At 74.1% G+C, this 115,343-nt stretch carries 95 protein-coding genes and 1 pseudogene (1 of these 96 running past the window's edge); 56 read left to right on the top strand and 40 right to left on the bottom strand.

The annotated features are described in order from the left end of the window. Positions 1–25: the end of a hypothetical protein gene (locus H505_RS49725; RefSeq protein WP_157432935.1), read on the top strand. Its footprint begins 575 nt before the window's first position; the window shows 25 of its 600 coding nt (coding positions 576–600); its start codon lies off the left edge, out of view; its stop codon occupies positions 23–25. A 71-nt stretch (positions 26–96) separates the two neighbouring features. Here H505_RS49725 and H505_RS0107315 read toward each other — a convergent pair whose 3' ends face one another. Beyond that, positions 97–987 carry an amidohydrolase family protein gene (locus H505_RS0107315; protein WP_026401469.1) on the bottom strand — a complete coding sequence of 297 codons (891 nt, stop codon included), beginning with the start codon at positions 985–987 and terminating at the stop codon, positions 97–99. Between the two features lie 155 nt (positions 988–1,142). Between H505_RS0107315 and H505_RS0107310 the strand changes: the two genes are divergently transcribed. From H505_RS0107310 to H505_RS0107300, 3 genes are all read left to right on the top strand, one after another. Continuing rightward, complete coding sequence (locus tag H505_RS0107310) at positions 1,143–1,598, top strand: MarR family winged helix-turn-helix transcriptional regulator (RefSeq protein WP_026401468.1); 456 nt, start codon at positions 1,143–1,145, stop codon at positions 1,596–1,598. A 122-nt stretch (positions 1,599–1,720) separates the two neighbouring features. Further along, positions 1,721–2,380 (top strand): transcriptional repressor LexA, encoded by a 660-nt coding sequence (gene lexA / locus H505_RS0107305; protein ID WP_026401467.1) that lies wholly within the window; start codon positions 1,721–1,723, stop codon positions 2,378–2,380. Positions 2,381–2,513: 133 nt separating this feature from the next. Then, entirely contained in the window at positions 2,514–3,080 is a 567-nt protein-coding gene (locus H505_RS0107300) for a dihydrofolate reductase family protein (protein WP_026401466.1), read from the top strand. A 131-nt stretch (positions 3,081–3,211) separates the two neighbouring features. Here the strand turns inward: H505_RS0107300 and H505_RS0107295 are convergent, their stop codons facing one another. Beyond that, the gene (locus tag H505_RS0107295; RefSeq protein WP_026401465.1) at positions 3,212–3,811 is read right to left on the bottom strand and encodes a histidine phosphatase family protein; all 600 of its coding nucleotides are present in this window, start codon (positions 3,809–3,811) and stop codon (positions 3,212–3,214) included. A gap of 341 nt (positions 3,812–4,152) precedes the next feature. Here H505_RS0107295 and H505_RS0107290 point away from each other — a divergent pair, with 341 nt between their 5' ends. From H505_RS0107290 to H505_RS0107260, 7 genes are all read left to right on the top strand, one after another. Then, entirely contained in the window at positions 4,153–4,944 is a 792-nt protein-coding gene (locus H505_RS0107290; RefSeq protein ID WP_026401464.1) for a DeoR/GlpR family DNA-binding transcription regulator, read from the top strand. A gap of 476 nt (positions 4,945–5,420) precedes the next feature. Next, entirely contained in the window at positions 5,421–8,132 is a 2,712-nt protein-coding gene (locus tag H505_RS0107285) for an alpha-L-rhamnosidase (protein ID WP_034517012.1), read from the top strand. Positions 8,133–8,240: 108 nt separating this feature from the next. Further along, positions 8,241–9,521 carry an ABC transporter substrate-binding protein gene (locus tag H505_RS0107280; RefSeq protein ID WP_026401462.1) on the top strand — a complete coding sequence of 427 codons (1,281 nt, stop codon included), beginning with the start codon at positions 8,241–8,243 and terminating at the stop codon, positions 9,519–9,521. 3 nt (positions 9,522–9,524) lie between these two features. Continuing rightward, positions 9,525–10,478: a carbohydrate ABC transporter permease gene (locus H505_RS0107275; RefSeq protein ID WP_026401461.1), complete on the top strand. Its 954-nt coding sequence runs from the start codon at positions 9,525–9,527 to the stop codon at positions 10,476–10,478. Between the two features lie 52 nt (positions 10,479–10,530). Next, positions 10,531–11,358 carry a carbohydrate ABC transporter permease gene (locus H505_RS0107270; RefSeq protein ID WP_026401460.1) on the top strand — a complete coding sequence of 276 codons (828 nt, stop codon included), beginning with the start codon at positions 10,531–10,533 and terminating at the stop codon, positions 11,356–11,358. Next, positions 11,355–15,086: a glycosyl hydrolase gene (locus tag H505_RS0107265; protein ID WP_051300383.1), complete on the top strand. Its 3,732-nt coding sequence runs from the start codon at positions 11,355–11,357 to the stop codon at positions 15,084–15,086. The genes H505_RS0107270 and H505_RS0107265 overlap by 4 nt, the downstream gene beginning before the upstream one ends. A gap of 111 nt (positions 15,087–15,197) precedes the next feature. Then, entirely contained in the window at positions 15,198–16,637 is a 1,440-nt protein-coding gene (locus H505_RS0107260) for an L-fucose/L-arabinose isomerase family protein (RefSeq protein ID WP_026401458.1), read from the top strand. Between the two features lie 96 nt (positions 16,638–16,733). Here H505_RS0107260 and H505_RS0107255 read toward each other — a convergent pair whose 3' ends face one another. Next, positions 16,734–18,344, bottom strand: a complete 1,611-nt coding sequence (locus H505_RS0107255; protein ID WP_026401457.1) for an alkaline phosphatase D family protein — start codon at positions 18,342–18,344, stop codon at positions 16,734–16,736. 326 nt (positions 18,345–18,670) lie between these two features. Between H505_RS0107255 and H505_RS0107250 the strand changes: the two genes are divergently transcribed. Continuing rightward, complete coding sequence (locus tag H505_RS0107250; RefSeq protein ID WP_026401456.1) at positions 18,671–19,444, top strand: MerR family transcriptional regulator; 774 nt, start codon at positions 18,671–18,673, stop codon at positions 19,442–19,444. 76 nt (positions 19,445–19,520) lie between these two features. Here H505_RS0107250 and H505_RS0107245 read toward each other — a convergent pair whose 3' ends face one another. Together H505_RS0107245 and H505_RS0107240 are read right to left on the bottom strand one after the other, a co-directional pair. Next, positions 19,521–20,336, bottom strand: coding sequence for an ABC transporter permease (locus H505_RS0107245; protein WP_026401455.1), 816 nt, complete (start codon positions 20,334–20,336; stop codon positions 19,521–19,523). Further along, entirely contained in the window at positions 20,333–21,277 is a 945-nt protein-coding gene (locus H505_RS0107240) for a daunorubicin resistance protein DrrA family ABC transporter ATP-binding protein (protein ID WP_026401454.1), read from the bottom strand. The genes H505_RS0107245 and H505_RS0107240 overlap by 4 nt, the downstream gene beginning before the upstream one ends. A gap of 87 nt (positions 21,278–21,364) precedes the next feature. Between H505_RS0107240 and H505_RS40300 the strand changes: the two genes are divergently transcribed. Then, positions 21,365–22,273, top strand: coding sequence for a TetR/AcrR family transcriptional regulator (locus H505_RS40300; protein ID WP_084549952.1), 909 nt, complete (start codon positions 21,365–21,367; stop codon positions 22,271–22,273). Positions 22,274–22,286: 13 nt separating this feature from the next. Here H505_RS40300 and H505_RS0107230 read toward each other — a convergent pair whose 3' ends face one another. Then, entirely contained in the window at positions 22,287–22,916 is a 630-nt protein-coding gene (locus tag H505_RS0107230) for an LUD domain-containing protein (protein WP_026401453.1), read from the bottom strand. A 157-nt stretch (positions 22,917–23,073) separates the two neighbouring features. Between H505_RS0107230 and sigJ the strand changes: the two genes are divergently transcribed. The 5 genes from sigJ (at position 23,074) to H505_RS0107205 (ending at position 29,468) form a co-directional block, all read left to right on the top strand. Further along, positions 23,074–24,000: an RNA polymerase sigma factor SigJ gene (gene sigJ / locus H505_RS0107225; protein ID WP_026401452.1), complete on the top strand. Its 927-nt coding sequence runs from the start codon at positions 23,074–23,076 to the stop codon at positions 23,998–24,000. A gap of 175 nt (positions 24,001–24,175) precedes the next feature. Continuing rightward, a complete protein-coding gene (locus H505_RS0107220; protein ID WP_026401451.1) occupies positions 24,176–25,900 on the top strand; it encodes a S8 family serine peptidase in 1,725 nt (574 codons plus the stop codon). Between the two features lie 90 nt (positions 25,901–25,990). Beyond that, positions 25,991–26,113 (top strand): hypothetical protein, encoded by a 123-nt coding sequence (locus H505_RS52295; protein ID WP_281173413.1) that lies wholly within the window; start codon positions 25,991–25,993, stop codon positions 26,111–26,113. A 46-nt stretch (positions 26,114–26,159) separates the two neighbouring features. Continuing rightward, on the top strand, positions 26,160–26,813 hold the full coding sequence (locus tag H505_RS40295; protein ID WP_034517011.1) for a hypothetical protein: 654 nt from the start codon (positions 26,160–26,162) through the stop codon (positions 26,811–26,813). 138 nt (positions 26,814–26,951) lie between these two features. Continuing rightward, positions 26,952–29,468 (top strand): excinuclease ABC subunit UvrA, encoded by a 2,517-nt coding sequence (locus H505_RS0107205; protein ID WP_245592459.1) that lies wholly within the window; start codon positions 26,952–26,954, stop codon positions 29,466–29,468. Positions 29,469–29,793: 325 nt separating this feature from the next. Here H505_RS0107205 and H505_RS47380 read toward each other — a convergent pair whose 3' ends face one another. Continuing rightward, positions 29,794–30,858 (bottom strand): glycoside hydrolase family 25 protein, encoded by a 1,065-nt coding sequence (locus tag H505_RS47380; protein ID WP_051300382.1) that lies wholly within the window; start codon positions 30,856–30,858, stop codon positions 29,794–29,796. Positions 30,859–30,962: 104 nt separating this feature from the next. Continuing rightward, positions 30,963–31,811: a helix-turn-helix transcriptional regulator gene (locus H505_RS0107195; RefSeq protein WP_026401449.1), complete on the bottom strand. Its 849-nt coding sequence runs from the start codon at positions 31,809–31,811 to the stop codon at positions 30,963–30,965. 138 nt (positions 31,812–31,949) lie between these two features. Here H505_RS0107195 and H505_RS0107190 point away from each other — a divergent pair, with 138 nt between their 5' ends. Continuing rightward, the gene (locus tag H505_RS0107190; RefSeq protein ID WP_026401448.1) at positions 31,950–32,729 is read left to right on the top strand and encodes an NAD(P)H-dependent oxidoreductase; all 780 of its coding nucleotides are present in this window, start codon (positions 31,950–31,952) and stop codon (positions 32,727–32,729) included. A gap of 125 nt (positions 32,730–32,854) precedes the next feature. Here the strand turns inward: H505_RS0107190 and H505_RS0107185 are convergent, their stop codons facing one another. The 8 genes from H505_RS0107185 to H505_RS0107150 all read right to left on the bottom strand — a co-directional run bounded on the left by H505_RS0107185 (position 32,855) and on the right by H505_RS0107150 (position 42,921). Next, positions 32,855–33,199 (bottom strand): hypothetical protein, encoded by a 345-nt coding sequence (locus H505_RS0107185; RefSeq protein WP_026401447.1) that lies wholly within the window; start codon positions 33,197–33,199, stop codon positions 32,855–32,857. A gap of 123 nt (positions 33,200–33,322) precedes the next feature. Continuing rightward, positions 33,323–34,543 (bottom strand): FAD-dependent monooxygenase, encoded by a 1,221-nt coding sequence (locus H505_RS0107180; RefSeq protein WP_026401446.1) that lies wholly within the window; start codon positions 34,541–34,543, stop codon positions 33,323–33,325. Beyond that, on the bottom strand, positions 34,540–35,943 hold the full coding sequence (locus tag H505_RS0107175; protein ID WP_026401445.1) for an MFS transporter: 1,404 nt from the start codon (positions 35,941–35,943) through the stop codon (positions 34,540–34,542). The genes H505_RS0107180 and H505_RS0107175 overlap by 4 nt, the downstream gene beginning before the upstream one ends. 83 nt (positions 35,944–36,026) lie before the next feature. Further along, positions 36,027–38,570, bottom strand: a complete 2,544-nt coding sequence (locus H505_RS0107170; protein WP_026401444.1) for an ABC transporter permease — start codon at positions 38,568–38,570, stop codon at positions 36,027–36,029. Beyond that, positions 38,567–39,406 carry an ABC transporter ATP-binding protein gene (locus tag H505_RS0107165; RefSeq protein ID WP_026401443.1) on the bottom strand — a complete coding sequence of 280 codons (840 nt, stop codon included), beginning with the start codon at positions 39,404–39,406 and terminating at the stop codon, positions 38,567–38,569. The genes H505_RS0107170 and H505_RS0107165 overlap by 4 nt, the downstream gene beginning before the upstream one ends. A 125-nt stretch (positions 39,407–39,531) precedes the next feature. Next, positions 39,532–40,206 carry a response regulator gene (locus tag H505_RS0107160; protein ID WP_026401442.1) on the bottom strand — a complete coding sequence of 225 codons (675 nt, stop codon included), beginning with the start codon at positions 40,204–40,206 and terminating at the stop codon, positions 39,532–39,534. Further along, positions 40,203–41,417 carry a sensor histidine kinase gene (locus tag H505_RS0107155; RefSeq protein ID WP_026401441.1) on the bottom strand — a complete coding sequence of 405 codons (1,215 nt, stop codon included), beginning with the start codon at positions 41,415–41,417 and terminating at the stop codon, positions 40,203–40,205. Before H505_RS0107155 ends, H505_RS0107160 begins: the two co-directional genes overlap by 4 nt. 235 nt (positions 41,418–41,652) lie before the next feature. Further along, entirely contained in the window at positions 41,653–42,921 is a 1,269-nt protein-coding gene (locus H505_RS0107150) for an MFS transporter (RefSeq protein ID WP_034517009.1), read from the bottom strand. 213 nt (positions 42,922–43,134) lie between these two features. On the opposite strand from H505_RS0107150, the gene H505_RS0107140 reads away from it, so the two are divergent. The 3 genes from H505_RS0107140 to H505_RS0107130 are packed head-to-tail and all read left to right on the top strand — an operon-like array spanning position 43,135 to position 45,982. Next, complete coding sequence (locus H505_RS0107140; RefSeq protein ID WP_211238414.1) at positions 43,135–44,229, top strand: FecCD family ABC transporter permease; 1,095 nt, start codon at positions 43,135–43,137, stop codon at positions 44,227–44,229. Then, a complete protein-coding gene (locus tag H505_RS0107135) occupies positions 44,229–45,011 on the top strand; it encodes an ABC transporter ATP-binding protein (RefSeq protein WP_026401438.1) in 783 nt (260 codons plus the stop codon). Before H505_RS0107140 ends, H505_RS0107135 begins: the two co-directional genes overlap by 1 nt. Further along, a complete protein-coding gene (locus H505_RS0107130) occupies positions 45,008–45,982 on the top strand; it encodes an ABC transporter substrate-binding protein (protein ID WP_026401437.1) in 975 nt (324 codons plus the stop codon). The genes H505_RS0107135 and H505_RS0107130 overlap by 4 nt, the downstream gene beginning before the upstream one ends. Before the next feature lie 66 nt (positions 45,983–46,048). On the opposite strand, the gene H505_RS0107125 is transcribed toward H505_RS0107130, so the two are convergent. After that, complete coding sequence (locus H505_RS0107125; RefSeq protein ID WP_034517105.1) at positions 46,049–47,122, bottom strand: cation diffusion facilitator family transporter; 1,074 nt, start codon at positions 47,120–47,122, stop codon at positions 46,049–46,051. An 84-nt stretch (positions 47,123–47,206) separates the two neighbouring features. Between H505_RS0107125 and H505_RS0107120 the strand changes: the two genes are divergently transcribed. Continuing rightward, positions 47,207–47,566, top strand: coding sequence for an ArsR/SmtB family transcription factor (locus H505_RS0107120; RefSeq protein WP_034517008.1), 360 nt, complete (start codon positions 47,207–47,209; stop codon positions 47,564–47,566). Between the two features lie 43 nt (positions 47,567–47,609). On the opposite strand, the gene H505_RS0107115 is transcribed toward H505_RS0107120, so the two are convergent. Continuing rightward, positions 47,610–48,164 carry a dihydrofolate reductase family protein gene (locus tag H505_RS0107115; protein ID WP_026401434.1) on the bottom strand — a complete coding sequence of 185 codons (555 nt, stop codon included), beginning with the start codon at positions 48,162–48,164 and terminating at the stop codon, positions 47,610–47,612. Between the two features lie 148 nt (positions 48,165–48,312). Between H505_RS0107115 and H505_RS0107110 the strand changes: the two genes are divergently transcribed. After that, positions 48,313–48,879, top strand: coding sequence for a hypothetical protein (locus tag H505_RS0107110; RefSeq protein ID WP_157432934.1), 567 nt, complete (start codon positions 48,313–48,315; stop codon positions 48,877–48,879). Positions 48,880–48,908: 29 nt separating this feature from the next. On the opposite strand, the gene H505_RS0107105 is transcribed toward H505_RS0107110, so the two are convergent. After that, positions 48,909–49,856 carry an RNA polymerase sigma-70 factor gene (locus H505_RS0107105; protein WP_026401432.1) on the bottom strand — a complete coding sequence of 316 codons (948 nt, stop codon included), beginning with the start codon at positions 49,854–49,856 and terminating at the stop codon, positions 48,909–48,911. Positions 49,857–50,056: 200 nt separating this feature from the next. On the opposite strand from H505_RS0107105, the gene H505_RS40285 reads away from it, so the two are divergent. Beyond that, the gene (locus H505_RS40285; protein WP_211238413.1) at positions 50,057–50,488 is read left to right on the top strand and encodes an SDR family oxidoreductase; all 432 of its coding nucleotides are present in this window, start codon (positions 50,057–50,059) and stop codon (positions 50,486–50,488) included. Between the two features lie 93 nt (positions 50,489–50,581). On the opposite strand, the gene H505_RS0107095 is transcribed toward H505_RS40285, so the two are convergent. Then, the gene (locus H505_RS0107095; protein ID WP_026401431.1) at positions 50,582–51,307 is read right to left on the bottom strand and encodes an SDR family oxidoreductase; all 726 of its coding nucleotides are present in this window, start codon (positions 51,305–51,307) and stop codon (positions 50,582–50,584) included. 84 nt (positions 51,308–51,391) lie between these two features. Between H505_RS0107095 and H505_RS0107090 the strand changes: the two genes are divergently transcribed. Continuing rightward, complete coding sequence (locus H505_RS0107090; protein ID WP_026401430.1) at positions 51,392–52,252, top strand: LysR family transcriptional regulator; 861 nt, start codon at positions 51,392–51,394, stop codon at positions 52,250–52,252. Between the two features lie 11 nt (positions 52,253–52,263). Here the strand turns inward: H505_RS0107090 and H505_RS40280 are convergent, their stop codons facing one another. Beyond that, positions 52,264–53,097, bottom strand: a complete 834-nt coding sequence (locus H505_RS40280; protein ID WP_051300380.1) for a helix-turn-helix transcriptional regulator — start codon at positions 53,095–53,097, stop codon at positions 52,264–52,266. Positions 53,098–53,224: 127 nt separating this feature from the next. Here H505_RS40280 and H505_RS0107080 point away from each other — a divergent pair, with 127 nt between their 5' ends. The 3 genes from H505_RS0107080 (at position 53,225) to H505_RS0107070 (ending at position 55,839) form a co-directional block, all read left to right on the top strand. After that, positions 53,225–54,010, top strand: coding sequence for a phytanoyl-CoA dioxygenase family protein (locus H505_RS0107080; protein WP_026401429.1), 786 nt, complete (start codon positions 53,225–53,227; stop codon positions 54,008–54,010). Between the two features lie 79 nt (positions 54,011–54,089). Continuing rightward, positions 54,090–55,322, top strand: a complete 1,233-nt coding sequence (locus H505_RS0107075) for an acetyl-CoA hydrolase/transferase family protein (RefSeq protein WP_026401428.1) — start codon at positions 54,090–54,092, stop codon at positions 55,320–55,322. A gap of 160 nt (positions 55,323–55,482) precedes the next feature. Then, a complete protein-coding gene (locus H505_RS0107070; RefSeq protein ID WP_084549949.1) occupies positions 55,483–55,839 on the top strand; it encodes an STAS domain-containing protein in 357 nt (118 codons plus the stop codon). 126 nt (positions 55,840–55,965) lie between these two features. On the opposite strand, the gene H505_RS40275 is transcribed toward H505_RS0107070, so the two are convergent. Continuing rightward, a complete protein-coding gene (locus tag H505_RS40275; protein ID WP_051300378.1) occupies positions 55,966–58,170 on the bottom strand; it encodes a DUF4132 domain-containing protein in 2,205 nt (734 codons plus the stop codon). A 118-nt stretch (positions 58,171–58,288) separates the two neighbouring features. Here H505_RS40275 and H505_RS0107060 point away from each other — a divergent pair, with 118 nt between their 5' ends. Beyond that, a complete protein-coding gene (locus H505_RS0107060; protein ID WP_084549948.1) occupies positions 58,289–59,098 on the top strand; it encodes an RNA ligase family protein in 810 nt (269 codons plus the stop codon). Positions 59,099–59,135: 37 nt separating this feature from the next. Here H505_RS0107060 and H505_RS40270 read toward each other — a convergent pair whose 3' ends face one another. Further along, positions 59,136–60,230, bottom strand: a complete 1,095-nt coding sequence (locus H505_RS40270; RefSeq protein WP_064743519.1) for an alpha/beta hydrolase — start codon at positions 60,228–60,230, stop codon at positions 59,136–59,138. Between the two features lie 241 nt (positions 60,231–60,471). Here H505_RS40270 and H505_RS0107050 point away from each other — a divergent pair, with 241 nt between their 5' ends. The 5 genes from H505_RS0107050 to H505_RS0107030 all read left to right on the top strand — a co-directional run bounded on the left by H505_RS0107050 (position 60,472) and on the right by H505_RS0107030 (position 66,909). Beyond that, complete coding sequence (locus H505_RS0107050) at positions 60,472–61,704, top strand: acyltransferase family protein (protein WP_026401425.1); 1,233 nt, start codon at positions 60,472–60,474, stop codon at positions 61,702–61,704. Between the two features lie 24 nt (positions 61,705–61,728). Then, positions 61,729–62,355, top strand: coding sequence for a TetR/AcrR family transcriptional regulator (locus H505_RS40265; RefSeq protein WP_051300377.1), 627 nt, complete (start codon positions 61,729–61,731; stop codon positions 62,353–62,355). A gap of 91 nt (positions 62,356–62,446) precedes the next feature. Beyond that, the gene (locus H505_RS0107040) at positions 62,447–63,313 is read left to right on the top strand and encodes an alpha/beta fold hydrolase (RefSeq protein WP_026401424.1); all 867 of its coding nucleotides are present in this window, start codon (positions 62,447–62,449) and stop codon (positions 63,311–63,313) included. A 149-nt stretch (positions 63,314–63,462) separates the two neighbouring features. Continuing rightward, positions 63,463–65,019, top strand: a complete 1,557-nt coding sequence (locus H505_RS0107035) for an FAD-binding oxidoreductase (RefSeq protein WP_034517007.1) — start codon at positions 63,463–63,465, stop codon at positions 65,017–65,019. Positions 65,020–65,508: 489 nt separating this feature from the next. Further along, the gene (locus H505_RS0107030; RefSeq protein ID WP_026401422.1) at positions 65,509–66,909 is read left to right on the top strand and encodes a GntP family permease; all 1,401 of its coding nucleotides are present in this window, start codon (positions 65,509–65,511) and stop codon (positions 66,907–66,909) included. 8 nt (positions 66,910–66,917) lie between these two features. On the opposite strand, the gene H505_RS0107025 is transcribed toward H505_RS0107030, so the two are convergent. After that, positions 66,918–67,400: an Lrp/AsnC family transcriptional regulator gene (locus H505_RS0107025; RefSeq protein WP_026401421.1), complete on the bottom strand. Its 483-nt coding sequence runs from the start codon at positions 67,398–67,400 to the stop codon at positions 66,918–66,920. Between the two features lie 90 nt (positions 67,401–67,490). Between H505_RS0107025 and H505_RS49720 the strand changes: the two genes are divergently transcribed. Genes H505_RS49720 through leuD form a run of 3 tightly spaced genes read left to right on the top strand, consistent with a single transcriptional unit; the run spans position 67,491 to position 69,643 of the window. Continuing rightward, positions 67,491–67,628, top strand: coding sequence for a hypothetical protein (locus H505_RS49720; RefSeq protein ID WP_157432933.1), 138 nt, complete (start codon positions 67,491–67,493; stop codon positions 67,626–67,628). Positions 67,629–67,640: 12 nt separating this feature from the next. Then, the gene (leuC, locus tag H505_RS0107020) at positions 67,641–69,041 is read left to right on the top strand and encodes a 3-isopropylmalate dehydratase large subunit (protein ID WP_026401420.1); all 1,401 of its coding nucleotides are present in this window, start codon (positions 67,641–67,643) and stop codon (positions 69,039–69,041) included. Continuing rightward, complete coding sequence (gene leuD / locus H505_RS0107015) at positions 69,041–69,643, top strand: 3-isopropylmalate dehydratase small subunit (protein WP_026401419.1); 603 nt, start codon at positions 69,041–69,043, stop codon at positions 69,641–69,643. Before leuC ends, leuD begins: the two co-directional genes overlap by 1 nt. 36 nt (positions 69,644–69,679) lie before the next feature. Here leuD and H505_RS0107010 read toward each other — a convergent pair whose 3' ends face one another. From H505_RS0107010 to H505_RS0106985, 5 genes are all read right to left on the bottom strand, one after another. Further along, positions 69,680–70,858, bottom strand: coding sequence for a serine hydrolase domain-containing protein (locus H505_RS0107010; RefSeq protein WP_026401418.1), 1,179 nt, complete (start codon positions 70,856–70,858; stop codon positions 69,680–69,682). An 85-nt stretch (positions 70,859–70,943) separates the two neighbouring features. Further along, positions 70,944–71,180 carry a hypothetical protein gene (locus H505_RS49715; RefSeq protein WP_157432932.1) on the bottom strand — a complete coding sequence of 79 codons (237 nt, stop codon included), beginning with the start codon at positions 71,178–71,180 and terminating at the stop codon, positions 70,944–70,946. Between the two features lie 237 nt (positions 71,181–71,417). Beyond that, positions 71,418–72,599 (bottom strand): hypothetical protein, encoded by a 1,182-nt coding sequence (locus H505_RS40260; protein ID WP_026401416.1) that lies wholly within the window; start codon positions 72,597–72,599, stop codon positions 71,418–71,420. A gap of 117 nt (positions 72,600–72,716) precedes the next feature. Further along, entirely contained in the window at positions 72,717–74,270 is a 1,554-nt protein-coding gene (locus tag H505_RS0106990) for a glycoside hydrolase family protein (RefSeq protein ID WP_157432931.1), read from the bottom strand. A gap of 66 nt (positions 74,271–74,336) precedes the next feature. Further along, positions 74,337–75,881, bottom strand: coding sequence for an ABC transporter substrate-binding protein (locus tag H505_RS0106985; protein ID WP_026401414.1), 1,545 nt, complete (start codon positions 75,879–75,881; stop codon positions 74,337–74,339). 312 nt (positions 75,882–76,193) lie between these two features. On the opposite strand from H505_RS0106985, the gene H505_RS0106980 reads away from it, so the two are divergent. Genes H505_RS0106980 through H505_RS0106965 form a run of 4 tightly spaced genes read left to right on the top strand, consistent with a single transcriptional unit; the run spans position 76,194 to position 81,064 of the window. Then, positions 76,194–77,174, top strand: coding sequence for an NAD(P)-dependent oxidoreductase (locus H505_RS0106980; protein WP_211238412.1), 981 nt, complete (start codon positions 76,194–76,196; stop codon positions 77,172–77,174). A 50-nt stretch (positions 77,175–77,224) separates the two neighbouring features. Next, positions 77,225–78,058, top strand: a complete 834-nt coding sequence (locus H505_RS40255) for an alpha/beta fold hydrolase (RefSeq protein ID WP_084549947.1) — start codon at positions 77,225–77,227, stop codon at positions 78,056–78,058. Beyond that, positions 77,961–78,950: a 2-hydroxy-3-oxopropionate reductase gene (locus H505_RS0106970; protein WP_482146147.1), complete on the top strand. Its 990-nt coding sequence runs from the start codon at positions 77,961–77,963 to the stop codon at positions 78,948–78,950. Before H505_RS40255 ends, H505_RS0106970 begins: the two co-directional genes overlap by 98 nt. A 47-nt stretch (positions 78,951–78,997) precedes the next feature. Further along, positions 78,998–81,064 (top strand): alpha-amylase family protein, encoded by a 2,067-nt coding sequence (locus H505_RS0106965; RefSeq protein WP_026401411.1) that lies wholly within the window; start codon positions 78,998–79,000, stop codon positions 81,062–81,064. 6 nt (positions 81,065–81,070) lie between these two features. Here H505_RS0106965 and H505_RS40250 read toward each other — a convergent pair whose 3' ends face one another. Then, positions 81,071–82,132 (bottom strand): LacI family DNA-binding transcriptional regulator, encoded by a 1,062-nt coding sequence (locus tag H505_RS40250; protein ID WP_034517006.1) that lies wholly within the window; start codon positions 82,130–82,132, stop codon positions 81,071–81,073. Between the two features lie 188 nt (positions 82,133–82,320). On the opposite strand from H505_RS40250, the gene H505_RS0106955 reads away from it, so the two are divergent. Genes H505_RS0106955 through larB form a run of 9 tightly spaced genes read left to right on the top strand, consistent with a single transcriptional unit; the run spans position 82,321 to position 95,989 of the window. Continuing rightward, positions 82,321–83,829: an ABC transporter substrate-binding protein gene (locus H505_RS0106955; protein ID WP_211238411.1), complete on the top strand. Its 1,509-nt coding sequence runs from the start codon at positions 82,321–82,323 to the stop codon at positions 83,827–83,829. 60 nt (positions 83,830–83,889) lie between these two features. Next, positions 83,890–84,831 (top strand): ABC transporter permease, encoded by a 942-nt coding sequence (locus H505_RS0106950; protein ID WP_026401409.1) that lies wholly within the window; start codon positions 83,890–83,892, stop codon positions 84,829–84,831. Beyond that, a complete protein-coding gene (locus H505_RS40245) occupies positions 84,828–86,699 on the top strand; it encodes a dipeptide/oligopeptide/nickel ABC transporter permease/ATP-binding protein (protein ID WP_245592458.1) in 1,872 nt (623 codons plus the stop codon). Before H505_RS0106950 ends, H505_RS40245 begins: the two co-directional genes overlap by 4 nt. Beyond that, entirely contained in the window at positions 86,696–87,547 is an 852-nt protein-coding gene (locus H505_RS0106940) for an ATP-binding cassette domain-containing protein (RefSeq protein ID WP_026401408.1), read from the top strand. Before H505_RS40245 ends, H505_RS0106940 begins: the two co-directional genes overlap by 4 nt. After that, positions 87,544–88,752 (top strand): family 1 glycosylhydrolase, encoded by a 1,209-nt coding sequence (locus tag H505_RS0106935; RefSeq protein ID WP_026401407.1) that lies wholly within the window; start codon positions 87,544–87,546, stop codon positions 88,750–88,752. Before H505_RS0106940 ends, H505_RS0106935 begins: the two co-directional genes overlap by 4 nt. Next, positions 88,749–90,113 (top strand): MFS transporter, encoded by a 1,365-nt coding sequence (locus tag H505_RS40240; RefSeq protein ID WP_064743517.1) that lies wholly within the window; start codon positions 88,749–88,751, stop codon positions 90,111–90,113. The genes H505_RS0106935 and H505_RS40240 overlap by 4 nt, the downstream gene beginning before the upstream one ends. Then, entirely contained in the window at positions 90,110–94,465 is a 4,356-nt protein-coding gene (gene uidA / locus H505_RS50935) for a beta-glucuronidase (RefSeq protein ID WP_211238410.1), read from the top strand. The genes H505_RS40240 and uidA overlap by 4 nt, the downstream gene beginning before the upstream one ends. Then, positions 94,462–95,316, top strand: coding sequence for an ATP-dependent sacrificial sulfur transferase LarE (gene larE, locus H505_RS0106915; protein ID WP_026401405.1), 855 nt, complete (start codon positions 94,462–94,464; stop codon positions 95,314–95,316). Before uidA ends, larE begins: the two co-directional genes overlap by 4 nt. Further along, positions 95,309–95,989: a nickel pincer cofactor biosynthesis protein LarB gene (larB, locus tag H505_RS0106910; RefSeq protein ID WP_026401404.1), complete on the top strand. Its 681-nt coding sequence runs from the start codon at positions 95,309–95,311 to the stop codon at positions 95,987–95,989. The genes larE and larB overlap by 8 nt, the downstream gene beginning before the upstream one ends. Positions 95,990–96,004: 15 nt before the next feature. On the opposite strand, the gene larC is transcribed toward larB, so the two are convergent. Then, positions 96,005–97,240, bottom strand: a complete 1,236-nt coding sequence (gene larC / locus H505_RS0106905) for a nickel pincer cofactor biosynthesis protein LarC (protein WP_026401403.1) — start codon at positions 97,238–97,240, stop codon at positions 96,005–96,007. Positions 97,241–97,244: 4 nt separating this feature from the next. After that, positions 97,245–98,474, bottom strand: coding sequence for a lactate racemase domain-containing protein (locus H505_RS0106900; protein ID WP_026401402.1), 1,230 nt, complete (start codon positions 98,472–98,474; stop codon positions 97,245–97,247). Positions 98,475–98,574: 100 nt separating this feature from the next. Between H505_RS0106900 and uxaC the strand changes: the two genes are divergently transcribed. Together uxaC and H505_RS40230 are read left to right on the top strand one after the other, a co-directional pair. Continuing rightward, positions 98,575–99,981, top strand: a complete 1,407-nt coding sequence (uxaC, locus tag H505_RS0106895; protein WP_026401401.1) for a glucuronate isomerase — start codon at positions 98,575–98,577, stop codon at positions 99,979–99,981. Beyond that, the gene (locus H505_RS40230) at positions 99,978–101,312 is read left to right on the top strand and encodes a mannitol dehydrogenase family protein (protein ID WP_211238409.1); all 1,335 of its coding nucleotides are present in this window, start codon (positions 99,978–99,980) and stop codon (positions 101,310–101,312) included. Before uxaC ends, H505_RS40230 begins: the two co-directional genes overlap by 4 nt. Before the next feature lie 49 nt (positions 101,313–101,361). On the opposite strand, the gene H505_RS47370 is transcribed toward H505_RS40230, so the two are convergent. After that, the gene (locus H505_RS47370; protein WP_051300373.1) at positions 101,362–102,600 is read right to left on the bottom strand and encodes a PAS domain-containing sensor histidine kinase; all 1,239 of its coding nucleotides are present in this window, start codon (positions 102,598–102,600) and stop codon (positions 101,362–101,364) included. A 244-nt stretch (positions 102,601–102,844) separates the two neighbouring features. Between H505_RS47370 and H505_RS0106880 the strand changes: the two genes are divergently transcribed. Continuing rightward, on the top strand, positions 102,845–104,410 hold the full coding sequence (locus H505_RS0106880; RefSeq protein WP_051300372.1) for a class I adenylate-forming enzyme family protein: 1,566 nt from the start codon (positions 102,845–102,847) through the stop codon (positions 104,408–104,410). A gap of 57 nt (positions 104,411–104,467) precedes the next feature. Here the strand turns inward: H505_RS0106880 and H505_RS47365 are convergent, their stop codons facing one another. From H505_RS47365 to H505_RS0106860, 4 genes are read right to left on the bottom strand one after another with little or no spacing between them, the layout of a single operon-like run. Beyond that, entirely contained in the window at positions 104,468–105,229 is a 762-nt protein-coding gene (locus tag H505_RS47365; RefSeq protein ID WP_064743515.1) for a class I SAM-dependent methyltransferase, read from the bottom strand. Continuing rightward, positions 105,219–106,199 carry an ABC transporter substrate-binding protein gene (locus H505_RS40215; protein WP_034517004.1) on the bottom strand — a complete coding sequence of 327 codons (981 nt, stop codon included), beginning with the start codon at positions 106,197–106,199 and terminating at the stop codon, positions 105,219–105,221. Before H505_RS40215 ends, H505_RS47365 begins: the two co-directional genes overlap by 11 nt. 7 nt (positions 106,200–106,206) lie before the next feature. Next, the gene (locus H505_RS0106865) at positions 106,207–107,058 is read right to left on the bottom strand and encodes an ABC transporter ATP-binding protein (protein WP_026401399.1); all 852 of its coding nucleotides are present in this window, start codon (positions 107,056–107,058) and stop codon (positions 106,207–106,209) included. A 7-nt stretch (positions 107,059–107,065) separates the two neighbouring features. Continuing rightward, positions 107,066–108,187, bottom strand: a complete 1,122-nt coding sequence (locus H505_RS0106860; RefSeq protein WP_084549942.1) for a FecCD family ABC transporter permease — start codon at positions 108,185–108,187, stop codon at positions 107,066–107,068. 229 nt (positions 108,188–108,416) lie between these two features. On the opposite strand from H505_RS0106860, the gene H505_RS0106855 reads away from it, so the two are divergent. Then, a complete protein-coding gene (locus tag H505_RS0106855; RefSeq protein WP_026401397.1) occupies positions 108,417–111,662 on the top strand; it encodes an ATP-binding protein in 3,246 nt (1,081 codons plus the stop codon). 49 nt (positions 111,663–111,711) lie between these two features. Here the strand turns inward: H505_RS0106855 and H505_RS0106850 are convergent, their stop codons facing one another. From H505_RS0106850 to H505_RS0106840, 3 genes are all read right to left on the bottom strand, one after another. Further along, on the bottom strand, positions 111,712–112,563 hold the full coding sequence (locus tag H505_RS0106850) for a universal stress protein (protein WP_026401396.1): 852 nt from the start codon (positions 112,561–112,563) through the stop codon (positions 111,712–111,714). A gap of 167 nt (positions 112,564–112,730) precedes the next feature. Beyond that, complete coding sequence (locus H505_RS40210) at positions 112,731–113,147, bottom strand: OsmC family protein (RefSeq protein WP_051300370.1); 417 nt, start codon at positions 113,145–113,147, stop codon at positions 112,731–112,733. Between the two features lie 141 nt (positions 113,148–113,288). After that, positions 113,289–115,007 (bottom strand): GAF domain-containing sensor histidine kinase, encoded by a 1,719-nt coding sequence (locus H505_RS0106840; RefSeq protein ID WP_026401395.1) that lies wholly within the window; start codon positions 115,005–115,007, stop codon positions 113,289–113,291. A 139-nt stretch (positions 115,008–115,146) separates the two neighbouring features. Between H505_RS0106840 and H505_RS40205 the strand changes: the two are divergent. Beyond that, a pseudogene (locus H505_RS40205) lies at positions 115,147–115,343 on the top strand (response regulator); the annotation flags it as partial.

Here is a 115,343-nt window from a genome sequence, read left to right as displayed (position 1 = left end):
TGTGCAGCTCACGGATCGCGCGTAGGACACCGGCCACCGCCTGACCTGACGTCTCGCCTTGCCGCGTGCCCCCTTCGCGGTGATCATTCGCGGTGATCAGGCGTTTGTCTCGCGGGTGAGGCCGAGCAGGCGGGCGGCGTTGCGCTTGAGGATCTTGGGACGGACGCCGGGTTTGATGTCGAGCGCCGCGAAGTCGGCGAGCCACCGGTCGGGGGTGATGACGGGGTAGTCGGACCCGAACAGGACCTTGTCCTGCAGCAGGCTGTTGGCGTACCGGACGAGCTGGGGCGGGAAGTACTTGGGCGACCAGCCCGACAGGTCGATGTACACGTGCGGTTTGTGGACGGCGACGGCGAGGGCCTCGTCCTGCCAGGGGAACGAGGGGTGCGCCAGGATGATGCGCAGGTCGGGGAAGTCGACCGCGACGTCGTCGACGAGCATGGGGTCGGAGTACTTCAACCGGATGCCGCCGCCGCCCGGAACGCCGGCGCCGATGCCGGTCTGGCCGGTGTGGAACAGCGCCGGGACGCCCAGCTCCTCGATGGCCTCGTACAGCGGGTAGGCCATCGGGTCGTCGGGGGCGAACGCCTGGATGCTGGGGTGGAACTTGAACCCGCGCACCCCGTGCTCGGCCACCAGGCGGCGGGCCTCGCGCACCCCGGCCGCGCCCTTGTGCGGGTCGATGCTGGCGAAGGGGATCAGGACGTCGGGGTGTTCGGCGCAGCTTTCGGCGACCTCTTCGTTGGCGATGCGGGGCCGGCCGGTGGCGTGCTCGGCGTCCACGGTGAAGACCACCGCGGCCATCTTCCGCTCCCGGTAGTGGGCGGCCGTCTCGCCGATGGACGGCTGCCGGTGGCCGTGGGCCTTGAAGTGCTTCTCGGAGGCGCCGAGCAGCTCGGGGCCGAGCGAGCGGTGCCCGGTCTTGGAGATCTCGGCGTGGGTGTGGACGTCGATCGCGACCAGCCCGTCGACATCGATGTCGGGCATCTCAGCCTCCCGGGGCCGCGTCGACGATCGTCCTGCTGCCGTCCGGCCGCATGCCGCACTCCCCGTGATCGACAGGAACCCTGCTGATCCGACAGTCTCACGACGACCAGGTTTCCTGTCAATCGCCGGTGCGGGATCGATGGCAGGATCTGAGCGTGGACGACTTCGCGAAGGACGAGCGGACGACCGGCGGCCGGTCGGCGCCGTCACTGCTCTACATGGTCAAACGGCTGGAACTGGCCGTCCGGTCGAACCTGGACGACATCGTCCGCCCCGCCGGGGTGACCGCACTGCAGTACACGGCCCTCACCGTCCTGGAACGGCACGACGGCCTGTCCGCGGCCCGGCTGGCCCGCGACTCGTTCGTCACGGCCCAGTCGATGGCCGACATGGTGCGCATCCTGGAGCGCCGCGGGCTCATCCGGCGCGAGCGCAACCCCGCCAGCCGCCGGGAGCTGCTCATCCGCCTCACCGACGCGGGACGCGCGCTGCTGGCGGAGCTCGCCGAACCGGTCCGCCTGCTGGAGCGGCGCATGCTCGACGACCTGACCGCGCGGCAAGAGGAGCAGTTCCGGCTGGCTCTGTCGCGGGCCTGGCGCGCCCTCTCCTGAACCGCGGACCGCCTTCTGGCGCTCGGCGACGGTCGCGCCCGGCCCGCCCGGCCGTCCGTTCCGGCGCCGCGTGCCCGGCGAGCGGCGCTCGACACGGCCGCGCGACCTCTACAATCCCGAAGGTGACCGGATACGACGATCTCGAAGCGTTCGAGGGCCTGGGCGCCTCCGCACTGCCCGCACGCCAGCAGCGGATCCTGGTCGCGATCCGGGACTGGGTGGTCAGGTACGGGTATCCCCCGAGCACGCGCCAGATCGGTGACGCCGTCGGCCTGCGGTCCGCCTCGTCCGTCTCGCGGCACCTCGCGAGCCTGGAGGAGAAGGGCTTCCTGCGGCGCGGCGCCTCGGTGTCCCGCCCGATCGACGTGCGGGCGTTCCTTCGCGAGGGCCCGGGCCACGAGCCCGACGAGGCGGTGACCGTCCCCGTGGTCGGCCACATCGCCGCCGGCGCCCCCATCACGGCCGAGGAGCACGTCGACGACACGCTGTCGCTTCCCCAGGAGCTCACCGGGCGCGGCACCGTGTTCGGCCTGCGCGTGCGCGGTGACTCGATGGTCGACGCCGCGATCTGCGACGGCGACCTCGTCGTGGTCCGGCAGCAGCCCGAGGCACACTCCGGGCAGATCGTCGCCGCGATGCTCGACGGCGAGGCCACGGTCAAGGTCTACCGGCGCCGCAACGGCCACGTCCTCCTCGAACCGCGCAACCCCGCCTACGAAGCGATCGACGGGGACGACGCCGTCATCCTGGGCATCGTCGTCTCGGTGCTCCGCAGCATCTGAGCGTCCGCCCCCACGATCCCATCGCCGGGGAAAAATAAATCCGGTGGTGTCGATCCGCCGAGACGCCGTTCGACCTTTGGACGACACACCCGTCCGGGGCGGCCGTCCCGGACGCATCAGAAGGAGCATCGCGATGGGATTCATCAAGTCCAGCCTCTTCATCTCCCTCGACGGCGTGATCGAAGCCCCGGAGACCTGGCACTTCCCCTACTTCGACGACCAGATGGGCGCCGTCGTCGGCGGACTGATGAACGAGGCGGAAGCGACCCTTCTCGGCCGCCGCACCTACGAGGGGTTCGCGTCCTACTGGCCGAACGCCGACCCCGCCGACCCGATGACCGAGGCCATGAACAGCGCGCGCAAGTTCGTGGTGTCCGACACCCTGACCGAGGCGACCTGGCGGAACTCCTCGCTCATCAGCGGCGACGTCGCCGCGAAGCTGACGGCGCTCAAGGCCGACACCCGGCTCGGCACCACCGGCAGCGCCGCGCTGGTGCGCTGGATGCTGGGGCAGGGACTGATCGACGAACTGCACCTGCTCGTGCACCCGATCGTCGTCGGACACGGCGCGAAGCTGTTCGGCGACGGCCCGACCGTCCCGCTGAAGCTGCTGTCCTCGACGACCTTCGACGCCACCGGCGTCGTGCACCTCGTCTACACCAACGCCGACGCTCCCAAGGAGGAGTCGGCCGCCTCCTGAACCGGGACCCGTCGCGCTTCGCGCCGCCGACCGCCGGAAGCCATCGCCCGGCGATCGGCGGCGCCCGCCTTTACGTTGTAGATCACGATCGGGCGAGACGGGCGGCGGAACCGGAATCTCGCCGGAGGCCGTCAGGAGATGGGGGCGTTGTAGCTCATCAGAGCAGCGCTCTGCGCCGTCACCGCGAGTTCGGTCACGGCGCATGCGCGGACCCGGGGGAACACGGTCCGGTAGCGGGACGGGTCGATGCCGAGCAGTCCGCACAAGGTCAGCCGCAGCAACGTGTCGTGCGCGACGATCAGCACCCGCTCGCCCCTGTGACGGGACGCGGCGCGCCGCAGTGCCGCCGTTCCCCGTTCGACGGCCTTGCGCGGATCTTCGGCGCCCGGGAACGCACCGTGCACGGGGTCGGCGAGGAACGCCTCGACGTCCGCCGGCGGCAGCTCGGCGAGGGTACGGCCCTCGGCCGAGCCGAAGTCCAGTTCGGTCAGGCCGCCGTCGATCAGGATCGGACGGTGCAACGCGGACGCGGCGGGCGCGGCCGTCGCGCGGGCCCGGTTCAGCGGCGACGCCCAGACCGCGTCCACGCGTTCCCCCGCCGCCCAGCGCCCGAGGCGTTCGGCCTGGTCGCGGCCCGCATCGGTGAGCGCGATGTCGCTCACCCCCGCGTAGCGATTCTCCGCCCGCCACTCGGTGTCGCCGTGCCGGACCAGGTAGAGGGTGCTGCTCATCGGTCGTCACCCTTGCTTCCGTGCATCCGCGGCCGCCTCGGCGGGCGACCGCTCCTCCGCCGTCCCGCCGCGGCCCGGATCGAACGGGCACCCTCGCACGGTATGACCCCTCTAAAATATCATCAATGGACGTGAAGTTATAATATCAAGACACCATACCGAGCTTGGGAACGCGGCCCGCGGGACACGGTGACCACGGCGGCGCCGGGCCGGTGCCCCTCATGCGACTGTTAGAAGGCGCTCGGCGCCGGCACGATATTTGTTAACATCGCGGTGCCCAATTGCCGTTCGGTGCAGCCGGTCACCCGTCCTGGAGTGCGCGGCGACGAGAGGATCGCAGCATGACCAAGGACAACAGCGGCCGCCGCGGGCCCGAGGCGCGGCGGCGGGCGATCGCCGACCACGTGCTGTCGGTGGGTTCGGCCGGCGCGGGCGACCTGGCCGAGCGCTTCGGCGTGAGCCTGATGACGGTCCACCGCGACCTGGACGAGCTGGAGCGGCAGGGCATCGTCCGCAAGTACCGGGGCGGCGTGACGGCGCAGCCGTCGGGGGTGTTCGAGAGCAACGTCGCCTACCGGATGAAGTCCATGCAGGCGGCCAAGAACGCGGTCGCCGCCAAGGCCGCCGCACTGGTGGAGCCGGGCATGTCGGTCATGCTCGACGACTCCACCACCACGCTCGCGCTGGCCCGCAGACTGGGCGGCGTCACCCCGCTGACGGTGATCACCAACTTCCTGGAGACCACCAACCTGCTGGCGCGCGAGCGCGACGTCAGGCTGGTGGCCCTCGGCGGCGAGTACGACGCGCTGCACGACTCCTTCCTCGGCGTCTCCTGCGTGGACGCGATCAGCGCGCTGAACGTCGACCTCTGCTTCGTGTCGACCTCGGCCGTCTCCGCCGGGTTCACCTACCACCAGGAGCAGCACATCGTGTCGGTCAAACGGGCCATGCTGGAGTCCGCGCAGCGCAACGTCCTGCTGATCGACCACTCCAAGCTCGGCCGCGTCGCCCTGCACCGGGTCGCGCCGCTGTCGGTGTTCGACCGCGTCATCGTCGACGACGGCGCGGACGCCGAGGCGCTGCGCGAGCTGGACGAGCACAAGGTCGCCTACGAGGTGGCCGTCACCAGGTAGGCGCCGCGCGTCCGCCGTCCCGAGGCGAGGGCGGCGGGTCGGCGGGGACGCCCCCGGGCTCGGAACGACGTTCCGGCGCGTGCGCGGGTGCGGGCCGGCGGAGCGAGGTCGGGATGTTCCCGGGGCGGCGGAGCGGAGACGCCTGCGAACGGTGACCGTCGCAGCACACATAACACATGATCTTGTTGTTTTCGCATCTCCTTGTACCGCTCCAGGTCGCGGCCCGCGCGAGTGCCGGGGACGGGCTCGGACATGCGGCCGCAACCGTCGGTCCTGACCAGTGTGGACCTGACCAGCAACATGCCCTCGGAGCGGACCGGGAGCGGTCGCGCCCGCCGCTTCCCGAGCGCCCAGGTCATACGCGCAGAACGGCAGGTATGCGATGTCTTGACACCTATCAGCCGCATCTCTACGCTCAACCTCACACTTCTTGATGTTAAATACCAAGAACTTGATTCAGGATCGAGGGCGGCGTCATGACCGGCCATTCCCACGAGGCGCTGGCTCCGTACGGCCTCCGCTGCGAGCACCTGGCCGAGCCGCTGGGGATCGACGAGCGCTCCCCGCTGCTGTCGTGGCGGCTCGCCTCCGGTCGCCGGGGCGACACGCCCGCCTCGTGCCGCGTCCTCGTCCGGGACGAGGACGGCGCGACGGTCTGGGAGAGCGGCGAGATCGGCGACCCGGCCGCCGTGGCCGTCCGCTACGCGGGCGCGCCGCTCGAGCCGCGCACGCGGTACCGCTGGCAGGTGGCCGTGACGGCCGCGGACGGCGCGCGCGGCGAGGCGTCCTCGTGGTTCGAGACCGGCCGGTTCGGCGCGGCGGACTGGCAGGCGTCCTGGATCGCCCACGACCCGGACGCCCTCGACGTCGTGGACGCGCCCGAGGAGGGCGAGCTGGCGCTCGCCGACCACGGCCTGTCCCCCGCCGTCCGGCTGCGCCGCCCCTTTGACGCGCCGGACGCGCCGCCCGTCCGCGCCCGCCTCTACGTCACCGCGCGCGGCCTGTACGAGATGCGGATCAACGGCCGGCGCGTCGGCGACCACGAGCTCGCGCCGGGCTGGACCGACTACCGCGACCGCGTCGACTACCAGACCTACGACGTCACCGAGCTGATCGGGGCGGGCGAGAACGTCCTGGCGGCCACCCTCGCCGACGGCTGGTGGAGCGGCTTCGTCGGGTTCGATCCGCGCCGCCTCGGCGCCCACTACGGGAGCTTCCCGCAGCTGCTGGCCGAGCTGCATCTGGACCACGCCGACGGCCGCCGCGAAGTCATCGGCACCGACGCGTCCTGGTGGACCCGCCGCTCTCCCCTGCGGTACGCCGACCTGCTGAAGGGCGAGTGCCTCGACCTGCGCCGCGAGACCCCCGGCTGGGACCGTCCGGGCTTCGCCGCCGCGGACTGGCTGCCCGCGCTGGTCACCGGCACCGACCGCGACCTGCTCACCGCGTCGGTCGCGCCGCCGGTCCGCGCCGTCCGGGAACTGGCGCCCCGCGGCGTCACCCGCGTCGGCGACGAGCGCCATCTGGTCGACTTCGGGCAGAACTTCGCCGGCCGGGTGCGGCTCGCCCTCCGCGATCCGGCCCCCGGCGCCCGCGTCGTGGTCCGGCACGCCGAGGTCCTGGACGAGAACGGCGCCCTCTACACCGACAACCTGCGCACCGCCGAAGCCACCGACGTCCTCATCGGGGGCGGCAGCGGCGGCGAGGTCGTCTTCGAGCCGCGCTTCACCTACCACGGCTTCCGCTACGCCGAGGTGACCGGGCTCGCCGAGTTGCGCAGCACCGACATCACCGGCGTCGTCCTGCACAGCGACACCCCCTGGACGGGCGACTTCGCCTGCTCCGATCCCGACGTCGAACGGCTGCACGCCAACATCGCGTGGGGCCAGCGGTCGAACTTCGTCAGCGTCCCGACCGACTGCCCCCAGCGCGACGAGCGGCTGGGCTGGCTCGCCGACGCGCAGGTGTTCCTGCCGACCGCGTGCCTGAACGCCGATGTCGCCGCGTTCTTCGAGGGCTGGCTGCGCGAGGTGCGCGGCGCCCAGTCCCCCGACGGCTGCTTCACCAACGTGGCGCCGCGGCTGGCCGGGGTGGCCGACCAGGGCGCGCCAGGCTGGGGCGACGCGGGCGTCCTGCTCCCGTGGCACCTGTACCGGACGTACGGGGACGAGCGGTTCCTGGAGCGCAACCTCGACGCGATGTGCGCCTGGGTCGACTTCGTCCACCGCCACAACCCCGACCTGGTGTGGCGGAACCGCGTGGGCCCGCACTTCGCCGACTGGCTCGCGCCGACCCCCACGCCGCGCGACGTGGTGGCCTGCGCCTACTTCGCCCGCAGCGCCGAGCTGACGGCGCGCGCGGCCGGCGTGCTGGGCAGGGACGGCCTCGCGACGAAGTACCGGACGCTCGCCGCGCACATCCGCAAGACGTTCAACGAGCGCTTCGTCTCCCCCGACGGCGGGATCGAAGGCGACACCCAGACGGGCTACCTGCTGGCGCTGGCGTTCGACCTGCTGCCCGAGGACCTGGTGCCGCGCGCCGCGGGACGCCTGGCCGAGCTGGTCGAGGCCGCCGGCCCCGGCCCCCGCACCGGATTCCTCGGTGTCGGGCTGCTGGCCCCGGTGCTGGACGGCATCGGCCGTCCCGACCTCGCGCACGCGCTGCTGCGCCGCACCGACCCGCCGTCCTGGCTGTACCCGCTGCGGCAGGGGGCGACCACCGTGTGGGAGCGCTGGGACGGCTACACCCCGGAGCACGGGTTCCGGGCGGCGGCGATGAACTCGTTCAACCACTACGCGCTGGGCTCGGTCGGCGAATGGCTCTACCAGGGCGTCGCCGGGCTGGCCCAGGCGCCGGACTCCACCGGCTACCGCGAGCTGCTGATCCGACCCCGTCCGGGCGGGCTGGAGTGGGCCCGGGCCGCCTACGAGTCGGTCCGCGGCACCGTCCGCGCCGCCTGGAGCCGGACGGACGGCGAGCTGCGGCTGGAGGTGGGCGTGCCGCCCGGCGCGACCGCGACCGTCCACGTGCCCACCGGTGATCCCGCAAGCGTGCGCGAGGGCGGGACGCCGGTGGCCGACGCCGCCGGGGTCACGGTCCTGGGCACCGGGCCTGGAACGCTCCTGTGCCGGGTGACCTCGGGGGACTACCGCTTCACCGCGGACGACCCGGCGGGCGCCGTCCCCTAGCCGACTCGGCGGGAACGGCCGCCGCGGCCCCGGCCGCGGCACCTGCGGCGGCCCGTGCGGGCCGCCGGATCCCTCGCGGCACAGGGCCGCGGGGTTCGAGGAGGACACATGACAACGTCGCTTCGGACAGCTTCTCTCACCCGCCGCGGCTTCCTCGGGCTGAGCGGCGGAGTCGCCGCCATGGGCGCGCTGGCGGCCTGCGGCGGGACCTCGGGCTCGGGCGGCGGCGCCGGAACGCTCCAGCTCGTCGGCGTCGCCGACCAGCAGAAGGCCATCGAGCTGCTGGTCAAGCAGTACACCGAGAGCAAGTTCAACACCTCGTTCGCGCCGACCGACCAGGTGCAGACCTCGGTGCGCACCCGGCTCGGCGCGGGCAACGCCCCGGACGTCCACGTGGTGTTCCCGGGCAACGGCTCGGCGATGAGCATGGTGCAGATCTCCCAGGCCGGGCTGCTGGCCGATCTCAGCGACCAGGCGTGGACCGGGCGCGTCCCGGAGACGCTCAAGCCCGCCTTCCAGAACGACGGGAAGACCTACGTCTACTCCGCCGGTTCGAGCGTCATCGGCGCCGTCTACAACAAGAAGGTGTTCGAGGACGCCGGGGTCGAGCCGCCCAAGACCTGGCGGGAGTTCCTGGACGTCTGCGAGAAGATCAAGGCCAAGGGCAAGGTCCCGATCGCGCTGGGCGCGCAGACCCCGTGGGTCACCCAGCTGATCACCTACGCGCTGGTCCCGTCCACCGTCTACGCGAAGAACCCGCGGTTCGACGAGCAGATGAAGGCGGGATCGGCCGGTTTCGCGGGCTCCGGCTGGGAGCAGGCGTTCGAGATGTACCTGGAGCTGCAGAAGCGCGGGTACTTCAACGACAACCCCAACGGCACCACCTTCGAGCAGCAGACGGCCATGGTCGCCACCGGCGAGGCCGGGATGGCGATCCAGGTGTCGGCGGTGCTGCCGGACTTCCGCAAGCAGGCCGCCGGCCCGGACGCCCTCGGCATGTTCCCGGTGCCGGGCGCCGACGCCGAGAAGGACTGCTGGATCCCCGCCGGCGTGGTGGTCGGGCTGGGCGTCAGCGCGCGCAGCAAGAACCTCGACGAGGCCAAGGCGTTCGTGGAGTTCCTCGGCGAGCAGAAGAACATGAACACCTGGGCCGAGGCCGTGGCCTGCATCCCGCTGACCCGCGACGGCTCCTCCAAGATCGACCCGGTGCTGGAGTCGTTCCTGCCGTTCGTCGACGGCGGCAAGGCCGTCCCGTTCATGGACCAGGGCTGGCCCAACGCCGAGGTGCAGCCGGCGCACTTCGCCGCCGTCCAGGAACTGCTGGGCGGGCGCACCACCATCGCCGAGGCGCTGGCCAAGCTGGACGAGACCTACCGGAAGAAGTCCTGAGCCGTGACCTCCACCCTCGGTTCCGCCCCGGCCGCGAAGGAGACCCGCCCCGCGAAGCGGCCGCCCGCCCGGCGCCGGCGCCGCGGCGGGTTCCTGAGCCCGCCGTGGTGGTTCGCCGCCCCCGCCCTGGCCGTGTACGCGCTCGTGGTGCTGTACCCGGCGGCGGCGGGCACGGTGTACGCCTTCACCGACTGGAACGGCCTCGGCGAGCGCAGCTTCATCGGTCTGGACAACTTCTCCCGGTTGTTCGACGACGAGGCGGCGCGCGGGTCCCTGGTCAACACGCTGCTGCTGACCGTGGCGATCGTGTTCGTGCAGAACGGCATCGGGCTGCTGCTCGCGCTCGGCGTGCACACCAAGATCAAGTCGCGGTCCGCGCTGCGAGTGATCTTCTTCGCCCCGGCCGTGGTCAGCCCGGTGATGGTGGCGTTCCTGTGGAAGTACATCTACAACCCCGCGCCCGAGGCGGGCGTCAACGGCATCCTCGGCGCGATCGGCCTCGGCGGGCTCCGGCAGGACTGGCTCGGCGACCCCGGGCTGGCGCTGTGGTCGGTGGCGGGCATGGTGGTCTGGCAGTTCGCCGGCTACTCGATGGTGATCTTCCTGGCCGGGCTGGAGGGCGTCCCGGAGGAGCTGCACGAGGCGGCGATGATCGACGGCGCGGGGCGGTGGCAGCGGTTCCGGCACGTCACCTGGCCGCTGCTGGCGCCCGCCGTCACCATCAACCTGATGCTGTCGACCATCGGCGGCCTGAAGCTGTTCGACCAGGTGTACGCCGCGACGAACGGCGGCCCGGGGTACGCCAGCGAGACGCTGTCCACGGTGCTCTACAAGCAGGCGTTCGTGTTCGGCAACTACGGCTACAGCACCGCGATCGCCCTGGTGCTCGCCCTGTTCGTCGCCGCGGTGTCGATGGTGCAGATCTACTACCTGCGCGGCCGGGAGGTCTCGGCATGAGCGGCGGACCCGCACGGACGGCCTGGGGGGCCGCCCTCGGAAAGGACTCAGCATGAACCCCAGGTACGGGCTGCGCACCTTCGGCCTGGAGCTGGTGATGATCGCCGCCGCCGTGGCCTTCCTGTTCCCGGTGTACGCGCTGATCACGATGTCGTTCAAGGATCCCCGGCAGATCGCCGAGTCGCCGCTGGCGCCGCCGTCCAGCCCCGCCCTGGACAACTACGCCAACGCCTGGACGCGCGCCGAGATCGGCCCCGCGCTGATGAACAGCACGGTCATCACGGTGGTCAGCCTGATCGCGCTGATCGCGATCGGCTCGCTGGCCGCCTACCACCTGTCGCGGCAGGTGACGCGGCTGGGCTACGCGATGTACATGCTGTTCCTGCTGGGCATCGTGCTGCCGTTCCAGCTCGGCATGATCCCGCTGTTCAAGATGGTGGACTCGGCCGGGCTGCTCGGCACCTATCCCGGGATCATCGTCTTCTACACCGGCATCCAGCTGCCCTTCACGATCTTCCTGTACACGGGGTTCGTCCGGGCGCTGCCGCGCGACTACGCCAACGCGGCCCTGATCGACGGCGCCGGGCACTTCCGCGCGTTCACCCAGGTGGTGTTCCCGCTGCTGCGGCCGATCACCGGCACGGTGCTGATCCTCAACGCGGTGTTCATCTGGAACGACCTGCTGACGCCGCTGCTCTACCTGGGCGGCTCCACGCGGGAGACGGTCCCGGTGCGGATCTTCGCGTTCGTCGGCCAGTACGTCTCCGACAACGGGCTGGTGTTCGCGGGGCTCGTGCTGGCGTCGCTGCCGATCCTGGCGGTGTTCCTGGTGCTGCAGAAGTACGTCATCAAGGGCTTCGCCAGCGGGCTGAAAGGATGAGCACCGCGATCCCGCCGCGGCTGCGGGCCGTGCTGGACGCGCCGCCGCGCACCCACTCCCCCGCGCCGATCTGGTGGTGGAGCGGCGAACGGCTGGACCGGCGGCGCCTGCGCGACCAGCTCGAGCGGTTCGCGTCCGGCGGCGTGTACAACCTCGTGGTCCTGAACCTGGCGCCGTCCGGTCCGATGTTCGGCGCGGACGCGGACGAGCCGGCGTTCTTCACCGACGCCTGGTGGGAGCTGCTCGACGGCGTCTGCGAGGACGCCCTGGAGCTGGGCGTCTCGCTCTGGTTCTACGACCAGCTCGGGTTCTCGGGCGCCGACCTGCAGGCGCGGCTGGTGCGGGACGCGCCCGCGTTCGCCGGGCAGTGGCTCGGCCGGGACGGCGGCGTCTCCGCGCGCGGTTTCGACTACCTGTCGGCGGAGGCGTGCGCCGCCCTGCTGGACCGCGTCCACGGCGAGTACGAGCGGCGGCTGGGGCATCGGCTCGGCACCGCCATCGTCGGCTCCTTCCAGGACGAGCTGCCGTCGATCCCCACCTGGACCCGGGAGTTCGCCGCGGAGTTCGCCGCCCGCCGCGGCTACGACCTCGCCCCGCACCTGCCGTCCCTGTGGCGGGGAGGGGACGAGGCGGACCTGCGGGTCCGGCGCGACTACCACCTGACCCGGGGGGAACTGGCCGAGGAGGCGTTCTTCCGCCCGCTGGCCGAATGGCACCGGCGGCACGGGCTGCTGCACGGCTGCGACCAGCAGGACCCCGCGCGCGCCGGGCATCCCGTGGACGGCGTCCGGCTGTACGCCGACTACGCCCGCACCCACCGCTGGTTCGGTGCCCCGGGCTCCGACCACCACGGCGACGCGCGGGTGCACTCGTCCCTGGCCCACCTGTACGGGCGCGACCGGGTGTGGATCGAGGCGTTCCACTCCAGCGGGTGGGGCGGGACGCTGGAAGAGACCTTCGACTGGCTCCTGCCGTGGCTGCGCGCGGGCGCCACCCTCTTCAACCCGCACGCCGCCTACTACACCACCAAGGCCGGCTGGTGGGAGTGGGCGCCGCCGTCCACGGACTGGCGCCAGCCCTACTGGCGGCACCACCGCGTCTTCGCCGAGGCCGTCACGCGTCTGTGCGCGGCCCTGTCCCTCGGACGGCACGTGTGCGACGTGGCCGTCCTGTTCCCCACGGCGACCGCGCAGGCCGGGTCCCGGCTGGACGGCGTCGACGCGTTCGCCGCCGAGGCCCAGGAGACCTACCGGGCGCTGGTCGGCGACATGGCGTGGTTCCAGATGGTTCCGGGCGTCCTGGACCGGTCGGGGGTCGACGCCGACGTCGTGGACGACGACTCGGTGCGGCGCGCCGCGGTCCGCGACGGGCAGCTGGCGGTGGCGGGCGAGTCCTACGGGACGGTGCTGCTGCCGGCGTGCACGGTGCTGGAGGGCGACACCGCCCGCCGCTTCCTCGAACTGGTCGAGGCCGGCGGGCGGGTCGTCGCGATCGGCCCGCCGCCCCGGCTCGGCGTCGGCGACCCCGGGGCCGGCGCGGCCGTGGCCCGGCTGGCGTCCCGCGTCGAGACCGTCGCCGACGCCGAATCCCTCGTGCCCGTCCTGCGGGGCGCGCGGCGGGTGGAGGCGCCCGTCCCCGCCCTGGTGCGCGAGGTGGACGGCGCGACGGTCGTGTTCGTGACGGCCAGCGCCGCGATGGCCAGCCGCGTGTCGGTGGGCCGCCCCGACGAACGCGGCATCGACCTGGGCTGGCTGGACGTCGCGTACGACTTCGACCCCGGCCGCTACCACCGGGACATGCCGGTGCGGGTCAACGGCGTCGCGGGACCGGCTTTCCTGGCCGGCCCCTTCGGCGGCGAGCCGCGGCCCCTCCCCACGGTGCAGGGGCCGTCGTGGGTCGACGTGGTCGTCCCGTTCGACGACGCGCCCGCCGCTCTGCTGATCTTCCCCGGCGGCGGCGGGGACGGCGCCACGCGGCCGCCGCCCGAGCGCCCCGGCCGCGAGATCGTCCTGGGCTCCGCCTGGGGCATGGAGCTGGTGCCGACGCTCGACAACACGTGGGGCGACTTCGCCCGGCCCCGCGGCGGCATGCCCGTGCTGGAGAGCTGGCGGTTGTCGCACCGGGCCGGCGAGGAGCCGTCCGCAGAGGGCTGGAAGCCGGTCCACGCGACGTTCGGCCCCCACGCGGTCTGGACCGACACCGCCTGGACCGACACCGCCTCGACCGGCGCCGGCCACGAGTGGCGGCCGATCGTCTACTCCGACACCAGGGGGATCCGCAAGGACCCGATCCACCGGGCGGTCCTCGGCCCCAAGGGGCACGTCCCTGAGGAGTTCCTCGACTTCGGCCGGATCGAGGCGGGACGGCAGGTGGTCGTGCGGACGCGCATGACCGTGCCGCCGCCGGGCGGCCACCTGGTGATCGGGGCTCCGGCCGCGAAGACCGCCGTCCTGGACGGCGAGGCCGTGCCGCTGGACGACCACGGGTACCTGGCGGTGTCCGAGGCCCGGCTCCCCGCGGGCGAGTACACGCTGGAAGTTCGGCTGGTGCCGGAGGAGGACCTGCGGCTGCGCGGCCACCTGTCCGTCACCGCCGACCCCGCCGCCTGCGCGCGGCCCGAGTGGATGACCGCGCACGGCGACCCGCGTCCCGGCGCGGAGGTCGCGTTCACGGCGCGGCTGCCGGACGGCGGTGCGGGCGTCCTCCAGGTGGCGTCCGCCGCCGCCTGCCGCGTCCTGGTCGACGGCGTGGAGATCGGCCGCCAGGGCGGCTTCGAACCGTACGCCGAGCAGGACACGCCCCGCGTGGGCCGCTACACGCTTCCCGGCGGGACCGGCTCGCGGCTCACCGTCGTCCTCACCGAGGACCGGGCGCCCGCGAGCGTCCTGGTGGACGGCCCGGTCGTCTCCGGCGCCGGCTGGCGGGCGTCCCGTGCGGGGACGGCGGTGCGGGTCGTCGCCGGGCGCGCCCAGCACGGCGACCCGGCGGCCCTGCACCTGCACCGGCGCCCGCATCCCCTCCCCGGCGCCGGCTGGCTGGACGGCCGGGACGACGGCGGCGCCGTCCTGCCCGCGGTCTTCGCCGTCCCGGGCGCGGGCCCGCGCACCGAGTGGCTGCGCTGCACGGTCCCTCCGGGCGCGACCCGCATGCGGTTCACCGCCCGGGCCGAGGTCGCCGGCGTCGTCCTGGACGGCATCGCGCTGCGCCACACGCGGATCGGCGACGCCGTCGAGGTCGAGCTGCCCGGCGACCGCCGCCCGGCCGGGACCGCGGAGATGCGGCTGCGCACCGACCCGGGCCACCGGGAGGGCGCCGCCCTCGCCGGACCCGTCCGGTTCGAGGTCGGCCCCGGCACGATCGAGCCGGGCGACTGGGAGGACGCGGGTCTGGCGGGCTACAGCGGCGGCGTCCGCTACCGCCGGACCCTCGACCTGGACGCCGACCCCGGGCGGGCCGAACTCGACCTCGGCGGCGTCCGAGGCACCGCCGAGGTGGCGGTGAACGGGACCTCGGCGGGCGTCCGGATCTGCGCCCCGTACGTCTTCGACCTGGGCACCGCGCTGCGCGAAGGCCGCAACGAGATCGACGTCGTCGTCTACGGCACCCTCGCCCCGTACCTGGACGACGCCAGTCCGACCCACTTCGTCTTCGAGGGCCAGCGGACCACCGGTCTGCTGGGGCCGGTGGTCCTTCGCGTGACCGAGAAGGTCTCCCCGCCGCCCGGCTGACGCCGCGCCCCCTGCACATCTCCGGGAGGAGTGCCGCATGACCGGAGCCCGGCACCGCACGGCCCGTCCCCTTCACGAGCGCGCGAAGCGCACCGACAGAGGAGAAGCCCGATGAGTGAGGCGATCACCGACCGCACGCTGCTGCCGCCCTTCGTCCGCCGCAAGACCCGCATCGGTCTGGTGGCGGGCGGGCTGGGCACGTACTGGCCCCAGTTCCCCGGCCTCCTGCCCCAGCTCCAGGAATCCGCCCGGCGGGTCTCGGAGCGGTTCCGGGACATGGACGCCGAGGTCACCGACGTCGGCTTCATCTCCGACGCGCAGGAAGGCGCGGCGGCCGCCGAGCGGCTGCGGAAGGCCGACTGCGACCTGATCGTCATGTTCCTGACGACCTACCTCACCGCCTCGATGGTGCTCCCGATCGCCCAGCGGTCGAACACGCCCGTCCTGGTCATCGACCTGCAGCCGACCGAGAAGATGGACCACGCGACGTTCGGGACGGGCGACTGGCTGGCGTACTGCGGGCAGTGCGCCGTCCCCGAGGTCGGCAACGTGTTCCGCCGGGCGGGCATCCCCTTCCGCTCGGTGTCCGGCCACCTCGAGCAGGAGTCGGCGTGGACGCGCATCGAGCGGTGGATCCAGGCCGCGAAGATCCGCGCGGCCCTGCGCCACGCCCGCCACGGGCTCATGGGCCACCTGTACCCGGGCATGCTCGACGTCTCCACCGACCTGACCCTGCTGCCCGCCACGTTCGGCAGCCACGTCGAGGTCCTGGAGTTCGACGACCTGCGCCACCGGGTGGAGCAGGTCACCGACGCCGAGGCGGCGGCCAGGATGGACCTCGCGCGGCAGGTCTTCACGCTCGACCCGAGCGTGGACGACGACGACTTCGCCTGGGGCGCCCGCGTCTCGGTCGGCCTCGACCGGCTGGTCGAGGACTTCGAGCTGGACAGCCTCGCCTACTACCACCGGGGCCTGGACGGCGAGCTGCACGAGCGCCTCGGCGCCGGGATGATCCTCGGCGCGTCGCTGCTGACCGCCCGCGGGCTGCCCGCGACCGGCGAGTACGAGCTGCGCACGTCCGTCGCCCAGCTCGCCACCCAGGTCGTCGGTGCGGGCGGGTCGTTCTGCGAGATCCAGTCCCTCAACTTCGAGGACGGCGTCGTGGAGATGGGCCACGACGGGCCCGCCCACCTCGCCGTCGCGAGCCGCGACCCGCTGCTGCGCGGCCTGGGCGTCTACCACGGCAAGCGGGGCTGGGGCGTGTCCGTCGAGTTCGACGTCCAGCACGGCCCCGTCACGCTGCTCGGCGTGGGGCAGGACCGCGACGGGACGCTCGCGTTCATCGCCGCCGAGGGCGACGTCGTGCCGGGGCCGCTGCTCGAGATCGGCAACACCACCAGCCGCGTGGACTTCGGCCGCGACCCGGGCGAGTGGGTCGACGACTGGTCGGCCACCGGCATCGGCCACCACTGGTCCCTGTCGGTGGGGCACCGCGCCGGCGTCTACCGCGCCGCCGCGGACCTCCTCGGCGTCCCCTTCCGCGAGGTCTGACCGCGGCGCCGCGACGCGGCGCCGCCCGGAGGCGCCGCCCGGAGGCGGGGGCCCGCGGGCCCCCGCCTCCGGCACGGCCGCTCACCGTGCGCCGGGTCAGGCCGGCTGGACGCCCGGGGTGCGGTCCTCGACGACGAAGGACGCCCGGGTGGACACCGGCGCGCCCGGCCTGGTGACGTACGGCATCACGCGGAAGTCGCTGCGCCAGCGGTTCCGGTCGACGTTGACCCTGACGTAGCCGCGCTGGGCGTTGTAGAACCGCATGTGCGGGTTCGCCTCCAGGAACGTGCGGCCGAGGTCGTCGATGTCGGCGCCGTCACCGCCGCTGGTGATGGACGTCGTGGTGAACTCGGTCGCGACGGTCGGCGAGCCGGGCTCGTCGAAGTCGCGCTTGAGGTCGACGGCGTAGTTCTGGTGGCGGTCGCCGCTCAGCACGACGAGGTTCCGCAGACCGTGCTCGTGCGCGGCGGACAGCACCTTGTTGCGGTCGGCCACGTAGCCGTCCCACGGGTCGACCCACACGTCCTTGGCCGGCCCGGGAGCCCAGTCGGTCTCGGTCATCGGAACCTGGTTGCCGAGGATCTGCCAGCGCGCCCGCGAGCGGGCGAAGCCGTCCAGCAGCCAGCGGCGCTGCTCGTCGCCCAGGATCGTGCGGGAGGCGTCGAACCGCTCGTCGCAGGAGCTGGTGCGGCCCGTCCCGTTGCCGTACGAGCACGCCTGGATGTCGCGGTGGCTGCGCGTGTCGATCATCGTGAACTCGGCGAGCCTGCCGTAGGACAGCCTGCGGTGCAGCCGGATGTTCGGCCCCGACGGCAGCTGGGCGCGGCGCAGCGGCAGGTTCTCGTAGAACGCCTGGAACCCCGCGGCCTTGCGGGCGGCGAACTCGGCCGGATCGGGGTTCGGGTCGCGCCCCATGATGACCGTGTCGTTCGCCCAGTCGTTCACGACCTCGTGGTCGTCCAGCGTGTGGATCCACGGGCACTGCGCATGCGCCCGCTGCAGCGGCTCCTCGGACTTGTACAGCGAGTACTGGAGGCGGTACCGGGCCAGGTCGAACGTCTCGCTGCCGAACTGCGGCGGCACGCTCACCCCGCGCCGGTTGTTGTCGGTGAGCTCGTACTCGTAGATGTAGTCGCCGAGATGGACGATGAGGTCGAAGTCCTCGTCGGCCATGTGGTCGAAGGCCGTGAAGTACCCGTCCTGCCATGCCTGGCAGGACGCGACGCCGAACGACAGCGCGGCCGGCATCGACCGGGCGGCGGGCATGGTACGGGTGCGGCCGACCGGGGAGATCTCTCCGGCGGCGCGGAAGCGGTAGTAGTACTCGCGGCCGGGAGCGAGCCCGGAGATCTCCGGGTGCACCGAGTGCCCGAGCTCGGGCGAGGCCACGGCCGAGCCGCGCCGCGCGATCTGCTTGAACCGCTCGTCCCGCGCCACCTCGTACTCGACCTCGATGCGGCGGTCGGGCATCCCGGCCTTGCCGTCGGCGGCGAACGGCTCGGGGGCCAGCCGCGTCCAGAGGACGAAGCCGTCCGGTGACGGGTCGCCGGACGCGACGCCCAGCGTGAACAGCCCGGACTTGCGCAGCGTGTAGGCGTGCGCGGCGGTCGCGCCCAGCGCGCCGGTGCCGAGCAGGACGGTGGCCGCACCGGCCCCGCCCCATCCAAGGAATCTGCGCCGGGACAGCGGGACGGCATGCGAAGACATTCGGACCTCCTGCGCTTCGGGGGGTGGAGCAAGGGGCCCTTCCGTCGGGGGACGGGAGGGTGGCGGCGGCCGGCCAGCGATGATCGTATGACAGAACGACCACAAATATAACGACTTGTTTTGCTAACATCCCAGTGCTAGATGTGAACAAGCCATGAACGGATCAGACGCCGGTTCCACACGTCCCGTGACGGCCGCACCGCCACACCGCTCGCCCGATCACCGCCCGTCCGGCGGCCGTCGCGACCGGCCCGCCGATCACGGGCGGCCGCGCCGGAGGGCGAAGGCTTGACCTTCGAGTCGGGTCGAAGGTCTACCGTCGGCCCATGAGCACGATGCGGATCTCCCGGCTCGCCGAGCGCTCCGGCGTCCCGGCCACCACCCTGCGCTTCTACGAGTCGGCCGGCCTGCTGCCCGCCGAGCGGTCCCCGGCCGGCCACCGGCTGTACGGGGAGGACTCGGTGGACCGCCTGGCGTTCATCGGCGCGGCCAAGCGTCTCGGGCTGCCGCTGGACGAGGTCTCCGAGCTGCTCGGGGTGCGGGAGTCGGGCGCCTGCGCGGACGTGAAGGCCGATCTGCGGCCGCGCGTCGCCGCCCGGATCGCCGACGCCGAGGCGCGCGCCGCCGAGCTGGCCGCCTTCACCGCCGCCCTGCACCGGACGCTGCGGCACCTGGACTCGCTGCCTGACCGGCCCGGCCCCTGCGATGCCGGATGCGGGTTCCCCGCCGACGAAGCCCGGGCCCCTCACCCGGTCGACGCCGCCTCCCGTCCCCGGCGGCGGGTCCCCGAGGGCGGGGGCGGACGCCGGCGGAGCGCCCCGGTCGCCTGTTCGCTGGACGGCGGCGACCTCGCCGCCCGCATCGCCCGGTGGCGGGGGCTGACCGACGGTGCGGCGCGGCGGGAGACCGACGGCGGGATCCGGTTCACCCTGCCCGCCGGCCGGGCCGCCGACGTCGCGGCGCTCGCCGCCGCCGAGCAGCGGTGCTGCCCGTTCATCGGGTTCCGCCTCGAACTCGACGGCGCCGAACTGCACCTGGAGGTCCGCGCGGAAGGCGAAGGCGCCGCCATGCTGACCGACCTGTTCGGCCCGGGAACCTGAACCGGTGACCGGGCCGGGTGCCCGCCCGGCGCCCGTCCCGTCGTCGCCGTGCCCGGCCTGGACGGCTCCGCCGGTCTTACCGGCCCCTGCGCTTGTACGTGCGGACGGACAGGGGGACGAACACCGCCAGCAGCCCGGCCGACCACAGCAGGACGGCGGCCACCGGATGCGCGAGCGGCCAGGCCGCGTCCCCGGACGGGGCGCCCGGGTTGCCGAACAGCTCGCGGGCGGCCGCGGTGAGCGCGCTCACCGGGTTCCAGTCCGCCGCGAACCGCAGCCACGCGGGCATGCCGTCGGTCGGGACGAACGAGTTCGACAGCATCGTGAACGGCAGGAACAGCGGCACCAGCTGGTCGGCGACCTGGTCGTTCCGCACCACCAGCCCCACGTAGACGCCCACCCAGCTCAGCGCGTACCGCAGCACCAGCATCAGCAGGAACGCCTGCGCCGCCGGGAGCACGCCGCGGTGCGGCTGCCAGCCCACCAGCAGACCCGCCCCCACCATGATCGCCATGGTCGGCAGGCCCGTCGCCAGGTCGGCGCCGGTCTGCCCGAACGGCACCGCCGACCGCGCCATCGGCATGGCGCGGAACCGGTCCATCACCCCGCGGGAGGCGTCGGCGGCCACCCGCGTCGTGACGCCCATCACCGCCGCGAAGGTCACCATCGAGTACAGCCCGGGCATGAGGTACTCGCGGTAGTCGCCGCCGCCCGGCACCTGGATCGCGCTGCCGAACACGTACCCGAACAGCACCACCATGACGGCCGGGAAGATCAGCGCGGCGACGATCTCGCCCGGTTCGCGCCGCAGCCGGTCCAGCTCGCGGCCGATCAGGGTCAGCCCGTCGGCGACCGTCCAGCGCAGGCGGCCCGCGGGGGCGAGGACGCTCATCGGGCGGTCTCCTCGCGGTCGGTGAGGCGCAGGAACACCTCGTCGAGCGTGGGGCGGCGCAGGCTCACGTCGGCGGCCGCGACCCCGGCGCGGTCGAGTTCGCGGACGATGTCGGCGAGCCGGAGGCCGCCGGCGGGCAGGGCGACGCTGAGCCGGTCGGCGCCCGTCATCGCGGGGTCGGTCCCGGCCAGGGCGTTCAGGACGACCGCCGCCGGACGCAGCGCGCCGGGGTCGGCGAGGACGACGTCGAGCCGGTCCCCGATCGCGGCCTTCAGCTCGTCCGGCGTGCCCGTGGCGACCACCTTCCCCCGGTCGATGACGGCGATGTCGTCGGCCAGCCGGTCGGCCTCCTCCAGGTACTGCGTGGTGAGCAGCACCGTGGTGCCGTCCGCCACCAGTTCGCGGACCATGTCCCAGATCTCGCCGCGGCCGCGCGGGTCGAGGCCGGTGGTCGGCTCGTCCAGGAACAGCACCTCGGGGCGCAGGATGAGGCTGGCGACCAGGTCGAGGCGGCGCCGCATGCCGCCGGAGTAGCCGACCACCCGGCGGTCGGCGGCGTCCAGCAGGCCGAAGCGTTCGAGCAGCTCGTCGGCCCGCCGGCGCGCCTCGCGCCGCGGCAGGTGGTAGAGCCGCCCGAACATGCGCAGGTTGCCGCGGCCGGTGAGTTTCTCGTCGACGGCGGCGTACTGGCCCGCGAGCCCGATGCGCCGCCGCACCTCGTCGGCCTCGCGGACGACGTCGTGCCCGGCGATGCGGGCGTGCCCGGCGTCGGGGTCGGACAGGGTCGCCAGGATGCGCACCGCGGTCGTCTTCCCGGCGCCGTTCGGGCCGAGCACCCCGCAGACCGTCCCTCTCGGGACGCTCAGGTCCAGGCCGCGCAGCGCATGGGTGTCGCCGAAGGACTTGTGCAGCCCCTCGGCCACCACGATCGGATCCGCCATGAACCCTCCATTGGGTACAATGTAAGCAGTTATGGCGGGCAGCGTAAGATACTGGATACCGTGTACGCAACCGGGGAGGTGGCACGCGTGGCCGACGCCGAGTACGTGAGCATCTGGATGCGGCCGGAGCGCCCCGCCCGCGGGCCGCGGCCGGCCTACAGCCGCGCCCAGATCACCGAGGCCGCGATCCGCATCGCCGACGCCGAGGGGCTCGAGGCCGCCACCATGCGGCGGATCGCCGCCGAGATCGGCGCGGGCGCGATGTCGCTCTACCGGTACGTCCCGAGCCGCGACGACCTGGTCGAGCTCATGGCCGACCGGCTGCAGGGCGAGATCGACCTGGAGGGCGTGCCGTCCGGCGACTGGCGCGCCGACCTGGCGCGCTACGCCGGCGGGCTGCGCGCGATGTGGCTGCGGCACCCGTGGATCGCCACCGTGCACCGGTCGCTGCCCGGGTTCGGCCCCAACCAACTGCGCCTGATCGAGCGGGTGATGGCGGTCCTGGACCCGTACGTCTCCATCGACGAGAGCCTCAGCCTCCTGTCCATCCTGACCGGCTACGTCGAGAGCGCCGCCCGCGAGGAGGTCGGCCAGGCCGCGGAGGTCCGCCGCAGCGGCCTCACCGCGGCGGAGTGGATGGCCCGGTACTCCCCCTACGTCCGGCGGTTGCTGGAGAGCGGGGAGTACCCGATGCTCACCAAGATCGTCCTGGAGGCGCGCCAGCCGCACCTGGACCACGAGGACCGCTTCCGGTACGGCCTGGAGCGCGTCCTCGACTGCATGGCCCCCGCCCTTTCCGCCGCGGACGGGCCGCCTCCTTCCCGTGACGAAACTTTCGTCACAGCCTCGGAGTGTGACGAAACGGCGGACGCGCCCGCGCCGTCCGCCGTGTGCCCCGTGTGCGGCGACGCCGTCCCGGGAACCGCGACCGGACGTCCCCGCACGTACTGCTCACGGGCATGCCGGCAGCGCGCCTACCGCACCAGGAAAGGGTAGGGCGGCGGACCGGTCAGAACCCGATGGCTTCGCGGAGCAGCAGGACCGTGCCGCGTCCGGGCTCGTGTTCCGCGTTGAGGACGAGAAGGCGGTTGACGGCGCTGGGCCGCCCGTACGCCTCCAGGGCGCGGGCGTTCTCCAGCGGAAGGCAGTGCTCGTCGACGCGGCGCAGCGCGACGCCCAGGTCGGGCACCACCTTCTGCGCGCCGACGACCCAGATCGCGCGGGCGGCGCCGCCGGCGTAGGCGGGCAACTGGCTGCCGCTGCCCGAGGCGACCACGAGGGAGCCGGTCTCGGTGACCGCGTGGACGCTGCCCACGACGACGTCGGGGCAGGCGCGCAGCCGCCGGATGTCGTCCGCGTCGGCGGTGCGGTCCATGGCCAGGGTGCGCGGCTTGACGGCGGCGTAGCGCCCGCCGGCGTTGATGTCCTCATCGATGCCGGACAGGCGGAGGGTCTCGCTGGCGCCGGTGAATACGGCGGCCCCGTCGGGGATGAGCTCCCGGACCCGGGTGCGCGCTGCGGCGGCGCCATCGAGGATCTCGACGGTGAAACCGTGCGCGGTCAGCGCCGCGGCCGCCCGCTCCAGGCGCTGCCCGGACGCCGCGTCGGCGAACGGCGTCTGCGGAACCGAGGTGGTCATGATGTCTTCCAACTCCTTGGTCGCTGGATGATGTGTCGGTCTCAGCGGTTCGACAACGCAGCCCGCGGAATTGTGAGGCCGGTCCGCCGCCTCACATTCCGGCGCCCTGTCTTGTCGGACCGGTGAGAACCGATGCGACCGAGGGAGCCGACCGGCGATGACCACCCGATCCGAGCCGGACCGAAGCCGCCGCGACCCCGGCCTGGACGCGATCGTGCGCGAGCGGCGCCACCTGATCAATCTCGCGTACCGGCTGCTGGGCTCGCTGGCCGAGGCCGAGGACGCCGTGCAGGAGACCTGCACCCGCTGGTACGCCATGTCCCGGCGGGAGCGGGACGCCATCGAGTCGCCCGGCGCCTGGCTGACGACGGTCGCCGGCCGGGTCTGCCTCAACCTGCTCGGCTCGGCCCGGGTCCGGCGGGAGACCTACGTGGGCGAATGGATCCCCGAGCCGCTCCCCGACGGCACCGCCGCCGACCCCGCCGACCGGGTCACCCTGGACGAGTCGGTCGGCATGGCCTTCCTGGTCGTGCTGGAATCGCTGACCCCCGCCGAACGCGTCGCGTTCGTCCTGCACGACGTCTTCTGCCACCCCTTCGCCGACGTGGCGGAGATCGTCGGCCGGACGCCGGCGGCGTGCCGCCAGCTGGCGTCCTCGGCCCGCCGCCGCATCCGGGCCGCGCGGCCTTCCCCGGCGGCCCCGGCGGGCCGGTCCGCCGGCGTCGTCCGGGACTTCAAGCGGGCCTGGGAGGCCAAGGACATCGGCGCCCTGATCGCCCTGCTCGACCCCGACGCCACGGCCGTCGCCGACGGCGGCGGCCTCGCCGCCACCTTCCCGCGCCCCATCGAGGGAGCGGAGCAGGTCGCGCGCGCATGGGTCGAACTCGCCCACCGCAGGCCCGGCACCACGGTGCTCCTGGAACGCACGGTCAACGGCCAGCCCGGACTGGTGGCCCGGCAGGACGGCGCCGTCGTCACGGTGTTCGCCTTCGACGTCGCGTTCGACGTCGCGGGCGACCGGATCAAGCGCATCTGGGTGATACGCAACCCCGACAAGCTACGCCACTGGGGGGCGGTCCCCTGACCCGGACGAACGCGCTCGGAGCGCTCGTCCGACCCCGGCCGCCGCCGCAACTCCCGAACCGAAACACTCCCATTTCGTTACAAGGTCGTACGTAAGCCTCAACCGTCCCGCCGTAGCGTCTCCTGGCTCACCCCCATTTCGGGCGTATCGCCATCTTTTGCCAGGAGGTTGTGCGTTGCGGCGTACCTTGATCACCGCCGCCTGCGCCGTCGTCACCGCGACGACCGCGCTGGCGGTCCCAGCTTCGGCCGGGCCGAACCAGGCATCCGGCCAAGCCTCCGAGTACGTCGTCCTCTACAAGGACGGCGTCTCGCTCACCGATGCCCGCGCGGCCGTCAAGGCGGCCGGGGGCACGATCGTCCGCGAGAACGCCGACGTCGGCGTCGCGACCGTCCGGTCCACCGACGGCGGATTCGCCGCGCAGGCCCGGCAGCAGGGCGCCCTGGACGGCGCGGCCGCCAACCGGGTGATCGGCCGGGCGCCCAAGACCGGCAAGGTCGCCGACCAGTTCGCCGTGGAGAAGGAGGGCCGGGGCCAGACCACCGGCACCACCACCGCCAAGCGCGGGAAGAAGGGCGAGGAGCCCCTCGCCGACCTGCAGTGGGACATGAAGCAGATCCGCGCCACGGCCAAGGGCTCCTACCGGGTCGAGCCCGGTGACCGGCGCGTCACCGTCGGCATCATCGACACCGGCGTCGACGGCTCCCACCCCGACATCGCGCCCAACTTCGACCGGAAGCTGAGCCGCAACTTCACCACCGACATCCCGGTCGACGCCAACGGCGCGGAGATCGACGGCCCCTGCGAGGACGAACCGGACAAGTCCTGCAGCGACCCGGCGGACGTGGACGAGAACGAGCACGGCACCCACGTCGCGTCGACGATCGCCTCGCCCCGCAACGGGCTCGGCATGGCCGGCGTCGCCCCCAACGTCTCGATCGTCAACCTGCGCGCGGGCCAGGACTCCGGCTACTTCTTCCTGCAGGCCACGGTGGACGCGCTCACCTACGCGGGCAAGAACGGCATCGATGTGGTCAACATGAGCTACTACGTCGACCCGTGGCTGTTCAACTGCGCGAACAACCCGGCGGACTCCCCCGCCGACCAGGCCGAGCAGCGCACGATCATCGAGGCGACGAACCGGGCGCTGAACTTCGCGAACCGGCACGGCGTCACCCTGGTCGCCGCCGCGGGCAACGAGGCGATCGACTACACCGAGACCAACATCGACGCGGTCAGCCCGGGCTTCGCGTCCGAGCCCGGCGAGCAGCCCTACGAGCGCACGATCCCGCCGAGCTGCCTCTCCCTGCCCGGCGAGGGCGACCACGTCATCCCGGTCTCCTCGACCGGGATCAGCGAGCGCAAGTCGTACTACTCCAGCTACGGTGACGGCTACATCGCCGTCGCGGCGCCCGGCGGCGACAAGTACGACACCGCCGACCAGAAGATCGACGACAAGGCCGGCATCTGGGCCGCCTACCCCGAGTCGATCGCGCGCGAGCGGGGCGAGCTGAACGCCGACGGCACGCCCAACACCCCGCGGGTGGTGCGCAGCTGCAAGGGCGGCGTCTGCGGGTACTACCAGTCGATCCAGGGCACCTCGATGGCCTCGCCGCACGCGGCGGGCGTCGCGGCACTGATCGTCAGCAGGTACGGCAAGCGCGACCGGGCCAACGGCGGGCTCACCATGGCCCCGGCGGCCGTCCGGTCGGTCCTCACCCGCACCGCGACCGCGACCAAGTGCCCGGCCGGCGGCTCGTACACCTACACCCGGCAGGTCAAGCAGGCGGACGGCTCGTTCGAGGAAGTCGTCACGACCCACGCCTGCGAGGGTTCGAAGCGCCGTAACGGGTTCTACGGCGCGGGCATCGTCGACGCGTTCAGCGCCGTGCGGCGCTGACCCGTCCGTCCCGCACGTCCGCGGCCCCCGACCCTCGAGGTCGGGGGCCGCTTCCATGCCCGGCGGCCCGGTCTTCGTCCCGGCCGGGAGGTGAGCGCGGCGCTCCGGGGGAAAGAACGCCGCGAGCACGAGTCGGCGTTCGAGGTGTTCGGGGTGTGCGAGGTGTTCGAGGTGTTCGGGGCGTCCTTCGGCACGGCGGCCCGCGAGCCCTGAAGGGCGCCGCGCGACCGGCAGGCAGGGAGGGACCGTGGTTCGCTTCATGGACCGCTTCCGTCGGGGTACGTCCACGACCGCGCAGGACGACGCGGAAGGCCCGAGACGGCTCCGCCCGTTCCGGCGCAGGGACCTGCTCCACCGGTCGCTGTACACCATCGCCCACGACGGGCCGGACGGTCCCGGCCGCACCTGGACGGTGGACGTGACCATGCGGGACGTCGGCTGGAAGGCCGAGTTGTACCTGGACGGCGTGTGGCGGGAGCAGAGCGACGTGCCGGCCGTGTTCGCGGTCCCGGACGGGACGATCGAGGTCGAAGCCTCGATGTACGGGGTCACGCGGGCGCACCTGGTCCTGGAGGACGGCGGGGAGCGGCCCCTCGTCCCGGTGGCCGGCACCGCCGAGGACCTGCGCGGCAGGCTGGCCCGCGAGCATCCGCGGCTGAGCCGGACGATCGGGGCCCTCGCGATCGCGGTCCTGGTGGTCAACCTCGTCCTGGCCGTCCCGCAGGCGCTCGAGATCGTCACCGGCCTCCCGCCGATCGCCGACCATGTCGGATCGTTCACGTCCCCGGTCGGCCTGCCGCCGTGGCTCAACGCCGTCCTGGTCGCCGCCGGCGTCCTCGCCGCCACGGAACGGGTTTTGATGCGGCGGAGCAACCGGGTGCTGGACATCGAGACCATCTGGTCGAGTTTCTGACACCGGACGGCCGGTTCTCCAGGCGTCGTCCCGCGTACCCACCAAAAACCTGACAAGAGATGGCGGGTTTCCACGCGAGCATGAGTCCGCCGTCGGCGGATCCGTCCGCCCTGAGTGCCTTGCAGGAGAGGGAGAAGGTTGACTGCATTCGTCCGGGACGTCGCGAGTATGGGGCGCGAGACGATCGACGTGGTGGGGGCTCGTACCAACAACCTGCGGGACGTGTCGGTGAGCATCCCCAAAGGGAGCCTCGTCGCCTTCACGGGGGTGAGCGGCAGCGGCAAGACCTCGCTGGCCGTCGACACCCTGCACAGCGAGGCCCAGCTGCGGTATCTGGAGGGGCTCTCGCCGTTCGTCCGGCAGTACATCACCCAGCGCAACCGGCCGAAGGTCGACCGTGTCCTGGGGCTCGGTGCGACGCTCGCGGTCGACCAGCGCCGCCTGAACCGCAACCCCCGCTCGACGGTCGCGACGATCACCGGCATCGACGGGCACCTGGGGCTGCTGTACTCGCGCCTTCCGGGGCTCGACGCGGACCCGGCGGCGGAGGGCGGCGACGGGCATCTGTCGACGGCGCACTTCGACCGCGACACGCCGGAAGGGGGCTGTCCGGCCTGCCACGGGGCGGGCGGGCGTTGGCAGGCGCAAGAGGACCTGGTCATCACCCACCCGGAGCTTCCGCTCTTCGAGGGTGCCTCCCCCTGGTTCGCGAAGTGGCGGTCGGGAGAGCGGGCGTTCGTGCCCGCGCTCGCGGCGAAGCGGGGCGTGGACCTCGGCCGGCCGTGGCGGTCGCTGCCCGAGGAGTTCCGCCGCTGCGTGCTGTACGGCACGGGCGACGAGAAGGTCGAGGCGAGCGTCGAGATCCCGAACAAGAACGAGACGGCCGTGATGACCTACACCTCGGCGCAGCCGCTGCTGGGCGCGCTCGCCGACGTGGAGCGGGTGTTCGTGAACGCCCGGACGTCCAGTGCCAAGCAGCGCTACCTGCCCTACATGCGCAAGCGGCCCTGCGGCGCCTGCGGCGGCAGCGGGTACGGCCGGGCGGCCCGGTCCGTGCGGCTCGGCGGGCTCGCGTACCCGGACCTGCTCGAGGTGGACGTGCGGGAGGTGCGCGGCTGGGCGACGCGCGTGGCGGACGGCCTGGACCCTCGGCATCGCGAGGTGGGCGAGCCGCTGCTGCAGGACCTGGGCCGCCGGCTCGCCCTCCTCGACCGGCTCGGCCTGGCGCACCTCCGGCTGTCCCGGGGCGCGGCGACGCTGTCCGGTGGCGAGTTGCAGCGGACCCGGCTCGCCGCGCAGCTCGGCACCGAGCTGAGCGGCATCATCTTCGTCCTGGACGAGCCCGGCACCGGGCTGCACCCGGCGGACAAGGCGCACCTGCTCGACATCGCTCTGGAGCTGCGCGACGCCGGCAACACGGTGCTCCTGGTCGAGCACGACCCCGAGCTGATCGCGCGGGCCGACTGGGTGATCGACATGGGCCCCGGCGCCGGCCGGCTCGGCGGCGAGGTCCTCGTGTCGGGGCCGCCCGGCGACGCGGCCGCCCATCCGGAGTCGCTGACCGGCCGGTACCTGGCCGGTGAAGGACCGCGGCCGCGCCGGACCCGCCGCCGGGTCGGGGACGGCACCCGCTGGGTGGAGCTGCACGGCCTGCGCGCGCACAACGTGTCCGCGGAGCTGGTGCGTTTCCCTGTCGGCCGGCTCACCTGCCTGACCGGGGTGAGCGGCAGCGGCAAGAGCAGCCTGCTCGGCGCGCTCGGGGCGGGCGTCGAGGCGGCCCTGCACGGGACGGCCGACGGCGCGGTGCGGGAGGTGACCGGCCTCGACGGGTTCGGCTGGGTCGCCGTCGTCGACCAGGAACCGCTCGGCCGGACGCCGCGGTCCAACCCCGCGACCTACAGCAAGGCGTTCGACATCGTCCGCGGGCTGTTCGCCGGGACGGAGCGGGCGCGCGAGCGCGGAGTCGATGCCTCCTGGTTCAGCTTCAACACCGCGGGCGGCCGCTGCGAGACCTGCACCGGGTACGGCCGCAAGCTGGTCGACATGCACTTCCTCCCGGACGTGTGGGTGGTCTGCGACGCCTGCGAGGGCCGGCGCTACAAGCCGGAGGCACTGGAGATCAGGTACGAGGGGCTGGCCGTCGACGAGGTGCTGGAGCTGACCGTCGCCGAGGCCGTGGAGCGGTTCCCCCGGCCCCGGCGGCTCGCGGAGATCCTGAGCGCCCTGGACCGGGTCGGGCTCGGCTATCTCCGGCTCGGCCAGAGCGCCACGGAGCTGTCCGGCGGCGAGGCGCAGCGGCTGAAGCTGGCGGCCGCGATCCGGCGCGGCGCCGCGGGCCGCGGGGCCGGCCTCGTCGTCCTCGACGAGCCGGTCTCGGGCCTGCACCCCTCCGACGTCCAGCGCGTGGTGGACGCGCTCGACGCGCTGCTCGACTCGGGCGGCACCGTCGTCGTGGCCGAACACGACGTCCCTGTCGCCGCGTCGGCGGACTGGGTCATCGACCTCGGGCCGGGAGCGGGGCCGGACGGGGGCGCGGTGGTGGCGGCGGGAACCCCGGACGCCGTCGCGGCGGCGCACACCCCGACCGCCGGTTTCCTGCGGCGGTACGCGGCGGGCCTGCCGCTCCTGGACGTACGGGACGGCGCTCGCCGCTGACCGGCCGGGCCCGCGGCGAACCGGGCGGGGACGGGCCGGACCCGGCGCGTCCCGCGCGCCGGGTTCACGGCGGGCACGGGGGGGTCGGCGCGGGCGCCCGCCGGCCGGGGCGGCGAGGTCGCGGAGGAGGTCGCGGGCGCGGCGGCGCGGTCGGGGCCGACGGCGACGATGCCGGCCCAGATGTCGGTGGCTCCGGCGTCCAGCAGAGACTGCAGTTGCCTGCGAACGGACGTCTCGTCGCCGCCGAGAGCGGCCTCGGCTGGCGACGATGCGCCACCGAATCCCTGAAGCCTTCCGGCCTCGGGGGCACCGGGCGGAGCGGCGGTCACTCCGGCCAGGCGAACGCCTTCGCGGTACCGCCGACGATCCGGGCGGGCGCCGTCCCGTACTGGACGACCTGGAACCGCACCCGGTACCCGTCGCGGACGGTGTCGGCCGGGAGCGCGTAGTGGACGAACGTGTCGCCGTCGCTCGCGGTGTACTCGGCGATCGGGCCGGCCTCGTAGCCGGAGCCGTCCTCGGCGTTCTCGATCGCGCGGGCCTGCAGTTCGACGCCCTTCGGCAGCCCGCTGACCCGGACGTTCGCGGCCAGGGAGTACCGCGCGGGCCCGACCACGACCGACGGGCCGCCCCGGTTCCAGTGGTGGTGCGAACCGTCGGCGTACTCCTTGCCGAAGTCGACGGTGACCCACTGGTTCGGCGGGAGCTCCTGCGGGGTGTCGACGCCGACGCTGACGTACTCGGGCATGTCGTCCTCGCCCCGTCCCAGGGCGAGCGCCTTGAGCTCGGCGAGGCCGCCGCGGTGGGCGTTGACGTCGCAGGGGCCCGAGATCCCCCGGACGGTGCCGCTGGAGCTGAACTGCAGGACCGAGATCGGCTCTCCGCCGAACGACGTCCACCACGAGGCGGGCACCTTCGCGTACAGCGACTCCGGCGACCCCGACCCGTTCACGTAGTGCGACTGCCAGACCGTGTCGAAGAAGCCGAGGTCCGGGCGTCCGGTCTGCTCCCAGTACCAGCGCGGGTAGTACCCGATCACCGGGTGGCCGCCCGTGCGCTCCTTGAACTCCGCCACCCAGGCCCGGGCGGTCGCCGCGTCCGCGCCGGACGCCTCGACGTCCAGCGCGACGGCGAAGCTGGACACGTCGCCGGCCTTGTCGAGGAAGTACCGGGCCTGGGCGGCGCCGTCCCCGCCGTGCAGGAAGTGGTACGCGCCCGGCAGGAATCCCGAGCCGAGAGCGAGCATCCCGGCGCGGTTGTGGGCCCACGTCGGGTTCGTGTAACCGGTCGACTCGGTCACCTTGGAGAACGCGAACCGGATTCCGTCGCCGAAGACGGCCTTCCAGTCGGGCTCGCCCTGGTAGCTCGCGACGTCCACGCCGTAGATCAACGATGCCTCCTGAAGGTCGAAAGGGGGCCAGAACGGGCAGTATTCCGCCTACGGGGCGTCGGCGGGTCCCGGTATCGCAAAGCGGCGCGCGAGATCGTGTCGAGTTATCTGTGGCGCCGGGCGTGCGTTTCGGAGGGCGCGTCACCGGCGTCCGCGTCCAGGCCGGCGAGCAGGCGCAGCCCGTCTTCGGCGGGGCTGCCGGGAGCCGCGGACAGCACGATCAGCTCCAGGCCCGAGCCGTCCGGGAGGGCGAAGTTCTCCTGGGTCAGTTCCAGCGGCCCGACCAGCGGGTGCCGGAAACTCTTGCGCCCGTGGGTGCGGGCGCGCACGTCGGCGCGGGCCCAGAGGCGGCGGAAGCGCTCGCTGCCCATCGCCAGTTCGCCGATGAGCGAGGCCAGCCGGGAATCGTCCGGGTACTTTCCGGCGGCGAGGCGCAGGTGCCCGACCACGTCGAGGGTGCACCGCTCCCACTCGGCGTACAGACCGCGCTCGGCCTCCTCGAGGAAGATGTGCCGGGCGGTGTTCACGCCCGGCATCGGCCGGCCGTAGAGCAGCCGCGCGAGGCGGTTCCCGGCGAGCACGTCCAGGCGGTGGTCCAGGATCATCGCCGGGGCGCCGGCGACCAGGTCGAGGACGCGCAGCGTCTCCGGCCGGGGCCGCCCGGCCGGGACCCTGGCGCGGCGGCGGCGCTGCCGGGCGAGCCGGGGCAGGTGGCCGCGTTCGGTCTCGTCGAGGCCGAGGACGCGGGCGAGCGCGTCGACGACCTGCTCGGAGGGCTGGGTCGCGCGTCCCTGCTCCAGGCGCACGTAGTAGTCGACGCTGACCCCGGACAGGTGCGCGACCTCTTCGCGGCGCAGCCCCTCGACCCTGCGGCGGCCGTCGACGGGGATGCCGACGGTGTCCGGGGCGACGCGGGCCCGCCGGGTCCGGAGGAAACCCGCGAGATCGTCCACGCCCCCAGTATGGCCTTGCCGGTGCGCGCGAAGGTGGTCCTGCCGTTACCAGGATTCCGCTTCCGACGGAAGCGGCCCCCCTGAACGCCGGGCGCCGCGGCCCGGAGGATCGGGGGCACCCGATCCGAAGGAGTCCCCGTGAAGACGCTGATCGTCTACGCCCACCCGGAGCCGGAGTCGCTCAACGGCTCGCTGAAGGACCTCGCGGTGTCCACCCTGGAGGGCGCCGGGCACGACGTACGGGTGAGCGACCTGTACGCGATGGGCTGGAAGGCCGCCGTGGACGCCGCGGACTACGGCCCCGACGCCTCGGTGCCGCTGAAGGTCGCCCGGGATTCGGGGCGCGCCTTCGACGCCGGGACGCTCACCCCGGACGTCCGCGCCGAGCAGGAGAAGCTGCTGTGGGCCGACACCGTCGTCTTCCAGTTCCCGCTGTGGTGGTACGCGATGCCGGCGATCCTCAAAGGCTGGGTGGACCGGGTGTTCACCTACCGCTTCGCGTACGGCGTCGGCGAGCACAGCGCCACCAGGTACGGGGAGCGCTACGGCGAAGGGACGCTGGCGGGCAGGAGGGCCCTGCTGTCGGTGACCGTCGGCGGCCCGGAGGCGCACTACGCCGCGCGCGGGATCAACGGCCCCATCGACGACCTGCTGTTCCCGTTCCAGCACGGCGTCCTCTTCTACCCGGGCATCGACGTGCTGCCGCCGTTCGTCCTGTACGGCGCCGACCGGATGACCGGCGAGGAGTACCGGGACGCCGCGAAGGCGTGGGAGCAGCGCCTGCTCACCCTGGAGTCGACCGAGCCGATCGCGTTCCGGCGGCAGAACTTCGGCGACTACGAGATCCCCTCGCTGAACCTGAAGGAGGGTCTGGAACCCGCGGGGCGCACGGGCTTCGGACTGCACGTGCGGGGATGACCGCGGACCGGCGCGGCGCGTCCCGCGGACCGCGGGACGCGCCGCTCGGGGCGGGCGGCCGCCGGGTGCTCACCTGCCGCCGCGCCCGCCCCAGACCTGCGCCACCAGGGCGGTGCCGGAGCCCATCAGGGCGACGCCGAGCGGGACGTGGACGGCGGTCGCGCCGTTCTCCCCGAGACTGAACTGGACGACGGTGAACACGGCCGTCGCCAGGGCGGCGGCGAGCGGGCGCGCCGCACCAGGATCGCCGCGGCGATGGTGACGAGGAGGGCGGCCACGAGGAAGCCGGACGCGTTCCGGTGGATCTCGCTCCCGTGCTCGGCGCCGTCCAGCAGCTGGCCGGCGGTGATCCCCTGGAGCAGCATGCAGGCGGCCACGAACGCGGTCGACGCTCTCAGCAGCCCGTGGAAGCGGGGCGGGACGGACGCCGCGGGTTCGCGGGCGGCGGCGGTGCGGGCGGACGACGACATCGTCTACTCCTCGGCTCTCGGCGCGTCGGTGGTCGCGGTTTCCCCGGGCCTCGCATGCCCGGGGAAAGCGCGGTCACCTAAAGACGCCTCCAGCGCGTCGAGTGTGACATCCGCCCGCCGCGCTCACGCGGCGGGCGTGAAGTCGGGCAGGGTGAGGGCCGAATGGGCCGGTCGCCCCTCCGCGGCGGGCATGGCGCCGAGGGCGCGCAGCCGCGCGTTCCGCTGCTCCAGGGCCCGGGCGGTGGTCGGGAAGAGCGCGGCGCCGCCCTCGCCGACCAGTCCCTGGTTCAGGGTGACGAACTCGCGGGTGCCGCGCTCGTAGGCGGCGAAGCCCGCGGCGGGGCCCCGGCCGGCCAGGGAACCGGCGAGCATGTACGCGCCGACGAGCGCGAGGCTGGTGCCCTGCCCGGTGAGGAACGAGGGGGCGTACGCGGCGTCGCCCACCAGCGCGACCCGGCCGGCGGACCAGCGGGGCATCCGGATCTGGCCGACACCGTCGAAGAACAGGTCGTCCGCGCCGCGCATGGCGGCCAGGATGCCCGGGACCTCCCATCCCGCGTCGGCGAAGACCTCGGCGACCAGTTCCCGCTGGGCTTCCGGGTCCGTGAACACCTCGGCCGGCGGTTCCCGCCGGGCGAAGTTCAGGAACGCGTGCACCTCGTCGCCGTCCTCGACGGCGTAGAGTGCCGCGGCCCTGCCCGGCGTGTTCCACATCACGGTCTCGTGGGAGAGCCCGAAGGTGTTGCGCATGGTGAACACGGCGAAGCAGTGGCCGAGGTACCGGTGGAACCGCTCCTCGGGGCCGAACAGCGCCTCGCGGGTGCGCGAGTGGGTGCCGTCCGCGCCGAACACCATGTCGAACGTCCGCTCGCCGCCGCTGCGGAAGGTGACGTCGACGCCGCTGCCGGACTGGTCGAGGGCGGCGATGGAGTCGTCGAACAGGAACTCGACGTCGTCCCGGACCGCCGTGTGCAGGACGTCGGTGAGGTCTCCGCGCCGCACCTCCAGGTCCCGTTCCGCGACGCCGCCGGTGACGGCGTGCGGGGCGACCGAGGCGACCTCGCCGCCGGCGCCGTCGAGGAAGGTCAGCCGGCGCAGGTCGACGTGCGCGTCCCGCAGCCGCGGCAGGACGCCCATCCGCCGGACGACCTCGAGCGCGGTGCCGCGCACGTCGACGGGGTAGCCGCCGCTGCGCGGCGCACCCGACTTCTCCACCACCGTGACGGCGTGCCCGTGGCGGTTCAGCCAGAACGCGAGGGCGGGGCCCGCGATGCCCGCCCCCGAGATCAGGGCGGTGCGCCGCGGCGCGGTACGGGCGGCCGTCGGCCGATCGGTGCGGGTCATTCTTCGGCTCCTTTGCTCATGGTGCGGACGGCGAGAAGGGACAGCGCCGTGACGGCGGCGGCGATGACGAAGCCGGTGACGAAGGCCGATTCGGCCGGGACGTCCGACCCCGCGGGGGTTCCGGCGGTGAGGAAGGCGCCGCTGATCTGGGCGCCCGCGGCGAAGCCGACCACGCGCGTCACCAGGACCAGGCCGGTGGCGGTGCCGGTGTCGCCGTGCTCGACGGACGCGGCCGTCCGGACGACCATCGCCGTGACGCACACGCCGCCGGCCAGGGCGATCAGCGCCTTGGCGACGACGAGGTGCCACACCTCGGTGTGCAGGAGCGCCAGGCCGGCCAGCGCGGCCGCCATGACGCCGATGCCGGCGGTGACCGCGGCTCCCGGGCCGAAGCGCCGCGCCGCGAGCCCGCCGAGCGGCCCGCTGATCGCCGCCGTGACGGCGCCGGGCAGCAGGTACCGCCCGATGTCGGTGGAATCGGCCCCGAAGCCGTACCCGTCGCCGGACACCGCGAACAGCTGCGGGACGAGGTACATCGGTACCGCGGTGCCCACGCAGACGGCGAACGTGATCACGTAGGAGCTCCATACCGCGGGCTTCGCGAGCATGCGCGGATCGACCATCGGCGAGGCCGCGCGGCGTTCCACGGCCGTCCATCCGGCGACGAGGGCGGCCAGGAGCAGGACGAGCGCGCCGAGCGCGAGCGGCCGCGAGCCGAGGTCGGGCGCCATCGAGAGCCCGAGCATGAGCGTCACCAGGACGCCGCTCAGCAGGGCCAGGCCGGGCAGGTCGATCCGGGCGCCCGAACGGGCCGGCGGGTCGTCCGGCATCAGCGCGCGGACGAGCAGGGTCGCCGCGACGACCGCGAGGGTCGGTATCGCGAACATCCAGTGGCGCGACAGCCCTTCCGCGATGGGCCCGGCGATCAGGGTGCCGAGCATGCCGCCGCCCACGAACAGTCCGCTGACCGTCCCGATGGCCACCTGCGACTCGCCCGCCGGGAGGTGCTTGCGCACCAGGATGAACGAGAGCGGCATCGCGCCGACCATCGCGCCCTGCAGTACCTGGCCGAGCAGCAGCACCGGCAGGTTCGGCGCCAGCGCGGACACCAGGCCGCCGGCCGCGACCACCGCCATGAGCCGGGTCATGACGCGTTTCCCGCCGTGCCGGTCGCCGAGGCCGCCCGCGACGGGCGCGACGAGCGCGCCGGTGATGAGCATCGCGATGCTGAGCAGCGCCCCTTGGGCGGGGCTGATCGACAGTTCGCGCTGCAGCAGCGGGAGCGTCGGCGCCACCACCGATTCCAGGGTGCCGGTGGCGGCCGCCAGCAGGCCGAGCGCTCCGACGGCGGCCTTCCCGATGCGGACCGGGGGGCCGGGGGGAGCGAGAGTTGCGGTCATGGACGTCCATACCTCCTTCGTCGTCGGGAGAGGTCGTGCGGGGCGGGAGCGGGCGTGGCGCCGCTCCCGCCCGGACGCGTGCGCTACGGCCGGCGGCGCAGGGCCGCGCGCGCCGTCAGCGTGACCGCGAGCAGCGCCAGGCCGACGGCAGCGCCCGCGAAGGACGCGTAGACCGGCGGGGGCACGTGGGGCGCCCCGCCGATCGTGCCGCGCGTCATCGGGATCAGCGTGGCCGCGGCGATCGCGGTGCCGAGGACCACGCCCGCCGCGGCGGCCAGCAGGGCCTCCCAGCGGAGCATCGCCAGCACCTGGCGGCGGGTGGAGCCGGCGAGGCGCAGCGCGTCCAGTTCGCGGCGGCGGTCGAGGACGGTCATCACCAGCGTGTTGACGGCGGCGACGGCGGCGAATCCGCCCAGCACCGCGGCCATCGCGCCGCCGGTCCACGCGCCCAGCTTCGCTTCGACATTCCGCTCGGCGGCGTGGCCCGAGGCGTCGGTGACGTCGCCCAGGGCGGCGAGCGGCGCCGCCTCGCCGCCCCGGACCAGCAGCGTGTCGTCGAAGGCCGAGGTGACGTGCCCGTCCAGGGACGCCCGGTCCATCGTCACCGCGGCCAGGCCGAGCCCGCGGCCGTAGACCGCGACGATCTCGGGGCTGGCCTCGGTGCCGTCGGGCAGGTAGAGCGGGAGCCGGTCGCCGACGCCCGCGCCCGCCGAGGCCGCGAGGGTCCGGTCGACGGCGACGCGGCCCTCGCCGAGCCGGCCGAGGTCGCCGTCGCGGACGTCCAGGTCCTGCACCTTCGCGAGCTCGGCGCCGGAGCCGGTGACGCCCTGGGCCGCCGCGCCCTGCAGCGACGCGAACGCGCCCGAGCCGACCGGCACCAGAACCTGCGTGTTCAGCAGGGCGACGGCGGCGTCCACCCCCGGCGCGCGGGCGGCGCGCGCGGCCGCGTCCGCCGGGAGCCCGGCCGGGGCCGTGACCACGTGGTCGGCGACCATGCCCGCGCGCAGCTGCTCGTCGGCGGCGTGGTTCTGGGTCGTGTGCGTGAAGACGAGCGTCGAGGCGAACGCCATGCCGAGCACGATCGGGGTGATCGCGGAGGCGAGTCGGGCCGCGCCGGCGCGGGAGTGGGCGGCCGCGAGCTCGGCGGCCGGGCCCGCGCCGCGCAGCGGCAGGCCGAACAGGCCCGCGAACAGCCGCGCCACCGGCGGGCCGAGCAGCGCGACCGCGAGCATGAAGAGCATGACGACGCCGAGGGCGGCGCCCGCCGCGTCATCCCCGGCGGAGTTCGCGGACACGCCGGTGAGGACGCCGCCGCCGGCGAGGGCGGCGACCCCCAGCGCGGTGCGGACCGCCCCGGGCCGCAGCCGCGCCACCGACGCCTCGGTCAGCGCCCGTCCGGGCCTGATCCGCGCGGGGCGGCGCCCGGCCGCCCAGCCCGCGGCGAGCGCGGTGAGCAGCCCCGCGCCGACGGCGGCCAGCAGCGGGACGCCGGAGACGTGCAACCGCACCGCCTCGGGGATCGCGCCGCGGTCCCGCAACTGCCCGAACCACCAGTGCGCCAGCCCGATGCCGGGCAGGCAGCCGACGGTCCCGGCGAGCGGCGCGACGAGCAGCGCCTCGGACGCGACCGCGCGGCGGATCTGCCGCGGGGTGGCGCCGACGGCGCGCAGCAGCGCGAACTCGCGGGCCCGCTGCGACACCGACAGGGCGACGGTCCCGGCCGCGGTGAGGATCGCGACGATGGCGGCGATGCCGCCGAAGGACGCGCCGATCCCGAAGAGCGTCTCCCGGGCGCGGCCGAGGCCGGGGTCCTCGACGGCGCCGCGGTCGTCGCCGAGGCTGACCTGGGCGCCGGAGCCGGCCAGGGCCTTCCGCACTGAGCCCGCGAGCGCCGCGGCGCCGGTGCCGCGTTCCGCCAGCACGGCGATGGCGTCCGCTTCGCCGGGGTGGCCCGCGAGCGCGGGGGCCCGGGCGTCGTCGAACCAGGCGACGGCGCCCGCGGCACCGGCGTCCCGGGCCGTGTCCGCGGGTCCGGGTTCGGCGAGGCCCGCGACGCGGAAGTCCCGCCGCCCGGCGGCGGTCTCCAGCGCGACGGTGTCGCCGACGGCGACCCCCGCGGCGCGGGCCGTCCCGGCGTCCAGCACGACGTCGCCGTCGCGGGGCGCGGAGCCCGCGGTCAGCTCGGCGCCGGTGAAGAGGTGCGAGCCCCATCCGTGCGCGGTGAGCGCGCCGCCCGGGACGCGCAGTTCCCGGGCGCCGCGCCCCGCTCGTCCGTCCGCCGTGCGCACCGGGAAGGTGAAGTCGGGGACGGCGGCGGCCGCGCCCGGCGCCCGGGCGGCCTTCGCCGCCAGCCCGGCGTCCACCCGCGCCCGGTCGGGCAGCGGGACCGCCTCCTCCTCGCGGTCCTCGCCGTCGCCGGTGACCAGGCGCACGTGCTGGTCCGCCGCCGCGACCACCGGCGCGTCCGCGTACCGCTCCGGCGGCACCGACGCCCGCAGCCCGGTCTCGAGCAGGATCCCGCAGGCCGAGACGATCAGCGCGGACATCAGCAGCGCCAGGAAGGTGCCCGCGAACGACGCGGGCCTGAACCGGACGGCTTCGCGGGCGAGGCCGTTGGTGAGCCTCACGCCGCCGCCCCCGCCGTCGCGCCCGTGCGGGAGGGACGGGCGGTGAGGGCCGCCATCCGCGCCGCGATGTCCGCCGCCGAGCCGCCCTGCAGGTCGCCGGCGAAGGCGCCGGCGGCGAGGAACAGCACGCGGTCGGCGCGGGCCGCCGCGGCCGGGTCGTGGGTGACCATGACGACGGTGGCGCCGAGGGCGTCCACCGCGTGCCGGAGCAGGCCGAGGACCTCGGCGGCGGTCCCGGTGTCGAGGGCACCGGTGGGCTCGTCCGCGAAGATCACGTCGGGGCGGGCGACCAGGGCGCGGGCGACGGCCACGCGCTGCTGCTGGCCGCCGGAGAGCTCGCCGGGCCGGCGCTTCGCCGCGCCGGCGAGCCCGACCCGCGCGAGCGCCTCGGCCGCCCGCCGCGGGTCCCGGCGGCGCCCGGCGAGGCGCATGGGCAGCAGGACGTTCTGCTCCACGGTCAGCGACGGCAGCAGGTTGAACGCCTGGAAGACGAAGCCGAGGCGGGCGCGGCGGAGCTCGGTGAGCCTGTTCTCGCTCATCCCGGTGATCTCCGTGCCGCCCAGGCGCACCGACCCCGCCGACGGCCGGTCGAGCCCCGCGGCGCACTGCAGGAACGTCGACTTGCCCGACCCGGACGGCCCCATGACAGCGGTGAACGTGCCCGCCGGCAGCGCGAGGTCGATGCCCGCGAGGGCGTCGACCGCGCCCGCGCCGCGCCCGTACCGCCGCCGCACGCCGCGCAGTTCGACGGCGGGCGGTGCGACGGCGGGTCCGGGTGCGGCGGCCGGGGCCTCCGGCCTCTCGTCCGCTTTCCGCTTGCCGCTGCGTAGCCTCATCTTCCGCCCTTTCGCCGTTCTCCTGTACCGACCGGTGGAGTGTGCGAGGGCGGTCGCGGGCCGGGCGTCATACCCGGGAGCCGATGTGGGGGTGCTACGCCGGTGGGGGGTGGTGCAGAGGCGTCCTACTCGCCGGGGGTCACCAGCCCCGACTCGTACGCGAAGACCACCGCCTGGGCGCGGTCGCGCAGGTCGAGCTTGGTGAGGACGCGGCTCACGTGCGTCTTCACCGTCTGCTCGGCCAGCACCAGCGTCTCGGCGATCTCCGAGTTGGACATGCCGCGCGCCACCAGGCCGAGGACCTCGGTCTCGCGTTCGGTCAGGGCGTTGAGCCGCAGCGCGGGCTTGCCCCGGGCGGGGGGACGCTGCCGGGCGAAGTCCGCGATGAGGCGGCGCGTCACCGAGGGGGCGAGCAGCGCGTCGCCGGCGGCGACGACGCGCACCGCCGCGATGAGGTCGGCGGGCGGCGCGTCCTTCAGCAGGAAGCCGCTCGCGCCCGCCCGCAGCGCCTCGTAGACGTAGTCGTCGACGTCGAACGTGGTCAGCATCAGGACGCGCGGGCGGTGCGCCGCGCCCGGCGAGGGCGCAAGGAGGCGGCGCGTGCCCTCCAGGCCGTCCATCTCGGGCATGCGGACGTCCATCAGCACGACGTCGGGGCGGGTGCGCCGGCTCAGCTCGACGCCCTGCGCGCCGTCGGGGGCCTCGCCCACCACTTCGATGTCGCTCTGGGCCGCCAGCAGTGCGGCGAAGCCGGCCCGCACCATGGCCTGGTCGTCGACGATGATGACGCGCGTCGTCACGTGGGATCCTTTTCGGTCAGGGGTAGGTGTGCGGCCACGCGGAACCCGCCGTCCGGCAGCGGTCCCGCTTCGAGGGTGCCGCCGACGAGCCGCACCCGTTCGCGCATGCCGACGAGGCCGTGGCCGGTGCCGCGCTCCTCCAGCGGCGCGGCGGGCGGTTCGGGCGGGGGCCCGTTGACGACGAGGACGGCGAGCCGCCGCCCGTCCTCGGCCACCGTCACCCGCGTCGGAGCGCCCGGCGCGTGCCGGACGACGTTCGCGAGGGCCTCCTGGACGATGCGGTACGCGGAGAGCCCGACCGCCTCGGGCACGTCGGCGTCGCACGCGGAGTACTCGACCGGCACGCCCGCCCGCACCGTCGCCTCGGCGATCTGCGCGATCCGCGTCAGGCCCGGCTGGGGCGCGAGCTCGCCGTGCGCCTCCTCGTTCCGCAGCACGCCGAGGAGCCGCCGCATCTCGCCGAGCGACTCCCGCGCGGTCGCCGCGATGGACGTGAACTCCTCCTGCGCGTCCGGCGGCAGCCCGTCGAGGCGGTACACCGAGGTGTCCGCCTGCACCGTGATGACGGACATGTGGTGCGCCACCACGTCGTGCAGCTCGCGCGCGATGCGGGCACGCTCCTCCAGCAGCGTCCGCCGCTCGCGCTCGGCCTCGCTGATCGTCTCCTGCTCGGCCAGCCTGCGCTGCGCCTCGTACCGCTCGCGCAGCGCGCCGCCGAGGACGAGCGCGACGCCGCCGAGGATCGTGAGCAGCGTGTCCCGGGCGGTCGCGCCGTGGGGCGCGGCGAACCCGAGGCCGACGCTCGCGCCCGCCGTCGCCAGCCACACCAGCAGCAGCGTCCGGCGCGACTCGCGCAGGCCGAGGGCGAGGCAGAGGCCGACGTACCCGACGATCTCCATGGGCGGGAACGGCCAGAGGAGCCGCTCCTCGAAGTCGACGGTGAGCAGGACGAGCGCCCCGGCCACGTCCGCGGCGAAGACGATGCACCAGGCGCGCAGCGGACGGACGACGGCCAGCAGCAGCGGCGCCGCCTGCGCGACGGCGAGCGCCCCCGCGACGGCGCCGTCCAGGCCGTAGTCGGCGCTGAGCACCGTGATCGTCGTGGGCAGCAGGGCGACGCAGAGCAGGAACGCGACGCCCCACGGGAGCAGCCGCACCGACCGGCGCGACGCCCCGGCGAACAGCGCGCGCGGGGGTTCCTCGGACGTCATGGACGCCAGCCTATGGCCGGCCGCCGGCCCCCGGAGGGGGCCGCGTCGCGGCGGCCCTCACGGGGGTGCGGCGAAGCTGTGCCGGGGTGCATCCGTCTCCCTCGGTCTCGTCGGCGGTGGGAGGGAGGAGGGTAGGAAGCCGACGGTGGCGGACGCGTCACGCCGGGGAGCCGACTCGAAGCGCTACCCCGGTAGCGGGTGTCCTCCGCGAGGAGGAGACCGTCGGGACGGGCTCCTATATTCGACAACCGTCCGTAGTCGGGTCGCGCGGCTCGGCGGAGAAGCGGCGGCTGCCGGGGACGAGCGCCGCGGCGACGGGGGCCAGGAGGCAGACGGCCGCGCACGCGCCGAGGACGGGCTCGGGACCGAAGGCGTCCATGGCGGGCGCGATGAGGACGAGCCCGAGCGGGGCGAGCCCGTACGACAGCAGGAAGTCCAGGGACGAGACGCGGGCCAGCTTCCCCGGCTCGACCTCCCGCTGCGCGGCGGTGAACCAGGGCACGTTGAACAGCTCGATACCGATCCCGGTGACGGCGTAGGCGGCGATGACCACCCACGGGTGCACGGGCAGCAGCAGGGCGAGCGGCGCGAGGGTGTAGAGGGCCAGGCCGGCCAGTGCGTTCCAGCCCTCGGCGCGGGGGCGCCGGCGGGCGACGACCACGGCGCCGATCAGCGCGCCGACGATGTAGGCGGTCGCGGCGCCGGCCAGCACCGCCGCGCCGCCGTACCGGTCGCGGCTGATCAGCGGCAGCGCCACGCCGGTGGCCGAGTAGCCGGTGGCGATGACCGCGGTCAGCGCGGCCAGGCCGGCCAGGAACCACGGATGCCGCCGCGCCTCGGCCACGCCCTCGGCGAACTCGGCGAGGAATCCCGCCCGGTCCCGCCCCGCGGCGCCCGGCGCCGGGCCGCCCGGCGGGGGCGCCAGCGCCGCCGCCAGCCAGAGCAGGGCGATGCCGAGCAGCAGCCCGCGGGCGTCCAGGACCGTCGCGAGCAGGGCGGTCACGGCGGGGGCGACGAGCGTGGTCCCCCGGACGGCCAGGGTCATGGCGGCGTTGGCCCGCTGCCGCCGCGCCGCCTCCACCACCTCGGCCGTCAGTGCCTGGAACGCCGGACGGCACGCGCCCTGACCGGCTCCCGAGAGGGCGGCGGCGAGGGCCATGAGCACCGCCGAGCGCCCCAGCCCGAGCGCGATCAGCGGCGTCGCGGCGGCGGCGGACAGCCCCGCCCACAGCACCGTCTCGCGGCGCGACCGGCGGTCGGCGAGCACGCCGCCGACCGGCACCGCCGCCAGGAACCCGACCGTCCGGGCGGCGAGCACGAGGCCCAGCGCGGACGGGGACAGGGAGCGCTCCAGTACCGCGAGACCGAGCACGAACGGCAGCGCCCATGTCGCGAGACCCGAGGCCGTGTGCCCCGTCCAGAGACGCAGGAACGCCGGATCGCGCATAACGGAGCGTCCGGGGGCGTCTCGTCCGGGGGCCGCCGGGGGCGGTGCCGTCGTCATGGTGCCTTCGTCATGGTGCCGTCTCCTGCCGCGCGGCCCGCACTCCGTGCCGGGACGGGGGCGATTTCGATAATCATTACCGTTATAGCTACCACAGGCGGCCCGCTTCCGGCCGGGGTGCCGCCGCCCGGACGACGCCCGTCCCGTACTCCCGGACGATCTCGACGTGGTACATTCTGCAACGAAAATCGTTTTCATTATCGAAAGGGTGGCATGTCCTCGACCGCTCTTTCCGTGGCCGCGGCGCGGACCGGGGCCCGCGAACGGATCGCCTCACGGACCGGGCTGATGGCGCTGTGCGGCGTCCTGGCCCTGGTCCTGGCGGCGTCGATCGTGGTCGCCGTCGGGCTCGGCGCCGCGGTGATCGGCCCCCTGGACACGGCGCGCTACCTGTGGGCGGCCCTCACCGGCGGGACGATCGAGGCCGAAGAGGCGGCGGCCTACCAGATCGTCTGGCGGATCCGGACGCCGCGCGTCCTGCTGGCGGCGCTCGTGGGCGCGGGCCTGAGCGCGGTCGGCGTCGCGATCCAGGCGATCGTCCGCAACGCGCTCGCCGACCCGTACGTGCTCGGCGTCTCGTCCGGAGCGTCCGTGGGCGCGGTGAGCGTCGGCGTCACGGGCGGCCTCGCCGGGCTCGGCGTGTACGCGGTGTCGGCCGGCGCGTTCGCCGGCGCCGCGGCGGCCGCGCTGCTGGTCTACCTCGCCGCGCTCGGCCGGGGCGGGCTCTCGCCGCTGCGGCTCGTCCTGACGGGCGTGGCGATGTCCCTCGGCTTCCAGGCGCTGATGAGCGTGATCGTCTACTTCGCCCCGGACGGCGAGGCCAGCAGCATGATCCTGTACTGGACGATGGGCGGCTTCGGCGCCGCGTCCTGGGGCTCCCTGCCGGTGGTGGCCGCGGTCGTCCTGCCGGCCGTGTTCGTCCTCCACCGGTACGGGCGCGTGCTGGACGCGCTGGCGCTCGGCGACGAGACCGCCGCGAGCCTCGGCGTCGGCCCCGACCGGCACCGCCGGGTCCTCCTGCTGCTCGTCTCCCTGGCCACGGGCGCGATGGTCGCGGTGAGCGGCGCCATCGGGTTCGTGGGGCTGGTCATGCCGCACCTGGTGCGGATGGTCGTCGGCGCCGTCCACGCCCGCGTCCTCGCCGTGGCCCCGCTGACGGGCGCGATCTTCATGGTGTGGGTCGACCTGGCGTCGCGGACGGCGGCGGCCCCCCGCGAACTGCCGCTGGGCGCCATCACCGCGCTGGTCGGGGTGCCGGTGTTCATCGGCCTGCTGCGCCGCCGGGCCTACGCGTTCGGAGGGCGCTGATGGATCTCGTGCTGACCGGGCTGACGGTCGTGACCGACGGCCGGAGCCTGGTGGACGACCTGTCGCTGGACGTCCCGAGCGGGCGCGTCGTGGGTCTGGTCGGCCCCAACGGAAGCGGCAAGTCGACCGCGCTCCGCTGCGTCTACCGCGCCCTGCGGCCCACCCGCGGCACCGTCTTCCTCGGCCGGGACGACCTGGCGGGCCTGCCGCCGCGGCGGAGCGCCCGGATCGTCGCGGCGATGACCCAGGACGGCGCGGTCGAACTCGACTACACCGTCGAAGAGGTCGTCGCCCTGGGACGCGTTCCGCACGGGCGCGGCAACGCTCCCCTCACGCGCCGGGAACGGGAGCTGTGCGAGAGGGCGATGGACCGCCTCGGCATCGCCCATCTCGCCCGGCGCGGGATCCTCGGCCTGTCCGGCGGCGAACGGCAGCGCGTCCTGCTGGCGCGGGCGCTGGTCCAGGAGCCGCGCATCCTCGTGCTGGACGAGCCGACCAACCACCTCGACGTACGGCACCAGATCGAACTGCTGGCGCTGCTGAAGGACGTCGGGCTCACCGTGCTCGTCGTCCTGCACGACCTCAATCTCGCCGCCGCGGTCTGCGACCGGATCGGCGTCCTGTCGCGGGGACGGCTCGTCAGGGCCGGAACGCCCTGGAACGTTCTCACCCCCGAAACGGTCGCCGACGTCTTCGGCGTCGAGGTCACCGTCGTCCCGCACCCGCTGTCGGGCTCCCCGCAACTCCTGTACTCCCTCCCTGTCGAAAGGTCCCGGCCATGAAACGAGCAATCGCGACCGCGATCGGTGCCGTGCTGGTCCTCGGCGCCTGCGGCGCCGACGTGGAATCGGACGCCGCCGCCGAGAAGCGGAAGGTGAAAAGGTGCGGGGAGACGGTCGAGTACGCGGTTCCGAAGAGGGCGGTCGCCTACGAGGGCGGCAGTGCCGACAAGCTCTTCAGCCTGGGGCTCACCGAGCACGTCCGCGGCTACGTCATGCCGCCCGCCAACCCTCCGGTCGGCGAGTCCCCCTGGGCCGCCGAGTACGCGAAGGTCGAGATGCTGAGCGACGACCTGCTGAACAAGGAGATCGTCGTCCAGGCCGAGGCGGACTTCGTCGTGGCCGGCTGGAACTCGGGGTTCAGCCCGCAGCGCGGCATCACGCCGGAGATCCTCGACGGGCTCGGGATCCAGAGCTTCATGCACACCGAGAGCTGCTTCAACTACCCGGGGCACCCCGAGCGGCTCGCGCCCTTCGACGCGCTGTACACCGACCTGGAGCGGCTCGGCCGGATCTTCCGCGTCGAGGACAGGGCGGCCGAGCTCGTCGCCGGCCTGAAGCGGCGGGCCGAGGCGGTGCGGGCGGCCGCGCCCGAGGGCGACCCGGTACCGGTGTTCCTCTACGACTCCGGCACCGACCGGCCGCTCACCGCGGGCGGCCAGGTGCCGCCCAACGACATCATCGAGACCGCGGGCGGGCGCAACATCTTCGACGGTCTCCGGCAGCGCTGGACGCAGGTGGGCTGGGAGGCGGTCGCGGAGGCCCGGCCGGAGGTCGTCATGGTCCTGGACTACGGCGACCGGCCCGCCGCCGAGAAGATCGAGTTCCTCCGGAACTCGCCGCACACCCGCGACCTGCCCGCGATCGAGAAGGACAACATCTTCATCCTCGACTACAACGAGGGCATCAGCGGGCCGCGCAACATCGACGGCCTGGAGAAGTTCGGGAAGTACCTGCGGTCGCTCGACCGATGACCCCGCCGCCCGCACCCCGGACGGCACGCGCGTCCGGGGCCGCCGGCGGGCCGGACGACCGGGCGGTCACGCCGTTATGTGGTGCGCCAGCGCGAGGTGCGGGTCGGGGCCGTCCGCCGCCGGGGCCGGGTCGGCGTGCACGAGCGCCGCGGACAGCTTGGGGACGGCGTGCAGCAGGGCGTGTTCGGCGTCGACGGCGATGTCGTGGGCCTGCCGGACGGTGAGGTCGGCGTCGACGACGACGGCGACCTCGGCCCGCAGCCGGTGGCCGATCCACCGCATGCGCAGCTCGCCGACCTCCCGCACGCCCCGCACCCGCCGCAGCGACTCCTCGGCGCGGTCGAGGAGGGCGGGGTCGACGGCGTCCATGATCCGGCGGAACACCTCGCCCGCGGCGTCCCGCAGCACCAGCAGGATCGCCGCGGTGATCAGCAGGCCGACGACCGGGTCGGCGTACCGCCAGCCGAGGGCGGCGCCGGCGGCGCCGAGCAGCACGGCCAGCGAGGTGAACCCGTCGGTCCGGGCGTGCAGCCCGTCGGCGACCAGGGCCGCCGACCCGATCCGGCGGCCGACGCGGATCCGGTAGCGGGCCACCCACTCGTTGCCGAGGAACCCGACGACGGCGGCCGCGGCCACGGCGCCGACGTGGTCCACGTCGCGGGGGTCGAGCAGGCGGTCCACGGCCGTCCACCCGGCGAACGCGGCGGAGGCGGCGATCGTCAGCACGATGACGATGCCCGCCAGGTCCTCCGCGCGTCCGTACCCGTAGGTGAACCCGCGGGACGCCGCGCGCCGCCCGAGGACGAACGCCACGCCGAGCGGCACGGCGGTCAGGGCGTCCGCGGCGTTGTGCACGGTGTCGCCCAGCAGCGCGACCGAACCGGACACCGCGACGATCCCCGCCTGCGCGACCGCCGTCACGCCCAGCACGGCCAGCGAGATCCACAGAGCGCGGATTCCTCGCGCCGACGACTCCAGCGCCGTGTCGACCTTGTCGGACGGGTCATGGGAGTGCGGCGCCATCCGATGCCGCCACCGGGCGGGACGTCCGCCCGCACCGTGGTCGTGCCGGTGCGCGCGGACGCCGTGCGGGTGCGCCTCGTGTTCGTGCGGACGCCGGTGCTCGTGATGCTCGCTCATCTGCATGCCTCCAAGGAGGGACGACGCACGACCGCGGCGAGGCGCCGGGTGGACACGGGCCTCCCCTCACCCCATTATGTGCATATGAGCGCACGCATGCATCTATCACCTGCATCCGAGCCGCACCTGCACAAACCGGGCGAGGAGCAGTTCGCCCTCGCCGCCGAGCTGCTGGCCCTCCTCGGCGACCGCACGCGCCTCGTCCTGCTGCACCGCCTGGCCGCCGGCGAGGCCGACGTGTCCACGCTGACCGAGGTCTGCGGCGCCGCGCGTCCCGCCGTCAGCCAGCACCTGGCCCGCCTGCGGCTGGCCGGCCTGGTCACCACCCGCAAGGAAGGCCGCCGGGTCGTCTACGCCCTCCGCGACGGCCACCTGCGCCGGCTGGTCGACGAAGCGCTCAGCGTGGCCGACCACCGCCTCACCGACAGGCCCGCACACGAGTGAGCACGCGTGAACGCCGCCCCGGCGGCGCTCCCGTCCCCGCCGGTCAGGGCCGTGCGTAGCGCCGGTACATGATTCCCGATGCGAACGAACGGTGCTCGACCAGGCGCAGACGCAGTTCCTTCTCCACGGGCAGATACGGCTTGCCGCCCCCGACGATCACCGGCAGGGCGTACACCCAGAACTCGTCGACCAGGTCCAGCAGCGACGCGGCCAGTTCGGCGCCGCCGAGCTGGAGGGTGCCGTCGATCTCCCGCTTGAGGCGCGCCACCTCGGACACGGCGTCCGCGCGGCGGACGAGCGTGACCCCGTGGGGGACGGTCCGGAGGGTGTCGGAGAAGACGTACCGCGGGGTCTCCTTGTAGAGCCGGGCGAACTCCCGCTCGACGGCCGGGGCGCCCTCCTTGCCGAGGTCCTGCGTCCAGGGCTTCTCCATGGCCTCGAACAGCCGCCGCCCGAACAGGAACGCCGAGATGCGGCGGACATTGTCGTTCGCCGCCTCCTGGAAGTCCTCGGACGGCTCCAGGAAGTCCATCCCGCCGTCGCGGTCCTCGATGTAGCCGTCGATCGAGGTGTTCATCCAGTAGATGACCTTGCCCACGAACTCCTCCTCCGGTCCTAGGGGTCGCCCGGAGTCGAGACCCGACGCGGCACCGGAATTCATCGCGGGCCGAGCGACAAATCCGAAACAGACGGCTTTGTCAGCAATGTGATCACCGTACGGGGCTGATTTTCCTACCATGTACGCCATGGCAATGCGGCGGATCGTCATGGCGGCCGGAGGCGCGATCCTACCGATCGCGGCCATCTCCCTGGCGTTCGGCAACCCATGGGTCGCCGAGGCGGTCAGGGAGCAGGCCGGACCGGGCTACGAGGGCGTCTGGCACCCGGTCTACTGGCTGCAGAACGTCCGGTGGTTCCTCTACCCGGACAACGGGACGAGCTGGAGCGTGGTCGTCGCGGTCGACTCCGGCGCGCTCCTTTCCCTGGCGCTGCTCGCGGCCCTCGCCGCGCTGGGCGTGCGCGCCGCCGACCCGGACCGCGGAGCTCTGTCGGCGGTCGTCACCGGCTGGTGGGCCTGCTTCGTCGCGGCGGGCGTCGGGGGCCTCATCACCGGGGTGCTGGTGGAGTCGGTGATCGACGGCGCCGAGTTCCACAAGATCGGGGGGTACCTCGCGGACGGCGCCTCCTTCGGCCTCCTCTACGGCTGGACCGCGGGCCTCGGCATGCTCGCGGGTCTCCGCCTCGCCCGGGACGGCGGACGGCCGAGCACGCCGCGGCCGGAGCACTCGACGGAACTCTCGGGACCGGGTTGATCCCCCGACCGCGCCCGTGACCACACCGGTCAGCGGCTCAGGGCGTTCTCCTGCCGCACATGCGACAGCTTCTCGGGGTTGCGCACGTGGTAGGCGCCGGTGACGTATCCGTTGTCGACCCGGACCGCCACCACGCCGTCGATCTCCCCGTCGACCCGCACCAGCAGGCCCGGCCCTCCGTTGACCTGCACCGGTTCGACCGACCTTGCGGCGTCGCGCTTCCACCAGCCGGCGGCCAGCAGGCGGGCCACGTTGTCCGCGCCCACGACGGGCCGCAGCAGCGCGTGCTTGATGCCGCCGCCGTCGCTCAGCGCGACGACGTCCGGCGCGAGGATGTCGAGCAGGCGCCGCAGGTCGCCGGTTTCGACCGCCCGCTGGAACGCCCGGAGCGCCGCCCGGGTCTCGGCCGGGGAGACCGGGCCGCGGGGCCGCCGCGCGGCGACGTGCGTCCGCGCCCGGTAGGCGAGCTGGCGGACCGCGGCCGGGCTCTTGCCGACGGCTTCGGCGATCTCGCCGTAGTCCACGCCGAACACCTCGCGGAGCACGAACACCGCCCGTTCGGTCGGCGCGAGGGTTTCCAGCACCAGCAGCATCGCCATCGACACGCTGTCGGCGAGCACGACGTCCTCGGCCACGTCCGACGCGGTCAGCAGCGGCTCGGGCAACCAGGGGCCGACGTAGGACTCCTTGCGCCGGGCGAGCGCCCGCAGGCGGTCCAGGGCCAGCCGGGTGACGATCCGCACCAGGTAGGCGCGCCGCTCCCGCACGGCGGCCAGGTCGACGTCCACCCAGCGCAGCCACGTCTCCTGCAGGACGTCCTCGGCGTCGGCGGCCGACCCGAGCATCTCGTACGCGACGGTGAACAGCAGGTTGCGGTGGGCGACGAACACGTCGGTGGCGGAGTCCATCGACGCCGCCCGGTCGGGACGATCGAGCGGCTCGGCCGTGCCCGTGGTTCGTCCGCTGCGTTCACTCATACCCGGCTCCCGCCTGCTGGTTCCAAGCCCTGATCCACCCACTGGACGCCGGTCCCCGCCGTTTTGTCACACCCGTGGCCGGGTGGCGTAGGTCACTTGTCCCGGCCGTTACGGGTGCCGGGGCGCCGACGTCTCGTGCCCGTCGGGCAGCACCTCCGAAAGGGAGCAGACATGGTGCCGACAAGGCCACCGCCGGTTTCGTGGCCGCCAAGAGAGCGCACGAGCAATTCCTCCTCGACGGCCCGCTCCCCGTCCGCATCCTGCGGGCCGCGCAGTTCCACGAGTTCGTCGGTCAGCTCCTGGAGTGGCGGGAGGGCGATACCGCCTACATCCCCGACCTGCCCACTCAGCTCGTCGCCTGCCGCACCGTGGCCGAGGCGCTGGTCGACCTGGCGTCCGCCCCCGACGCACCCGCCCCGGGGGCACCGATCGCCGAGGTCGCCGGCCCCCGCACGGAGACCCTGGCCGGGGCGGCCCGGCTCCTCGGCGCCCGCCGCGGAATCGAGGTCGTCGCCGTCGACGGCTCCGGCATGCCCGATGCCGGGACGGCGGCCGAGGGCGGGTTCCTGCCCGGCCCGCACGCCGCGCTCGCCGGCCCCACCTTCCAGGAATGGCTCGACACCCGCCCCTGATCGGGAGCGGGCCCGCCGGCGTGTGTCCGCGATCAACCGGGGCCGATACCCGGCTGCTGCCGGGACCTGGATGAGCGGGCCGCCCGTCGTGGATCACCAGGGGACGGGGCCGTCGTCGTCGAAGAACCCGCCGCGCGGTCCGTCGTCCGGCAGGGTGGCGAGGCGGATCGCGATCGCCGCGCCCTGCTCGGGCGTCCTCGGCGCGTCGAAGCCGGTGAAGTCGGTCGCCACGTAGCCGGGGCAGGCGGCGTTCACGATGATGCGCGTGCCGGCGAACCGGCGGGCGTACTGGGCCGTGATGCTGTTGAGCATCGACTTCGACGGCGCGTACGCGGCCATGACCGGACCGGTCCGCAGCGTCAGCGAACCCATGTTGCTCGACATGTTGACGATGCGCGGCGAGTCGGAGCGGGCGAGCAGCGGGAGCATCGCGTTCGTCACCCGGACGACCCCGAACACGTTGGTGTCGAGGACGGTGCGGACGACGTCGAGGTCGAGCGTCGTCGGGTCCTGCGCGCCGCCGTCCGTGCGGCCGGCGATGCCCGCGTTGTTGACGAGCACGTCGAGCCGTCCCGCCGTCCGCTCGACGGCCGCCGCCGCGGCGGCCGCGCTGCCGTCGGACGTGACGTCCAGCGCGACCCCGAACGCGTCGACGCCGTCGGCGCGCAGGCGCTCGACGGCCTCCGCGCGCCGGGCGCCGTCGCGGGCGCCCACCGCCACCGTGAAGCCGGCCGCTCCGAGGCCGCGCGCGATGGCGAAGCCGATTCCCTTGTTCGCGCCGGTGACCAGCGCGGTCCTGGTGTCGTTCACACGAGCCATCCTCGGCGGGCCGCCCGCCCGCCGTCCAAGATCGATTCGGTGGGCTGTGATACCCGCCGGGTATCAGGCGGGTAGGCTCGGTCCGTGCACGATCTCGAGACCCGCGAACTCCGCTACTTCGTCGCCGTCGCCGAGGAGCTGCACTTCGGACGCGCCGCCGACCGGCTCGGGATCGCGCAGCCGCCGCTCTCCCGCGCGATCCGCCGGCTGGAGCAGCGGCTCGGCGTCCGGCTCTTCGACCGGAACCGCCGGGGAGCGGCGCTCACCGACGCCGGCGAGGTGCTGCTCCGCGAGGCGAGGGCGGTCCTGGACGCGGTCGGCGCCGCCGCGCGCCGGACGCGGCGGGCCGCGGACCCGAGCCGGCCGCTGGTGCTGGCGACGAAGGCGGGGGCGTCCCACGCGCTGCTGCAACGGCTCCTCGACGCGGTCGCCGCCGACCCCGGCGCGGCGCCGGTCGAGGTCCTGCTCTGCGAGGTCGGCGAGCAGGCGGGGCTGCTGCGGGACGGGCGGGCCGACGCGGCGCTCATGCACCGCCCGTACGACGACCTCGCCGGGTTCGACACCGAGGACCTCTGCGTCGAAGGCCAGGTCGCGATCCTCCCCGCGGCGCATCCGCTCGCGGCCCGCGAACGGCTCGCGCTGGCGGACGTCCAGGACGTCCCGGGCCTGCCGATCGCCCGCTGGCCCCGGCTCGACGGGACCTACCCGGACGGGCCCGGACCGGAGGTGCGCACGCAGTCGCAGCTCGCCCAGCTCGTCGCGCTCGGCAGGACGCTGCTCGTCATCCCCGCCTCCAGCCGGGCCTGGCAGTGGCCCGAACACGTCGCGGTGCCGGTCGTCGACGCGCCGCGGGTCACCACGGTGATCGCGTGGCCGCCGAGCAGCCGCTCCCGGGCGGTCGCGGCGCTCGTCCGCTCGGCGGCCGGCCTCCGCGGAGAGCCGTAGGGGCACGCCGGTCAGTGCTCGCCGGGGCGGAAGCGGGTCCGGTAGGCGGCCGGGCCGAGGGCGAAGAAGCGCCGGAAACGGCGGCTGGCGTAGTTCGGGTCGTGCCAGCCCACCAGCCTCCCGATCGCCGCGACGGGCAGGTCGGTCTCGATGAGCAGCGCCGCGGCGCGTTCGGCGCGCAGCCTCCCCAGGAAGGTCATGGGCGGGACGCCCAGGTGCGCGGTGAACAGGCGGGCCAGGTAGGGCGGCGACACGTTCACCGCGCTCGCCAGTTCGTCCAGGGTCCAGGCGTGCTGGACGTCGTCCTCCAGCAGCCGCGCCGCGGCCGGCACCGCCGGATGCGCCCGCCTGGCGGGGGCGGCGGGAAGGGACGGCGCCATGCCGCCCAGCAGGCAGAGCAGCGCCCCCACCCGCACGGCGTGATCGGTCGTCGGCGGGGGCCGGTCGCTGATCGCCGCCAGGGCCGCCTCGACGGCGTTCAGCATGGCGGGGTCGAGCCGGAGCGCGTGCCCGGCGCCGTGCAGGGCCGGGCCGAGCCGCGGGTCGGCGCGCAGCCAGGCCAGTTCCCGCCGGAACACCTCGGGCCCGACGTACAGGTTGTGGACGGTCAGCCGGCGGCAGTCCCGGTAGCCGTGCCAGTCCCCCGGCCGCAGCATCGTCACCGAGCCGCGGTGCAGCTCCCGCTCGCCGGCGGACGAGAGATGCGTCGCGGTTCCGCCGGTCACCACGGCCAGCTCGATGAAGTCGTGGCTGTGGGCGGAGGTCCCGCTGCTCAGCTCGTACCGCTCGGCGATGATGGGCGGCCCGTCCGGCGGGAAGACCTCCGCTCGCCGTACGCGGTGCACGGAAGCTCCCTTCACGAGGTTCTCGTCAAGATTGTGCTACAGGTGCCTGGCTCGTGTGCTAGCCGGGTCGGCGGTCCCAAGGCGATCGTTGCCGCAAGAGATCCCCCACGAGGCGAGGAAGACGAGCATGAACGCTGGAACCGCACGTCCCCGAACGACGCCGGAGAACCTTTCCGAGGAGGCCGTCTCCGCTTACCGTCGTGATGGTTTCGTCCACCTGCCCGGGGTGCTCTCCCGGGCCGACGCCGACAGGTTCGCCGAGGCCGCGCTGGCGGTGCGGCACACCGTCCGCGACAACCACGAGGGGAAGATCTTCACGCAGCTGCTCCAGCTGTGGCGTCAGGACGCGACACTGCGCGAGCTCACCCTGCACCCGGATCTGGCGGCCGTCGCGACCCGGCTGGCGGGGGTCCCGCTGCGGTTGTGGCACGACCAGCTCCTGATCAAGGACCCGCACAACGGAGCCGCCACCGAGTTCCACCAGGACCAGCCGTACTGGCCCCACGCCGGTTCCCGCCACGCGCTCTCGGCCTGGGTGGCGCTGGTGGACGTCCCGGTCGAGCGCGGCTGCATGACGTTCATCCCCGGTTCGCAGCGCCTGGACGGGCTCCGGCCGCAAGATCTGTCCGACCGCGCCGACATGTTCGCCGTCGCGCCCGAGCTGGCGTGGGAGCGCCGCGTCACCGTCCCGCTGCGGGCGGGCGACTGCACCTTCCACGACTCCCGGCTCGCGCACAGCGCCACGCCCAACCTCACCGACGACCCCCGCATCGCCCACGTCGTCATCTACGCGGACGCCGACCTGACCCTCGCGGCCGGACCCGCGCACCCCGTCACCGACCCGCTCGGCCTGAGCGCGGGAGACCCGCTGCCCGACGAGCACTTCCCGCGCTTCGCGGACCACCGGCCCTGACCGGCCGCACGCCGGCACCCGGATCTCTCCGGGCCGCCGGCGGTGCGATGATCGGAGGGACGACTCGGAGGGGGCCGGGATGCGGGTGGTCTCGGAGGACGATCTCGCCGCCGTGCTGGGCGGGGTGCCCGGCGTCCCGCGCGTGGTGGCCGGCGGCAACTTCGCGACGCCGTGGCGGGCGCTGGCCGCGGTCGACGCGGCCCTCGCGGAGTACCGGCTGTTCATGCTCAACGCCCAGCCGGGCGTCCCCGACCGCGACGGCGTGGTCCTGGAGACGCCGTTCGTGGGCGCCGGGATGCGCGGGCGCCCCGGCCTCCGCTACTTCCCCTCCCGGCTCTCGCTCGTGCCGAACCTGCTCAAGGGCGCCCTGCCGCCCGACGTCGTGCTCGTCCAGACGTCCGGGCCGGTGGACGGGACGGTCTCGCTGGGCATCGAGGTGAACGTCCTGCCCGCCGCGATCGAGGCCGTGCGGGCCCGCGGCGGCCTGGTCGTCGCCCAGGTCAACGCCCGGATGCCGTACACCTACGGCGACGCGGTGATGCCGCTGGACGAGATCGACTTCGCGATCGAGTGCGACGAGCCGCTCGCCGCGCCCGCGCCGCGCCCGCCCGGCGACGCCTCCCTGGAGATCGGCGCCCGGGTGGCCGGGCTCGTCCCCGAGCACGCCACGCTCCAGCTGGGCATCGGCGGCGTTCCCGACGCCGTCCTCGCGGCGCTCCACCGGCGGCGCGGGCTCGCGATCTGGTCGGAGATGTTCAGCGACGGGGTCCTCGACCTGGAGCGGGCCGGCGCCCTCGACCCCGCCGCGCCGATCACGGCCTCGTTCGCGTTCGGCGGGCAGGAGCTCTACGACTGGGCCGACCGCAACGAACGCATCCGGATGCTGCGCACGGAGAAGACCAACGACCCCGGGCTCATCGCCCGGCGGCCCCGGCTGGTCTCCGTGAACTCCGCCCTCCAGGTCGACCTGTTCGCCCAGGCCAACGCGGGCCGGGTGCGGGGCGCCGTCTACTCCGGATTCGGCGGCCAGACCGACTTCGTGGTCGGCGCGCTGCACTCCCCCGGCGGCCGCGCCGTCATCGCCCTGCCGTCCTGGCATCCCCGCGCCGACGTCTCCACCGTCGTCCCGCGGCTGGCCGGGCCGGTCACGTCCTTCCAGCACAGCTACATCGTCAGCGAGCAGGGCACCGCCACCATCTGGGGCAACGACGCCGCGGCCCAGGCGCAGCAGATCGTCGACAACGTCGCCCACCCCGACGCCCGCGACGAGCTGCGCCGCGAGGGCCGCCTCCTCGGCTTCCCGCTCCGCTGACCGGGGGACCCGTCGACCGGAGGCCGATCGGACGGCCCGGTGGGGACCTTTGTCCCTGACCCCCTCCGGCGGGAGCTGCGAGGCTCGAAGAGTGACGACGACGCGGTCGTCCGCGTACCGAACGCGGTCACCCGCGATGCCGACGACTAAGGACTGATACATGCGACCGAACCGAGCGGCCGAGGAGACGCGCCACGAAGTGGCCGCCACCGTGGAGGCCGTCTCGTCCGCGTCGACGCTGATGCGCGTGACCGGGCACCTCGACCTGGCCACCGCCCGGCACTTCGCCGCGGCCCTGGCCGAGGTGATCACCACGCGCCGGCCGAACGTGGTGATCGACGCGTCCGGACTGGGCTTCTGCGACTCGGCCGGGCTGGCGGCCCTCGAAATGGCCGGGGCGCTGGCCGAAACATGCGGCGGCACCGTCACCGTGACCCGGCCCCGTCCGGGCGTGGCCCGGCTTCTGCGCATCACCGGGCTCGACTCCCGGTTCCTGCGCGCCGCACCGGCCGCCTGAGACGCCGATACCGATCCGCGAAGCGATGACGGCGCCCTCGCCGACATGGTGAGGCGAGCGGGACGTCTGCTCGTCCGTGCCCTCCTTCCGGCTGTGCGCGGAAACCGCTCCGGTGCGGGCGTCGTCTCAGGACTCGGCGGCGTCCCGCAGGACGGCCAGGTCGCGGAGCAGCTCGGACGCCGTGACCTCGTCGAGGTCGCCGAGCCGGGCTTCGCCTCCGAACACCGACCCGAACCGGTCGTCCGATACGAAGACGTGCACGAGCGTGTGCTCGTCGAACGCGTGCGTCTCGGCCGCGACGAAGCCGGGGTCGAGGTGGAGCAGCGCGTACCGGTCGCCGGGCAGGGGGCGCAGGAAGGCGTGCTCGATGCCCGCGTCCTGCGGGTCGCCGCGCTCCCACCCCCGGTTCGTCAGGCCGAGGATCACCCGCGTCGGGACGGTCAGGCCCTCGAACCGTTCGAGCCGGAAGCCCTTCGCCTCCGCGTCGGTGAGGCGGTGGACGTCCCGGGCGAGCTGCGGGAACGGCTGCAGGATCTCGTAGTCGGCGAAGACCTGGCCCCAGACCGCGGCCTCGCCGCCCAGGTCGAGGGGGTGCGCGATGCCGATCCGGGCGCCGCCGGGCAGGACGAACGCGTCGTCGGCGGCGTCCGCGAGGGTGCGGTCCTCGGCGAGCCGGAACGTGCGCGCGTCGCCGTCGGTGACGGCGAGCCAGACCAGCCGGCGGGCGAGGTGCCGCGTCAGCGGATGCCGGACGAACTGGTCGGTGAACTCGTCCGCGCTCCACCGGCGCCGGTCGACCATGGCGCGTTCGAGCCGGTGGACCAGGTCGGACGCGACGGTGCGGGCGTCCTTCCTCAACCGCGAGAACCGCTGGTAGGCGGCGGGCGCGAGCTCGGGATCGTCCTTCGCTCCCGGCTTGGGCAGGGACTTGCGGAGCTTGCCCGCCTGGTCGGTGACCTGCGGCTTGAGCGTCTCGTCGAAGACGATCGCGAACGCGCGGGGCCCGTAGTCGAGGGTGAGGGCGCCGTCCTCGTCCAGGTCGAGCGTGGGAACGAGCCGGTCGGCCAGCTGGTCGGCGGTGAGGCCGCGCTGCTCGGCGATCCGGTCGATCCGCTCCCGGGCCTGCGCCTTCAGCCCCTTGTACCGGACCCGCTGCGCGATCTGGTTGAGGCAGGTCAGCGCGGTGTCGGTGCCGATGGCGGCGAGCACGTCCAGGCCGATGACGGCGCGGGCGTGCCCGCCCTCGCCCGGCCACTTGCGCAGGAGCGGGGTGAGGTCGCGCGCGGCGTCGTCGTCGCCGAGCAGGCCGAGCTGGACGAACGCCCAGTTCGTCCGCGCCGGCATCCCGTTCGCCAGCCACGCCTGGAACACCGCCCGGGAGAACGCGGCCAGCGACGCCGGATCGCAGGTCTCGCGGACGACCCGCAGCCCCGGGTACGGCGCGTCGAGCGGCGACAGGGCCAGGATCGTGAGCACATGCGCGACCGAGCCGTCCGGCAGGCGGGCGCTCCGGTCGCGCAGCAGGACGGGCGGGAGCGCGGCGGCGTCGAGCCAGTCGGGCGTCTCGGGCACGGTCGGCGGGACCACGTCGAGGGGGTCGGTGGCCACGAACCCCTCCAGCGCGGCGGCGGCCCGGTCGCCGTACTCGCGAGCGGCGGCCAGCACCGCCTCCGCGCCGTGGACGGCGGCGACGTGCCGCAGCGCGGCCTCGGCCGCCTGCCGGGCCGGGCCCGCCGCGCCGAGCGCGGCGGGCACCAGCAGCCGCGCGGCGCCCGTGCCGTGCCATTCCAGCCATGTGGCCGCGACCTTGCGCATTGACTTGGTCCGGACGAACCAGTCCGCCATGAGCGCGGCGACCTCGGCGCTGAGGAACGGCAGGAGGAACTCGCCGTAGGAGCGGGCGTTGCCCCGGGCGCCCGGCAGCAGGTGCGGGTAAACCCGCGTTCCGAACCGGGCCACCGTCCGCTTGATCGCGTTGCCGACCCGGTGCGTGTCGGTGGTCTCCCACCGGGCGAGCAGCGGCTCCGCCACCTCCAGGGGAGCCTGCGCGAACACCAGGGGAAGGACGATCCCGCTGGTGCGCCAGTCGCCCGGAAGCCAGATGTCGTCCCAGTCCGGCTTGACACCGTACAAACCGGCCCACTCCTTGATGTCGGCCTCGGCCCAAGCCGCGTGCGCGCCGTCCGGCCAGTGGATCGCGACCTCGTCGGGGGCCGTCAGGCCCGGGACGGTGACGGGTGCGGAGATCTCGGACGCGCGGGTCCAGGCGGGCGCGACGAGCACGCGGGGCAGGGAGTCGGCGGCGGCTTCGGGGAGGTTCGGGAAATTCATGATCGAACAGACGGACCCCGCTCTCCGCCGGTTCCACGCGAACACGCGAACGCGTCCCGCATCGGCGCCGGCCGACGGACCGGGACGGAGTCGAATTTCTCGGCCTTACCGTCCTCCCATGAGTACGGCCAGAGGTCGTGGACGTCCGCGGAAGGACCCGAACAGCCTGGCGCGATGGACGCCCCCCGAGGGCTGGTCCCGGCTGGTCGCCTGGGTGTCCCCCGAGGAGAAGAGGGCGCTGAAGCACGTCGCCGTCGACGCCGGGGTGCCGGTCGCCGACCTGATCCGGGCCCTGGCCGGCGGTCTGGCCGGCGGAGCCATCACTCATGAGGAACTGCTCGGCCAGGTCCGGAAGGGAAGGCAAGTGATGGAGAAGATCCCCACGCTCTTCGAACGCGATGACCGCTTCCGGGTGGTCGACAGCCCCCGGCCCGAATGCGCGTGGGTCTTCGACGGCCACGGGGTGGGGACCGAGAAGCTGGACGGCACCAACGTCCGGCTCACGGTGCGCGCGGGCCGGATCGTCCGGGTGGAGAAGCGGCGCAATCCGAGCAAGGCGCAGAAGCAGCAGGGCATCGTGGACGGCTGGTACGTCGACACCGCGGAAGACGCCCCCGAGGACAAGTGGACGCTGGAGGCGGCCCGCAACACCGACGTCTCCGGGTGGCCGGACGGCGAGCACTCCTGCGAGGCGCTCGGCCCCCGCATCCAGGGCAACCCGCTGAACCTCGAAGAGCACCGGTGCGTCCCGTTCGACCTGCACGTGCCGACCTACGAGGAGGTGCCGCGCAGCTACGGGGAGCTGCGGGACTTCCTCACCGAGCTGGAGAGCCGGTTCGCGCCCGGGCATCTCGCCGAGGGCATCGTCTTCCACCACCCCGACGGCCGCCGCGCCAAGATCAAACGGAAGGACTTCCCGCGCCGGTGACCGCTCCGACGCGGTTCGCCCCGGACGGCCCCGCTGCTCAGGGCCGGGCGTCCCCGTCCGGCCGGTGCGGCCCGCCGAGCCGCTCGAGCAGCATCGGCAGGGAGGCGAGCAGTTCGCGCTTCCAGTACCGCGGGTCGTGGGTGCCCCGGTAGAAGTGCGCGGTGACCGGGGCCCCGACCTCGCGGAGGCGGTACGCCACCGCGCGGGACTCGTCGCCCATGACCGCCTCGGTCAGCGAGACGACCTCCGTCGGGAACAGGACGGCGAGGTCCTGCAGGCCGGGGATCACCGGATCGGGTTCGGCGTCCTGGTCCAGCTCACCGCGGGTGCCGTCGCCGCTCGCGATGTAGACGGGCGTGCCCCGCAGCCGCTCGGCCAGGTGGTAGGGGTCGTTCCGCTCCCAGATGCGGCGCTGCTCGACCGGGTCGCCCCAGATCCTGCGCCAGTCGATGCCGACGAACTCCGCCCCGCCGATGACCGCCTCGGGGTACTTGAGCGGGTTGAGGAACCCGCTGTAGCTCGCCGCGGCGCGGAACATCCCGGGGCGCAGCGCCGCGTACTTGACCGCCCCGTAGCCGCCCTGGGACTCCCCCGCGACGGCGCGGCGCGCGCCGGCGCCGTAGTCGCGCTCGAGCAGCGGCCGCACCTCGTCCAGGTGGAAGGCCTGCACTCCGGGCGCCCCGCCCCCGCCGCCGTTCCACCAGTCGCTGTAGAAGCCGAAGAACGGCATCTCCGGCATCACGACGAGGGTGTCGCGCAGCTCGGGAACGTCCTGGAGGCGGTACTCGCGGGTGAAGGTGCCGTAGTCGCCGTCCCCTCCGGCCAGCAGGTACAGCACCGGCCAGCGGTCGCCGGGGCGGCGGCCGTCCCACCCGTCCGGGGTCAGCAGCCGGACCCGGCCGGTGCCGCCCAGCGCGGGCGACCGGACGGTCAGGTCGACGACCCGCGGGCCGATCCGCTTCTCGCCGACGACGACCGCACCGCCCGCCGCTTCGGCGGCCCCGGTGGGGCCCGCCGGGTCCCGCCGGTCACCTGCCGCCGGTGACGCGCCCGCGGTGGCCGAGACAGCCACCACCGCCGCCACGACCACCGCCGCGCGGCGCTTCCAGTGGACCGTCCTCCGGGACATCATGCCTCCTCGCATCCGGCTTCGATCTCCGCCAAGTTAGGGACCCGCCGACGTGGTCGGCCTCCCGCCCGGGAACCAGAAACCCGGCTAGCGCTCCGGTAGCGGTGCGGCCTCCGGCGCTCGCCCGGTTCGTCGGGCAACGCCCCACCGTCTGGATCGACGACATCCACAGCCCGGAAGCCCTCACCTCTCCCCTTCCTGTCCAATTGGACAGGAAGCGCGTTCGGTGGCTACCTTCCTGTCCATGTGGACAGGAAAGGTCTCGGCGCCGGAGGCGCCTCCGGAGGACGCGCCCCGGCGGACCGGGCGGCTGCACTACATCGACTCGATCCGGATCGCGCTGTCGGCGCTGGTGATCCTGCATCACGCCGCGCAGCCGTACGGCCCGGTGGACTGGTGGTACGTCGAGGGACAGCCCAAAGCGCAGTGGATCGAGGACTTCGCGGTGCTGAACGCACCGTTCAAGATGAGCCTGTTCTTCCTGATCGCCGCCTACTTCCTGCCGGCGGCGGTCGACCGGCGGCGCGAGCGGTCCTATGTCGGGCCGCGGCTGAAGAAGCTCGGCGGGCCGATCCTCGTCGGGTTCTTCCTGGTGATCCCGGTTCTGATGTACGCCTACTACCTGGAATTCCGGGACTACGGCCCCATCGGGTTCGGCGACTACTACTGGAACATCTACCTCGGCGAGGGCCGGGAGCCCGCCGATTGGAGCGGTCCGATCTGGCCGGACCGCCAGTTCGGCCATCTGTGGTTCATCCAGCACCTGCTCGTCTACTCGCTGGTCTACCTGGCCTGGCGGGCGGTCGCCGATCGCATGCGCTCCCGGCGCGGCATGGCGGTGCCGCCCGGTACCCGGGCCGCTCCGGAGCGCGTGACCGGGCTCGCCGTGGCGGGCTTCGCCGCGGTGGTCGCCGTCGGCACGGGGGTGCTGCGCATCCGGTACCCCGTCGACGAGTGGGTGCCGGTCGCCGAGATCATCCAGACCGAGCCGGCCGACCTCGCCCAGCACGTCCCCTTCGTGATCGCGGGCGTCCTGGCCTACCGGCGCGGCTGGTTGCAGACCTTCCCGGCCCGGGTGGCCTATGGCTGGTTCGCGGCGGCGGTCGTCCTGAGCGTCGGCTACGTCGCTTTCCGGAGCGACCTGACCGGATTCTTCGCGTTGAGCGGCGCCGACTCCGGGCAGTTCGCGTGGGCCGCGTACGAAACCGTGCTGTGCGTCGGCTACACCCTCGGCATGCTGGTGTTCTTCCGCGACCGTGTGCCCGGCACCGGCAAGCTGCAGCGCTCGGCCGCCGACGCGACGTTCGCGATCTACCTCATCCACCTGCCGATCGTCGTCGGCCTGCAATACCTGGTGCGGGACGTTCCGCTGGGCGCGAGCGGACGATTCCTCCTGGTGGCGGCACTCGGCTTCGTGCTCAGCGTGGCGGCCGCGCTGCTCCTGCGGCGCACACCCGGTGTCCGGGCCATCCTGTGACGGACTCCGGCTAATGTCGCCGACATGTCACAGGAACCGTCCGAGCCGCCGTCCAAGCCGGACCGGGGGCAGGCCCGGGAGGCCCTCATCGCCGCGGGCCGCCGGCTGTTCGCCGAGCAAGGCTTCCGAGCGACCACGACCCGCCGGATCGCGACTGAGGCGGGCGTGTCGCACGCGCTGCTGCGCTACCACTTCACCTCCAAGGAGGGGCTGCGCGACGCGGTCGACGAGGACGTGCTCGGGAGCTTCGAGCGGGCCTTCGCCTCGGCCGGCGAAGAGGGCATCGAGAGCGGGACCCTCGCCGAGGCCGGGCGGGCGGCGGCTCTGGTGTTCGGCGCCGACCAGGAGCGGCGCCGCTACATCCGCCGGGTGCTCGTCGACGGTGACCAGCGGGCGGCCGCGCTCCTGGGGCAGCTGGTGCAAGGCGCCGAGCGCGAGGTGAACCGGCTCATGGCGGAGCCCGATGCGGTGCCCGCCGAGGAACGGCGCTGGGCGCCGTACCAGGTCCTGTTCCTCATCCTCGGCCCGCTGCTCCTGGAACCCGCGCTGGAGACCGTTCTCGGCGGCGACCCATTCGCCCCCGCCACCTTGGGCGAACGCAGCGACGCCAACCAGCGGCTCCTCCGGCGCGGGCTGTTCGACCGGCACTGAGCCGCCCCCGTCGGCGTCCCCGGCGCCGGTGCGCTCGGCGAGGTATCTTTCTCGCGAGATCTCTTGCCGAGTGATGGTGCGGGGGCGGGTCATGGTCGACGGCAGCCACGACGCGAAGGCGGCCTTCTTCGCCGCCTACGACACCGTCCTGGAGAGCTGGCCGGTCCGGAAAGAGGCCATCGATCTTCCGTCGGTGTACGGCACGACCAGGGTGTACGGGTGCGGGCCCGCGGACGCACCGCCGCTGGTGCTCCTGCACGGCGGGGGCACCACCGCGGCGGTGTGGTACGCCAACGTCGCCGAACTCGCGCGCCACCACCGGGTGTACGCCGTGGACCGCATCGGCGAGCCGGGGCGGAGCACCCGTGGGGAACGCGCGCCCCGCACCGTCCCGGACCTTCTCGACTGGCTGGACGGGGTCCTCGACGGGCTCGGCGCAGGCGACGCCGCCGTGTGCGGGCACTCCTATGGCGCTTGGGCGGCGCTGCACTACACCCTTCACGCGCCCCAGCGGGTTCGCCGGCTCGTCCTCCTCGACCCGACGCAATGCTTCGCCGGGTTCCGGGCCGGATACCTGCTGCGCGCGCTGCCGTCCCTCATCCGGCCGACGGCCGCGCGCACACGTGCCTTCATGAGCTGGGAGACCGGCGGAATGGAACCCGATCCCGCGTTCTCCCGCCTGTACGGGCTCGCCGCCGAGTTCCCCGAGACGAAGGTCGTCACCGGCAGACGCCCCAAGCCCGAACGGTTGCGTACCCTCACCACCCCGACCTTGGTACTCCTGGCCGAGCGCAGCAGGACCCATGATTCCCAGCGCGTCGCGTCCGCCGTGACGCGCGTCCTGCCGCACGCGTCGGCCGAGATCCTGCCCGGCCTGTCGCATCACGCGATGCCGTGGCACGAGGCCGCGGAGACCAACAGGCGCATCATCGGTTTCCTGTCCCCGTCCGACGGCTAAGCGGCCGCCGAGGGACCGTCCCGGCCGTTGCACCGACGGCTCGTGAGACTCATGGGGGAGCCGCCGGTTGGCTCGGCGGTGTGGCGACCGTTCGGCTCGCTCGTTCCTAGCGTGCGACTGGACATTCCCTCCCATCAAGGAGGCCGCCTGTGGCCGGACACACGAGACGGACGATCCTGCGGGGCGGTGCGGTGACCGCCGCATCGATCCCCCTGGTGCAAGCGGCCTCGCCGCCCGGGGAGGCGTCGGTCCGGGGGCCGGTCAGCGTGAAACCGGGTGATCCGCGCTATCTCTCGCTGGCGCGCCGGGGGTACAACCGGCGGTTCGAGGGGCGGCCGGAGGAGATCCACGTGGTGCACTCCGCCGAGGACGTCGTCCGCGCGGTGGACGACGCGGTGCGCACCGGCCGGAGGCTCGCCGTGCGCGGCGGAGGCCACTGCTTCGAGAACTTCGTGGACGACCCGGACGTCCGGGTGGTCGTCGACCTCTCCGAGATGGCGGCCGTCCGCTATGACCGGCGCCGCAGGGCCTTCGAGGTGGAGGCGGGCGCCACGTTGGGCGAGATGTACCGGAGGCTGTACGTGGGGTGGGGCGTGACCGTCCCGGCCGGAACGGCGGCCTCGGTGGGGGTCGGCGGCCATGTCAGCGGCGGCGGTTACGGTCCCCTGTGCCGCCTTCACGGCCTGTCGGTCGATCACCTGTACGCGGTGGAGGTCGTCGTCGTCGGACGGTCGGGCAGAGCCAGAAAGGTGGTCGCCAGCAGGGAGCGGTCGGACCCCAACCGGGACCTGTGGTGGGCCCATACCGGAGGCGGCGGAGGAAACTTCGGGGTCGTCACCCGCTACTGGTTCCGGTCGCCGGGCGGCGGCCCGCTGCCGGCCCCTCCTGCCACGGTCCTGGACTTCACCCTGTCGTGGCCGTGGGAGCGACTCGACCGGGAGACGTTCGTCCGCCTGCTGCGCAATTACGGCGAGTGGGGCGAGCGCAACTCGGCGCCCGGGTCGGCCGCGTGCGCGCTGTACGGCGAGTTCCTGCTGAGCACCAGATCCGCCGGGCACCTCGCCCTGAGCGGCCAGGTCGCCGCCGACGGCGGCGCCGCGCGGCTGCTGGATGGCCTGACCGCCGCGCTCGGAGGCGGCGTCGACGTACGGCCGACGCGCCGGGCGTCCACGCTTCCGTGGCTGACCGCCGCGATCCACGGTCTGGACGACGCGCCGGGCCCCTTCTACAGCACCAAGATCAAGTCGGGCTATCTGCGGCGGCGCTTCACCGACCGGCAGGCCGCCGTCCTCCACCGGCACCTGACCAGGTCCGACTACGACCGACCGGGCGGGAGCGTCTTCGTGAACACCTACGGCGGCCGGGTCAACACCGTGCGGCCCGGCGCGACCGCGACCGCCCACCGCGACTCGATCTTCAAGGTCGGTTTCATCGCCGGCTGGGAGGACGCGGCCGAGGAGGCCCGGCACCTGGCGTGGCTCCGCGAGCTCTACCGCGACGTCTACGCCGACAGCGGCGGCGTCCCGGCCGACGGCGCGTTCATCAACTACCCCGACGGCGACCTGGCCGACCCGAGGTGGAACGGCTCGGGCGTCCCGTGGCACACCCTCTACTACAAGGACGGCTACGCCCGGCTGCAGCAGGTCAAGCGCCGCTGGGACCCGCGAGGCGTGTTCCGCCACGCCCTCTCCGTCCGCCCTTCTTGAGCGAAGCTCCGTCGCGCCCCCGGCCGCTACGGGTTCGCGGGCCCGTAGCGGCGCCACGTCGCGAGGCGGCCGCCGCCGCATCGTGTCCCACGGCTGCGCGTCCGGCCGATGTTCAGGAGCGCTGGTAGGCGCGGAGACGCCACCAGGGACAACCGGTCGATCCGAGACATGTCGCCCGGCTCGACGATCGGGCGGGGGGCGTGTTCCGATGCGGCGCGCAGGGCGCCCGGCCGCTTACGCGGCATCGCCCTTTCGGTGGGGCTTCGTCATGGCGCCATGGTGCCATAGCCGCGCGAACGACCGGCCCACACTGGACCAATGGCACCTCATGGTCACCTCGACGGCGTTTCTCATAGGCCATTGGTATAAGTAATAACGCAAGTATTTACACATTGGGCGTCGAAGGCTACGTTTCTGCGCCAACCGGTCCACCCCACCGACAGCGACACCCGACCGCTCGCTCGAGCGCCACCCCCGGGATGTGCCTTCATGTCCGACTCCCTGACCCTGCTCAACACCGCCTTCGCGATCGTCGCGACGGTCCTGCTGATCATCCGATTCCGTGTCGACCCCGTCATCGCGCTGCTGCTCGGCGCCTCCTACCTCGGCCTGACCGCGGGGCTCGGCGTCGACGGCACCATCGAGGCCGTCACCGTGGGCTTCGGCGACCTCATGGCGGAGATCGGCTTCCTCGTCGTCTTCGGTGTCCTCGCGGGGTCGCTCCTGCGGAGATCGGGCGCGATCGAGCGGCTCGTCGAGGCGCTGCTGCGCCGCGTCGGCCCGAAACGGATGCCCTACGCGCTGTCGATCAGCGTGGCGACCGTGCTGCAGTCGATCTTCCTCGACGTGCTCGTCGTGATCGTCGCGCCGCTCGCGCGCGGGCTGGGCCTGCGGATCGGCAGGAACGGGACGGCCCGGATGATCACGGCGATGGCGATCGGCATGGAGGTCGGCGTCGTCATGGTCGTGCCGGGCATCGCGACCCTGGCCCTGGCGGGCGTCCTCGGCGTGCCGCTGGGCACCATGCTGCTGCTCGGCCTGCTCGTCGCCGTCCCCACCACCGTCATCTCCGTCGCCGTCATGCAGTTCGTCTTCCGCCGCGGCTGGTGGGACGAGGAGAAGGACGAGTTGCCCGACGCGGCCCCGACCGGCGACGCCGGCGCGTCCGACGCCGCGGGTACCGGGGCCGCGGGCGCCCGCACCGTCGCGACGGCGACCGCGACGGCCGCGGAGGCGGTCGGGCAGACCCGGCTCCTCCCGCTGTTCGCACCGATCCTGGCGGCCCTCGGACTGATCGCGACCGGGGCGATGCTGGACATCGCCGAGGTGCGCGTCGCGCCCCTCGCCTTCGTGTGCGACCCGGTGGTCGCCCTCTTCCTGGGGCTCATCGGCACCATCCTCGTCACGCGGCGCGCGGTCGGACGGCCGGCGGTGGACGAGGCGCTGCGGGACGGCTTCCGCGACAGCGGGCAGATCCTCGTGCTCAACGGGGTCGGCGGCTCGCTGGCACTGACGATCAAGAACATCGGCCTCGGCGACATCCTCGGCCAGCACTTCTCCGCGAACACCGCCGCGCCCCTGCTGATGGTCTGGGTCATCGCGGCGATCCTCCACGTGGCCGTCGGCTCCGTGTCCATCTCGGCGATGACCGCGGCGGGCATCCTCGCGCCGCTCGCCCCCGTGATCGGCCTCGACCCGGTGTGGATCGCGCTGGCGGCCGGCGCCGGCTCGCTGTTCGCGATCCACGTCACCAGCAACACGTTCTGGCTGCTGCAGTCCCTCACCGGCCTCTCCACGCGCGGCACGCTGAAGACCTTCTCGGGCGGGGTGTCGGTGGCCTCGGTCGTCGCGATCGCGGTGATCATCCCGCTGTCGATGGTGCTGGGATGAGCGCGCGCTCAGCGGCGGAGCTCGTCGTGCATCTTCTGGATCAGCGGCGAGATCCGCGGCATCAGGCGGCGGCTGAGGACGACCTCGGTGGAGGTCCGCTCCACCCCGTCCACCGCGATGATCCGGTGAAGGACCTCCTCCAGCCCCGCGTTGTCCTTCGCGACCACCCGGCACAGCAGGTCGGCGTCGCCCGCGACCGCGTTGGCCTCGATGACCTCGGGGATCCGGCTGAGCCCCTCCAAGGTCTCCTCCAGCATGCCCTGGGCGAGTTGCAGCCGCACGTAGGCCAGGCCCCCGTAGCCCATCGCCGCCGGATCGAACTGGGGCCGCCAGCTGATCAGGACGCCGAGGCGCTGCAGCTTGTCCACCCGCGCCTGGACGGTCGCGCGCGCCACGCCGAGCCGGCGCGCGTACTCGCGGACCCCGGCGCGGGGCTCTTCCGCGATCAGCCGGAGCACGGCCATGTCCAGCGGCTCGAAGGTGGGTGCCATGCGGTCTCCTCGCTCTCGGGTCGTGCGGCCGGTCGCGCATTCGCACCGCCTCCGGCCGGGCAGCCGGCTCAGTTAAGCACCATTGGCCGCTTGAAGGCCACGGTTTCTGAGCCAAGTGCTCAGCTGTGGACGGAACAGCACCCTTACGACGTCCGCACGGTGATCGCCGAGGCCGCCCGCCTCGCCGTTCCCGTGCGCCGTTCCCGCTCCGTCGCCGATACCGCCTGAAAGGAAACCCCGTTGGGACGAACGCTGGCCGAGAAGGTCTGGGACGCCCACGTCGTCCGGACCGACGGTGAGCAGGACCTGCTCTACGTCGACCTGCACCTGCTCCACGAAGTCAACACCCCGATCGCGTTCGACGGGCTGCGCGCCGCCGGGCGGACGGTCCGCAGACCCGACCTCACCCTCGGCACCGAGGACCACCTGGTCCCGACGCGGAACCTGTTCGGGCGCATCGAGGAGCCCGCGATGCGGCGGCAGGCCGCCCTGCTCGCGGAGAACTGCGCCGAGTTCGGCATCGAGGTGTACCGCCGCGGCGACCCCGAGCGGGGCATCGCCCACGTCATCGCCCCCGAGCTCGGGCTCGTCCACCCCGGCATGACCGTCGTCTGCTGCGACTCCCACACCACGACGATGGGCGCCTTCGGCGCACTGGCCTTCGGCATCGGCACCTCGCAGGTCGAGCACGTCCTCGCCACCCAGACCCTGCCCATGGCGCGGCCGAAGACGATGCGCGTCACCGTCACCGGCACGCTCGCCGACGGCGTCACCGGCAAGGACCTGATCCTCGCGCTCATCGCCCGGATCGGCACCGCGGGCGGGCAGGGCCACATCATCGAGTACCAGGGGCCCGCCATCGAGGCGCTGTCGATGGAAGCCCGGATGACCGTGTGCAACATGACCGTCGAAGCCGGCTCCCGCGCCGGGATGATCGCACCGGACGACGCCACCGTCGCCTACCTTCGCGGCCGCCCCCACGCCCCCGCCGAAGCCGACCGGGACACCGAAGAGACGTACTGGCGGTCCCTGCGCTCCGACGACGACGCCGTCTTCGACACCGAGGTCGTGCTCGACGGACGCGAGATCAGCCCGTTCGTCACCTGGGGCACGAACCCGGCGCAGGGCGTCCCGCTCGACTCCGCCGTGCCCGACCCGTCGGGCTTCGCCGACCCCGGTGAACGCGCCGCCGCGGAGAAGGCGCTCGCGTACATGGGGCTGCGGCCCGGCACGCCGCTGCGCGATGTCGAGATCGACGCCGTGTTCATCGGCTCCTGCACCAACGGGCGCATCGAGGACCTCCGCGCCGCCGCCGACGTGCTGCGCGGCCGCACCGTCGCGCCCGGCGTCGAGGTCTACCTCGTCCCGGGCTCCGACACCGTCCGGGAGCAGGCCGTCGCCGAGGGCCTCGACGACGTCTTCGCCGCTGCGGGCGTGCGGTTGCGCACGTCCGGGTGCTCGCTGTGCGCCGCCGTCAACGAGGACCGGCTGCGTCCGGGACAGCGCGCCGCCTCCACCAGCAACCGCAACTTCGAGGGCCGCCAGGGCAAGGGCGCGCGCACGCACGTCGTGTCCCCCGCCGTGGCGGCGGCCAGTGCCGTCGCCGGACGCCTGGCGGCACCCACCGACCTGGAGCGATGATGGAGCGATTCACCGTCCACACCGGGCAGGCCGCGCCGCTGCGCGCGAGCGACGTCGACACCGACCAGATCATCCCCGTGCGGTTCCTCACCCGGCTGACCAAGTCGGGCTACGGGCGGGACCTCTTCGCCGACTGGCGCGACGACCCCGGCTTCGTCCTCAACCGGCCGCCCTACACCGAGGCCACCGTCCTCGTCGCCGGGCCCGACTTCGGAACGGGCTCCTCCCGGGAAGGCGCCGTGTACGCGCTCACCGACTACGGGTTCCGCGCCGTCATCGCGCCCCGCTTCGGCGACATCTTCACCGGGAACGCCCACCAGAACGGGCTCCTGCCCGTCGTCGTCCCCATGGCGGTCGTCGAACGGCTCTGGGAGCTCCTCGAGAACCGGCCCGCCGCGCCCGTCACCGTGGACCTCGTCGAACGGCGCGTCCGCGCGCACGGCATCGACGTCCCCTTCGACGTCCCGGCCGACGTCCGCCGCCGCCTCCTCGCCGGACTCGACGACATCGGCACCACCCTGCGGCACACCGACGACATCGCCGCCTACGAAGCCCGGCGCCGCCCCGCCCTGCCCACCACGGCGCGCCGGAGGCGGCCGTGACGGGCCCGCCTCCCGCCCCGGCGGGCCGCGGCGGTGTCAGGTCCGCCCGGCCGCCGCGGCGGCGACGGCGCGGAAGGCCGGGAGGGCTTCGGCCATGTGGATGTCGGCCTTGAGGTCCTGGCCGGTCTTGACGATGACGACGTCGTGCTCGGGCGAGACGTAGACGAACTGGCCCAGGATGCCGATGGCGGTGTAGTCGCCCTGGTCGCCGATCCACCACTGGTAGCCGTAGCCGTACGCGTTCTCGGCGCTGTCGGGCTCGTCCGGTCTGAGGCGGCCGGGCCGGAGGTGGGGCTCGGCGGCCCGGGTCGCGTCGCCGATCCACTCCGCCGGGACGACCTGGACGCCGCCGGCGCGGCCGTCGCGCAGGTAGAGCAGGCCGAAGCGGGCGAAGTCGCGGACGGTCGCGTGGTAGCAGCCGTAGGCGATGTCGTTGCCCCGGTAGTCGCGGCCCATCAGCAGCGGGGTCTCCATGCCCGCGGGCCGCCAGATCTTGTCGCGCACGTAGGCGGCCAGCGGCATGCCGGCGGCCTTGGCGACGAGCCAGCCGAGGACGAACGTGTTCAGGGAGTCGTAGTTCCAGCGGGTCCCCGGCTCGAAGCCGCGGCGGGCCCTGCGGGCCTGGCAGGTGAGGGACGCCCCGAGCACCATCCGGATCGTGGTGGAGGTCGCTCCCTTGAACGGGTTGGTGTAGCCGGTCTCGTCGTAGTCGTGCCCGGAGGACATCTGCAGGATGTCGCGGATCGCGACGCCGTCGTAGCCGCTGCCGCGCAGTTCGGGGATGTACGCGGTCACGGGGTCGCGGACCGAGTCGATCCGGCCGTCGGCGACGGCCGCGCCGACGGCGGTGGCGGTGATGGACTTGCCGACCGACCAGGAGTTGAAGCGGCTGGCGGCGTCGAAGCCGGCGAAGTACCGCTCGTCGACGATCGTCGCGCCGTGCAGGACCAGGTAGCCGAGCGTGGAGGACCGGGCGAGGAAGCCGTCCAGGATGCGGGTCCGCCCGCGGAAGTCGTAGGACGGGTTCAGCGGCCTCGTCTTCACGGCGAGCGGCACGGGACGGCCGGAGGCCGGAACCGCCGTCCTCGGGTAGAACGGCACGTGCGGAAGGAGCGGCAGCGGCAGCGGGCCCTCGGCGGCACGGGACGGCGCCGCCAGAGCCGACGTCACGAGGCCGGCGACCGAAGCCGCCGCGAAGGCGCCTCGCTTGAGCATCGCTCTCTCCGATCGGTGGGGTGGCGTGATCGAAACATCGGGCACCGGCGTTGTCAACGCCGGTGCCCGCGGACCGCCGCACCGCTCATTCCACGGCGGAGTCGCAGCTCGCCGCGGCCTCGGCGGACCGGGTGTCGATGAGGCCCGCGGAGGCGAGCGGCTCGTCGTACTCCCGCAGGCGAGGACCGCGCCGGCTGCTGTCCGGCGAGTCCGTGCTCGTCACCGGCGCGGGCGCCATCGGGCTGGACGATTCATCGCCGACGCCTCGGTGCACGACGAACTCGTCGGACGGCCGCGCACCGCCCTGGACGGCATCGTGCACGGCGCCCCACGGGTCCCCGCGACGACTACCGTCCCGCTGATCAGCGAGGTCCAACGCGACCGCGTCGCCGCGCCGGTGGGACCAGGCGCAGCGCGAGGCCGGCGTCGCGCCGCCGCACGGCCTCCTCCAGCGCGCCGCGCAGGTCGGCGTGCTCGGCGTCCAGGCGTCCCAGCCGGCGCCGCTGGTCGGAGCCGCGCAGTCGCGGCTCCGCGCGTTCGGCCGGTGCGGTGTGGAAGGTCAGGTGCCGGAGCCGGATTCGCTCGGTCTCGCCGGCCTCCTCCAGGCGTTCCGGGGCGTAGGCGGCGACCGATTCCAGCAGCCGGTAGCGGGTCCGGCCCGGGCTCGCGGCCCGCACCACCATCGAGCGGTCGACGAGGCGCGCCGGCAGGCCCAGGACGTCCTCGGGCGCGACGTCCGCGCCGTCCGCGCAGACCTCCTCCGCCGCCTCCAGCGTGCAGCCTTCGTGGTGCACGGCGAGCCGGCGCAGGCGCGTTCGGGCCCGGACAGCAGCTCCCAGCTCCAGTCGATCATCGCGCGCAGGGTCCGCTGCCGCGCCGGGGTGCCGCGGTGTCCCGAGGAGAGCAGCCGGAACCGGTCGTCGAGCCGCTCGGCCAGATCGTGGACGTCCAAGGCGCGCAGCCGGGTGGCGGCCAGCTCCAGGGCGAGCGGGACGCCGTCCAGCCGGCGGCAAACCGCGCGGGCGTTGGCGGCGTCGACCGTGAAACCCGGAACGGCGGCCGCCGCGCGCGCCTCGAACAGCCGGACGGCGCTGAACCTGCGGAGCGCCGCGGGCCCGTGGTCGCCCGGAGAGTGCGGTGACTCCAGCGGCGGCACGGGCCAGACCGACTCCCCGGCGAGCCGCAGGGGCTCCTGGCCGGTGGCGAGGATCCGCACCCGCGGCGCCGCCCGCAGCAGCCGCTCGCTCAACGCGGCGACGTCGTCGACGACGTGCTTGCAATTGTCCAGGACGAGCAGCGTCCGGCGGGTCCGCAGCGCGTCGGCGAGCCGTGCGGCCGGATCGGCGGGCGCGCCGGAACGCGGCAGGCCGGGGGCGGTGTCGTCGCGGACGCCGAGCACGGCGATGACCGTCTCGGCGAGCCGCTCGACCCCCGGTGCCCCGGCCGTCCGGTCGAGACCCGCCAGCTCGACGAGCCACACGCCGTCCGGATGGTCTGCGGCGGTCTCCAGGGCCAGGCGCGTCTTGCCGACACCGCCGGTGCCGGTGAGGGTGACCAGCCGGGCCGACTTCAGCAGCGCCCCGACCCGGGCCAGCGCCTCGTCGCGCCCGCAGGACCCCGCGCTGGCCAACGCGCCCGAAACGGCGCCGCAGACGAACCTCCCCGCGCAGATCAGCGAGCTGGTACGCGGCTGCGTGACGAGCTGGGCCTCGACCCCGGACCGGAGATCGCCGGACTGCACCGGCGGGTCCTCCGCTGAACGAGCGTGCCGGGGAGGGCACCGCGCCTTGCCGGACGCGATGCCCTTCCCGGCAGCCGTCCCGATCGGGCGCTCGGCGCGGCGATGCGGGAACCGCGATCAGGCGGGTTCCAGGAGGATGAGGTACAGGGCGTTGGGCTTGAGGTCGATGGTCTCGCTATGGCGCGTGCCGGGCCTGACGATCTTTTCGGAGACCTGCCGCAGGCCGGCCCCGGCCGGGTCGGCGAAGTAGTTGCTCGTGTTCTGGTCGATCCTGAACATGCGCTGGCGCACCGGCCCGTACCTGAGGCGCCGCGGCAGCCCGGACATGTCGACGGTGGTCCGATGGCTCCGGTCGTTGGTGTGCTGCCAGTTCCAGACCATGAGCGACGCCCCCGTCCGGTCCTTCGAGGCGGTCGCGTAAACGCCGTTGTCGTCCTTGCGGCTGCCCGAGACGGCGGCGGACACCTCGATGTCCTTCATCCTGGACTGCATCAGCATCATGTTGCCGTAGGGGGTGAAGACCCCGGTGGGGACGGGCCCGTCGTCGACCCGTGTCACCAGCTGGTCCTTGCGTCCCTCCGCGAAGTGCCGGACGACCCAGTTGAACATGTAGGTGTCGGGCTGCCGGGAGTACAGGTAGGTGTAGGTGGCCATGCCGGCCGCCTGCCGGAGGTAGTCGGCCGTCCCGGTCCGGTCGTCGAAGGACGGGCCGGGGTAGATGCCCGTCTCGGTGATGAAGCTGGGGATCCGCCCTCGGATGCGGCGTTCCCTCAGCCACTTGAGGATGTCGCCGCGCTCCGACGAGACCTGCCGCAGGTCGGACTTGTAGAAGGTCGGCACCTGGTAGTCGTCGTCCCACTTCAGGTAGGAGTGGTGGCTGATGAAGTCCAGCCGCTTGTGCGGGTCGCGGTCGGCGGCGTAGTCGTCCAGGAACGGCTCCATCCACTCGGGGTCCATGACGCTGAGCGCCGGGCCGCCCACGCGGAGCCGGTCGGCCGCCCGCACGCCCTTGTCGGCCTTCCTGGCCGCCTTGTAGAACGGCGCGTAGAAGCGGTACAGGTCACCGGGTCGCAGCGTGACCTCGTCCGCCGGGCGGCCATCGTGGCGTTCATGCCCGTGGTACTGCCAGTCCGGCTCGTTGAACACCTCGACGTACTTCACGGCCGGGTACTTCTTCTTGAGGTCTCCGAGCATCACCTCGAGCAGGGGCTGCAGGTCCTCGAACGGCCGCTCGCCGCGGATGAACTCGCTCGGGTTGAGGTTCACGAGCACCGCGTCGGAGAGGTTGCTCGCATCGGTGAGGTAGGCATCCGTGTTACCGGAGAAATCGCACGTGCGGGTCTCGATGCTGCACTGCTCGAACACGTAGTCCAGCCACACCCGGTGGACCTCTTGATGAAGGCCCTGCTCGTTGAGGAACCGGACGTCGGCGGACCGCTGTTCGACGAACGCGTTCTCGTTGGGGTAGTTGTTGTAGCGCTCCGAGCGCCGAAGCCGGCCCTTCTCGTCGCCGAAGTCGACCGAGACGGTCGCCGGAGCGGGCGCCGGGGCGGGCGCGTCGGCACGCGCGGCCACCTCGGACGGCCCGGCGGAGAGGGCGATCGGCATCGCGAGCGCCGTCGTGACGACGACGGCCCGCACGATACGGGGGCGGGCGAATCTTGTGATCATTCTCCTCCTTGAGAAGAAGCCGGGCCGCACAGCCGGGAGTCGCGGCGACCCTGCGTCTGCTTCGCGCTAATCCGAGACGCCGAATGCGCGGATGCTGTTGAAGAGGTTGGATCCGTCGCCGAGGAACTCGACCCCGTCGGCGGTCACCCAGTTGCGCCCGCTGTAGAAGATCGGCGCGTACCAGGCGTTCTCCACCAGGAACGCGTTGATCCGCTTGTACAGCGCGGCCGCCCGCGTGGGGTCTCCCACGGCGTTCGCCTGGTCGAGCATCTCCGTGAGCCCGGGGTCCCGGGTGCCGAACACGTTGCGCGGACCCTTCGGATCCAGCGAGTTCTTCACCTCGATCGGAGCGGCGTTCAGCCCTTCGATCTGGAGGAGCATGCCGTACTTCTGCGAGCTGATCGACGACGCGCTGTTCTGCGGAGGCGTCGGGTCCCAGGCGACCTCGATACCGATCTCTCCGAGCGCCTGGGCGACCGTCGGCTCGAACGGCTTGGTGAAGAACAGGCTCGGCATGCGCACGGCGAACCCGTCCGGATAGCCGGCCTCCGCGAGCAGCTTCTTCGCGGCCGCCGGATCATAGGTGTACGCCCGCTCCAGCGCGGGATCGTACGCCTCGCCCTTCGGGCTGAACACCTGCCGCGTCGGCTCGCCCGCACCGCGCAGCAGCTGCTCGACGATCTTCTCGCGGTCGAAGGCCATGTTGATCGCCCGGCGCACCCGCACGTCCGACAGGGGTTCCAGCACCTTCCCGCCGCGGTCGGACAGGCTCAGCATCCCCACCACGACCGCGTCGATGTACGTCACTTCGAACCCGCCGGCCTTGAACTGGTCGACGTGGGTCGGCTCCACGCTGGCCGCGTTCAGGCTTCCGGACCGCAAGGCGTTGACGATCGCCGTGCGGTCCTTCATCACCCGCATCCTGACGGTCTCGAACGGGTACGCCTTCGCGTTCCAGTAGTCGTCCCGCTTCTTCAGGACGTACTCCGAGCCGTTGACCGTCGACCCGTCCAGGACGTACGGGCCCGACCCGACCGGGTCGAGCGCCGTCCGCTCGGCGTCCAGCGTCTCCGGGTCCCCGATCACCCCGGCCGCCGCCGCGAGCGAGCGCAGGAGCGCACCGTCCGGTGCCTTCAGGTGGAGGACGACCGTCCGCGCGTCGGGGGCGTCGACCGAGTCGATCGAGGCCACCGTGAAGCTGTTCGGTCCCGGGGTCGACAGCGTCCGCTCGAGCGTCGCCTTCACCGCCGCGGCCGTCACGGGAGCCCCGCCGCTGAACGTCATGCCTTCCCGCAGCGTCAAGGTGAGCGTCTCGCGGTCGTCGGAGTACGCCCAGCTCTCGGCGGCGTTCGGCTTGAGCTCGCCCTTGTTGTCGACGGTGAGGAGCGTGTCGTAGAGCGCGCTCCACACGTAGGACTGCGTCCCGCTCAGGAGCTGCGCGGGGTCGAACGAGTTCGGGGTGTTCTGCACGGCCAGGGAGAGCGTCCCGGCGTCCGCCGGCGGCCGTCCGCCCGAGGCGCCGCAGGACGCCGTCGCCAGCAGCGCGGCCACGGCCGCCACGGCCGCGGGGAGCCGTAGCGGCGGCCGCTGTCCTGTGGGTCGAATGAGCATCGCGCACGTTCCTTCGTCCTGGACGCACGGTTCCACCGCCGCCATCCCGCCGGGGTCACCGAGCATCAGACGTGCGGCCCGCGACGAGCGGCAAGCGGTTGCCACGGGTTGCCGCAGCGTCCCCTCCGCACGACTCCGCCCGCCGCGCGCGGCGTTTCGCCGTCATGGCAACAGATGGCAAGCGATTGCCGGACGGATCTTCGGACCGCTGTGATGAACCAGCGATCGGCTCGGTGCCCGCGCCCGGCCCCCGCCATTGGAGGTAGGCCACAACCCATGCAGCCGAATCATCGGAACCGCAGCATCCGCTCGGTGCTCGCAACGGTCATGTTCGAACCGGACCAGGTGGAGCAGCTGCGTCGGGCGTTCGCTCCGGCGGAGTTCGTCCATGTCGCTCCGTGGGACAACGCCGGGATCGCCGGTGCGCTCGAGGACGCGGACGTCGCCGTCATCACGGGCGACCTCGACGACCGGTACCTCGCCGCGCCGCGCCTGGCGTGGGTGCACTGCGACCACTCCGGTCTCACCAGATCCGCGAGACCCGAGGTGTTCGAGCGGGGGCTGATCGTCACCGGGTCCGCCGGCCGTTCCGCCCCCGCACTGGCCCAGCACGGTTTCTACTTCGCGCTCGCGCTCACTTTCGATGCCCGGGGGCTGTTCGAAATGCAGGACGCGCACCTCTGGCGCTTCATCGACGGCTACGAGAAGAAGCTGGCGCTGTGGGGGAAAACGCTGGGCATCATCGGATTCGGTCACACGGCCCGGGAAATGGCGCGCCTCGGCAAGGCGTTCGGCATGCGCGTGGTCGTGTACCGGCGCCGCCCCGCGGAAAAGGACCCGGACGTGGACGTCATGCTGTCCTCGGACGACGGAGACCACCTGGGGCCGCTCCTCGACGAGGCCGACGTCATCATGATCGCGGCGCAGCTGACCGACGCCACCCGCCACCTCTTCTCGACCCGCGAGTTCGCGCGGATGAAGGGCACCGCGTTCGTCATCAATATGGCACGCGGCGGGATCATCGATCAGGACGCCCTCGTCGAGGCCCTGCGGGCGGGAGAGATCGCGGGCGCCGGACTCGACGTGGCCACGCCCGAGCCGCTTCCCCCGGAGTCCCCGCTCTGGGACTTCCCCAACGTCATGATCACACCCCACGTGACTCCGGCCGTCCCGGACCGCACCCAGCGCTCGATCGACATCATCGTCGAGAACATCGGGCGCTACCGCGCCGGCGAGCCCCTCCTCAACGCGCTGACCGAGCGCGACGTCTACACGGGGGACCGGCGCGGTTGAGACGACCGGGCACCGACACGACACCGCTCCCCCGACAGTCAGGACGTCCCATGTCAGTACGTGACGTGCCACGGACCGGCCGCCGCGATGCCGTGCCCCCGGGCATCGTCCTGGACCGGGCGACCGGTCCGCATGGCGCCCTCGGCACGATGGTCCTGCTGAACTCGCTGGGCACCACCACCGCTCTGTGGGACGGCGTCGTCCCGTTCCTGACCGATTCGTTCGACGTGGCGCGCTTCGACCAGCGCGGTCACGGCGACGCCGCGGACCGCGCGGCGCCCCGGGGCATCGACGAGCTCGTCGACGACGTGCTGCGCGTCGTCGACGGCCTCGGTACCGGACCGGTCCATCTCGCGGGCATCTCGATCGGCGGCATGATCGCGCTTCGCGCCGCGCGGCTGGCGCCGGACCGTGTCGCGTCCCTCGCCGTCATGTGCTGTGCCGCGGTGCTCGACCGGCGGAGCTGGGTCGAGCGGGCGGGCCTCGTCCGGCGGGAAGGAATGGCGGCGATCGTCCCTCCCGTGCTGGACCGCTGGTTCGCGCCGGAGTTCCGGCGCGACCGGCCCGAGGTCGTGCGGGCCTACGCCGACATGCTGGGCTCGACGGACCCGGAGGGCTACGCGGTCGGCTGCGACGTGCTCGCCGAGGCGGACGTGCGGGACGACCTGGGCCGGATCGACGCCCGCACGCTGGTTCTGGGCGGCGCGGAGGACCCGGCCACTCCCCCGCACGAGCAGCGCGCCATCGCGCGCGCGATGCGGCGGGCGCGGCTGGAGATCCTCCCGGGTGTCGCCCATCTCGCCCCGGCGGCGGCGCCCGGGGAGGTCGCGGCGGCTTTGCGGGCGCACGCGCTCGACCGTCCGGGCGACGCGGCCCGGACCTGACGACCGAGTACCCGAGGAGATGGACATGGACATCGGCTTCATCGGCCTGGGCGTGATGGGACGGCCGATGGCCGCCAACCTCATCGCGGCCGGCCACCGGCTCACCGTCTACCGCGACAGCGCGGCGGCCCGCGAAGCGCTCGGGGACCGGGCACGGTTCGCGGGGTCCGTGGCGGAAGCCGTGCGGGACAGCGACGCCGTCGTCCTCATGCTCCCGGACACCCCGGACGTCGAAGCGGTGATGCGCGGAGAGGACGGCGTGCTCGCCGCGCTGCGGCCGGGCACGCTCGTCATCGACATGAGCTCGATCTCGCCCTCCGCGGAGCGCGCGCTCGCCGCCGAGGTCGCCGAAGCCGGCGGCGACCATCTGGACGCCCCGGTGTCCGGCGGCGAGGTCGGGGCGCGCGACGGGACACTGTCGATCATGGTCGGCGGCGACCGCGCGGCCGTCGAGCGGGCCGCGCCGCTCTTCGAGGTCCTCGGGGGGCGCGTCTCCCACATCGGCGCGGCCGGCGCCGGCCAGGTGGCGAAGGTGGCGAACCAGATCGTGGTCGGCGTGACGATCGAGGCGGTCGCCGAGGCGCTGCGCCTGGCCGAGGCCGCCGGCGTGGACCCCGGCGCCGTCCGCGACGCCCTGCTGGGCGGGTTCGCGTCGTCGCGCGTGCTCGAGGTGCACGGCGCCCGGATGATCGAGGGCGAGTACGAGCCGGGCTTCCGCATCGCGCTCCACCGCAAGGACCTGGGACTCGCCGTGGAGGCGTCGGCCCGGCTCGACGTGCCGCTGCCCGCCTCCGGGCTGGTGCACCAGTTGATGAACGCGGCGGTCGCCACCGGCCTGGGCGATCACGACCACTCCGCCCTCGCACTGCTCCTGAACGGCCGGACGGGCTGAGCCGCTCGCCCCGCTTCACGCGCCCGTCGACAGAAAGAGACCCCCGCATGCCGAGCAGATGGCAGAGGCCGTTCACGGTCTTCCAGACCAACCTCCAAGAGATCGACGCCGGCATGGACGTCGAAGCCGCGCTCGACGTCATCGAGGACCACGGCGCGGACACCTGGCTGCTCAACGCCGGGGGGATCGTCGCGTTCTATCCGACCGATCTGCCGTTCCACACGCGGAACCCCTTCCTCGCCGACCGCGCTTCCGGGGACCTGCTGGGCGACGCCGTGGCCGCCGCCGCGCGGCGGGGCGTCCGGGTGATCGCGCGGCTGGACCTCTCCAAGGTCGCCGCCGCGGTCGCCGCGGAGCACCCCGAGTGGCTGTTCGCCTCGGCCGCGGGCGGGCCGCAGATCTACAACGCGCTCTACAGCACGTGCCCGTCGGGTGAGTACTACCAGGAGCGCGCGCTGGAGATCATGGACGAGATCCTCGACCGGTACGCCGTCGGCGGCTTCTTCGTCAACTGGTTCAATTTCAACGAGCGCGACTACAGCGAGGTCGTGCACGGCGTCTGCCACTGCGCCTCGTGCGCCGAGCGGTTCGCCGAGTTCGGCAACGGCCGCGCGCTCCCCGACACCCACGAGACCCGTGACCTTCCGCTGTGGCTGCGCTTCACCGCCGCCACGCTGGAAGAGCTCGGGCGGAAGTACACCGCCCACGTGGCGTCGCGCGACCGCGACCTCGCGCTCGTCCTCTCCAAGGGCGCCCCGGTGCTCTACTGCGAGGGCAGCAACGCGTTCCGGCACCTGCCCGGCAAGGAGCTGTGGCCCCATGCGACCGCCGAGACGGTGAGCGCCCACCTGTCGGCCCGGCCGGAAGCACCGCTCGTCCTCAACGCGGTGGCGCACGTCGACTCGACGTACCGCATGGGCGCGGAACAGCCCGAACACGTCGCCCAGCACCTGGTCCAGGCGATCGCGCGCGGCGGCAACCCCTCGACCTACATCCTCGGCGCCCCGGGACGGCTGCCGATGGCGAGCGTCTCGCTGGCCCGGCAGGTGACCCGGTTCCACCGCGAGCGGCACGGCCTCTACGCGTCGCTGCGGCCGGCCGCGACGATCGCCCTGGTGCGGCCCGCGGGCGGACGCGGCGGCGGTGCGGCTCTCCACGGGACGCTCGAAGAATTCCGGGGGGTGTACCAGGCCCTTCAGGAAAGGCACCTGCCCTTCGACGTGGTCGGGCTCCGCGATCTGGCCGCGATGGGCGCCGACCGGCTGGACCGCTACCGGCTCGTCGTGCTGCCCGACGTCGGGCCCCTCGGAGCCGAAGCGTCCGCCGCGGTGGACGCGTTCGTGGAACGCGGCGGGAACCTGCTCACCACCGGCGGCAGCGGAACCACGCCGGAGGGCGGCGTGGAACCGGCGGCGAGCCCGGCGGCGCGGCGTATCGGCGCCCCGATGTCCGGCGCGGAGGTGTGGTCGACCTACACCACCCTGGACGAGCAGCCGCACGCCGGCGAGAACCGGTTCGTGGGGTCGGTCGTCCCCGTGTACGGAAGCAACGCCCGTTACGTCTGGAAGCCGGGCGGCGACAGGGCGGGCCGCCTCCTCGCCCAGGCCCCCTGGGGGCCGCCGGAGCTGAGCTACGGCCACACCCCCGGCGGCGATCCGGCGGTCGCCTCGATCCGGTACGGATCCGGCGTGTCGTCCATGATCACGTGGACGATCGGCCGCACGTACCGGGAGTTCGCCAAGACCGAGATCCGCGAGCACCTGCTGCGCGTGGTGGAGCCGCTGGCGGACGTCCCGGTCGGCGCGGCGCTGCCCGAGCAGGTGGAACTCGTCCTGGGACGGGACGAGGAAGGCTACGTGGTCCACCTGATCAACCAGACGGGAGCACGGCGACGCTCCTTCGGTCCGCACGTGCCGGTCGGCGGCGGCCGCCTGGTGCTGCACCACGCGACCGGCGACGAGTCGGCCGTCTCGCTGGTCGCCCGCCGGGAGCTCGGCACGCGCATGGAGGGAAGTGCTCTCGTCATCGACCTCCCCGTCATCGACCTGTTCGACGTGATCAGCATTCGGTCGGCGAGGGCGCGGGCGGACACGGGAGAGGCCGCCGCCTCCTGACGGGCGTCACAGGCGCCGCGTGCCGCCCGGGCCGTTGCGGCCCGCGGCGGCGTGCGTGCGGCGGCGCCGGGCCGTCGAGTCCCGCACGATGAGGCGGACGGGCAGCGGCATCGGCCGCGCGGGCGGGCCCGCGGGCTCGCCGCGCCCGGCGAGCACGGCGTGGACCGCCGCCCTGCCCTGGGCTCGCAGCGGGGCGGCCACGGTCGTCAGTCCGGGAGAGACGATCCGGGCGGGGAAGATGTCGTCGAAGCCGATCACGCTCATGTCGTCCGGCACCCGGATCCCGGCCGTCCGGAGGGCGAGCATCAGGCCGATCGCGAGCTGGTCGTTGTAGGCCACGACGGCCGTCGGCGGGTCGGCGTGCAGGCGGGCGGCCGCCGCGCGGCCGCCCGCGACCGTGGGCGGGAACGGGCCGACGCGCTGCGCCCGGCGGCCGAGGTCCGCGGCCGCCTCGCGGAGCGTGCGCCAGCGCATCCCGTCCGCCCACGACGCCTCCGGCCCGGCGACGTAGGTCAGCGCCCGGTGCCCCAGCCCGGCGAGATGCTCGGCGGCCCGGCGCATGCCGTACGCGTCGTCGAGGACGATGCTCGGGACGTCCGCGACGTCGCGGTTGAGCACGACCGTGGGGCGCCGGCCGGCGACCACGCGGATGGCGGAGTCGGGCAGGCGGGTGCCCGCCAGGACGACTCCCTCGACACCGGGCAGCGCGCGCCGGAGGCTGTCGCGCTCGAGCGTGTCGGACTCCTGCGCGTCGATGAGCAGCAGGACGTAGCCCGCTTCGGCGGCGGCCGACTCGGCGCCGCGGATGATCTCGGCGTAGAAGGCGTTCGTCACGTCGGACACGACGAGGGCGAGCATGGACGTGCGGGTGCGGGCCGGCGCCGGGGACGCCGGCGCCGTGCGGTACCCGAGTTCGGCCGCCACCCGCCGGATGCGCTCGGCGGTCTCGGCGTTGACCCGGCCCGGCCGGGAGAAGGCGCGCGACACCGTGGAGGCCGCGACACCCGCCGCCTCCGCCACGTCGTAGATCGTCGGCGGCCTGCCGGAACGGTTCGCTGCGGTGGTCATCGCTCCTCGCCTCCCCATGATGAGAATGTCGTTCTCGTGTGATGGAGACAACATATGGCAACTGCTTGCCGTCATGCACGAGGCGAACGTCTGATGGGGCCGTAATCCAGGCGAAACGTCCCGTCCACCCCACCGTTCACCAGCATGAAGGAACCCCCACGATGCGTAATCGATCCTCGGGCCGGCGGATGCGACCGCGGGTGCTCACCTCGGTCGCGGCCATGGCCGCGATACTGGCGACGGCTTCCTGCGGCGCGTCGGACGGGCGGTCGTCGGCGGACGGCCGGACGCTGACCCTCGCCGTCCAGGGCGCACCCAACTCGTTCGACCCCGTGGAACTCACGGACGGGACCCAGGCGTACGTCTGGAGCTCGGTCTACGACACGCTGCTGACGTACGACAACAAGGGCGAACTGCGGCCGAACGCGGCCGAGAGCTGGAGCTACTCGGACGACCGCGAGACCCTCACCCTGAAGCTGCAGGACGGGATGACGTTCAGCACCGGCGACCCGGTGGACTCGGCCGCCGTGAAGGCGACCCTGGAACGGACGATGAAGGAGCCGGGCCCGAACCGGTTCAAGCTGGCGGCGGTCGAGTCGGTGGAGGCGCCGGACGCGAGCACGGTCGTGCTGAACCTCGAGAAGCCGGACGCGACTCTGCTGCACGCGCTCACGATGGCGGTCGGCGTGATCGGCGATCCGAAGACCCTGGACTCCGAGCGCACGGCCCTGGACCCGGTCGGCTCGGGACCGTACGTCCTGGACGGGGCGACGGTGAACGCCTCGAAGTACGTGCTGAAGAAGCGCGACGACCACTGGAACGCGAAGGCGTACCCGTTCGAGACCGTCGAGATCCGGGTGATCAAGGACCGCACCGCCACCGTGAACGCCCTGCGGTCCGGCGGGCTCAGCGCGGCCAGCGTCGAGACCACGCAGGTCGACCGGCTCAAGGCGGCCGGATTCGACGTGAAGTACATCGAGGCGGCCGCCTTGGCGGGGGTGGCCCTCGTCGACCGGGACGGGACGCGAGTGAAGCCGCTCGGCGACGAGCGGGTGCGGCGGGCGATCAACATGGCGTTCGACCGGCACAAGATCGTCGAGCAGTTGCTGCGCGGCGCCGGCAAGCCCACGCAGCAGGTGTTCAACCCCAAGAGCGATGCGTACGACCCGGCCCTGGAGCAGACGTACTCCTACGATCCGGCCGCGGCGAAGAAGCTGATGGCCGAGGCCGGATACCCGAACGGGTTCGAGGTTCACATGCCGAGCCTGTTCTTCACCAAGCCGTTCGAGCCGACGATCGACCAGTCGCTGGCGGAGATCGGGATCAAGGTGACCTGGGACCCCACTCCCCCGCAGAACAGCGTGTCGGCGACCACCTCGAGGGAGTACGGCATGTTCCTCTTCGTCGAGGGGATCACGTCCACGCCGGGCGAGGTGCAGGCATACCTCGGCTCCCGCAACGTGTTCGACAGCACCGACCCCGAGCTGACGACGTTGCTGGAGCAGGTGAACGCCGAGTCGGACCCCGCCGAGGCCGCCGGACTGTACAGGCGGATCAACGCCTTCACGGTCGAGAACGCGTGGTTCGCGCCGCTCTTCTTCACCCCCCGGTCCTGGGCGACCGACGGCGACGTCGAGTTCCTCGGCGACGGGTCGAACGTGTTCTCCACCATCCGGACGTTCGGCCCCACCGGCTGACCGGATCCGTCCCGTCCGCGACCGTTCGAGCCACTCCGCCCCACCCCCGAAGGAAATTTCATGCTCCTCTACGCGCTGCGCCGGTCCTCCACGGGCCTGCTGCTCGCGGTGCTGGTCACGCTGATCACCTATCTGCTGCTGAGCCTGTCCTTCGACGACATCGTCCGCGGCAGGCTCGGCCCGGCCGCGACGCCCGAGACCGTGCGGGCGATGAAGGCCGACATGGGCCTGGACCGCCCGGTGCTCGTCCAGTACCTCGACTGGTTGTCGCGGGCGGTGCGGGGCGACTTCGGCGTCTCGTACTTCACGAGCGAGCCGGTCGGCCCGGCGGTGTCCGCCCGCCTCGGCGTCACGCTGTCGATCGTGCTCGTCGCGCTGGCCTTCACGGTCCTGATCAGCGTGGCCCTGGGCGTGTTCGCCGCGACGCGCGGCGGCGTCATGGACCGGGTCGCGCAGGGCGCCTCGCTCACCGGCTACCTGGTGCCGAACCTGCTGATCGCGATCGTGCTGGTCGTCGTCCTGTCGATCAACCTCGAGCTGCTGCCGGCCACCGGGTTCACCCCGATCGGCGAGAGCCCGGCGCGCTGGGCGCAGACGATCCTCATCCCGGTGCTCGCGCTGCTGGTGTCCGGGGTGGCGTCGCTGACCGCGCAGATCCGCGGATCGATGATCGACGAGCTGCGCCGGGACTACGTCCGGACGCTGCGGACGCGCGGCATCCGGACCCGCTCGGTCGTCCTGCGGCACGCGCTGCGCAACGCGGCGGGGCCCGCGCTGACCGTGCTCTCGTTCGAGTTCATCACGATGCTGGGCGGCGCGCTGGTGATCGAGCAGGTGTTCGCGCTGCCGGGGTTCGGCTCGTACGCGTTCGAGGCGTCGCTGCAGGGCGACGTCCCGATCATCATGGGCGTCAGCGTCTTCGCCGTCCTCCTCGTGGTGGGTCTGAACCTCACCGTCGACCTCGTGAACGGCTGGCTCAACCCGAAGGCGAGGGTGCATTGAGCAAGAATCCGACAGGCACCGAATCCGCGGACGCGACGGCCGGTCCCTCCGAACCGGGCATCGCGGGCACCGGCAAGGCGGCGCCCCGCCGCAGGTCGGCGGCGCGACGGCTGCTGCGGGATCCGCAGGCCGCCGTCACCGCCGCGCTGCTGCTGGTGATCGTCCTGCTGGGGCTGCTGGCGCCGCTGCTGGCCGAGCACGGCCCGAACGAGGCGTCGCTCGACGCGATCAACGCCGATCCGGGGACGCCCGGGTACCCGCTGGGCGGCGACGGCAGCGGGCGCGACATCTTCGCCCGGCTGCTCCACTCGATCAACACCAGCGTCGTGTCGGCGCTCGTCGGGACGTCCATCGCGCTGGCCATCGGCGTCACGGCGGGCCTGATCGGCGGGTACTTCGAGCGGCGGATCCGGGGCGTCACCGAATGGGTGTTCAGCCTCATCATGACGCTGCCCGGCCTGCTGCTGCTGATCGTGCTGATGCCGGTGACCGGCGGCGACTTCCGGGTCACGATGGCGATCTTCGGGGTGCTGCTGTCGCCGGGCGTGTACCGCCTGGTCCGCAACCAGGTCCTCGGGGTGAAGAACGAGCCGTACGTGGACGCCGCGCGCGTCGCGGGGCTGACGGGGCGGCGCATCATGGGACGGCACATCCTGGTCGTCGTCCGGGGGCCGGTCGTCATCGCGGCCGCGTTCCTCGCGGGGCAGTCCATCGGCGTGCAGTCCGGGTTGGCGTTCCTCGGCGTCGGGCCGGCCACCACCCCGAGCTTCGGCGCGATGATCTCCGAGGGATTCCTGAACCTGTACCAGGAGCCCCTGCAGTTCGTCTGGCCGAGCCTGCTGCTCGGCGTGATGACCGCCGCGCTGGTGCTGTTCGGGAACGCCCTGCGCGACACCCTCCAGGGCGCGCGGCCCAAGCCGTCGAAGGTCGTTCCGGCGCCGACCCGCCGCGCGGCCCCGGCGGCGGGCGCGGACGCGGCCCCGGCGGCGGGCGGGCTGCTGACGGTCGAGGACCTCGCGATCGCCTACCCCGCGCCGTCGGGCGAGCTGGACGAGGTCGTCTCCGGGGTCACGCTGAACCTGTCCTCCGGGGAGACGCTCGGGCTGGTCGGCGAGTCGGGCTCGGGGAAGACGCAGACGGCGTTCGCGGTCCTCGGCGTGCTGCCGGCGGAGGCCGTGGTCACCCGCGGCTCGATCCGGCTGGACGGGCGGGAGCTGCTGGGCCTCGGCGAGGGCGAGCTGCGCAGGGTCCGGGGCCGGTCGATCGCGTACGTGCCGCAGGAGCCGATGTCGAACCTCGACCCGTCGTTCACCGTGGGCGCCCAGCTCGTCGAGGGCGTCCGCGCGGCGGCGACGTCCCGGATCTCGCGGCGGGACGCCCGCGCGCGGGTGCTCGCGCTGCTGAAGCGGGTCGGCATCCCCGACCCGGAGCGGACGTTCCGGTCGTACCCGCACCAGATCTCGGGCGGGATGGCGCAGCGCGTGCTGATCGCGGGCGCGGTCGCGAGCCGTCCGCTCCTGCTGATCGCGGACGAGCCGACGACCGCCCTGGACGTGACCGTGCAGGCGGAGATCCTCGACCTGCTGCGCGACCTGGAGAAGGAGCTGAACATGGCGGTGCTGCTGGTCACCCACGACTTCGGGGTGGTCGCCGACATCTGCGACCGGGTCGCGGTGATGCGGCGCGGCGAGATCGTCGAGACCGGGACGACGGCCGAACTCTTCGGCGAGCCGCGGCACGCCTACACGCGGATGCTGCTCGACTCCCTCCCGGGCGACGCCGGCCGGTCCGACCCGCCGCCGCCCGGCGGCGCCGCCGCACGCGGCCCGCGCCCGTCCGGCGAGAGCGTCGGGAAGGACGCGCGATGACGGCGCCGCTCCTCGACGTGGCCGGCCTGCGCGTCGCCTACCCCGGGCGCGGCTTCCGGGCGCGGCCGGTGGAGGTGCTGCACGGCGTCTCCCTGACGGTCGGCGAGGGCGAGACGCTCGGGGTCGTCGGCGAGTCCGGGTCCGGGAAGACGACGATCGGACGCGCCGTCCTCGGCCTCGTGAAGCCGAGCGGCGGCCGCATCCGGTTCCGGGACCGGGACGTCACGCACGCGCCGGCGCGGGAGCGCCGCGCGCTCGCCCGGGAGCTCCAGGTGGTGTTCCAGGACCCGTACGGCTCGCTGAACCCGGCCCTGACGGTGGGCGACATCCTGAGCGAACCGCTGGTGGTGCAGGGGACCTCCCCGCGGGACGCGCGCGCCCGGGTGCGCACGCTGCTGGACCAGGTCGGGCTGCCGGCGGACGCCCCCGAGCGGCTCCCCCGCGAGTTCAGCGGCGGGCAGCGCCAGCGCGTCGCGATCGCCCGCGCCCTCGCCCCGGAGCCGCGGCTGATCGTCTGCGACGAACCCGTGTCGGCGCTGGACCTGTCGACGCAGGCGCGGGTGCTCGACCTGTTCGTCGACATCCAGCGGCGCACCGGCGTCGCCTACCTGTTCGTGTCGCACGACCTCGCGGTCGTCCGGCACGTGAGCCACCGGGTGAGCGTGGTGTACCGGGGCGACATCGTGGAGACCGGACCGGCGGGCGCGGTCACCTCGGCGCCCGAGCACGCCTACACCCGCCGGCTCCTGCTGGCCGCGCCCGTCGCGGACCCGGACGAGCAGGCACGGCGGCGCGCGGAGCGGCGACGCCTCCGGGACGCCGAGGCCGGACGGGAGGAGCTCGGATGACCCGCGACGTTCCCGGCTTCCTCTGGGGCGCCGCCACGGCCCCGCACCAGGTGGAGGGCGGCAACGTCAACAGCGACTGGTGGGCGCGGGAGGAACGCGTCCCGGGGATGGAGCGCAGCGGGGACGCCTGCGACAGCTACCACCGGTACGCCGAGGACATGCGGCTGCTCGCCGGCGCGGGCCTGAACGCCTACCGGTTCGGCATCGAGTGGGCGCGCGTCGAGCCGAGCCCCGGCCGGTTCTCCCGCGCGGCCCTGGCGCACTACCGCCGGATGATCGACACCGCGCTGGGCCTCGGGCTGACGCCCGTCGTCACCCTGCACCACTTCACGCACCCGCGCTGGTTCGCCGAAGAGGGCGGCTGGACGGGCGACTCCGGGGTCGAGCGTTTCGAGGCGTACGTCCGGGCGGCGTGCGGCATCCTCGACGGCGTCGAATGGGTCTGCACCATCAACGAGCCGAACATGCTCGCGCTCATGGCCGGTGCGGGCCGGGCCGCGCGGGCGGCCGCGGGGGCGGGCGCCGCGGAGAAGTGGATGAGCCCGACGGTCGAGGGCGCCGCGCGTCCCGTCCTGCCCGACCCGGACCCGGCGATCGGGCGGCGGCTGGCCGACGCGCACCGCGCCGCCCGCGCCGTCCTGGCGGAGCGCACCGAAGCGAAGGTCGGCTGGACGGTCGCCAACCAGGCGCTCACCGCGACGCCGGGGAACGAGGAGCGGCTCCGCGAGATCCGGTACGTCCGCGAGGACCTGTACCTGGAGGCCGCGCGCGGCGACGACTTCGTCGGCGTGCAGTCGTACTCCGGCCAGGCCGTGGACGAGCACGGCATCGTGCCCCACCCCCAGGGTCCGGACACCACGCTGACCGGCAACGCCTACCGGCCGGACGCGCTGGGCATCGCCGTCCGGCACACCTGGGAGGCGACGGGCGGAGTGCCCGTCCTCGTCACCGAGAACGGGATCGCGACCGCCGACGACGAGCGCCGCGTCGCCTACACCTCGGAGGCGCTCCGGCACCTGTTCGACGCGATCGACGACGGCGTCGACGTGCGCGGATACATCCACTGGAGCGCTCTCGACAACTTCGAATGGGGGCACTGGAAGCCGACGTTCGGGCTCATCGAGGTCGACCGGGAGACGTTCGAGCGGCGTCCCAAGCCGAGCCTGGCCTGGCTCGGGAGCGTCGCCGGGCGCGGACGTCCGTGAGAGCCGCCCCCGCGGCGTCCGGCACCGGCGAGGAGGGCGGCGGGACGGTCGGGCGCCGGTTCGTCGCGCTGCTCGTGGCGGCGAGCTTCGGCCTGTCGATGGCCCTCGTCGTGCCGATGGCCTACTCGCTGGCGCTGCGCGTCGACCGGCTCGCGCCGGGGCGGGAGGAGACGCTCGGGTACATCCTCGGGTTCGGGTCGGCGCTCGCGCTCGTCTCCGGCCCGCTCGTGGGGACGCTCAGCGACCGCACCCGGTCGCGGCTGGGCCGCCGCGCCCCGTACCTGATCGGCGGCGCGGCGCTCGGCCTGGCCGCCGTCCCGGTGATGGCGGCGGCGCCGAACGTCGCCGTGCTGGGGCTCGGCTGGGGTCTGGCGAGCCTCGGGTGGGGCACGGCCATGGGCGCGCTGGGGAGCGCGAAGGCCGACCGGGTGCCGCACCGCCTGCGCGGGAGGGTCTCCGGGCTCACGGGGTTCACGATGCAGGTCGCACCGGTGGCGGGCGTCCTCATGGTGGGCGCCGTGAGCGGCAGCGGCCTGCTGGTGTTCCTGCTGCCGGGAATGGCCGGGGCCGTCCTGCTCGTGCCGTTCCTGCTGTTCGCCCGGGAGCCCGACGGGCGCACGCGCCCCGTCCCCGGCCGGCTCGGCGCCGCCGGGCTGCTCCGCTCGTACCTGTTCTCGCCGCGCGCGCACCCGGACTTCGCATGGAACTGGCTGGGCCGGTTCGCGTTCTTCTTCGGCCAGTCGTCGTGCACGACGTACCTCACGTTCCTCATCGCGCAGCGCCTGGAGAGGCCGCTCGCCGACGTCGCCGGGATCGTCGCGGTCACCGGCGGGATCGGCGTCGCCGCGACGACGGCGGCGGCGATCGGCGGCGGGTTCCTGTCGGACCGGCTCGGACGCCGCCGCCCGTTCGTCTTCGCGGGCGCCGCGGTCTTCGCCGCGGGCGGGATCGTCCTGGCGTTCGCCGGTGCCCTGCCGGTCCTGCTCGCCGGGTCCGCGCTGACGACCTTCGGCATCGCGCTGTTCACGGCGGTCGACCAGGCCATCGTCCTGGACGTGCTGCCGGAGCGGGAGACCGCGGCGGGCCGGTACATGGCGATCAACGCGTTCTCCCAGAAGGCCCCCGGCGCGCTGGCGCCGCTCGCCGCGCCCGCGCTGCTCGCCGTCGGCGGCGGCGCCGACGCGAACTACACCGCGCTGTACGCGGCCTCCGCGCTCCTCGCTTTCCTGGGCGGCTCGCTCGTCCTCTGGCGCGTGCGGGAGGCGGGCCGGGGCAACTCGCGGCAACCCGTTGCCGCGCCGGCGCCGCGCCGCCGACCATTCCCATCAGCCGCGCGCCGACCACGCCGGGAGGATCCGTGAACGGGCTCGAGAACGGACGCACGACTGTGGGCCGCACCGTCGCGGGCCCGTCGGGGACGCGCGCGGGCGGGCCCGGCGGGGCCGGATTCATCGCCGCGCCCTTCCCCCTCGAACCCGAATCGGCCGCCCCCCACTTCCGGCGCGAGTTCACCGTGCACCGGGCACCCGACCGGGCGACCCTGCACGCGACCGCGCTCGGCATCGTGGAACCCCACCTGAACGGGACGCGCGTGGGCGACGAGGTCCTCGCGCCCGGCTGGACCTCCTACCGGCACCGCGTCCCCGTCTCGGCCCACGACGTCACCGGACTGATCCGGCGCGGCGCGAACGCGGTCGGGGCGGTGGTCGGCGAGGGCTGGGCCGCGGGGCGGCTCGGCTGGAGCGGGAACGGCGGGGCCGCCCGCCACCACTACACCGACAGGCCCGCCCTCTACCTGCGGCTGGAACTGGCGTACGGGGACCGGACCGAGGTGATCGGGACGGACGGGACGTTCGCGTGCGCCACCGGCGCGGTCCTCGCGCACAGCCTGTACGACGGCGAGACCCACGACGCCCGGCTGGAGCCGGACGGCTGGGACCTCCCCGGGTTCGACGACGCCGCCTGGGCCCGCGCCGTCCCGTTCGACTGGGACGAGCGCACGCTGGTCCCCCGGACGGCGCCGCCGGTCCGCCGGATCGAGGAACGCGCGCCGGTCGCCGTCTCGACGGCGCCGTCCGGCACGACGGTCATCGACTTCGGCCAGAACATCGCCGGGCGGGTCCGGCTGACCGTCACGGGCGAGGCCGGGCGGACCGTGACGGTCCGGCACGCCGAGGCGCTCCTGCCGGACGGCGGGCTCGACGTCCGGTCCCTGCGCTCGGCGAAGGCCACGGACCGCTACACGCTGCGCGGCGGCGGGGCGCCGGAGACGTGGGAGCCCCGCTTCACCGTCCACGGCTTCCGCTACGCCGAGGTCGACGGGCCGTTCGACGCCGCCACCGCCGTCGTCCTGCACAGCGACATGCCCCGGACCGGCCGGTTCGAGACGTCGGACGACCTGGTGAACCGGCTGCACGCCAACACGGTGTGGTCCATGCGGGGGAACTTCGTCGGCCTGCCCACCGACTGCCCGCAGCGCGACGAGCGCATGGGCTGGACGGGCGACATCAACGCCTTCGCGCCGACGGCCGCCTTCCTCTACGACGTGCGCGGGGTGCTCGGCTCCTGGCTGGACGACCTCGCGGCCGAGCAGCGGGAGCGGGGCGTCGTGCCGTTCACCGTCCCGGACGTGCTGCCCCACCCGTCCTCCCCGACGGCGCTGTGGGGCGACGTCGCCGTCGGCCTCCCCTGGACGCTGTACCGGGCGTACGGCGACCTCGGGATCCTGCGCCGCGCCTACGGCTCGATGGCGGCGTTCGTCCGCGACGTCGAGTCCCGGCTGGACGGGGACGGGCTGTGGAGCGGCGGGTTCCAGTTCGGCGACTGGCTCGATCCGGACGCCCCCGCCGACGACTCCGCGGGCGCCAAGACCGACCGGTACCTGGTCGCGAACGCGTACCTGTGCAAGACGGCCCGGGAGGCGGCGGAGGCGGCGCGGCTCCTCGGCCGGGACGCGGACGCGGCGCGCTTCGCGGCACTGGACGACCGTGTGCGGGCGGCGTTCCGCCGCGAGTACGTGAGCCCCAACGGGCGGGTGACCGGCGAGACCGTCACCGCGTACGCACTGGCCGTCGTGTTCGGCCTCCTGGACCCGGAGCAGGAGCGGCGGGCCGGGGACCGCCTCGCCCGCCTGGTCGCCGACTCCGGCTACACGATCTCCACCGGGTTCGCGGGCACCCCGCACGTCCTGCCCGCGCTCACCCGGACCGGCCATCTGGACGACGCCTACCGGCTGCTGCTGCAGACCGCGTGCCCGTCGTGGCTGTACCCGATCACCATGGGGGCGACGACCGTCTGGGAGCGCTGGGACGCGGTGCGGCCCGACGGCACGCTCAACCCGTCCACGATGTGCTCGCTCAACCACTACGCCTTCGGCGCGGTGGCCGAATGGCTGCACACGACCGTGGGCGGCCTGTCTCCCGTCGAACCCGGCTACCGGACGATGCGCATCGCCCCGCGGCCGGGCGGCGGGCTCACCCGCGCCTCGCTCGCGCACCGCACCCCGCACGGCGAGGTGCGCGTGAGCTGGCGCCTCGCCGACGGCCGTATGGCGGTCGAGGCCACCGTGCCGGACGGCACCGCGGCGACGGTCGTCCTGCCCCATCACCCGGACGGCCTGGTGGCCGAGGTCGCGGGCGGCGACCACGCCTGGTCGTACGAGCCGCCCGAGGGGTCCTGCCGGGAGCCGCCCGCGGCCCGGACACCCCGTTGCGGGCGCTGCTCGCCGACCGGGCGGTCCGGGACGCCCTGGAAGCGGCGTTCGCGAGGCATTTCCCCGACATCCCCTTCAAGCAGGTGGTCCGGCGGCTCGGCGACGAGCCGCTGCGGACCGTCCTGGACAGGATCCCCGGCACGGCGGGCGACGCGAGGGCCGACCTCGCCGCCGCCGCGCTCGGCAGGCGATAGGAGCAGCCCGATGCTGAGACCCCGACCCACTCCCACCCGCGAGCAGGTGAAGCTGGACGGCCTGTGGCGGTTCGCCCTCGACGGCGCCGCCGGGCCCGAACCGTGGAACGGTCCGCTCGACACGCGGCTGGAGGCGGCCGTCCCGGCGAGCTACAACGACCTGTTCACCGACCCCGCGATCCGCGACCACGTCGGGTGGGTCTGGTACCAGCGGACCGTCCGCGTGCCGCGCGGATGGACGGACGAGCGCGTCCTGCTCCGGGTCGACGCGGCCACCCACGAGGGGCGCGTGTACGTCGACGGCGCGCTCGTCGCCGAGCACGCCGGCGGCTACACGCCGTTCGAGGCCGACGTCACCGGGCACGTGCGCGCCGGCGGCGAGTTCCGCCTGACGATCGGCGTGAACAACGAGCTGACGAACGTGACGATCCCGCCCGGCACGGTCACCGTCTCGCCGAGCGGCCGCCGCGAGCAGCAGTACAAGCACGACTTCTACAACTACGCCGGGCTGGCGCGTTCGGTCTGGCTGCACAGCGTGCCGCCGGTCCACGTCACGGACGTCACGGTCACGACCGGCTTCGACGGCGCGGCCGGGACGGTCGCCTACTCGGTCGAGACGAACTCGGGCGCGCCCGTCCGGGTGCGGGCGCTCGACGCGGACGGCGCGGAGGTCGCGGCGGCGGACGGCGCGACCGGCGTCCTGCGGATCGACGGCGCGACGCCGTGGCGGCCGGGCGCCGCGTACCTGTACGAGCTGGTCGCGGAGGTGCTCGACGAGGACGGGGACGGCGTCCTCGACGTCTACCGGGAGCCGTTCGGCGTCCGCACGGTCGAGGTGCGCGGCACCCGGTTCCTGATCAACGGCGAGCCGTTCTACTTCACCGGCTTCGGCAAGCACGAGGACGGCCCCGTGCGCGGCAAGGGGCACGACGACGCCTATCTCGTGCACGACTTCCAGCTCCTGGAATGGATCGGCGCGAACTCCTTCCGCACCTCCCACTACCCGTACGCGGAAGAGGTGCTGGAGTTCGCCGACCGGCACGGCATCGTCGTCATCGGCGAGACCGCGGCCGTCGGGCTCAACCTGGCCGTCCAGGGCGGGCTCACCGGGCGCCCGCACGACCCCACCTGGGCGCCGGAGAGGTTCGGCGCGGCCACGCGGGACGCCCACGCCCGGCACCTCCGGGAACTGATCGCCCGCGACAAGAACCACCCGAGCGTCGTGATGTGGTGCCTCGCCAACGAGTCCTCGTCCGCCGAGGAGGGGGCGCGCGAGTACTTCGAGCCGCTGGTGGAGCTGGCCCGCGAGCTGGACCCGACCCGCCCGATCACCCACACCGCCTGGCTGGGCGCGACCGGCGACAACGACCTCATCGCCGACCTCTTCGACGTCGTCACCGTCAACCGCTACTACGGCTGGTACATCGCCAACGGCGACCTCGAGACGGCCGAGCGGTACCTGGAGCGGGACCTGCGCGGCTGGGTGGAGCAGTTCGGCAAGCCCGTCATGATGGGCGAGTACGGCGCCGACACCATGCCGGGCCTGCACTCGGTGTGGGACGTCCCCTGGACGGAGGAGTACCAGCGGGCCTACTTCGCCATGAACCACCGGGTGTTCGACCGGTTCGAGGCGTTCGTCGGCGAGCACGTCTGGAACTTCGCCGACTTCGCCACGTCCAACGGCATCCACCGCGTGGACGGCAACAAGAAGGGCGTGTTCACCCGCGACCGGCGGCCGAAGAGCGCCGCGCACGCCCTCCGGGCGCGCTGGAAGGGCCTGGACGGCCGGAAACCGACCGCGCCGTGACCCCGTTGCCGCCCGTGCCGAGCGCGGAGGACGCGCGGGCCGCCGACCGCGCGGGCGCGCTGCTGCGCACGTCCGGACGGCTCGCCGTGGCGTTCTCCGGCGGCGTGGACTCCTCGGTGCTGCTCGCGATCGCCGTCCGGGAGCTGGGCGCCGACCGGGTGCTGGCCGTGCTCGGCGTCTCGCCCAGCCTCGCCGCGGACGAGCGGCGCGCGGCGCACGAGGTCGCCGCGCACGTCGGCGCGGCGGTGGTGGAGGTCGCGACCCGCGAAGGCGATGCCCCTGCCTACCGCGCCAACGGCCCCGACCGGTGCTTCCACTGCAAGGACGAGCTGTTCGCGCGGATCTCGGCGGACGTCGCGGCGGCGCACGGCGTCACCGCCGTCGCCTACGGGGAGAACGCCGACGACGCGCGCCGTCCGGACCGTCCCGGCTCCCGCGCCGCGGCGGCGCACGGGGTGCTGCGCCCGCTCGCCGACGCCGGTCTCGGCAAGGCCGCGGTCCGCCGGATCGCCGCCGCGTTCGGCCTGCCGTCGGCGGACAAGCCGGCCGCGCCGTGCCTGGCGTCCCGGATTCCGCACTTCGCTGAGGTCACCCCGGAGAAGCTGGCGCAGGTCGAGGAGGCCGAGCGGGCGCTGCGGCGGCTGGGGCTGCGCGACTGCCGGGTCCGGCACCACGGCGAGGTCGCCCGCATCGAGGTCCCGGTCGGCGACATCGCACGGCTGGCGGGCGAGCTGCGCGCGGACGTCCTGGCGGCGGTGCGGCGGGCGGGGTTCCGCATGGTCGCGGTCGACCTCGCCGGCATCCAGTCCGGCGCGTTCACGCTGCCGCTGGTGGAGGTGCGGCATGGCTGACGGGTGGCGCCCCCCGGAGTCGTTCGCCCGGCTCGACCACGACCGGGCGGCGCGGCGCGGCTACCCGGAGGCGGTGTACTGCGAGGGCAAGGCCCCGGAGCAGGTGCGCGCCATCGCCGCGCGGCTGCGCGGGCACGGGCCCGGGGGCGGCGCCGCGCTGTTCACCCGCGCCGGGCCGGAGCACGCGCGGGCGGTGGCCGCCGAGCTGCCGGACGCGCGCCACGACCCCGGCGCGCGGCTGCTGGTGTGGCCGCCCGAGCCGCCGGAGCCGTCCGGCGGGCGCGTGGCGGTGCTGGCCGCGGGCACGTCCGACCTGCCGGTGGCGCGCGAGGCCGAGCTGACCGCGCGCCATCTCGGGCGCTCGTGCGAGCTTGCCGTGGACGTGGGCGTCGCGGGGCTGCACCGCGTCCTCGGCCTCCTCGACACGCTCCGCGCGGCCCGCGCGATCGTCGTGGCGGCGGGCATGGACGGGGCGCTGGCGAGCGTGGTCGCGGGCCTGGTGCCCGCGCCCGTCGTCGCGGTGCCGACGTCGGTGGGGTACGGCGCGGCGTTCGGCGGGCTGGCGCCGCTGCTGTCGATGCTCAACGCGTGCGCCCCGGGCGTCGCGGTCGTCAACATCGACAACGGGTACGGCGCCGGGCACCTGGCCGCGCAGATCGCGGCGCCGCGCTGAGCCGGCCGCGGCGGGTCACGCGGACGGGCCCGCCGCCAGGCCGGGCGGTGCCGGTTCGCCGTGCGCGAGCCCGGCGGCGTGCGCGGCGGCGACGGCCGCGTCGAGGACCGCGCGGACGGGGACGCCGCGGTCGGCGGCGAGGCGGGCGGCGTCCTCGAACTCGGGGGCCGCCTGCACGATGCGGCCGTCCCGGTGCCCCACCTTGATCGGCAGCCGCGCGCCGAGGACGTCCACCCGCGCCCAGCCGCGCCGCAGCGCCGTCTTGCGGACGGTCCGCTCCCGGACGCCGAGCGTGCTGGTCAGCCGGAACACCGCCGTCCGCAGCACGGCCGCCCGCCCGGGCGGGCCCAGCACGCACAGCGTGTGCGCGGGGCGTCCCTTCTTCATCAGGACGGGGACGAGCCACGCGTCGGACGCCCCCGCCTCCAGCAGCGACGCCAGGACGCCGGGCCACACGCGGGGGTCGAGGTCGTCGACGTTGGCTTCCAGGACGACCTCCTCGGCCGTCCCCTCCCCCGGCCCCGCCGGCCCTTCCTCGGCCGCGCCGAGGAGGACGCGCACGACGTTGGGCCGTCCGGGGGTGTCGCGGGAACCGGCGCCGACGCCCGTCGCTTCCAGCCGCATGGGCGGCGGGCCGGGCGCCTCGCGGGCGAGCACGGCGAGGAGCGCCATGCCGGTGGGCGTGGCCAGTTCGCCGTCGCCGCCGGCGACGACGCGCCGCCCGGCCGCCAGTTCGGCGACGGCGGGGACGGGCACCGGAAGGTCGCCGTGCGCGGTCGCGACGCGTCCCGCGCCGACCGCGACGGGGCCCGCGGCCACGTCGGTCGCCGCCAGGTCGTCGAGGGCCGCGCAGACCCCGACGACGTCGGCGATCGAGTCCCACGCGCCGGCCTCGTGGAAGACGACGTCGCCGGCGGCGACGCCGTGCACGCGCGCCTCGGCCGCGGCGAGCCGCCCGAACACCGCCAGCGCGTCCTCGCGCACCCGGTCCGGGAGGCCGGCCCGGACGAGCAGCCGCCGCACGTCCCGCCACGTCCGGTGCGGGTGGCCGTCCTCGCCCGGGACCACCCGGACGCGCGCCGCCCGCATCCCCGCCCGCGCCACCTCCTCGCGCACGAGCCGGACCTCGCCCGGAACGACCGCGTCCACCGCGGCCCGGACGGGCGGCGGCGCGGCGCCCGCGTCGAGCAGGGCGGCCAGCAGCATGTCCCCCGCGACGCCCGCCGACGCGTCGATCCACGCGGTCCGCATCCGCTCAGCCGCGCAGCCGGTACAGCACCTCGCCCGCCTGCGGCACGACCAGCGTGCCCGGGTCGGCGGCGAACGCGTCGACGTCGACGCCGGCCGGGTCGAGGTGGTCGAGGTTCGCGCGGCGCACTACGTCCTCGGGGATGCCCGTGGCCAGCGTGACGGTGACCCGGCACCGCTCGCCGTGCTCCGCGTCGTAGGTGCCCGCGCCGCGCAGGTGGGTGGAATGGGCGAGAACGCCCCAGGGCAGGTGCCGGAAGCGGTCCCACTGCTCCGTGAAGTAGTCGCGGCAGTGGTAGCCGATCTCCTCGATCTCGGGGTGCATCGCCGAGATCGTCCGGACGTGCGGCGCGTACAGGACGACCTGGCCGCCGTCCGCGACGACCGGCTCGACCTTGTAGAAGCCCTTCGCGGCCGTCCACATGTCGTCGTACTTGGCGGGCAGCACCGACAGCACGCGCCGCACCGGCGCGTCGAGGTAGCGGACATGGACGCCGGCCGACACCTCGGCCGCCGCCGCCCACGCCTCCTCCGGCGGGCCGAACGCCAGCGAGTGCAGGTCGCCCGACCCGGACGCGACCACCGCGCACAGCGCGAGCCTGCGGCCCGGGATCAGCGCGGCCGCCTCGTCGATCAGGGCCCGGACGGGCGTGACGCCGCGCGTGCCGATGATGTCCGCGCTGGTGATCAGGGCGCCCAGCCAGTGCGACAGGTCGATCACGTCGGCGTGCGCGACGCCCGGGAAGAAGTACTTGTTGCCGCCGGAGAACCCCACGACCTCGTGCGGGAACACCGGCCCGACGACGAGCGCGACGTCGTGCTCCACGACGGCCCGGTTGATCCGCACGTCCACCTCGCGGTGCAGCAGCCCGCCGGACAGCGCGCCCACCCGCGCGGCGCCGATGACGCCGAGCGAGACGAACGTCGACGGCTCCCACCACGCGTGGTTGAGCACGGTCATGCCGGGGAGCGCGGGGACGTGCGCGGCCAGTTCCGCGTCGGTCATCGGCGCGTGCGTCCCCAGCGCGACGAGGACGGTCAGCCGGGACACGCGGCCGTGCAGCGCGGCGTGCACGGCGCGCACCAGCAGCGGGAGCGGGCAGCTCCGGGTGCCGTCGGGCACCACCAGGCACACGCTGCGGCCGTCGAGGTCCTCCGCCGCGAGCCGTGCGGCGACGAAGTCCGCCGCCCGCTCGTCGGAGAGGACGCCGTGCGGGCCGCCGATCCGGTGCGTCATGGCGCCAGCGGACCACGCCCGCCGCCGCGCGGGCAACCGCGCGCGGCAACACATGGCAACCGGTTGCCCGGCGCGTCGGACGCCGAGGACCATTCGGCACATGCCGCTCCACCTGCATCCCGACCGGCTGCTGCCCGCCGACCCCGGCGTGCGCGCCCTGGCGCGGCGGCTCCACGACTCCGTGCGGGGACTGCCGATCCTGTCGCCGCACGGCCACGTCGACGCGCGGCTGCTGGTCGAGGACGAACCGTTCGCCGACCCGGCGAGCCTGCTGATCGCGCCGGACCACTACGTCACCCGGCTGCTGCACGCCGACGGCGTCCCGCTGCACGACCTCGGCGTGGGACGCGGCCCGCTCTCCGAGGCCGCGGCCCGGACGGCGTGGCGGCGGCTGTGCGAGCACTGGCCGGTCTTCCGCGGCACACCCGTCCGGTACTGGCTGGAGGCCGAGCTCGGCGAGGTCTTCGGCGTCGAGGACCGTCCCGCCCCCGGCACCGCCGACCGGATCTACGACCGGATCGCCGAGCGGCTCGCGGAACCGTCCTTCCGGCCGCGCGCGCTGTTCGAGCGCTTCGGCATCGACGTCCTCGCCACGACCGACGACCCCTGCGACGATCTCGCCGCGCACCGCGCCCTCGCCGAGGACGCCGCCTGGCGGGCGCGGGTCGTCCCGACGTTCCGCCCCGACCGCTACCTGGAGCCGGGCCGGGACGGCTGGGCCGACGCGGTCGCGCGGCTGGGCGAGGCCGCCGACACCGACACGTCCGGCTACGAGGGGTACGTCCGCGCGCTGGAAGCGCGGCGCCGCCACTTCGTCAAGCACGGCGCGACGTCCGCCGACCACAGCCACGCGGACGCCCGCACGGACCCGCTGCCGGCCCGCGACGCCGGCCGCATCTACCGCGCCGCCCTCGCCGGCGACGCGACGGAGGCGGAGGCGCTCGCGTTCCGGCGGCACATGCTGCTGGAGATGGCCCGCATGTCGTGCGAGGACGGCCTCGTCATGACGCTGCACCCGGCGGTGCGCCGCAACCACCACCCGCCGACCCTGCACCGCCACGGCCCCGACACCGGCCACGACATCCCCCTGCGCGCCGAGTTCACCGACGCGCTCCGCCCGCTGCTGGAGCGGTACGGGACCGCGGACGGCTTCCAGCTCGTCCTGTTCACCATCGACGAGACGGCGTTCTCCCGGGAGATCGCCCCGCTCGCCGGTTTCTACCCGTCGGTGTACGCGGGGGCGCCCTGGTGGTTCCTCGACGCGCCCGAAGCGATCCGCCGGTACCAGCGGTCCGTCACCGAGACGGCGGGGCTCTCCCGTACCACCGGATTCGTGGACGACACCCGCGCCTTCTGCTCGATCCCGGCCCGGCACGACATGTCCCGCCGCCTGGACAGCGGGTTCCTCGCCGAGCTGGTGGCCGAGCACCGGCTGACCGAGGACGAGGCTTTCGAGGCGGCCGCGGAACTGGTGGCCGTCAACCCGCGCCGGGCGTTCAAGCTGTGATCCCGCCGCTGACCCGTGCCCGCGACGGCCGTCCGTCCGCCCCGGTGCGGATCCTCCACCTCGGCCTCGGCGGTTTCTTCCGCGCCCACCAGGCGTGGTACACCGAGAACGCGCCGGACGCCCCGGAGTGGGGCATCGCCGCGTTCACCGGCCGCAGCACGCGGACCGCGGACCGCCTGAACGCCCAGGACGGGATGTACACGCTGGTCGCGCGCGGCCCCGACGGCGACCGCTTCGAGCGGGTCGGCGCCGTCTCGGCGGCGCACCCCGGCGGCGACCACGCGGCCTGGCTGAGGTACTGGCGCGAACCCCGCCTCGCGGTCGTCACGCTGACGGTGACCGAAGCCGGGTACACCCGGACGCCCGGCGGCGCCCTGGACACCGCCCTCCCGGACGTCCGCGCCGACATCGCGGCGCTCCGCGCCGCCCCGCACGCCCCCGTCGGCACGGTGGCGGCCCGGCTGCTGGCCGGACTGGCCGCACGGCGGCGGGCCGGCGGCGGACCGGTCGCGGTCGTGCCGTGCGACAACCTCCCCGGCAACGGCCGGACGGCCGCCCGGATCGTCCGCGAGCTCGCCGAGGCGGTCGGCCCGGCCTGGGCGCGCGCGGCGGCGCACGCCTCCTACGTGGACACGGTCGCGGACCGCATCACCCCCTGGCCGACGGGCGAGACCGCGGCCGCGGTGGCCGCCGCCACCGGCAGGACCGACGCCGCGCCCGTCGTGGCCGAACCGTTCGCCGAATGGGCGCTGTGCGGGGAGTTCCCCGCGGGACGTCCGCGCTGGGAAGCCGCGGGCGCCCGTTTCGTCCCCGACATCGCCCCCTACGAGCGCCGCAAGCTCCGGCTCCTCAACGGCGGCCACTCGCTCCTCGCCTACGCCGGCTCCCTGCGCGGCCACACCACCGTCGCCGAGGCCATGACCGACCCGCTCTGCCGGACGTGGCTCACCGAGTGGTGGGACGAGGCGTCCGCCGGGCTCGGCGCCGGCCCCGGCCCGGCCGCCTACCGCGCCGCGCTCGTCGAACGCTTCGCCAACCCGCGGATCGCCCACGCCCTCGCCAAGATCGCGGAGAACGGCGCCGACAAGCTCCTCGACCGCGTCGTCCCCGCCGTCCGCGCTGCGCGCGGGAGCGGGAGGATCCCCGCCGCCGCGGTCCGGATCATCGCGGCGTACCTGCTGTACGAGCGCGGCGGCACCGCCCGATCCGTGTCCGGCCCGCCGCGGGACGCGGCATGCGGCATCCTGCACCGGCTCGACCCGGCGCTGGCCCTCGACCCCGGTCTGGTGGACGCGGTCGCCCTGCAAGCCCACGAGCTGGCCCGGAGGTGACGAGCGGAACGCCCTTCCGCGTCCGGCCGTCCGGCGGGGCGGGTGCCGCTCATTCCGATGGCGGGCGCAACGGCAGACGCAGGACCATGCGGGTCCCCTCTGCTTGATCGGCGATGTCCAGGGTGCCGTGATGGGCGTGGGCGATCTGCCGGGCGATCGACAGCCCGAGGCCGGTGCCCTCGGGGTCGCTGCGGCGGGCGTCGGGCCGCCGGTAGAAGCGGTCGAAGACGGCCTCGCGTTCGGTGGCGGGGATGCCGGGGCCATCGTCGGCGATCTCCAGGACCGCCTGGTCGCCGGTGCTCGCCACCGAAACGCCGACGCGGGCGCGGGCGTGCCGCTCGGCGTTGGACAGCAGGTTGTTCAGCAGCCGCCGCAACCGGCGGACCGATCCCTCCACCATGACGCCCGGCGCCAGGTCGCCGGTCTCCTCCACGGCGGGCGAACGGGCCGCGAGCTCGTCCCGGACGAGGCCGCCGAGGTCGACCGCCTGGGTGGGCATCGGGCTGCCCGCCTCCAGACGGGCCAGCTCCAGCAGGTCGGCGACGATGTCACCGAGCCGTTCGGCATCGTGCAGGGCGGCGTGCAGCACCTCCCGGGAGTCGGCGTCCGGGTCGGAGAGGGCGAGTTCCAGGCGGGTCTGCAGGCCCGCCAGCGGGCCCCGCAGGTCGTGGGAGGTGTCGGCGACCACCTGCTGCTGGCGGCGCAGCGCCTGCCGCGCCGCGTCGGCGGCCCGGCGCTCGCGCGCCCGGGCGTCCTGCAGCCGCCGGTTGACCTGCTGCAGCTCCTGCCCGCGCACGAAGAGCTCGGCCTCCGCCGCCTCCACGCCGTCGGCGACCGTGGCGGCCTGCGCCGGAGCCGGGCCGCCGCTCCGGCTCCGGGCGTCGGCCTCCCGGATCCGCTGGACGAACTCGGTCACCTCCGACACCCGGTTCAGAACCAGGACGACGCGGCCGTCCCGGTCCTTCACCGGCGAGTTGACCGCGGTCCAGTACCTCTCCCGGAACACCCCGGGCCGGTCGGCTTCCTCCAGGTCGTACCGCTGCAGCGCCAGCACATCGGTCTCCCCCTCGCTGACGACCCGCTGCAGCGAGGCCCGCAGTTCCCGGGGGCCTCCCGACGGCCCGCCGGAGAACACGTCGAACATCTCCCGTCCGATCAGCCGGTCGCGCGACTGGCCCACCAGCTCCTGGTAGGCGTGGTTGGCCGCGACGAACACCAGGTCCGTCGACAGCACCGCGCACGCGACGGGCAGCGCCTCGAACACTTCGGAGAAGTTCACCTCGCTCACCCGGTGATTTCTACTCCACGCACGGTCAACGCCGCCGTCCCGGCGGGTAGGCCCCCCGCAAAGCCTCCGCCGCGCGCCGCACCGGCGGCGATCCCGGGTCCCCGGAACGGGCGCGGGACCTGCCCCGCCCGGAGGGCGACGTACCGCTCCGCCGCCAGGGGTTCGCCGGGCGGGCGCGGTTCGAGGCGGCGGGAACGGGCACCGCCGGACGGGCGGACCAGCCGAGGAGAGGAACCAGGCGGCCATGACACAGCCGAGCACCTCCAGGGGGCGGGCGCGCACCGCCGGGGCGCAGCTGAACCTCGCCGGCGGCATCCGGGAGTTCGCGCGCAGCACCCCGGCGGCCACGGCGCTCGTCGACGGCGACCGCCGGATGACCTTCGCCGAACTCGGCGACCGCAGCGACCGCGTCGCGGCGCTGCTGGCCGACGCCGGGTCGGGGGCGGGCGGCCGGGTCGCGGTGCTGCTGGGGAACCGGCTCGAGTACGTGGAGATCGCGGCGGGCGCCGCGAAGGCGGGCGCCGTGCTGGTGCCGCTCGACCCGCGCGGCACCGCCGCCGAGCACGCCGCGCTGATCGACCGGTCGGGGGCGTCCGGGCTGGTCGCCGACGCCGCGTTCGAGGCGGACGTCCCCGACGCGGCCGAGGACCTGCCGCTCGTCCTCCGGCTCGGCGCGGGATCCTGGGGGCGCCCCTACGAGCGGGCCCTCGCGGCGTCGCGGGCGGCCGACCCGCGCGCCGACGTCGGCGAGACCGACCCGTTCTGCGTCCAGTACACCTCCGGGACGACCGGACGGCCGAAGGGCGCGCTGCTGACCCACCGCTCGCGGGTGCTCACCATGTTCGGCTGCGCCGTCGACTACGGCCTCGGGCCCGGCAGGCGCACCGCCGCGGTCGCGCCGATGGCGCACGGCGCCGGGTTCTGCTTCGCCTACGCGGGCCCGTTCCTCGGCGGCACCACGTCCATGATGCGCCGCTGGGACCCCGAGGAGCTCCTCCGCATGATCGAGCGCGACCGGCTCCAGACGGTCTTCCTGGTGCCGACGCACGCGCACGCGCTGCGGCGGGTCATGGAGCAGGCACCGCGCAGGCACGACCTGTCGAGCCTGGAGACGATGTACTTCGACGCCGCGGCGCTGCCGGTGCCGCTGAAGGAGTGGGTCATCGACGCCTTCCCCGGCGTCGGCGTGCACGAACTGTACGGGTCCACGGAGGCGGGCATCGTCACGAACCTGCGCCCCCCGGACGCGCTCCGCAAGGCCGGGACGGTCGGGCACCCCTGGTGGATGACGGAGGTGGCGCTGCTCGCGCCCGACGGGCGGGAGGCCGGGCCCGGCGAGCCGGGCGAGCTGTTCAGCCGTTCGCCGTTCACCATGCTCGGCTACCTGGACGATCCCGGGGCGACCGCCGAGGCGGTCCGGCCGGACGGCTTCCTCACCTCCGGCGACGTCGCGGTCCGCGACGACGAGGGCTTCATCGCCATCGTCGACCGCACCAAGGACGTGATCGTCTCCGGGGGGTCGAACATCTACCCGCGCGAGATCGAGAACGTCCTCGCCGGCTGCGACGGCGTCGCCGAAGCCGCGGTCGTCGGGCTGCCCGACGAGAAGTGGGGCGAGGTCCCCGGCGCGTTCGTCGTCCCGCGTCCCGGCCGCGACCTCGACTTCGCCGCCCTGGAGGCGGCCGTCCGCGCCGTCCTGGCCCCCTACAAGGCGCCGAAGGTGTGGCGCGCCGTGGACGCGCTGCCGCGGAACACCGGCGGCAAGATCCTCAAACGCGTCCTCCGGGAGGTCTACGGCGGGCCGCGATGAGGACCGAGGGCGTCGCGTCGAACCCGGGCCGGGTTCGGGATCGCCGGGGCCGCTCCGTCATCGCGGGCCTCGCGCGGGGTCCGGGTCCGCCTCCGGGTTTCGCGCGGTGATCAGGTGCTGCAGGGTGCGGCGGTGGTCCGCCGCGACGCCGTGGACGCCGTCGAGCTCGTAGAGCTCGGTCAGCGGAGCGACCTCGACGTCCGCGAAGCCGGCGGCGACGATGCGCTCCCGCCAGGCGGTGATCGTCTCCGCTTCGGCCAGCACCAGGGCGCGGCGGGCCTCCTCGTCGTAGGCCCGTGCCCGCGGGTCGGTGTCGGAATGCCGCATTCCGCCCGCGTGCCAGGGGGCGTCCACGACGGCCAGCCGGCCGCCCGGCCGGAGCAGGCGGCGCCAGTTGCGCAGCGCCGTGTCGACGTCGGGCAGCGTCCACAGGAGGTAGCGGCTGACGATCGCGTCGAAGGGGGCGCCGGGCACCGCCGGCCTGACCGCGTCGCCCTGGAGGAAGGCGATGTCGAGCCCGCGGCGGCGCGCGTTGCCGCGGGCGTGGTCGAGCATGGCGGGGGCGATGTCGATCCCGGTCACCCGGCGGCCGAGGGCGGCGATGGTCAGTGCGGCGTGCCCGGTGCCGGTGCCCGCGTCGAGCACGGTCTCGGCGTCGTCCGGCAGCGCGTCCCGCCAGACCCGGGTCCAGGCGGCGCCGTAGTCGGGGTGCGCCAGCCGCTCCTCCTGGAACCGCTGGTAGGCGGGGGCGTGCTGGTCCCAGTACCAGGTGATCCGGTCCTGGATCGGCGAGTTCGGCGGCACGGCGTCACTTCCCATCAAGGTGGTCCGCCAGGCGCTCCAGCCCGTCGAGGACCAGAGGCGTGGGCGGTTCGGTGAAGTTGAACAGCTGCACCGCGACCGCGTCGTTCCGCACGGCGCGGAGCTCGCGGGCGCCGGGGATGTCGAGCAGGGCCTGCTCGATCTCCCGGTCGGTCCCGTCGGTGTGCAGCAGGACGATGACGTCGGGGTCGCGCGCCAGCAGCTCCTCCATCGAGACCTCGAAGACGCGCTTGTCGACGTCGGCGAACACGTTCCGGGCGCCGAGCGTCTCGAGCTGCGGCGTGGCCATGCTCTGCCCGCCGTAGGCCCCGACGGTCCCTTCGCCCCGGTAGGGCCACAGCACGGCGGCCTTGCGGCCCTTCCGGCCGGACGGCTCCGTCCGGACGGCCCGGACGCGCTGCCGGAGGTCCTCGACGGCCCGCTCCGCCTCGGCCCGCCGGTCGAAGACCTTGCCGTACAGCCGCATCTGCTCGTAGATCGTCTCGTAGCCGGGATCCCGGATGCCGTCCGGGCAGAAGCTGGGCTCGTCGAGCACGGGGATGCCGACGGCGGCGAGGGCCTCCCGCGAGACGCCGTCCGGCAGGCCGAGCACCAGGTCGGGTTCCTGAGCGATGATCGACTCGGTGGAGATCTTCAGGTGTCCGTCGGAGCCGAGGCGGTCGGTGAGGGAGGGGACCCTCTCGACCGCCGCGAGGGTCTCTGCGGAGTAGTACTCCGGCGGGAACCGCCCGGCCCGCGAGGCCAGCCGGTCGAGCACGCCGAGCGTGGACAGGTACTGCAGCGGAGCACTGTTCACGATCATGACGCGGGAGGGCGGCTCCGGCACCCGGACGTCCGCCCCGCAGTTCTCGACGGTCAGGGGGAAGCCCGCCGCCGTGCCGCCGCCCGCCCCGGAGCCGGTCGAGCCGCAGCCGGTGAGCACGGCGGCCAGCAGGACGGCCGCGGACCAGGCGAGGTGTCGCTTCACGGGCGGATCACTCCTTGCGGTGACCGGCGCGCCGTTCAGGCCGGCCGGAGGCGGGGACGGACGCGGGGACGGACGCGGGGCCGCCGGCCGGTCCGGACACGGCGTCGAGCGGGTGGAAGAGGAACTGGATGCCGCGGGACGTCTCGAGGCGCTCGACCCCGACGCCGTAGACGCCTTCGAGCAGCTCGGCCGTCAGCACGTCGGCGCACGGCCCGTGCGCGACGACGTCGCCCTCGTGGAGCACCAGGACGTCGTCGCAGTAGCGGGCGGCCAGATTGAGGTCGTGCAGCACGATGACCGTGGTGACGCCGAGCCCGCGGATCAAGGCGAGCAGCTCGTGCTGGTAGCGGATGTCGAGGTGGTTGGTCGGCTCGTCGAGCACCAGGTGGGTGGGGCGCTGCGCCAGAGCGCGCGCGATCATCACGCGCTGCTTCTCCCCGCCGGACAGCCCGGTGAAGACGCGGTCCGCGAGGTGCCGCGCGCCGACCCTGCGCAGGACGGCCGCCGCGATGCGGTGGTCCTCCGCGCCGTTGCGCGCGAACATCGCCTGGTGCGGCACCCGGCCGAGCATGACCATGTCGGCCACGGTCATCGGCAGGTCGCCCGACGGCTCCTGCAGCACGACGGCGACCTGCCGGGCCAGTTCCCGGTGGGGGAAGGAGTCCAGCGGACGCCCGTCGAGCAGCACCCGGCCGCTGCGCGGGGCCGCGATCCCGGTGAGCATCCGCACCAGCGTGGTCTTGCCGCTGCCGTTGGGGCCGAGCAGCCCGAGGACCCGGCCGGACTCCGCCCGCACGTCGATGTCGCGCACCACGGTCGTCGCACCGTACGCGTAGCCGAGCCCGACTCCTTCGATCACGGGTGCCTCACTCGCTTCCTGCGTGCAGCCGGCGGACCAGGATGAGCAGGAACGGCGCGCCGACGAGCGCGGTGATGATGCCGATCGGCAGCTCCTGCGGGCTGAGGATCATGCGGGCGGCCAGGTCGGCCCACAGCAGGAACGTCGCGCCGATCAGCGCGGCGACGGGCACGGCCCGCCGGTGCGTGGCCCCCACCGCCCGCCGGGCCAGGTGCGGGATCACCAGCCCGACGAAGCCGATGCTGCCCGCGGCGGCCACCAGCACCCCCACGGCCAAGGACACCAGGACCAGCAGCACCAGGCGGAACCGCGTCGGCGAGATGCCCAGGGTGTGCGCGGTCTCGTCCCCGAGCGCCAGGGCGTCCAGGCGCCGTCCCCACAGCGTGAGCAGCGCGGTCACCAGGGCGACGGCGACCAGGACCACGGCCAGCGGCGCCGACCAGTGCGCCAGCGCCAAGGTGCCCAGCAGCCAGAACAGCACCGACCGGGAGCCCTCCGCCGAGTCGGACGCGAAGATCAAGAAGCTCGTCAGGGCGTAGAGCGCGTAGCCGACGGCCACGCCGGTCATCAGCAGCCGCGTCGAGGTGATCCGCCCGGCCGCCCGCGCGATCACGAAGACCAGCAGCGAGGCGGCCAGCGCACCCAGGAATGCCGCGGCCTGCAGCGCGTGCTCCCCCCACCCCGCGCCGAACCCGAACAGGATCGCGGCGGCGGCGCCCGTCGAGCCGCCCGAGTTGACCCCGAGCAGGTACGGGTCGGCCAGCATGTTCCGCACCATCGCCTGCAGGGCCGTCCCGGTGACGGCGAGCCCGGCGCCGACCGCCGCGCCGAGCAGCACGCGCGGCAGCCGGACCCGCCACACGATCGCGTCCTGCGACGACCGCCAGGTGGCCTCGGCCGGGCTGCCGATCAGATGGTGGCCGACGATCTCGAGGACGGTCGGCGGCGGCACGGACACCGAGCCCATCCCCACCGCCGCGACGACCGTGCCGCAGAAGACCGCCAGCAGCCCGAGCAGGAGCAGCAGGTACCGGCGCCGGCGGGACGACGCCCCGAGGTCGTCGTCGAGGCCGTCGTCGAGGCCCGACGCGGGTACCCCGGCCGACGGGGCCACCGATGACGCCCTCATGCATCCCCTCAGTTCTTGCGGTCGATGTGCAATAACTAATGTGATGCAGGAAGCCCCGGCAAGCAAGATCACCGCGCGAGAAACCTTCGGCGCCGGGGCGGGCCGCGCAGGCCCCGTGGAGGACGTGGCGGCCACCCGGTCCATCTGGCGTCCGACCTCGGCGAGCACGTGGCGGGCGCCCCGGCACGGAACTCCCGCGCCGGCACCGTCCACGTACGATGTGCGGATCATGGTCTTCATCCGGGTGCTGGGCTCGTTCGCGGCCGAGGTGCACGGTGAGAGCGTCCACCTCGGCGGGCCGCGGCAGCGGGGCGTGCTGGCGCTGCTGGCGGCGGCGCGCGGCCGGGTCGTGCCGGTCGACCGGATGATCGAGGACCTGTGGCGCGGGGAGCCGCCCGCGCGGGCGCTGACGTCCCTCCAGGCATACGTGTCCAACCTGCGCCGGCTGCTGGAGCCCGCGCGCCCGCCGCGCACGCCGGCCCGGCTGCTGGTGAGCGCCCCGCCCGGCTATGCGCTGCGGCTGCCGCCGGAGTCGGTGGACGCGTGGCGGTTCGAGGACCTGCTCGACCGGGCCCGGGCCGACCCCGACCCGCGCGCCGCCCGGGCCCGGCTCGCCGAGGCGCTGGCGCTATGGCGGGGGCCGGCGTTCGCCGAGGTCGCCGACGAGCCGTGGGCCGCCGCGGAGACGGCCCGGCTCAACGAGCTGCGCCTGGTCGCCGCCGAGCTGCACGTCGCCGCGGGGCTGCGCACCGGCGACCCCGCCGCGGTGGTGCCGCAGGCCGAGCGGCTCACCCGCGAAGAGCCGCTGCGCGAGGAGGGCTGGCGCCTGCACGCCCTGGCCCTGTGGAGCAGCGGCCGCCAGGCCGACGCGCTGGCGGCGCTCCGCCGCGCCCGCGGCGTCTTCGCCGAGGAGCTCGGGCTCGACCCCGGCCCGGACCTGACGGCGCTGGAGGAGGCGATCCTCACCCGCCGCACGGACGTCATGCGCGAGACCGTGCCGCCGCCACCGCCGCCACCCCCCTCGCCACCGCCGCCCGCACCGCCGTCAGCGCCGGTCGGCGAGGCGCCGTTCGTCGGACGGGAGGCGGAACTGTCGGCGCTGGTCACGGCCGCCGCCGAGGCCGCCGGGGACGGCGCCCGCGTCGCCCTCGTCACCGGTGAGGCCGGGCTCGGCAAGTCCACGCTCCTGGAGCACCTCGGCGGACGCCTGGAGCGCGACGGGTGGCTGGTCGCCGCCGGCCACTGCCCCGAGGTCGACGGGGCGCCGCCCGCGTGGGCCTGGACCGAGGCGCTGCGGGCCGTCGCCGCGGCCGCGCCCCCGGGCGCGTTCGCCGCCGACCTCGCGCCGCTGCTCACCGACACCGGGCCGGTGGCCGCCGACGCCGCCGCGGGGCGGTTCCGCCTGCGCCGGGCCGTGTGGCGATGGCTGGCGGCGGTCGCCACGGAACGCCCGGTCGCCGTCGTGCTGGACGACCTGCACCGGGCGGACGCCGCCACGCTCGAACTGCTCGGCGGCGGCCTCGGCCTGCGGGCCCCGATCCTGGTCGTCGCCGCGTACCGCGCGGACGAGAGCGCGCACCTCACCGACACGCTGGCCTCCCTCGCGCGCGCCGCGCCCCTGCGCCTGCCGCTGCGGGGGCTGGACGGCGAGGCCGTGGCGGAGCTCGTGCGGGCCGAATGCGAGACCGACGAGGAGACCGTCGCGGGGATCGCGGAGCGGACCGGCGGGAACCCGTTCTACGTGCGGGAAAGCGCCCGGCTGCTGAACGGCGAAGGCGCGCTGGTCGCCCTCTCCGAGGTCCCCGAAGGCGTGCGGGACGTCCTGCGGCGGCGCTTCGCGCGGCTGCCCGAGGGAGGCGTGGCCGTGCTGCGGCTGGCCGCGGTCGCGGGCCGGGAGAGCTCGGTGGAGGTGCTGGTGAACGCCGCCGACACCGACGAGGACGGCGTGCTGGACGCGCTGGACGCGGGTGTGATCGCCGGACTGCTGAGCGAGCCCGGCCCCGGACGGGTGCGGTTCGTCCACGCCCTCGTCCGCGACACCCTCGTCGCCGACGTCAGCCGCCTGCGGGCTGCCCGCATGCACGCCCGCATCGCCGCCGCGCTGGAAGGCACCGGCGACGTCGCGGCGCTCGCGCACCACTACGCGCGGGCCGGTTCTCCCAAGGCCGTCCGGTACTGCGTCGAGGCCGCCGACCTGGCCGAGGCGCGCTACGCCCACGACGTCGCGGCCGATCTCCTCACCGCCGCGCTCGCGAACGCGTCCGACCCGCGGGAGCGCGTCGACCTGCACGGCAGGCTGCTGCGCGCGCAGATCCGGGCGGGGGCCGTCGGAGCCGCCCGCGAGACACGCCGCGAAGCCGTGGAGTACGCGGAGTCCCTGGGCCGCGACGACCTGATGATCGCCGCGTTCACCGCCTGGACCGAGCCGACGCCGTGGCAGTCCCGCCCGTACGGCACCGTGGACCGCCCCGTCGTCGACCGGCTGAGCCGCCTGCTCGAGCGCACCGACCTGGCCCCGGAGACGCGCGGCCGGCTCCTCGTCGCCTACGCCGACGAACTGGCGGGCGAGGACGACCCCACCGTCCTGGCGGCGGCCCGCGAGGCGCTCGGCCTCGCCACCGGGCCGCACCTGCGGGCGGCGGCGCTCGGGGTCCTGGCCCGAGGCATCGGCGGGCCGGACGGACGCGCCGGACTCTGCCGCGACCTGGTGGCGATCGGCGTGGAGCACGGCGTGCCCGCCTACCGCGTCGCCGGCCTGCTCAACCACGCCTGCGCCGCCGCCGAGGCCAACGACCCGGCCACCATGCGCCGGACGGCCGCCGAGGCCGGCGGCCTCGCGCGCGCCTACCGGCTGCCCGAGGCGGCGGGCGTCGCCGAGGTGACACTGGCGACCCTGGCCCTCATCGAGGGCCGGTCCGCCGACGCCGAACGGCGCTACCGGCGGGCCGCCGACGGCATGCGGCGCGCCGGCTCCCTGCACGCCTCCGGCTTCCTCGGCTTCGCGCTGGCCGCGACGTGGATGAGCGACGGCACCCTCGTCACGCGTCTCGACGAGGTGCGCGCCCTCCACGAGGCGGCGGGCCCGATGGCGTCCGACCTGCTGGTCCTCGCCCTGCACGGCAACGGCCTGAGCGGCGAGGCCCGCCGGGTCCGGACCTCCGCCCCGATCCGCCCCGACTACTTCTTCACCTTCCTCACGACTCTCCGCGCCATGGCCGCCATGGCCCTGGACGACCGCGCCGCCGCCGAGGAGACCTACGCGAGGCTGCTTCCGCACCGCGGCGGCCCCCCGGCGGGTGCCGCGAGCCTGTCGCTGGCGCTGCGCCCGGTCGCCCACACCCTCGGTGAACTGGCCCTTTTCCTCGGCCGCGACCGGCAGGCCGCCGCCGCCCATTTCGCCGAGGCCGCCGCCATCGCCGACCGGTGGAACGCCCCCCACTGGGCCGCCGACGCCCGCTCGCGAATCCCCGCCTGAGTCGCGCCGCCTGAGTCGCGCCGACGGCGTCGACGCCGTCGGCCGGGCGTCACGGCGAGGGGATCACGGCGATCGGGCAGGGGGCGTGGTGCACGGCGCCGTGCCCGACCGCGCCCAGCGCCGGGAGCGGACGCCGGTGCCGATGCGCGCCCACCACCAGCAGCCGCGCGTTCCGCGCCGCGTCCGCCAGCGCCGCCACGGGCTGCGCGCAGGGCAGCTCCTCGATCACCTCGACCTCGGGATGGCGGGCGCGCCAGGGAGCGACGACCCCGGCCAGGGACTCGCCGAGCTCCTCCCGCGTCCGGGCGTGGTCGGCGGCGGTGACGGCGGGCTGCATCGACGGAGGCAGCCGCCAGGCGTGGACGACCCGCAGCCTCGCCTTGTGCAGGAGTGCGGCGTCGAAGGCGTACTCCAGGGTCGCCTCCATGCCCCGCAGCAGGTCCACGCCCACGACGATCTCCTCGCCGTCGCCGCGTCCGCGCACGATCACGACCGGTACCGGCAGGTGCCCGGCCAGCCGCAGCCCGTTGGACCCCAGCAGCAGGCCCCGGAACCCGCCGAGTCCGCGGCTGCCCAGCACCAGCTCGTACGCCCCCTCCGCCTCCCGGCGCAGGACGACCGGGACGGCGTCGGCCACGACCGCCGTCGTGACCTCCAGGCCCGGCCGTCCGTCCGAGGCCCTCCGCTCGGCGTCCGTCACCGCCTTCCGGCCGGACGCGGCGGCATGGTCGTCGACCTGCACGGGCGCGTACGCGGGGGCGCCGAACGCGTACGGCCAGACCGCCGCGGCGTGCACGATGTGCAGCGGCCTTCCGCGCCGGGCCGCCTCGTCCGCCGCCCAGTCCACCGCCCGGTCGGCGCATTCGGACCCGTCCGTCCCCACCACGATGCGTTCCGGCATGCCTCCTCCTTCGCGTGCGGCGTCCCGGAGCCGCGCCACGACGCGCCTTCGGCGCCGGATTCCACCCCATCAAGCCGGGCCGCTCCGTCCCCAGGGGCGAACGTCCCGTCGTCCGGCTCCGACCACGGACCTTCGTCCCTGCGCGGCCCGGCGTCTCCTCACACGGCTCACACGGCCGCGGGGACGGCCGACACGACACGGAGGCCGATCCGCGGGAGACCGCCGATCGAGGCGCGCACCGGGCACGCCTCCATGGCGGCGAGGAACCCCCCGTGCTCCTCCGGCGACAGCGGCAGCGGCGGCCGCACGTCGAGGTCGACGCGATCGACGCGGGGCGGCCGCCCCGGCCCCATGGCGAAGTCGGCCATGACCTCCAGTCCGTCCGCGGGGAGCCCGCGCCGGACGAGGTACTCCCGGCCCTGGTGGGCCGCACCGGCCGCCAGCGCGGCGACGAACAGCTCCACCGGCGTCGGGCCGCAGTCGAGACCGCCCGACGTGTACGGCCGGTCGAGGTTCACGACGTGATCGCGGACGATGACGGCGAAAGCGGTCTTCTCCCGGTGCAGGACCGTCATGGTGCTCATAGCGCTCGCCTCCCGTGGCGTCGCCGCGGATCGTTCCGGACCTCAAGCCTCGCCCGGCGGCGCGCGCCCGGGTAGGGATGAAGGTCCCTTCACGGCGGGACCGTCGGCCGGGCCGGCGCCCGCCGCGGGACACGGCGCCGGTCAGTCCCCGTCCAGGGGCGCCGTCCATTCGAGTTCGGTGCCGCCGCCGGCCCGGGGCCGGACGGCGAACGCGCCGCCGCACCGCTCGGCGCGTCCCCGCAGGTTGTCGAGGCCGCTGCGGCGCTCCGTCCCGGTCATCCCGACGCCGTCGTCCTCGACGCGCAGCGTCAGCTTCTCGCCCGCGTGCACGGTGACCTGCACCGCACCGGCGCGGGCGTGCCGGGCCGCGTTGGACAGCGCCTCCCGGAGCACGGCGACCGCGTGGTCGGCCGTCTCGTCGTCCACGAGCGTGTCCAGCGCGCCGTCCAGCCGGACGGACGGGGGGAAGCCCAGGCTCTCGGCGGCGGCGTCGATCACCGCGTGCAGGCGGCCGCGGAACGTCCCGTCGCCGGACGGCGTCTGCAGCGCGTAGATCGTCGAGCGGATCTGCCGCATCGTGGCGTCCAGGTCGTCCACCGCCCGCCGCACCCGCGCGTCCACCTCGGGCTTCTGGACGATCTCCAGGGTGGCCATCAGGCCCATCGCGGTGGCGAACAGCTGCTGGATCACGGTGTCGTGGAGGTCCTTGGCGATGCGGTCGCGGTCCTCCAGCAGCGCCAGCCGCTCGGCGTCCCTGCGCCGGTCCGCCAGTTCGAGCGCCACCGCCGCCTGGCCGGCGTACGCCTCCAGCAGCCGCTGCGCGCCCTCGGGGAAGGCGTGCCCGCCGGGCGCGTTCATCGCCCAGACCACGCCCCGCGCCTGCTCCCCCGCCCCCAGCGGCACCATCAGGAGCGGACCGACGCCGAGCGCCCCCGACACCTCGCTCCCGCGCAGCGCCCCGTCGCCGTCGGCCACGCGGAGCGACGCGCCCGTCGTGAACACCTCGCCGCCCGTGGATCCCTCGACCGGCACGGCGCCGCCGCGGACCTGGTCCGCCCCGCGCCCGTCCGCGGCCACCGTCTCGAACCGCTCGCGGTCCTCGTCGACCAGGGCCACGGCCGCGAGGTCCGCGCCGACGACCTCGCGGGCGCGCCGCGCGACGACCGCCGTCGCCTCCACCGGATCGGGCCCCGACAGCAGCGCCGTGGAGATCTCGGCGGACGCCTTCAGCCACCGCTCCCGGCGCCGCGTCTCCTGGTAGAGGCGGGCGTTCTCGATCGCGATACCGGCGGCCGTCGCGAGGGCGGTGACCACGGCCTCGTCCTCTTCCTCGAACGCACCGCCGTCGGTCCGCTCCGTCAGGTAGAGGTTGCCGAACACCTCGCCGCGGATCCGGATGGGGACCCCCAGGAAGGAGCGCATCGGCGGATGGTGGTCGGGGAAGCCGTAGGAGTCGGGGTGCCGGGACAGGTCGGCGAGCCGCAGCGCGCGCGGATCCTTGATCAGCAGCCCGAGGATGCCGTGCCCGTGCGGCCAGTGGCCGATCCGCGCGATCTCCTCCTCGGTGACGCCGACCGTGATGAACCGGACGAGCCGTTCCCCCTCCTCGTCGATCACCCCCAGCGCCCCGTACCGGGCCTGCGCGAGACCGGCGGCGGCCTCGGCGATCCTGCGCAGCACCGAGTCGAGGTCGAGGTCGCTGCCGATCGACACGACGGCGTCGAGCAGCCCGTGCACGCGGTCCCGGGACGCGCGGACGGCGTCCAGCCGGGCCTGCAGCTCGCCGAGCAGGTCGTCGAGCCGCAGATGAGGGAGGATTCCCCGGGCTCCCTCGTCGTCCGGCGGTGGCTCCAGAGGCACACTGCCATTATCGTCGCCCGCGCCGCGAATGCCACTTTCGGGACCTTGGTCCCTAAGGCCGGGGACTCCTGAAACCGCTCGGGAAAGCAAACGAAGGGTAGCGTTCGTTTCATGAGCACATGCTCGAGGGAGCGATGCCATGAATCCGACGACCGAAGGCCGTGACGCGGCGGCGGGCACGGCGATCCGCGTCTTCCTGCTCGACGACCACGAGGTCGTGCGCCGGGGCGTGTCGGCGCTGCTGTCGGCCGAGGCCGACCTCGAGGTCGTCGGCGAGGCGGGCACGATGGAGCAGGCCCTGGTCCGCGTCCCCGCCGTCCGGCCGGACGTCGCGGT

Origin of the sequence: Actinomadura rifamycini DSM 43936, assembly GCF_000425065.1 — a bacterium.
In the GTDB taxonomy this organism is placed as follows: Bacteria; Actinomycetota; Actinomycetes; order Streptosporangiales; family Streptosporangiaceae; genus Spirillospora; species Spirillospora rifamycini.
The sequence above is the reverse complement of the archived record's forward strand: the minus strand, read 5'-3'. Positions and strand labels throughout refer to the sequence as shown.

What these genes read in the sequence shown, in the direction of transcription:
- H505_RS0107175 (WP_026401445.1), bottom strand. Translation starts at nt 35,943, where the DNA reads ATGACCGCAACTCTCGCTCCCCCCGGCCCCCCGGTCCGCATCGGGAAG.
- H505_RS0107060 (WP_084549948.1), top strand. Translation starts at nt 58,289, where the DNA reads ATGAGTACGGCCAGAGGTCGTGGACGTCCGCGGAAGGACCCGAACAGC.
- H505_RS0107095 (WP_026401431.1), bottom strand. Translation starts at nt 51,307, where the DNA reads ATGGCTCGTGTGAACGACACCAGGACCGCGCTGGTCACCGGCGCGAAC.
- H505_RS0107140 (WP_211238414.1), top strand. Translation starts at nt 43,135, where the DNA reads ATGTCCTCGACCGCTCTTTCCGTGGCCGCGGCGCGGACCGGGGCCCGC.
- H505_RS0107180 (WP_026401446.1), bottom strand. Translation starts at nt 34,543, where the DNA reads ATGACCCGCACCGATCGGCCGACGGCCGCCCGTACCGCGCCGCGGCGC.
- H505_RS0107050 (WP_026401425.1), top strand. Translation starts at nt 60,472, where the DNA reads ATGTGGACAGGAAAGGTCTCGGCGCCGGAGGCGCCTCCGGAGGACGCG.
- H505_RS0106880 (WP_051300372.1), top strand. Translation starts at nt 102,845, where the DNA reads ATGACACAGCCGAGCACCTCCAGGGGGCGGGCGCGCACCGCCGGGGCG.
- H505_RS0107250 (WP_026401456.1), top strand. Translation starts at nt 18,671, where the DNA reads ATGAGCACGATGCGGATCTCCCGGCTCGCCGAGCGCTCCGGCGTCCCG.
- H505_RS40270 (WP_064743519.1), bottom strand. Translation starts at nt 60,230, where the DNA reads ATGATGTCCCGGAGGACGGTCCACTGGAAGCGCCGCGCGGCGGTGGTC.
- H505_RS0107110 (WP_157432934.1), top strand. Translation starts at nt 48,313, where the DNA reads ATGGCAATGCGGCGGATCGTCATGGCGGCCGGAGGCGCGATCCTACCG.
- H505_RS0107270 (WP_026401460.1), top strand. Translation starts at nt 10,531, where the DNA reads ATGAACCCCAGGTACGGGCTGCGCACCTTCGGCCTGGAGCTGGTGATG.
- H505_RS0106950 (WP_026401409.1), top strand. Translation starts at nt 83,890, where the DNA reads ATGCTCCTCTACGCGCTGCGCCGGTCCTCCACGGGCCTGCTGCTCGCG.
- H505_RS0107130 (WP_026401437.1), top strand. Translation starts at nt 45,008, where the DNA reads ATGAAACGAGCAATCGCGACCGCGATCGGTGCCGTGCTGGTCCTCGGC.
- H505_RS0107300 (WP_026401466.1), top strand. Translation starts at nt 2,514, where the DNA reads ATGGGATTCATCAAGTCCAGCCTCTTCATCTCCCTCGACGGCGTGATC.
- uxaC (WP_026401401.1), top strand. Translation starts at nt 98,575, where the DNA reads ATGCCGCTCCACCTGCATCCCGACCGGCTGCTGCCCGCCGACCCCGGC.
- larB (WP_026401404.1), top strand. Translation starts at nt 95,309, where the DNA reads ATGGCTGACGGGTGGCGCCCCCCGGAGTCGTTCGCCCGGCTCGACCAC.
- H505_RS0107070 (WP_084549949.1), top strand. Translation starts at nt 55,483, where the DNA reads ATGCGACCGAACCGAGCGGCCGAGGAGACGCGCCACGAAGTGGCCGCC.
- H505_RS0106860 (WP_084549942.1), bottom strand. Translation starts at nt 108,187, where the DNA reads ATGAGGGCGTCATCGGTGGCCCCGTCGGCCGGGGTACCCGCGTCGGGC.
- H505_RS0107150 (WP_034517009.1), bottom strand. Translation starts at nt 42,921, where the DNA reads ATGACGACGGCACCGCCCCCGGCGGCCCCCGGACGAGACGCCCCCGGA.
- H505_RS0106855 (WP_026401397.1), top strand. Translation starts at nt 108,417, where the DNA reads ATGGTCTTCATCCGGGTGCTGGGCTCGTTCGCGGCCGAGGTGCACGGT.
- H505_RS0107125 (WP_034517105.1), bottom strand. Translation starts at nt 47,122, where the DNA reads ATGAGCGAGCATCACGAGCACCGGCGTCCGCACGAACACGAGGCGCAC.
- H505_RS0106990 (WP_157432931.1), bottom strand. Translation starts at nt 74,270, where the DNA reads ATGATCACAAGATTCGCCCGCCCCCGTATCGTGCGGGCCGTCGTCGTC.
- H505_RS40250 (WP_034517006.1), bottom strand. Translation starts at nt 82,132, where the DNA reads ATGACCACCGCAGCGAACCGTTCCGGCAGGCCGCCGACGATCTACGAC.
- H505_RS0107255 (WP_026401457.1), bottom strand. Translation starts at nt 18,344, where the DNA reads ATGTCTTCGCATGCCGTCCCGCTGTCCCGGCGCAGATTCCTTGGATGG.
- H505_RS0107010 (WP_026401418.1), bottom strand. Translation starts at nt 70,858, where the DNA reads ATGCTCAAGCGAGGCGCCTTCGCGGCGGCTTCGGTCGCCGGCCTCGTG.
- H505_RS0107280 (WP_026401462.1), top strand. Translation starts at nt 8,241, where the DNA reads ATGACAACGTCGCTTCGGACAGCTTCTCTCACCCGCCGCGGCTTCCTC.
- H505_RS0107105 (WP_026401432.1), bottom strand. Translation starts at nt 49,856, where the DNA reads ATGAGTGAACGCAGCGGACGAACCACGGGCACGGCCGAGCCGCTCGAT.
- sigJ (WP_026401452.1), top strand. Translation starts at nt 23,074, where the DNA reads ATGACCACCCGATCCGAGCCGGACCGAAGCCGCCGCGACCCCGGCCTG.
- H505_RS0107230 (WP_026401453.1), bottom strand. Translation starts at nt 22,916, where the DNA reads ATGACCACCTCGGTTCCGCAGACGCCGTTCGCCGACGCGGCGTCCGGG.
- H505_RS40255 (WP_084549947.1), top strand. Translation starts at nt 77,225, where the DNA reads ATGTCAGTACGTGACGTGCCACGGACCGGCCGCCGCGATGCCGTGCCC.
- H505_RS0107185 (WP_026401447.1), bottom strand. Translation starts at nt 33,199, where the DNA reads ATGTCGTCGTCCGCCCGCACCGCCGCCGCCCGCGAACCCGCGGCGTCC.
- H505_RS0107260 (WP_026401458.1), top strand. Translation starts at nt 15,198, where the DNA reads ATGAGTGAGGCGATCACCGACCGCACGCTGCTGCCGCCCTTCGTCCGC.
- H505_RS0106935 (WP_026401407.1), top strand. Translation starts at nt 87,544, where the DNA reads ATGACCCGCGACGTTCCCGGCTTCCTCTGGGGCGCCGCCACGGCCCCG.
- H505_RS40275 (WP_051300378.1), bottom strand. Translation starts at nt 58,170, where the DNA reads ATGAATTTCCCGAACCTCCCCGAAGCCGCCGCCGACTCCCTGCCCCGC.
- leuD (WP_026401419.1), top strand. Translation starts at nt 69,041, where the DNA reads ATGGAGCGATTCACCGTCCACACCGGGCAGGCCGCGCCGCTGCGCGCG.
- H505_RS0106965 (WP_026401411.1), top strand. Translation starts at nt 78,998, where the DNA reads ATGCCGAGCAGATGGCAGAGGCCGTTCACGGTCTTCCAGACCAACCTC.
- H505_RS0106940 (WP_026401408.1), top strand. Translation starts at nt 86,696, where the DNA reads ATGACGGCGCCGCTCCTCGACGTGGCCGGCCTGCGCGTCGCCTACCCC.
- larC (WP_026401403.1), bottom strand. Translation starts at nt 97,240, where the DNA reads ATGCGGACCGCGTGGATCGACGCGTCGGCGGGCGTCGCGGGGGACATG.
- H505_RS0106955 (WP_211238411.1), top strand. Translation starts at nt 82,321, where the DNA reads ATGCGACCGCGGGTGCTCACCTCGGTCGCGGCCATGGCCGCGATACTG.
- H505_RS0107265 (WP_051300383.1), top strand. Translation starts at nt 11,355, where the DNA reads ATGAGCACCGCGATCCCGCCGCGGCTGCGGGCCGTGCTGGACGCGCCG.
- H505_RS40295 (WP_034517011.1), top strand. Translation starts at nt 26,160, where the DNA reads ATGGACCGCTTCCGTCGGGGTACGTCCACGACCGCGCAGGACGACGCG.
- H505_RS0106900 (WP_026401402.1), bottom strand. Translation starts at nt 98,474, where the DNA reads ATGACGCACCGGATCGGCGGCCCGCACGGCGTCCTCTCCGACGAGCGG.
- H505_RS0107155 (WP_026401441.1), bottom strand. Translation starts at nt 41,417, where the DNA reads ATGACGTCCGAGGAACCCCCGCGCGCGCTGTTCGCCGGGGCGTCGCGC.
- H505_RS40265 (WP_051300377.1), top strand. Translation starts at nt 61,729, where the DNA reads ATGTCACAGGAACCGTCCGAGCCGCCGTCCAAGCCGGACCGGGGGCAG.
- H505_RS0107030 (WP_026401422.1), top strand. Translation starts at nt 65,509, where the DNA reads ATGTCCGACTCCCTGACCCTGCTCAACACCGCCTTCGCGATCGTCGCG.
- H505_RS0106985 (WP_026401414.1), bottom strand. Translation starts at nt 75,881, where the DNA reads ATGCTCATTCGACCCACAGGACAGCGGCCGCCGCTACGGCTCCCCGCG.
- H505_RS0107075 (WP_026401428.1), top strand. Translation starts at nt 54,090, where the DNA reads ATGCGGGTGGTCTCGGAGGACGATCTCGCCGCCGTGCTGGGCGGGGTG.
- H505_RS0107165 (WP_026401443.1), bottom strand. Translation starts at nt 39,406, where the DNA reads ATGAGGCTACGCAGCGGCAAGCGGAAAGCGGACGAGAGGCCGGAGGCC.
- H505_RS0107080 (WP_026401429.1), top strand. Translation starts at nt 53,225, where the DNA reads ATGAACGCTGGAACCGCACGTCCCCGAACGACGCCGGAGAACCTTTCC.
- H505_RS0107240 (WP_026401454.1), bottom strand. Translation starts at nt 21,277, where the DNA reads ATGGCGGATCCGATCGTGGTGGCCGAGGGGCTGCACAAGTCCTTCGGC.
- H505_RS47365 (WP_064743515.1), bottom strand. Translation starts at nt 105,229, where the DNA reads ATGGGAAGTGACGCCGTGCCGCCGAACTCGCCGATCCAGGACCGGATC.
- H505_RS0107285 (WP_034517012.1), top strand. Translation starts at nt 5,421, where the DNA reads ATGACCGGCCATTCCCACGAGGCGCTGGCTCCGTACGGCCTCCGCTGC.
- H505_RS0107120 (WP_034517008.1), top strand. Translation starts at nt 47,207, where the DNA reads ATGAGCGCACGCATGCATCTATCACCTGCATCCGAGCCGCACCTGCAC.
- H505_RS0107295 (WP_026401465.1), bottom strand. Translation starts at nt 3,811, where the DNA reads ATGAGCAGCACCCTCTACCTGGTCCGGCACGGCGACACCGAGTGGCGG.
- H505_RS0107135 (WP_026401438.1), top strand. Translation starts at nt 44,229, where the DNA reads ATGGATCTCGTGCTGACCGGGCTGACGGTCGTGACCGACGGCCGGAGC.
- H505_RS0107025 (WP_026401421.1), bottom strand. Translation starts at nt 67,400, where the DNA reads ATGGCACCCACCTTCGAGCCGCTGGACATGGCCGTGCTCCGGCTGATC.
- H505_RS40210 (WP_051300370.1), bottom strand. Translation starts at nt 113,147, where the DNA reads ATGAGCACCATGACGGTCCTGCACCGGGAGAAGACCGCTTTCGCCGTC.
- H505_RS0107290 (WP_026401464.1), top strand. Translation starts at nt 4,153, where the DNA reads ATGACCAAGGACAACAGCGGCCGCCGCGGGCCCGAGGCGCGGCGGCGG.
- H505_RS0107245 (WP_026401455.1), bottom strand. Translation starts at nt 20,336, where the DNA reads ATGAGCGTCCTCGCCCCCGCGGGCCGCCTGCGCTGGACGGTCGCCGAC.
- H505_RS0106850 (WP_026401396.1), bottom strand. Translation starts at nt 112,563, where the DNA reads ATGCCGGAACGCATCGTGGTGGGGACGGACGGGTCCGAATGCGCCGAC.
- H505_RS0107315 (WP_026401469.1), bottom strand. Translation starts at nt 987, where the DNA reads ATGCCCGACATCGATGTCGACGGGCTGGTCGCGATCGACGTCCACACC.
- H505_RS0107040 (WP_026401424.1), top strand. Translation starts at nt 62,447, where the DNA reads ATGGTCGACGGCAGCCACGACGCGAAGGCGGCCTTCTTCGCCGCCTAC.